The organism is Roseovarius sp. MBR-79 (genome assembly GCF_053628555.1).
This window is the reverse complement of the sequence record NZ_JBRJGP010000013.1, coordinates 1-97,635: the sequence shown is the minus strand read 5'-3', so window position 1 is coordinate 97,635 and position 97,635 is coordinate 1. Positions and strand designations below refer to the sequence as shown.

Below are 97,635 nucleotides of genomic sequence, written 5' to 3'. Positions count from 1 at the left end.
ATGTCCGCGCCTCCGTCCAAATGTCTCTCAGGACCGATCTTGCCATGAAGAGGGCGGATCGCCGAGGAGAAACGTGATCATCCGGGATGGAGCAGTTACGTTCTTGTTGCCGCCGCTCCTTCTCGCGCTCCTTGATCGGGTCTTTCCCTTGACGGGCGATAGCGCGCCACTTCTCGGCATCGCTCCTGGCTTGCTTGAGTGTCACAGTGGACAATGGGCCAAGCCCCATTTCCCGACGCCTGCTATGCACTGTGATCCTGAGAAACCACTGCGCGCCTCCATCGCTGCGCTGGTGAAGCCATAGCCCACCTCCATCGGAGTGCTTGCCGATTGGCGCTGTGCGCACGAAAGCAGCGGAAAGCTTGTTCAAGGCACGGGTCATCTTGTCCACCATCTTATCCACCCCTACAAATGGGATAGCGTGGAACAAGTTGCAACGTTATGATGAACAGAAATTACTTTAAGTATCTGATAAAATTCAATTAAGAGATATGGTGGGACAGCAAGATATAGAAATTCAATGCGTCTCGACCGCACCATTCTCTCCCTTTCGAAACCGGAACGGTTTGGCTGACCCCATGGGTGCCGTGCACGCGTCGGGCCAGGGCCTGCGCGGATCTTCGTTCGGCGCACAGAGCGCGCATGACCGAACAGCGTGTCGCATCCGGTTTTGATGAAGTTCGTAGATACCAGACAGCCTGTAAACTTGTTCAAGCTTCGCTGTCACGCTACGGTCAGGCTTCAGGGTTGGCGACATATCCCCTTGCAACATTCCCGCAAGAATTGGAAATTAACAAGCGTTCAATTCAACGACCAGGAGCCACCGATGGATTTTGCCCTCAGCGAGGAACAGACCGCCATGTTCGACATGGCCCACGCCTTTGGCCAGGAGCGGATCGCGCCCCACGCCCGCGCATGGGAAACGGCGGGCACCATCCCGAAAGAGCTGTGGCCAGAGATCGGCGCGCTTGGATTCGGCGGGCTTTACGTGAGCGAGGAGGCGGGCGGTTCGGGCCTCACGCGGCTTGACGCGACGCTTGTCTTCGAGGCGCTTTCCATGGCTTGCCCGGCGGTGGCGGCGTTCCTGTCGATCCACAACATGTGCGCCAAGATGATCGACAAATTCGCCAGCCCCGAGATGAAGGCGCGTATGCTGCCCAAGGCGATGACCATGGAAACCGTGCTCGCCTATTGCCTGACCGAGCCGGGATCGGGTTCGGACGCCGCCGCGCTGCGCACCCGCGCCGAGCGCACCAACGAGGGATACACCCTCAACGGCACCAAGGCTTTCATCTCGGGGGGCGGCTATTCGGACGCCTATGTGGTCATGGTGCGCACCGGTGGCGACGGGCCCAAGGGCATCTCGACCGTCTATGTCGAGGATGGCACGCCGGGGCTGAGTTTTGGTGGTCTGGAGGACAAGATGGGCTGGAGGGCGCAGCCGACCCGTCAGGTGCAGTTTGACAATTGCAACATTTCAGCGGCGAATTTGGTGGGTGAAGAGGGGAAAGGTTTCACATATGCAATGAACGGGCTGGATGGCGGACGGCTCAACATCGCGGCCTGCTCGCTTGGCGCGGCGCAGCAGGCCATCGACATGACGCTGGCCTACATGGCCGAGCGCCGCGCGTTCGGCAAATCCATCGACCAGTTTCAGGCGCTGCAATTCCGGCTGGCGGATATGGAGATCGAGCTTCAGGCGGCGCGCACCTTTCTGCGGCAGGCGGCGTGGAAGCTCGACACCGACGCGCCCGACGCCACCAAGTTCTGCGCCATGGCCAAGAAATTCGTGACCGAGGCCGGATCACGCATCGTCAACCAGTGCCTGCAACTGCATGGCGGTTACGGGTATCTGGCCGATTACGGGATCGAGAAGCTGGTGCGCGATCTGCGCGTGCATGAAATCCTCGAGGGCACCAACGAGATCATGCGCCTCATCGTGGCGCGGCAGATGCTGAGCGCGTGATGAGCGGCGATATCCATATCCGCAAGGAGGGGCGCGCGGGGCGGATCACGCTGACGCGGCCCAAGGCCTTGAATGCGCTGAGTTATGACATGGCCATGGCCATCGAGGCGGCGCTTGACGACTGGCGCGACGACGAGGGTGTGGCGCTTGTGCTGATCGACGCCGAGGGGGATCGCGCGTTCTGCGCGGGCGGCGATATCCAGCAGCTCTACGATACGGGCCGCGCGGGTGATTTCGCCTATGGGCGGCGGTTCTGGGCGGATGAATACCGGCTCAATGCGAAAATCGCGCGCTATCCGAAACCCTATGTGGCGCTGATGCAGGGGTTCGTCATGGGCGGCGGCGTGGGCGTCTCCTGCCACGGCTCGCACCGGGTGGTCTGCGAGAGCACGCAGATCGCCATGCCCGAATGCGGCATCGGCCTCGTGCCGGATGTGGGCGGCTCGCTGCTTCTCGCGCGGGCGCCGGGGCGGCTGGGGGAATACCTGGGCATGACCGGCACGCGGATGGGGGCTGCGGATGCAATACTTACAGGTTTTGCAGATGTTTACATCCATAACTTGAAGTGGCCGGACCTGACCGGACGCCTTCTGGAAACCGGCACGACCGAGGCCATATCCGAACTGAGCGAGGCCCCGCCGCAAGGCGGGCTGAGCACGCTCCGGTCCCAGGTAGACGCGCATTTCGGCGGTGAGACGTTGCACGACATCGTCAATTCCCTGCGCGCCGCAGACAGTGATTTCGCCCGCGACACGCTCAAGACACTGGCGCGCAACTCCCCCCTCTCGATGGCCTGCGCGGTCGAGATGATCCACCGTCTGCGCGGCCCGTCGGCGGATATCGCGCGCGCCCTTGGCCTTGAATACCGGTTCACCTGGCGGGCCATGGAGCAGGGCGATTTTCTGGAAGGGATTCGCGCCGCGATCATCGACAAGGATCGCAAACCACAATGGAAACATGCGCTTGACAGCCTGCCGGGCTATGCGGTCTCGCAGATGCTGATGCCTTTGGGCAAGGACGCCCTGACACTGGAGGAGTAAACACAATGAAGATCGGATTCATCGGGCTGGGCAATATGGGCGCGCCGATGGCGGCCAATCTCGCCAAGGCCGGGCACGAGGTGGCAGGTTTTGATCTCGCCGCTCCCATGCCCGAGGGCGTCAGCGCCGCCGCGAGTGCCGCCGAGGCCGCCAAGGGCGCGGCGGTGGTCATCACCATGCTGCCAAATGGTGACATCCTGCGCCGCGTGGCGTCCGAGGTGATCCCGGCGATGGACACGGGCGCGGTGCTGCTCGATTGCTCCACCGTCGATGTGCAATCGGCCCGCGACGTGGCCGCAGAGGCGGTGGCGGCAGGGCATCACGCGCTCGATGCGCCGGTCTCGGGCGGCGTCGGCGGGGCGGCGGCGGGCACGCTCACCTTCATGGTGGGGGGTGACGAGGCGGGCTTCAAGATCGCCTCGGAACTCTTTGACATAATGGGACAAAAGGCGGTTCATTGCGGCCCGTCCGGCAATGGGCAGGCGGCCAAGATCTGCAACAACATGATCCTCGGCGTGACCATGATCGCCACTTGCGAGGCCTTCGCACTCGCTGACAAGCTGGGCCTTGACCGGCAGGCGATGTTCGACGTGGTCTCGACCTCCTCGGGCTATAGCTGGTCGATGAACGCCTATTGCCCCGCGCCGGGCGTCGGCCCCAAATCGCCCGCCGATAACGGCTACACCCCCGGCTTCGCCGCCGACCTGATGCTCAAGGACCTGCGCCTGTCGCAGCAAGCGGCCGAGGCCGCCGATGCCGACACGCCGATGGGCCGCGCGGCCTGCGATCTTTATGCGCAATTCGTCGAGGCTGAGGGCGGCAAGGGCCGCGATTTCTCGGCCATGCTGCCGCGATTCGAGGCTCGCGGACGCGGCTGATGGGCTGGCGGGCGCGCGCCACGGGGCTGTCGCCGGTCGAGGGCGCGGTGGCGGCGGCGCTTGACCGGCTCAGCCCTATGGAGGTGCCCGAGGGCGCGGTGCTCTTTCGCCCCGGCGAGACGGTAAAGGGATTCGTGATTGTGCTCCGGGGCCGGGTCGATGTCTATCTCACGGGGCTCTCGGGCCGCGAGATCCTGCTCTACGAGGTGGTGCCGGGGCAAAGCTGCGTGCAATCCACCCTCGGCCTGATGGGCGGCGAGGACTATTCCGGCGAGGCGGTGGCGCGCGAAGCCTCGGAAATCGTTCTGGTGCCGCGCGATCTGTTCCTGCGCCTGATGGACGAGGCCCCGGCCTTTCGCGGCTTCGTCTTCGCTGCCTTCGCTGCGCGGCTGCAATCCATGATGCACTTGCTTGACCGGGTGGCGTTCCAGCGGGTCGAGACGCGGCTTGCCGCCTGTCTTCTGGCGCGCGCAAAGGGCGGCGTGGTTGCCGCTACCCATGCCGAACTGGCGGTGATGATCGGCACCGCCCGCGAGGTGGTCTCGCGCAGGCTCGATGCGCTGGCGCGGCGCGGGATCGTGGCGCTGGCACGCGGGCAGGTGCGGATCGTGGATGCCGAGGCGCTTGGCGAGATCGCGGTGCTTGCGGACTAGGGCGCGCCCCTTCCCCTTGCCCTTGCCCGCGATATGTTGCACCACGGCACAGACAAAACCACGCGATCTGAAGGACCAGGGCGACATGGCGGACGGCACCATCGACATCAATGCGAAACCGACCGAGGAAATCTCCGTCCGCGAAACATTCGGCATCGACACCGACATGATCGTCAAGGGCTTCCCCGAGCGCACGGAGCGGGTGCCGGAATTCGATTCGACCTACAAGTTCGACCCTGACACGACGCTGGCCATCCTCGCGGGATTTTCCCACAACCGCCGGGTGATGATCCAGGGCTATCACGGCACCGGCAAATCCACCCATATCGAGCAGGTGGCGGCGCGCCTCAACTGGCCCTGCGTGCGCGTCAACCTCGACAGCCATATCAGCCGGATCGACCTCATCGGCAAGGACGCGATCAAGCTGCGCGACGGGGTGCAGGTGACCGAGTTTCACGAGGGCATCCTGCCCTGGGCGCTGCGCAATCCCACCGCTATTGTCTTTGACGAATACGACGCGGGCCGCGCCGATGTGATGTTCGTCATCCAGCGCGTGCTTGAGGCCGACGGCAAGCTGACGCTGCTCGATCAGAACGAGGTGATCACGCCGAACCCGTTCTTTCGCCTCTTTGCGACCGCCAATACGGTTGGTCTGGGCGACACCACCGGCCTCTATCACGGCACCCAACAGATCAACCAGGGCCAGATGGACCGCTGGAGCCTCGTGGCCACGCTCAACTATCTCAGCCATGACGCCGAAACCGCCATCGTTCTGGCCAAGAACCCGCTCTACAACACCGCCGAAGGGCGCAAGACCATCAGCCGCATGGTGACGGTCGCCGATCTCTCGCGCACCGCCTTCATGAATGGCGAGCTTTCGACCGTGATGAGCCCGCGCACCGTGATCGCATGGGCGCAGAACGCCACGATCTTCCGCAATGTCGGCTACGCCTTCCGGCTGACCTTCCTCAACAAATGCGACGAGCTGGAGCGTCAGACCGTGGCCGAGTTCTACCAGCGCTGCTTTGACGAGGAACTGCCCGAAAGCGCGGCCAATGTGACGGTGCGCTGAGGGCGCTCAGCCTTCGCAATCGGCGTGGTATTCCTCGATCAGGTGGCGCACCACCGATTGCAGCGCCTCCGCCTCGGTCTGGCCGGTGTCGCGGGCGGCGGCAAAGACCGCGCGCTGTCTCTCCGCGCTGGTGCCGCGGTCAAGGATGTCGCGCGCGGCCTCGACCTCGAAGGTTGAGCCGAAAAATTCCGCATCCTCGGCGATCAGCTCCAGGATTTCCTCGACCAGAACGGCCATCTCCACGATCTCGCCGCGACCGAAATCGATCAGCCCATGGGTCGTCCCGTAGCGCTGCGCGCGCCAGCGGTTTTCCGAAACGAGGAATGCGTCGTAGATGCGCCAGCGCTGGTTTTTCAGCGCCAGCCGCCACAGCATCCGCGCCAGTGCCTGCGTGAGCGCCGCCAGCGTCAGCGCATCCTCCAGCCGGGGCTGCACGTCGCAGATGCGCGACTCGATGGTGGGAAAGCGCGAGGAGGGGCGCAGGTCCCACCAGATCTTGCTGGCATCCTCGATCACGCCCAGATCCACGAGCGCCTGAACCGAGCGCTCGAAACTTCCAAAGCTTTCCATCCGGGGGGGAGGGCCGGTGCGCGGCAGGTTGTCGAAGACGGTGAGCCGGTAGCTTGCGAGCCCGGTATCCTGCCCCTGCCAATAGGGCGAGGAGCACGACAGCGCCAGAAGATGCGGCAGGAAATAATTGAACTGGTTCATCAGGTCGATGCGCCGGTCGGGCGGCTCGATCCCCACATGCACATGCATCCCGCAAATCAGCATCCGCCGCACCACGCCCGCCAGATCGTGCGACAGGTCGTTATAGCGCTGCTTGTCGGTATGCGATTGCGCGCGCCAGTCCGAGAACGGATGGCACGACGCCGCGATGGGGGCGAGGTTGTGTGCCTTGGCGTGCCGGGCCACGGCGCGGCGCAGCCGGCGCAGGTCCTCGCGCGCCTCGGCCACGGTCGCACAGGGCTTGGTGCCGATCTCGATCTGGCAATTCAGGAATTCGGGGCTGACCTGCCCCTCCAACTCCTGCGCGCAGGCCCGCATCAGCGCCTCTGGCGCGGGGGCGAGCGCAAGACTGTCAAGATCGACAAGAAGGTATTCCTCCTCGATCCCGATGGTGAACTCCGGTGCCGTGATCGCCATGGGCCGCCTCCGTGGTCAGTGGTCCCAAAAAACACCGCACTAGGGAGGCTGCCAAGAAAAAACCGGCGCATACCGGTTTCTTCTGGCCGGAAATATCCCGGGGGGTCACGGGGGGCTGGCCCCCCGTTCCTGTCCCGTCCGGCTCAGTCCATCGCCTTGAAGTTGAACTCGCCGCCTTCCTTGATCCCCGACGGCCAGCGCGCCGTCACGGTCTTGGTGCGGGTGTAGAACTTGAACGCGTCCGGCCCGTGCTGGTTGAGATCGCCAAAGCCCGATTTCTTCCAGCCGCCGAAGGTGTGATAGGCCAGCGGCACCGGGATGGGCACGTTGATGCCGACCATGCCGACATTGATACGGCTGGCGAAATCGCGCGCGGCGTCGCCGTCACGGGTAAAGATCGCGGTGCCGTTGCCGTATTCGTGGTCCATCGCCAGTTTCACGGCCTCCTCATAGCTGCCCGCGCGCACGGTCGAGAGCACGGGGCCGAAGATTTCCTGCCGGTAGATGTCCATCTCCGGCGTCACGCGGTCAAAAAGGTGCGGCCCGACAAAGAACCCATCCTCGTAGCCCTGCAATTTGAAATCGCGGCCATCCACCACCAATTCGGCACCCTGCGCGATGCCGGATTCCACCAGCCCGAGGATGCGCTGCTTGGCCTCTGCCGTCACCACGGGGCCGTAATCCACGTCATTGCCGGCGGTATAAGGCCCCACTTTCAGCTTTTCGATGCGCGGCACCAGCTTCGCGATCAGCCGGTCAGCGGTTTCGTCGCCCACCGGCACGGCCACGGAGATCGCCATGCAGCGTTCGCCTGCCGCGCCATAGCCGGCCCCGATCAGCGCATCGGCGGCCTGATCCATGTCGGCGTCGGGCATCACGATCATGTGGTTCTTGGCACCGCCAAAGCACTGCACGCGCTTGCCGTTGGTGCAGCCCCGCCCGTAGATATATTCGGCAATCGGCGTGGAGCCCACGAAGCCGATCGACTGGATTACCGGGTCATCGAGGATCGCATCGACCGCCACCTTGTCGCCATTGACGACCTGAAGCACGCCCTTGGGCAGGCCCGCCTCCTCCATCAGTTCGGCCAGCATCAGGGGCACCGAGGGGTCACGCTCGGAGGGTTTCAGGATGAAGGCGTTGCCGCAGGCGAGCGCGGGCGCGAACATCCACATCGGGATCATGGCCGGGAAGTTGAACGGGGTGATCCCGGCTGTCACGCCAAGCGGCTGGCGCATGGAATAGATGTCGATGCCGGGGCCCGCGCCATCGGTGAACTCGCCCTTGAGCAGTTGCGGCGCGCCGATGCAGTATTCGACCACCTCAAGCCCGCGCTGCACATCGCCCTTGGCGTCGGGGAAGGTCTTGCCATGCTCGCGGCTGAGCGCTTCGGCCAGCTTGTCCATGTCGCGGTTGAGCAGGCGCACGAATTCCATCATCACCCGCGCCCGGCGCTGCGGGTTGGTGGCGGCCCATGCCGGTTGCGCGGCCTCGGCTGCGGCAACGGCCTGCGCCATTTCCGCAGGTGACGCCAGCGGGCAGCGCGCCTGCACCTCGCCGGTGGCGGGGTTGAATACGTCCGAATAGCGCCCCGACGTGCCTTTGACATGGGCACCGTTGATATAATGGGTCAGCTCTTGCATCTGGGATCCTCCTCTGAAGTCGCGCGAAGCCTAGCCTTGCAAAACTCGATGAAAAAGAGGCAAGATTCCATTATGGATTTGCAATTCTGCAAAAGGGGGCGGGGATGATGCCGCATTGGGACGATATCCGCATATTCCTTGCTGTCGCGCGCGAGGAAAGCCTGTCGGGCGCGGGCCGTGTGCTGCGGATCGACCCGGCCACGGTGGGCCGCCGCGTCGCCCGGCTTGAGGAAGACCTTGGCGCACCGCTTTTCGCCAAATCCCCCACCGGCTATGCGCTGAGCGAGGCGGGCGCGCGGCTCATGGCCCACGCGATCCGCGCCGAACAGGCGATGGAGGAGGCGGCGACCGAGCTGGGCGGGCAGGCGGGGGGGCTCTCGGGGCAAATCCGGATCGGTGCGCCGGATGGCTGCGCCAATTACCTGCTGCCCCAGGTCTGCGCGGCCATCGGCAAGGAGAACCCGGATCTTGAAATCCAGATCGTCGCATTGCCGCGCGTCTTCAACCTGACGCGGCGCGAGGCGGATATGGTCATCGCCGTCAGCCCGCCGACGGCGGGCCGCCTCACGGTGCAGAAGATCACCGATTACCGGCTTCATCTGGCGGCCTCGCGCGCCTATCTGCGCGCGCATCCGCCGATCACCCGGCTCGAGGACCTGCATGGCCACCGCATCGTCGGCTATATCCAGGACATGATCTTCGACCGCGAATTGGATTATCTGAGCGAGGCGGGGATTGGCCGGGTGGATCTGGCGTCCAATTCGGTCGCTGTTCAGCTCAACCTCGTGCGGCAGGGGGCGGGGATCGGGGTTCTGCACGATTTTTCGTTGCCCTGGCTGCGCGCGACCAGGGTTCTGCCCGATCAGCTTTCGCTCACGCGCAGCTTTTACCTCGTGCGCCATGCCGATGACCGGCGGCTGGAGCGGCAGAACCGTTTTGCGACCGCCCTTGTCGAGGGGCTGCGCGCGGAAGTTGCGCGACTGGAGGCCGAGACTTGACAGGAATTTTATTGTCGATCACGCTAGTGTTATCGACATTTTGTTTCGGAAGGGTCCCGACATGCTCGTTCACCAGATTCTGAAATCCAAAGGCGATAGCGGCGTGATCACCGTTACCCCCGAAACCCTTGTCTCGGAGGCTGCCAGCATTCTTGCCGAGCGCCGGATCGGCGGGGTGGTCGTGTCCGCCGATGGCGAGCGGCCTGACGGCATCCTGTCGGAGCGCGATATCGTGCGGGCGCTGGCGGTGCGTGGTGCGGGCTGTCTCAAGGAAACGGTGAGCGAGATGATGACGCGCAACCCGGTCTGCTGCTCGCGGCAGGACACATCCGACGCGGTGCTGACCCGCATGACCGATGGCCGTTTCCGGCATATGCCGGTGGTCGAGGAGGGCCGCCTTGTGGGCATCGTGACCATCGGCGACGTGGTCAAGGCGCGGCTGGAAGAGCTGTCGATGGAGAAAAACGCGCTCGAAGGCATGATCATGGGCTACTGAGGGGCTTGCATCGGCGCGCGCAATCTTGTTGCGTGCCACACGACTGCAAGAACGGAGCCGCCTCATGCGCATCGCCCTCTATCCCGGCACTTTCGACCCGATAACCCTGGGTCACATCGACATAATTCGGCGCGCGGCGATGCTGGTGGACCGGCTGGTGATCGGCGTGGCCATCAATCGCGACAAGGGGCCGCTCTTCTCGCTCGAAGAGCGGGTGGCGATGATCGAGGCGGAATGTGTGGGGCTGTCGAAGCTCACCGGCACCGAGATCGTGGCCCATCCGTTCGAGAACCTGTTGATTCACTGCGCCCATGATGTCGGTGCGCAGATCATCATTCGCGGCCTGCGCGCGGTGGCGGATTTCGAGTATGAATTCCAGATGGTCGGCATGAACCGCGCGCTCGACAACACCGTCGAGACGGTATTTCTCATGGCGGACGCAGGCCATCAGGCGATCGCGTCGAAGCTGGTCAAGGAAATCGCGCGGTTGGACGGGGATGTGTCGAAATTCGTGACCCCCCTGGTCAAGGCGGCGCTGGCCGGGAAATTCGGCTGAGGGTCAGTCCGCGCCCGCCATGGCTGCGGCCACGTCCAGCATCCGGTTGGAAAACCCCCATTCGTTGTCATACCAGGCCAGAACCCGGACCAGATGGCCGTCCATCACGCGGGTCTGGTCGGTGGCGAAAACCGCGCTCATCGGGTTGTGGTTGAAATCCGATGACACCAGTTCGCGGCCCGTCACGTCAAGAATGCCCCTGAGCGGGCCGGTGGCGGCCTCTGCGATGGCGGCGTTGATTTCCTCGGCGCTTGTGTCCCGTGCGGCCTCGAAGGTCAGATCGACGGCGCTCACGTTCGGGGTGGGCACGCGGATGGCTGTGCCGTCGAGACGGCCCGCGAGGTCCGGCAAGACAAGACCCACGGCGCGCGCGGCCCCGGTTGTGGTGGGGATGATGTTGAGGCCCGCGGCCCGCGCGCGATAGAGGTCACGATGCATGGTGTCGAGCGTCGGCTGATCGCCGGTATAGCTGTGGATCGTGGTCATGAAGCCGCGCGTGATGCCGACCACCTCATGCAGCACCTTGGCCACGGGGGCGAGGCAGTTGGTGGTGCAGGACGCGTTCGAGACGATGATGTCGTCGGATGTCAGGTCGGCGTGGTTCACGCCGTAAACCACGGTGCGGTCGGCGTTCCTGGCCGGGGCCGAGACAAGCACCCGGCGCGCGCCGTTCCGGAGATGACGCGCGGCGGCGTCGCGCTCGGTGAAGATACCGGTGCATTCCAGCACGATATCCACATCGCTCCAGGGCAGCGCCTCGGGCTCGCGCAGCGCCGTCACCCGGATCGGACCGGCCCCTGCGTCGATGGTGTCGCCGTCCACCTTGACGAGGCCGGGAAAGCGGCCGTGGACACTGTCGAATTCCAGAAGGTGCGCGTTGGTCTCGACCGGGCCGAGATCGTTGATGGCGATGATCCGCAGATCGGTGCGCCCCGATTCCACCAGCGCGCGCAGCACGTTCCGCCCGATCCGTCCGAAACCGTTGATGGCGAGGGTCGTTGTCATTGCGTGGCTTCCTCTGGATGTTAGCGCTAACTTTTTGATGCGAACATACGCGAAAACGCAACTCTGTCAATCCGCCGTAAAACGAAAGTGATCAGCGCCAGAAGGCCAGCCAGTCGATCAGATCGAGGAGCTTGCGCGCGACAAAAAGCGCGCCGGCCATGTCGTTTTGCGCCATGTCATAACCGAGCGCGAGAACGAGCATGGCACCGAGCGCAAGCGCGATCCTGTTGGTCATGGGCGGCCTTTCGACAAATCCGCGATCAGTCTTGCCCCAGCTGGCATGGCGGCGCAAGCGCCCGGGCAAGCGGTGTGCAGGGAGAAGGCCGTCGCGGATGGGGGTGCACCGTCGCCGCGTCGCCCACTGGCTTGCCCCGAGCGCGACGGGATGGCCGCCCCAACGCAGGCCTCCCTATCGGGATTGCCTATCAAAATCGAGGTCGCCCTGCCGTGCCGTCACCGTTTCCCAAACACGATTCCCCTTTCGCGGGGTCCGGTCCCGGCTTGACTTTGCCGCGCCGCCCATGTGTATCGGCCCGGACCCGAGACAAACCCCGAACCGCGCCGTTCCCGGCCCCGGAGAGCCAAAATGCACGCATATCGCAGCCATTCCTGCGCCGATCTGAGGAAATCCCATGTTGGCGAGACTGTCCGCCTTGCCGGATGGGTCCACCGCATCCGCGATCACGGCGGGGTTCTCTTCATCGACCTGCGCGATCACTATGGCGTAACGCAGGTGCTGTGCGACTCTGACAGCCCGGTTTTCAAGGCCGTGGACGGCTTGCGCGCCGAATATTGCGTGCGCATCGACGGCGAGGTGAAGGCGCGCGATGCGAGCCTTGTGAACGCGAAACTCCCCACCGGCGAGGTCGAGGTTTATATCCGCGACATGGAAATCCTCGGCGCGGCGTCCGAATTGCCGCTTCAGGTCTTTGGCGATCAGGAATACCCCGAGGAAACGCGCCTGCGCTACCGCTACCTCGATCTGCGCCGCGAGGGGATGCAGCGCAACATGGTGCTGCGCTCGGACGTGGTGGCCTCGATCCGGCGGCGCATGTGGGACAAGGGGTTCCGCGAGTTCCAGACGCCGATCATCACCGCCTCTTCGCCTGAGGGCGCGCGCGATTTCCTCGTCCCCTCGCGCCTGCATCCGGGCAAGTTCTACGCCCTGCCGCAGGCCCCGCAGCAGTTCAAGCAGCTCATCATGGTCTCGGGGTTTGATAAATATTTCCAGGTCGCGCCCTGTTTCCGCGACGAGGACCCCCGCGCCGACCGCTCGCCCACCGATTTCTACCAGCTTGACATGGAAATGAGCTTTGTCGAGCAGCAGGACGTGTTCGACACCATAGCCCCGGTGATCGCGGGCGTGTTTCAGGAATTCGGCGGCGGCGCGCGGGTCGATGCGCCCGGGGACTGGCCGCAGATCCCCTATGCCGAGGCGCTCCTCAAATACGGCACCGACAAGCCCGACCTGCGCAACCCGATCGAGATGCAGGACGTGTCCGAGCATTTCCGGGGATCAGGTTTTGCCATCTTCGCAAAATTGCTGGAGCAGGACGGCACCGAGATCCGCGCCATCCCCGCGCCCACGGGCGGCAGCCGCAAGTTCTGCGACCGCATGAACGCCTTTGCCCAGAAAGAGGGCCTGCCGGGGATGGGGTATATCTTCTGGCGCGAAGCCGACGGCGCGATGGAAGCCGCAGGCCCCCTCGCCAAGAATATCGGCCCCGAGCGGACCGAGGCCATTCGCCAGCAGCTTGGCCTTGGCGTCGGCGATGCTGCCTTCTTCCTTGGCGGCAAGCCGCAGGCGTTCGAGCGGGTGGCGGGCAAGGCGCGCACGGTGATCGGCGATGAATTGGGGCTGAGCGATCAGGACCGCTTTGCCTTTGCCTGGATCGTCGATTTCCCGATGTATGAGCGCGACGACGAAAGCGGCCGCGTCGATTTCAGCCACAACCCGTTTTCCATGCCGCAGGGCGGGCGCGACGCCCTCGACGGCGATCCGCTGGGCGTGCTGGGCTATCAGTACGACCTTGCCTGTAACGGGTATGAATTGGTCTCTGGCGCGATCCGCAACCACCGCCCCGAGATCATGTTCAAGGCGTTCGAGTTGGCGGGCTATGGCGAGGAAGAGGTGCGCAAGCGGTTCGGCGGCATGGTGGGCGCGTTCCAGTATGGCGCGCCGCCTCATGGCGGCTGTGCGGCGGGGATCGACCGCATCGTGATGCTGCTGGCGGGCACATCGAACATCCGCGAGGTGATCATGTTCCCGATGAACCAGCGCGCCGAGGATCTGATGATGAACGCGCCCTCCGATCCCACGCCCGAGCAACTCATGGAGCTTGGCCTGCGGGTGCTGCCGCAGGCGTAAGCGGCTCAGATCGCCACCGGCTCGGCCAGCCGCGCCTCGATCAGGCCCATGACATGCGCCAGCCCCGCCTCGGGTCCGTGCCCGGTCAGGCCGCTTGCGGCCTGTGCCAGCGCCGGATCGCCCGCCGCCTGCGCCACGCCGATGAGGAACTGCGCGGCATAGGACAACGCCGCCGCACCGGGGCGGGCGGCCAGCACCGCGTGGACATGCTCGAGGTCGTCGCGATAGGCAAGGCGATCGGGCGTGATGCGTTCCTGTGACAGCGCATAGGGCCCGACCGGGCAGCGGTCCGGCGGCAGGTGGCGCAGCATCGCCTGTTGGAATTCCGCCAGCCGCACCATCGGCTTGGGCAGGAACCCGTCCGCGCCCGCGCGCCGCGCCGCGCCCCCAAGCCCGACATCGCCGCTCATGGCGAGAATCACCGAGATGCGCGGGCACGCGGCGCTCATGGTCCTGATGAGATCGAGGCCGGAGCCATCCGGCAATCCCGCATCGACGATCATCACCGAGGGACGGTAGACCTGCAAATGCCGATGCGCCGCGCGCAGGCTGTCGGCGCGGCGCAGGCGCGCGCCGCTGCGCAGGCACATCAGGCGCAGCGCCTCGGAGGCAAAGCGGCTGTCCTCCACCACCAGCACCGTCAGCCCCAGAAGGGGACGGGCGGGCAGGGTGGCGCAGGGGCGGGGGCGCGTATCCGGGTCGATCATCGCAGGGCTCCTTTCGGGACGAGAACGCCCCCAGCTTGCCCGCTCATGATGAACGCGGGGTTAATGGCCCTCTGCGGCGCCCTGCCGCTTGAAAGCGGCCCGCGCCCGCGCCATAACCCCCCCCAGACCAGCCAGAAGGAAGCGCCCCATGATCGGACGTCTCAACCATGTCGCCATCGCCGTGCCCGATCTCGAGGCCGCAAGCGCGCAGTATCGTGAGGCGCTCGGCGCAAAGGTCGGCGCGCCACAGGACGAACCCGACCACGGGGTCACGGTCGTGTTCATAGACCTGCCCAATACCAAGATCGAACTGCTCTATCCCTTGGGCGAGGAGAGCCCGATCAAGGGGTTTCTGGACAAGAACCCCTCGGGCGGCATTCACCATGTCTGCTACGAGGTCGAGGATATCCTCGCCGCGCGCGACCACCTTCTGACCAGCGGCGCGCGGGTTCTGGGCACGGGCGAGCCGAAAATCGGGGCGCATGGCAAGCCGGTTCTGTTCCTGCACCCCAAGGATTTTCAGGGGTGCCTTGTGGAACTGGAGCAGGTCTGATGGGTGTCACCTCGGCCATCGTGCTCTATGTGGTGATCTGGTTCCTGACGTTTTTCATCGTGCTGCCGATCCGCATAGAGACGCAGGGCGATCTGGGCCGGATCGTGCCCGGCACGCAGGCCGGTGCGCCGGAGCATCATCACCTGCGCAAGAAGGCGTGGATTACCTCCGGGATCGCTGCCGTGCTCTGGGCCATCGCGGCCTGGGTGATCCTGTCGGGCGTGATCTCGGTGCGCGATATCGACCTGTTCAACCGGATGGGCCCTGCCGCCGGATAGCATGGTAGATATGGGTGAAGGTCGCGGCCCCCAGCACCGGGATCACCAGGTTCACCAAGGGCAGCGAGAGCGGCATCGCCATGAGCACCCCCGCCGCCCAGATCGTCAGGCGGTGTTTCTTGCGCAACTGACGCGCCCCCTCGCGCCCCTCGCGGCGCATGGCGGCCAGTTGGAAATACTCCATCCCCAGAAGATAGCCGTTCAGACCCCAGAAGATGAAAAGAGCGAACGGCGTGAAGATCACGTAGAGGATGAGCGCGAGAAGGTTCGCGCCGATGATGACGCCAAGGAAATTCACCGTGTCCTTGAGCGCCTCGCCGAAGGGCACGGAGGGCGCGGGCGGCAGCGCGGGGTAATGCCGATCCTCCACCGCCTGCGCCACCTCGTCGAGAAACATCGAGGTGATGGCCGAGGCGACCGGCACCATGAGAAAGGCCGAAAGGATCATCATCAGCAGCAGTGACGCGCCGCTCAGTAGGTCGCCCAGCCATGTCACCTCGCCGATGAACGGCAGCACCGTGCTGTCGCCCACCATCGCCTGAATGAGCCAGAGCACGCCCGCATAGACCGCAAAAAGCAGGGCCAGTGTCAGCCCGATACCAAGCAGCAGCACACGGCGAAAGCGCGGGTCGCCGGTCTGGCCGAGCGTCTTGAGGAAAGCCGGGAAAATCATTCTGTCATCCAGGTGATCACCGCTTCGGGATCGGGGCGCGGCCGTTCGGGGGGGGCGGCGGTCTCGGTGCCGATATGGATGAAACCGACGATGGTCTCATGCTCTGCGACCCCGAGCGCCGCCTCGCCAAAGCCCTGGTCATGGCTGGCCCAGCCCGACAGCCAGTTCGCCCCCCAGCCCGCCGCCAGCGCCGCGCTCAGAAGGCCGTAAGCCACGCAGGCGGCCGAATAGGTCTGTTCGATGGCGGGGATCTTCCCTGAGGGTTTCGGCGACGCGATCACCGCCACGGCAAGATGCGCCTCGGCGAATTGCGCCTCCTGCTTGGCGGTCTCCTCGGGCGCGCGCCCCAGCCGCGCGCCCACCTCGGGCACCAGCCCCGCCAGCCGCGCGAGCGCGCCGCGCTCCAGCACGACAAGGCGCCAGGGCTCCAGCTTGCCATGATCGGGCACGCGCAGCGCCGCCACCAGAAGCGGCAGAAGCGCCGCGCGGTCGGGCACCGGCAGGCCAAGCGTCTTGGCCGGGCGCGACCGGCGCGTTTGCAGGAATGTCAGCGCGGCGGGGTTGGGATCGGGCATCGGCTCTCTCGCATCTGTTGCCCCTCCCATGTCGGCAACCGCGCGCGCGGGGTCAAGCCCCGGTATGGATTACATCCACCAGCGCGCCCTGTCGTGGCGGGCCAGCCAGCCGCCGATGCTGAAATGGTCGCGCCGGACAAGCAGCACGAGCGCGATGAAGGCACCCAGCACCGCAAGGTCGATGACCTGATTGCGGTTCACCGGAAAGCCGCGATCGTTGAGCGCGAAGGGGTCGAAAAACCCCTCCCAGCGGCGGGTGACGGTGAAAAAATGCATCAAGAGCAAACTGCCATAGCTGAAATAGCGGAATACCCCGAGCGCCACGAGCCCGCAAAGCGCGATTTGCAGGCCCCCCATCGTGTAGACCTGTGTCAGGCTCACGTCGACCCCGTCGAAATGCCGCGCAAGGCTCTGATATTGCTTGGGGGTAATGATCTTGTGCGCGGCCCAGAGGAACACGAACCACGCCAGCCCCAGCCGCAGGATCAAGAGCGCCAGACCGTCGAGCCGGTCCTGCGGGGTAAGGCGGAGCCGTGCGTCCATCGGTGTTCCCTCGGGTGTTTCGCGTCGCTGGCCGGATGACCAGCGTGCCTTGCCTAATGGCTTGGTCCTGTGGTCGCAAATCACATGGCGGCGAGGGATGTAACAGGCACCGGACGGCGTGCGCGCTCGGGGCGTGTGACGAAAGCCTCGCGTGTCACGACACGGCCGGACCGGCGCCGCCTATCGCAGTTTCAGCGTCGCCAGCCCGATGATCGCCAGGATGAGCGCGATGATCCAGAAGCGGATGACGATCTGCGGCTCGGCCCAGCCCTTTTTCTCGTAATGGTGGTGGATGGGGGCCATCAGGAATACGCGCTTGCCGGTGCGCTTGAAATAGAGCACCTGAATGATGACCGAAAGCGCCTCGACCACGAAGAGCCCGCCGACGATGCCGAGAACCAGCTCGTGCTTGGTGGCCACCGCGATGGCCCCGAGCGCGCCGCCAAGCGCCAGGCTGCCGGTATCGCCCATGAAGACGGCGGCAGGCGGGGCGTTATACCACAGAAAGCCGAGACCGCCGCCCACCAGCCCCGCGACGAAGATCAGGATCTCGCCTGTTCCGGGCACGTAATGCAGGCCGAGATATTCGGTAAAATCCGTCCGCCCCACCGTATAGGCGATGACGCCAAGCGTGGCCGAGGCGATCATCACCGGCATGATCGCCAACCCATCCAGCCCGTCGGTGAGGTTGACGGCATTGGCCGCGCCCACGATCACGAACATCGCAAACGGAATGAAGAAAACCCCCATGTTCAGCAGCACGTCCTTGAACACCGGCAGGGCCAGTTGATTTTGCAGCGCGTCGGGGTGGTGATACCCCGCCCAGAGCGTTGCGACGAGCGCGATGGCGAAGCCCAGGGCAAGGCGCACGCGGCCCGGCACGCCCTTCACATTGCCCTTGGAGACCTTGGCGAGATCGTCGGCAAAGCCGATCATCGCAAAGCCGAGGGTGACGAACAGCACGAGCCAGACATAGGGATTGTCAAGCCGCGCCCAGAAGAGGGTCGAGGTGACCAGCGCGCCGACGATCAGGAGCCCGCCCATGGTGGGCGTGCCGGCCTTGGCGAAATGGGTCGCGGGGCCATCCTCGCGGATCGGCTGGCCCTTGCCCTGACGGCGGCGCAACACGTTGATCAGCGGTTGCCCGAAGATGAAGCCAAAGACCAGCGCGGTCAGGAAAGCGCCGCCCGCGCGAAAGGTGATGTAGCGGAAAAGGTTGAAGATATCGCCCCCGTCCGAGAACAGTGTCAGCCAGTAGAGCATTACCCGCGTTCCTCTTCCATGCCCCGGCCCGCGCGGCGCAGCGCCGCGACGACAAGGCTTACCTTGCTCCCCTTGGAGCCTTTGACCAGCACCACATCGCCCGCGTCGATCAGGCGATGCGCCTCGGCCGCGAGGTCCTCGGCGGTGGCCCTGTGACGCCCGCGCTTGCGCTCGGGCAGCGCCTCCCAGAGGGCGCGCATCCGGGGGCCCACGCAATGCACCTCGTCCACCGCTGCCATCGCAGGCAGGGCGGCAAGCGCGGCGTGGAGCGCCGTCTCGGTCTCGCCCAGTTCCAGCATGTCGCCCAGAATGGCAATGCGCCGCCCTTGCGAGACGCGGCCCACGTCATGGCGCGGGGTGCTCGCGGCCAGCACCTCAAGGGCGGCGGCCATGGATTCGGGGTTGGCGTTGAAGGCGTCGTCGATGAGGTCGATGCTCATGCCATCGGCGGCCAGATCGAGCACCAGCCGTTCGCGCGTGCCGCGCCCCTCGGGGGGCGACCAGCGCGCCAGATCGGCAATCGCCACGGCCCGGTCAAGGCCAAGCACGCGCACCACTGCCAGCACCGCCAGCCCGTTCATGGCAAAATGCCGCCCCGTCACGCCGATCTTGTAAAGCAGCGGCGTGCGCCATGCGCGGGCCTGCGCCACCGTCGCTCCGTCATGCAGACCGACCGACAACAGGCGGTGATGCGCGGCCCGCGCCGTGCCGAAGCCCAGCACGCGCGCGGCATGGCGCGCGGCGCTCTCATGGAGGATCGGCGCGGTCTCGATGTCGGCATTCATCAGCGCCACGCCGCCCGGTTCCAGCCCCTCGTAGATCGCGGCCTTCTCGCGCGCGATGCCCTCAAGGCTCTCGAACGCCTCCAGATGGGCGGCGGCGACCGTGGTGATCACCGCGATATGCGGGCGCGCCATGCGCGAGAGCGGCGCGATTTCTCCGGGATGGTTCATGCCGATCTCGATCACGGCGAACTCGGTGTCCTCGGGCATCCGCGCCAGCGTCAGCGGCACGCCCCAGTGATTGTTGTAGCTGGCCTCGGCGGCATGGGTGCGGCCCTGATGCGAGAGCACCGCGCGCAGCATCTCCTTGGTCGAGGTCTTGCCCACCGAACCGGTCACGGCGATGATCCGGCCCCGCATCCGTGCGCGGCCCGCGCGCCCCAATGCCTCGAGCGCGGTTTGCACATCCTCGACCAGAAGGAGCGGCGCGTCGGCGGTGACACCTTCGGGGATGCGACTGACAAGCGCCGCCGCCGCCCCCCTCGCCAGCGCCTGCGCCACGAATTCATGCCCGTCGCGTGCCGCGCTGAGCGCCACGAAAAGATCGCCCCGCTGCAATGTGCGCGTGTCGATGGAGACGCCCAAAGCGGCCCAGTCGCCCGTCGCGCGGCCCCCTGTGGCCGCCGCCGCCTCGGCTGCGGTCCAGAGGCTCATGCCACGCCCCCGTCAAGCACGGCGACGGCCAGGCTGGCCTGTTCGGCATCGTCGAAGGGCAGCACGTCCTGCCCGACAACCTGCCCTGTCTCGTGCCCCTTGCCGCAAATGAGCAGCGCATCGCCGGGCCCGAGCGCATCGACGCCGCGCAGGATCGCCTCGGCGCGGTCGCCCACTTCCGCCGCGCCGGGACAGCCCGAGAGCACCGCCGCGCGGATCGTGGCCGGGTCTTCGGAGCGGGGGTTGTCGTCGGTCACGATCACCGCATCGGCGAATTGTGCGGCGGCCTGTCCCATCAGCGGGCGCTTGCCCCGGTCACGATCGCCGCCCGCGCCGATGATGGCGACAAGCCGTCCCATGACATGCGGGCGCAGCGCGCGGATGGCTGTCGAGACGGCATCGGGGGTATGGGCATAATCGACGAAGACCGCCGCGCCATTGCCGCGCGTCGCGGCCAGTTGCATCCGCCCGCGCACCGTGGTCATGCCCGACAGTTCCGCCAGCACGCGCGCGGGGTCCGCGCCCGCGCCGATGGCAAGCCCTGCCGCGAGCGCCACGTTTTCTGCCTGGAACCCGCCGATGAGGTCAAGGCGTATCTGGTGGATGCGGTCCTCCCACGCGAGCCGGATCACCTGACCGGTGGCATCGAAGCGTTGCGCGAGAAGGTGCAGATCGGCGCCATCGCGGCGCCCGACGGTCAGAAGATCCTGCCCCCGGTCGGTGGCAATCTCGGCCATGCGCGCGCCATTGGGGTCGTCGATATTGATCACCGCCACGCCGCTCTCGGGCAGGACGCGGGCGAAGAGGCCCGATTTGGCCTGAAAATAGCTCTCGAAATCGGGGTGATAGTCGAGATGGTCCTGCGTGATGTTGGTAAACCCCGCCGCCACGAGGCGCACCCCGTCCAGCCGCGCCTGCGCAAGACCGTGCGAGGAGGCCTCCATCGCGGCATGGGTCACGCCCTGCGCCGCGCAGTCGGCCAGCACGCGGTGAAGTGTGATCGGCTCGGGGGTGGTGTGGGAGAGCGGCGCGCGCACCGCGCCTTCCACCCCGGTGGTGCCGAGATTGACCGCGTCAAGCCCGAGCGCTTCCCAGATCTGGCGGGTGAAGGTGGCGACCGAGGTCTTGCCGTTGGTGCCGGTCACGGCCACCATGGTTTCGGGTTGCGCGCCGAACCAGAGGGCTGCGGTAAAGGCGAGCGTCTGGCGCGGGTCCTCGGCCACGACAAGCGCGGCCTGATGCAAGCCGAGCGCGTCGGCGGCAAGACGTGCGCCCGTCGCATCGGTGAGGATCGCCGCCGCACCCTGCGCAAGCGCCGCCTCGATGAAGCGCGCGCCATGAACCTGCGTGCCCGGAAGCGCCGCGAACAGCATCCCCTCGCGCACCGCGCGGCTGTCGGTGGCAAGCCCGGTGATGCGCGCCTGCCGTCCGGCCTGCGCTGTCAGGCCAAGCTCTGTCAGTGTCCGTATCTGCCCCACGCGCGCCATCCGCCCTTACTGAGATGCGGGCCTTATAACAGGCACTCCGGCGTGTTCAATCATGGGTCTGAGTCCCAACAGCGGCGCGGTGCGGCGGATGATTTCGGCGGCAACGGGGACGGCGGTCCAGCCCGCGGTGCGGCGCGCTTCGCTGCCGGAGGTTTCCACCGGCTCGTCCAGCGTGACGACGAGCACGTATTTCGGATCATCGGCGGGGAACATGCCCGCGAAACTGGCGATGACCTTGTCCTTGTAATAGCCGCCGCCCCTGGCCTTGGGTTTGTCGGCGGTGCCGGTCTTGCCGCCCACGGCATAGCCTTCCACCTCGGCCAGGCTGGCCGTGCCCTCGCTCACCACCTTGCGCATCATGTCGCGCATGGCGGCCGATGTCGCCTCGGAGATGACGCGAGGCCCCGGTGTGCGGGTCGGGTCGCGCAATAGTGTCGGCGTGACAAGCCGCCCGCCGTTGACGATGGTGGCATAAGCGGCGGCAAGGTGCATCGGACTGGTCGAGAGGCCGTGACCGTAGGAAATGGTCATGGTCGACAACTCCGACCAGTTTTTCGGCAAAAGCGGGCCGCTGCCCGATGCCTCGCTGATCTCGAGCGGCGAGGGCTGCATGAAGCCGAGCGCGTCGAGAAAGGTTTTTTGCCGCGCGCCGCCGATCTGGAGCGCGATGCGCGCGGTGCCGACGTTGGAGGACTTCACCAACACCTTTTCCGCGCTGAGTTCGGGGCCGTAATTGCGGAAATCGCGGATGCGGAACTTGCCCCATTGCATCGGGCTGCGCGTGTCGATGACGGTGGCGGGGGTCACCAGACCCAGATCCAGCGCCTGCGCCAGCGTGAAGACCTTGAAGGTCGAGCCAAGCTCGTAGACACCCTGCACCGCGCGGTTGAAGAGCGGGCTGTCATCGGGATTGCCCGTCGTGGGCAAGGGCGGGCGATTGTTGGGATCGAAATCGGGCAAGGAGGCGACGGCGATCACCTCGCCCGATTGCGCGTTCATCAGGATGCCGGCGGCACCCTTGGCATTCATGATCTTCATGCCGCCCAAAAGGACCCGCTCCATCGCCGCCTGCACACTGAGGTCCAGCGAGAGGATCAGCGGTTCATGCGCGCGGGCAGGGTCGCGCAGGCGCTCGTCAAGCTGCTTTTCGATCCCCGCGACGCCCACCACCTCGGCGGCGTGCACGCCCTCGCGGCCAAAGCTGGCACCGCCCATGACATGCGCGGCCAGACGCCCATTGGGGTAAAGCCGCATCTCGCGCGGACCAAAGAGCAAGCCCGGCTCGCCGATGTCATGCACCGCCTGCTTCTGTTCGGGGCTGAGGGTGCGGCGGATCCAGAGAAACTTGCGCGTGCCGGTGAAATCGCGCAGGAGCCGCTCGCCGTCGAGATCGGGGAAAATCTTCACCAGCGTTTCGGCGGCGCGCACCGGGTCCACCATCTGATGCGGCTGGGCATAGAGGCTGTAGGTGTCGAGGTTGGTTGCCAGAACGCGGCCTTGCCGGTCCACGATATCGGCGCGCTGCGCCTGAATTTGTGCGCCTTCGCTGCTGATGCGCGGCTCGGCGGGTTCGGATTGTGCCAGCACCGCCATCTTGCCGCCCACGGCGGTGAAGCCGATGAAAAACAGCCCCGCAAGCACCAGAAGCCGCCCCTCGGCGCGGCGGCGCGCGCGGTCGCGCATTTCCTCGTGGCGCAGGCGGATATTCTCGCGCTCGATGGCGTCGGGGTTCTCGCCCTTGCGGCGCGCTTCGAGGATACGCGCCAGCGGGCGCAGCGGCGTGCGGATCATGGCAGTTGCTCTTCGGTGTTGGAGACATCGACCGGATTGTTGAGAATCAGCGCCGCCGGGGCCGGATAGGCCACCTGATCGATGCGCCCGAACTGGTGCGGTTGCAGCGGCATGAGGCCGAGCCGGTCATAATTCATCTCGACCAGATCCATCAGCCGGTCGGGCCGGTTGAGATAGGCCCATTCGGCGTTGAGCATCCGAAGCCGCTGGCGTGCCTCGGCGATGCCTGATTGCAGGCGTTCGGCCTCTGCAATCGCGGCCTGGGTGCGGTAATTCTCGCGGTAGGCCCAGAAGGCGAGGCCGATCACGGCAAGCGCCGTCAGAACATGGAGCAGGCTGCGCATCATTTCTCTCCCTTCAGCATGGGCAGGCCGAGCGCGGCGGGGTCCGAGAGGCCGGGGGCTGCGTCGGTGCGGATGCCGATGCGCAGCCGGGCCGAGCGCGCGCGGGGGTTGTCGGCCAGTTCCGCGTCATCGGGCGCGATGGCCTTGCGGGTCCTGAGCGTGAATTGCGGTGCCTCGCGCTGCGTCTCGGGGGCGTGACGGCTGCCGCCGCCCTGCGCGCCCGCGCGGCTCTGCAAGAAGCGTTTCACGATCCGGTCCTCGATGGAATGAAAGGTGACGACCGCCAGTTGTCCGCCGGGTTTGAGCGCGCGCTCGGCCGCCTCCAGCCCGCCCATAAGGGCGCGGTATTCGTCGTTGACGGCGATGCGGATGGCCTGAAAGCTGCGGGTCGCGGGATGTGCCTGACCGGGTTTGGCGCGCGGCAGGCAGCGCTCGACGATGGCGGCCAGTTGGGCGGTGGTCTCGATGGGAGCTGTTTCGCGCGCCCGCAGGATGGCGCGGGCGATGCGCCGGCTCGCGCGTTCCTCGCCGTAAAGATAAAGGATATCGGCCAGTTGCGCCTCGGCGGCGGTGTTGACCAGATCGGCGGCGCTTGGCCCTTCCTGGCTCATCCGCATGTCAAGCGGGCCGTCGCGCATGAAGGAAAAGCCGCGCGTCGCCTGATCAAGCTGCATCGAGGACACACCGAGATCGAGCACCACGCCGTCGAGCGCCTCGGCATGGCTGTCCATCGCCGCGAAATTGTCCTGCACCAGCCGCAGCCGGTCGCCGTAGGGCGCACCCCAGTCCCGCGCCATGGCGATGGCCAGCGGGTCGCGGTCCACGCCGATGACCTGATCGGCACCCGCCTCCAGAAGCCCGCGCGCATAGCCCCCGGCGCCCAGCGTGCCATCAAGCCAGGTGCCGCGCACGGGGGCAACGGCGGCCAGGAGCGGGCGCAAGAGGACAGGGATGTGAGGGGCGGGCGGGACAGGGGCAGCAGCGGCCATGGCTCAGCCCCCGTCGGGCGTGTCGAGCAGGGTGAGCGGGTCGAAATCCTCGGGGAATTCGTCAAGCCACTCGGTGACATCGGCAAGGCGCTTGGCCTGATAGGTCTCGGGCTTCCAGATCTGGAACGTGTCGCCCGCCGCGATGAAGAACGCCTCGTCCTCGAGATCGAGCTTCTTGCGCAGCTTGGCGGGCAGCACGATGCGGCCCGTGTCATCGACCGAGGTGGGGAGCGACTGTCCCTGGAACATGTGTTCGAGCAGGCGGCGCGGTTTGGAGCCGCGCGGCAGGCGGGCAATTTTCTCGTCCACTTCCTGCATCGCCTCGACGGTGAAACATTCAAGGAAATCGCGGCGGTGGTCGCCATAGACGATGATCAGTTCGGGCTGTTTTCCGGCGCTCCAGTTGGGATCGCTGTCCTGGATCACGGGGCGAAAGAGCGCGGGGATCGACACCCGGCCCTTGGCATCCACCTTTACGGTGTTTTCGCCTCTGAATATCCGACCCACTGTCCCGATGGCCTCTTTTGGTGCCCCCGGTTGATACCCGGTCCCCCTGACGGAAAACGGCGGGTTGATCTGCTGCCACTGATCAACCCGCCGCCCTCGTCCCGCCTAGCGGGGTTTCCGACTGCGCGCGCCACCTGGGGGGATGTCTGCTCGCTCGCGCGCCGGATTCTTATGCGATGAAGCTGGGTGCCTGTATGAAACCTGACTTGGGAGATTGTTTCGGGGTCTTGTTGCCCCTTCGTCTGTCCCGTCCTCATCGTGGTCCTTGGATAGCATGGTATTTTCTCCCACTGCAAACATTTTTTGAACTTTCTTTCGATGGCGCGCCTGCCGGGATATCTTGGGAAACAAGGGGATACGTCATTAGTTGGTCAATTTTAGATCATGTGGTGCTTTTCGATAAGATATATCCAATATATTGTGTTTCATCTTAAGGTATAAACGTCCCACGATTTCCCAAGCAATCTACGGACATCGATGTTGCCCCATGGTTTCCCAACCGTCTGACAGGGCCTCAACAGGCGAAATTCATCGAATCACGCCTGCGAATCACCGTCAATGCGGGTTTTGGCGCGCCTGTCCCGGAAACGACAAAGGCCCCGCCGGGGCGGGGCCTCAAGACGCATGGGGCACGGGATCAGCTCAGCGCGCGGCGCAGCCCCGGAAGGTGGCGCAGCACCAGCACGTCAAGCGCCAGCACCGCGACCAGCGTCAGACCCGCCAGCGGAAACGCGAGCGACACCGCCAGCCCCACCAGCGCCGCGCCCTGCCACATCGGCAGATCGCGCGGCAGGGGCGGGGCAACAAGGCGCGCGGCCCCGGCAGGCCGCCGCTTCCACCACATCACCACCGAGGAGACACAGAGAAACAGCACCGCGAGGCAAAACACCGTATTTGCCAGCACGCTCCAGAGCCCCATCGTGCCCATGTGCAGCGCGATGCCCACGGCCATCGCCTTGCCCGCCAGCGAGTAATCGCCATAGCGCACATCGGCGAGGATATTGCCGGTATACTGGTCCACATGCACCGTGCGGTCCGAGGTCGGGTCGGTATCGTCGGTGTTCATCGAGTCGCGGCCCAAGGTCCAGACCCCGGTCTCGCCCTGGGGCAGGTTGAGCTGATAGCGCGCATCGAACCCGATCTGCCGCGCGAGCGTGTCGAGCGTGTCGATGGTCACCGCGCCGCTCACGCCCTCATGGCCCGCATGGCTGCCCGAGGCGGGCATGGGCGTGAGTTCGAGCGCCCAGGGCACCTCCTTGCGGTCGTGGTTCATGCTGGCGTGGATATCGTCCGAGAGCGGCACGCTGTCCCATTTCTCGGCGGGAAACTGGCTCCAGGCCTGCACCAGCTTTTCGCCCCAGACCCCCGACCAGGCGAGGCCGGAGACAAGAAAGAACGCCAGCACGATGGAAATCCAGAAGCCCAGCACCCCGTGCAGCGACCGCCAGAGCGCGCGGCCCCGGCCCAAGGTAGGGATGAGCGCCGCGCGCCACCCGGCCTCGCGCGGCCACCACATGTAAAGGCCGGTCGCGATCAGCACCATGCCGAGCGAGGCCGCGATCTCCAGCATCCGGTCGCCGGTCACGCCCAGCATCAACTCGGAATGGACACCATCGGCGAAATCATACCAGCCTTGCCGTCGTGGAAACTGCGCCAGCACCTCGGCGCGGTAGGGATCGACCACGACCATGGTCGCCTCGCCGCCCTGATCGACGCGGAAAATCGCCGCCAGATCATCGCGGCGCGGGGCCACGTATTGCTTGAGCGTGCCGCCCGGAACGGCCGCCACCGCCGCTTGGGCCTGCACCGAGACAGCAAGCGGCGCATCGAGCGGTTGCACCACGGTGCGCTCGCCGTCGCGCCCGTCGATCCAGGCGATCCACAGCATCATCAGCCCGGTCACGGCCAGGATGCAGAAGAACGGGATCACGAACAGCCCGGCATAGAAATGCCACCGCCAGGCCGCAAAATAAAAGGCGTTGGTGCCGCGCGCGCTCTCGGGCGGGGCACAGGTCTGATCAATCGAGGTCATGGAGCAACTCCATCGCAGGCGCCCCGCATCGCGGCGGCGCAGGTTGAAAAGGACTGGTTCGGGAAATCTCAGGCGCGCGGCGGTGCGCGGGTCTGTGGCAGGCCATGCGCCAGGCGGGCAGGGCGGATCTGCGCCTCGGCCGGGGTTGCCAGCGCGCGCACCGGGCGTGGCCAGACATCGGGCGCGCGCCCCGGCTCAGGCAGCACCATGGCCGCCGCGATGCGGCAGGCCTCGCAGCCATTGGTGCCGCTCTCATGCTTTGCGGGCGCGTGATCCCCGGCACCGCCGCCATGGGCGCAGAGGTCCCCGGCAGAGCCGCCCGCCGCCAGATAGGCCGCGTAATCCGCGTCCGGCAGCCCCCCGCCGCGATGCGCAAAGCCGACAGCGGCCAGCGCCACCGTCAGGACGGCCACGAGCAGGGCCGCGGTCAAAGGGCTTCGATCAATCCGCATCTTGTCCGATAGCCTGCCATGACCGCCAGACCCGCGCCAGCCTCAATCGCCGTCCGCGCCCAGCCATTTATACATCACCAGCGCATCGACCAGCCCCGCCTCGGGGTGGCGGAAGGCGTGCGGCAGGCGGCCCACGGTCGCAAAGCCCAGGCTCTGCCAGAGCGCGACGGCCCCCTCGTTGGTCTCGACCACGAAATTGAACTGCATCGCCAGATAGCCCATGGCGCGGGCCTCCACCTTGGCATGCTCGCAGAGCGCGCGCGCCACGCCGTGCCCGCGCGCCGCCTCGGCCACCACGAAACCCGCATTGCAGACATGCGCGCCACCGCCCGCCTGATTGGTCTTGATGTAGGCGGTGCCCAGCACCTCGCCCCCCGCCTCGGCAAGATAGGTGGCGCGCGGGGCCTCCATCCAGAGCGCGCGCACCGCCTCGGCATCGAGGTTTTGGTCGAGCGCATAGGTGTCGCCCGCGCGGATCACCGCGCGCAGCATCGGCCAGAGCGCGTCGAAATCACCCGCGCGCGCCAGCCGGATCGTGACGTCATCCATTCACATCCACCACCACGCGGCCCTTGACCTGTCCCTTGAGGATTTCGGCCCCGAGGCGTGGCAGATCGCCGAGGCTGGCGGGCACGATCATCGCCTCGAGCTTGTCCATCGGCAGGTCGCGCGCGATCCGGCCCCAGGCGCGCAGGCGGTTGTCATAGGGCTGCATCACCGAATCGATGCCCAGAAGGTTCACACCGCGCAGCAGGAACGGAATGACCGTCGCGGGCAGGCCCGCGCCCCCCGCAAGGCCCACGGCGGCGACGGAGGCCCCGTATTTCATCTGGCCCAGCACCCGCGCCAGCATCGCGCCGCCCACGGCATCGACGCAGCCGGTCCAGGTCTCGGCTTCCAGCGGGCGCTTGACCGTCTCGTTGAGTTCCTCGCGCGGCACGATCTGCGTGGCCCCCAGCGACCGCAGGTAATCGGCGGTCTCGGGGCGGCCCGTCACCCCCGCCACCTCATGCCCGAGATTGGCGAGGATCGCGGTCGCCACGGACCCGACACCGCCCGCAGCCCCCGTCACCAGCACGGGCCCGTGCCCCGGCTTCAGCCCGTGATCCTCCAGCGCCATGACGGCCAGCATCGCGGTAAATCCTGCGGTGCCCACGGCCATCGCGGCCCGCGTGTCCAGCCCTTCGGGCAGCGGCACCAGCCAGTCGGCCTTCACCCGCGCCTTTTGCGCGTAGCCGCCCCAATGCGCCTCGCCCACGCGCCAGCCGGTCAGTACCACCTTGTCGCCGGGCTTGTAACGCGCGTCGCGGCTTTCCTCGACGGTTCCGGCGAAATCAATCCCCGGCACGTGCGGATATTTGCGCACAAGGCCGCCCCCCGGCCCGATGCAGAGCCCGTCCTTGTAATTCACGGTGGAATACTCGACCGCGACGAGCACCTCGCCATGCGGCAGATCCTCCACGGAAATCTGTTTCACCGCCGCAGATGTCTTGCCGCTTTCCTCGTCCTTCTCGACGACCAATGCGTTGAACATATCGCTCTCCATGTCATTCGCAGGGCCAGCCCCCCGCTTCATCTTGCCAAAAATATCCCGGGGAGTGTGAGGGGCTGGCCCCTCACTCCCCCTCTCAGGCCCAGAACCCCGCCTGCACCACGCCGCGCCGCTCGCCATCCGGCGCCATGACCCGCAGGTCGGTGCCCGCCTCCCAATCGGTCATCCGCACCATGCCGATGGCCACGTTGACCTGATGATCCGGCGACCACGCGGCGGAACTCACGCGCCCCACCCGCTCGCCCCGCTCCGACAGCACCGGCCACCAGTCCACACAGGGCGGCACCGCGCCGCCCTCGATGGCGATGGCGCGGATTTGTTGCACCGGCCCTTCACGAGCCACCCGCAAGAGCGCATCGCGCCCGATGCAGCCGATCGCCGTGTGGGTGTTGCAGAACCGGCCCAGCCCGCATTCATGCGGCGTGTTGTCGTCGGTCATGTCGTTGCCATAGCTCAGCAATCCGCCCTCGATCCGCTCGATCAGGTTGGGACAGCCCGCGCGCACGTCCCACGGCTTGCCCGCCTCCATCAGGGCGTTCCACAGCGGCATCCCTATATCGCCGCCCTCGACATAGATCTCATAGCCGCCCTGCTTGGAATAGCCCGAACGCGCGATCACCATGTCGCGGCCCTGAAAATCGAACATCCCGAACCGAAAGAAGCGGATATCGCGCACCGCGTCGCCAAAGACCGCCGCCATCAGATCGTCGGCACGCGGTCCCTGCACCGCCAGCGGCGACACGTCCGGCTCATCCACCAGCACATCGAGCCGCCAGCCCTGCACGATCCCCTTGACCCAGTAGAGCAGGTCCGAATCGGCAATCGAAATCCACCAGCGATCCTCGGCCAGTTTCACGGCGACGGGATCGTTGAGCATCCCGCCGGTCTCATCGACGATGGGCACGTAATAGCATTGCCCCGGCATCATCCCCCGCAAATCGCGCGGCGTCAGCATCTGCATGAGGCGGCCCGCATCCGGGCCGCGCAACTCCACCTGCCGCTCGCAGGCCACGTCCCAGACCTGCACCGCCTGCTTGAGATGGCGATAATCCTCCTCGATGGAGCGGAACACGGTAGGCAGCAGCATGTGGTTATAGACCGTGTAGGCCCTGACCCCCGCCGCCTCGACCCCTTGGGAAAACGGCGTGCGGCGCAACCGGCGCGAGGGCGACAGCAGCACCATCAGCGCGGGCCTTTCCAGTCGATCTGGCAGATTTCCGCGCTGCGCCCGTCGAAATCCCACACCCGGCCAAAGGCGCGCACGCGGCCCTTGGTGGCGGTGGCGACGGTGATATCCGGCCCCATCCAGTATTCGGTGTTGGTGACAACGATATCCTGACCGCCATGGCCCGGAACGGGGATCACCTCGCCCTGGATCTTCTTGCCCACCATCAGGCGGCGGGCATTGCCCTCGGTCTCGAAGATGACCGGCGCGCGCTCGGCGCCCAGAAACTCGCTCACCAGCACCCCGAAGAGGCCGGTGGTGCCGCGCGCCTTGCCGCTGAAAATATTGACCAGCGCCTCATAGCCTGCCTCGCTCGCGCGCTCGTCGATGAAGGCCGCCGCCTTCCAGTTGCCGCGCGCCATCAGGCCGGGGATTTCCAGCATCAGGCCGACGTTCAGCCCGCTCAGATCCTCGTCGCCGTAATGGCCCTCGTCGATGCGCACGCCCGACCAGGCCTGACAGTAGCCTTCCGTCGGCGCGTGTTTGCCAAGGCTCACCACGCAGGGGCAGAACACCGTGCAGTTGCAGTTGAGGATCAACTCCCCCTTGATCGCCCACGGGACTGTGCCCACCGTATCCAATGCCATATCCGGTCTCCTCTCTCAGATTGATGTGAACAGAACCCAGCCCGACGCGGCCAGCAGCGCCACGCCGAGCGGGCGGGTGAGCCAAGCGCCGATCTGCGGCAGTTTCTCCAGAACCATGATCACCGTGGCCAGCCCCATGAAGGCGAGGTTCATCACGCCGCCCACGAACGCCAGCATCATCAGCGCCCAGCAACAGCCAAGGCAGACAAGGCCCAGCCGCACGCCGTTGCGTAGCGCGCCCTCGTCCCAATACTGCATGAAGAAGGACAGCGGGCGGCGGCATTTGGACAGGCACGCCTCCTTGGCCGGGCTGAATTGGTATAGCCCGGCTAGCGCCAGCAGCGCCGCCGACATCACACCGGACCGGCTGTCACCGAAGGCCGTCAGCAGCCCCGCCTGAAAGAGCGCCATTTGCGCCGCTGCCGCCAGCACCGAAAACCCCAGCCAGACCGACAGATACCCCGCCACCAGCGCGCCCAGCCGCGTCTCGCCCGCGTGGCCCAGATCCTCGTAGGTGGCGAAGGCCGGGAGCGCCGTGGGGGCCATCATCGCCGCCGACATCAGCGCCCACATGAGGATGATGCGGGTAAACCCGGCCGCATCCGGCGTGACGATGCACAGGCTTTGCAGGAAATCCGCGCCGTAAATCTGCGCGCCCTCGCGCAATTCTTGCGGCAGCGCCATGGCATAAAGCAGCCCCCAGGCCCCCAGAATGAGGCCGAACAGCACCAGCCAATGCCCGCCCCCCATCCGTCTGACCTGCGCCGCGATCATCGCCGCTCCCCCGACTCATCCCTTGCATTTAAATTGTCAGACATTTAAATGTAAGACAAATGAAAATTGATCCCGATAACAAGGCCGACCTTTCGGCGCAGATCGCCGAGGCGATCCGCGAGGAGATCATGGCCGGGCGGCTCATTGTCGATGAACGCCTGCCGTCCGAAGCGGAACTGGCCGATCACTTCGCGGTGTCGCGCCCCACGGTGCGCGAGGCGCTCAAGCGGCTGGCGGCGCAATCGCTCATCCGCACCGCGCGCGGCGCGTTCGGCGGGGCCTTCGTCAATCGCCTCAGCTATCCCGAGGCCTACGGGCAACACATCACCACCGCGACGCTGCTTCTTTCGATGAACGCCATCAGCTTTGATGTGGCCTGCGAGGCGCGATATGCGCTGGAGCGTGCCTGCACGCCGCTGGCGGCAGAGCGGCGCACGCCCGACACGCTCGCCACGATGCGCGCCGAGATCCACCGTCAGGCACAGCCGGGGCTGACGGACGAGGCGTTCTGCGCCTCGGACGTGGCCTTTCACCGCGCACTGGTGGACAGCGCGGGCAACCCGGTGCTCAGCTACCAACTCGCGGGCGCGGTCGAGGCGATGCAGCCTCTGATGAACATGATCACCTTCACGGCGCGGTCGCGCGAGGTGATCGTGGGCTTTCACACCCGGATTGCCGATGCGCTTGAGGGACACGAGGCCGAGGCGGCGCTGGCGGCGCTGAGCGCGTTGGAAGCCTATACGCTCACGCTGGGGCGCGACGTGATGGCGGCACGCGCGCGGCCGAAGCGGTAGGGCCTGGCCTGACGGGGCCGGTTGGGATTTGCTCCCGGCGCGGCTCTCTTCGCAACCGCTCCCGGCCAGTCCCCCTCTTACCCCCGCGCCGCAATCGCCTGGCCCGCCGCCCAGCCCGAGGACCAGGCCCATTGGAAATTGTAGCCGCCCAGCCAGCCGGTCACGTCCACCGCCTCGCCGATGGCAAATAGACCGGGCAGGTGGCGCGATTCCATGGTGGCCGAGTCGAGCCCATGGGTGGCGATGCCGCCCAGCGTCACCTCGGCGGTGCGGTAGCCCTCCGAGCCGGTGGGCTTCATCTCCCAGCCGCGCAGCGCCGTGACGAGCGCGCCCAACCGGGCGTCGGACTGGTCTCCGAGATTGCCCGAAAGGGCCAGCGAGGGGGCGAGGTGGGTCACAAGCTTGCCCGGCAGATGCTGGCCCAGCACGGTGGTCAGGTTACGTTTGCCCTGGCTCTGGCGGTCTGCCCGCAGGGTCTCGTAAAGCGCGCCCCCGGGGTCGAGATCGAGCGTGATCGCCGTCCCCTCGCGCCAGAAGGACGAGATTTGCAGGATCGCGGGCCCCGAAAGCCCGCGATGGGTAAAGAGCGCCGCCTCCTCGAAGGCCACGCCGTCGCAAGCGGCGCGCACGGGCAGGGCCACGCCCGCGAGCGCGGCAAAGGGCGCGTCCGAGAAGGTCAGCGGCACAAGGGCGGGGCGGGTTTCGGTCAGCGCGTGGCCGAAGCGCTGCGCGACCTCGTAGGCGAGGCCCGTCGCGCCCATCTTGGGGATCGACTTGCCCCCCGTGGCCAACACGAGGTGGCGGGCCGTGACGGTAACGCGCGCCCCCTCGCGGTCGAGCACGGCGCGAAAGCACTGGCCGTCATGGTCGATCCCGACCACCCGCGTCGAAAGCCAAAGATCGGCACCCGCCTGCCGCGCCTCGGCGACCAGCATTGCGACGATCTGCGTCGCGCGCCCGTCGCAGAAAAGCTGCCCCAGTGTTTTCTCGTGCCAGCCGATGCCATGGCGCGACACGAGGTCGATGAAATCCCACTGGGTATAGCGCGCCAGCGCCGATTTGCAGAAATGCGGGTTCTGCGACAGGAAATTCTCTGGCCCCGCATGAAGATTGGTGAAATTGCACCGCCCGCCGCCGGAAATGCGGATCTTTTCGCCCGGCGCGCGCGCATGGTCGATCAGCAGCGCGCCCGGACCGGCATGAGCCGCGCACATCAGCCCCGCGGCGCCTGCGCCAAGGATGAGGGTCGTAACCGCGTTCGTCATGATCCGCCTGTGACGCGAAAACCCGCCCATTGGCAAGAGGTTCTGGCGCAGGGGCCGAAATGCGGCTAGACTGTGCACCGAGACCCCGCAAAGGGGCGAACCTAATCGAGGCGGCAGGCAGATGACGGAAATGGTCTATGGGGCAGTGCCCCTGCGGGACGCAGAGCCCGTTCTCCCCCGGTGGTGGCGCACGATCGACAGATGGTCGTTCTTCTCGGTGCTCATTCTCTTTGCCATCGGTATTCTGCTGGGGCTGGCGGCCTCGGTGCCGCTGGCGGAAAAGAACGGCTTTGCGCCGTTTCACTACGTTCAGCGACAGATGTTCTTTGGCGGGCTTGCGCTTGTTGCCATGATGCTTGTCTCGATGCAGCGCCCCGAGACGGTGCGCAGGCTGGCGGTGCTGGGGTTTTTCGGCGCGCTGCTGGCGCTGATGTGTTTGCCGGTCTTCGGCACGGATTTCGGCAAGGGGGCGGTGCGCTGGTATAGCCTCGGGTTCGCCAGCGTTCAGCCCTCGGAATTTCTCAAGCCCGCTTTCGTCGTCGTCGCGGCCTGGATGATCGCGGCCAGCTACGAGATCGGCGGCCCGCCGGGGCGGCTCTGGTCTTTCGTCCTCATGGTGGTGATCCTGGGCTTTCTGGCGATGCAGCCCGATTTCGGGCAGGCGGCGCTGGTGCTGTTCGGTTGGGGGGTGATGTGGTTCGTGAGCGGTGCGCCGGTCACCCTTCTGTTGATCATGGCCGGGGCGGTGGTGGCGGCGGGCACGCTGGCCTATGCCAATTCCGAGCATTTCGCGCGTCGCATCGACGGGTTTCTCAGCCCCGAACTCGATCCCACGACGCAGCTTGGCTTTGCCACCAACGCGATCCGCGAGGGCGGATTGTTTGGCGTGGGCGTGGGCGAGGGGCAGGTGAAATGGTCGCTGCCCGATGCGCATACGGATTTCATCATCGCGGTGGCGGCAGAGGAATACGGCCTTGTGCTGGTGATGGTCGTCATCGCGCTCTACGCGGGGATCGTCGTGCGCTCCTTCCTGCGGCTGATGCGCGAGCGTGATCCGTTCATCCGCCTTGCGGGCACCGGCCTTGTGGCGATTTTCGGCGCGCAGGCGATGATCAACATGGGCGTGGCGGTGCGGCTTCTGCCCGCCAAGGGGATGACGCTGCCCTTCGTCAGTTATGGCGGCTCGTCGCTGGTGGCGGGGGGCATTGCCCTGGGGATGCTGCTGGCCTTCACGCGGACGCGCCCGCAGGGGCAGATCGGCGATATCCTGCGGGGACGGCGGTGAGCGCGCCGCTTCTGATCATCGCGGCGGGCGGCACCGGCGGGCACATGTTCCCGGCGCAGGCGCTGGCGGAGGTGATGCTGCGGCGCGGCTGGCGGGTGCGTCTGAGCACGGACGCGCGCGGCGCGCGCTACGTGGGCGGTTTTCCCCATTCGGTCGAGATCGTGCAGGTGGCAAGCGCCACATTCGCGCGCGGCGGGATCGTGAACAAGCTGCTGGCACCGCTGCATATCGCGGGCGGCGTGCTTGGCACGGTGGTGCGGATGTGGCGCGAGAAACCGGCCATGGTGGTGGGCTTCGGCGGCTATCCGAGCATCCCGGCGCTGGCGGCGGCGACCCTGTTGCGCCTGCCGCGCATGGTGCACGAACAGAACGGCGTGCCGGGGCGGGTGAACCGGCTTTTTGCCCCCCGCGTCGATCTGGTGGCCTGCGGCACCTGGCCCACCACCCTGCCCGAGGGGGCGAGGTCTGAGCATGTGGGCAACCCGGTGCGCACGGCGGTGCTGGAGCGTGCGGGCGCGCCCTATATCCCGCCGGGCGATTATCCGATGTCGGTGCTGGTGATCGGCGGCTCTCAGGGCGCGCGCATCCTGAGCGATGTGGTCCCCGGGGCCATCGCCGCGCTGCCCGAGGAGATTTTGCGCAATGTCCGCGTGAGCCATCAGGCGCGCGACGAGGACGGCACCCGCGTGGCGCGCGCCTATGCCGAGGCGGGGATCGACGCCGATGTTCAGCCGTTTTTCCGTGACGTGGCGCGGCGCATCTCCGAGGCGCAGCTGGTCATTTCCCGCGCGGGCGCATCAAGCCTTGCCGATCTGGCGGTGATCGGGCGGCCCGCGATCCTCATTCCCTTCGCCGCCGCTGCCGATGACCACCAGAGCGCCAATGCGCGCGGGTTGGTGGCGGCGGGGGCTGCGATCCTTATCCCCGAGAGCCGGCTTGACACCGCCTCGCTCGCCACGCAGATGGCGGCGGTTCTGGGCGATGCGCAAGGCGCGCGCCTGATGGCCGAGGCGGCGCGCTTGCAGGGGCGGCCCGAGGCCGCCGAGCGGCTGGCCGATCTGGTCGAAGAACTGGCAAAAGAAGGAAACTGATACCATGAATGCCGCCACCAAGCTGCCCACCGATGTGGGCCCTTTGCATTTCGTGGGGATCGGCGGCATCGGCATGTCGGGCATCGCCGAGGTGCTGCTGAATCTTGGCTATGACGTGCAGGGCTCGGACCTCAAGGCGTCGAAGATCACCGAGCGGCTGGAAAGCCTCGGCGCGCGGGTCTTTGTTGGCCAGCGCGCCGACAATCTGGACGGGGCCGAGGTGGTGGTCATTTCCTCGGCGATCAAACCGGGCAATCCCGAACTGGACGAGGCGCGCAGGCGTGGCCTGCCGGTGGTGCGCCGGGCCGAGATGCTGGCCGAGTTGATGCGCCTCAAGTCCAACATCGCGGTGGCGGGCACCCATGGCAAGACCACCACGACAACGCTGGTGGCGGAACTGCTGGTCAAGGGCGGGATCGACCCCACGGTGATCAATGGCGGCGTGATCCACGCCTACGGCTCCAACGCCCGGATGGGTCAGGGCGAGTGGATGGTGGTCGAGGCCGACGAGAGCGACGGCACCTTCAACCGCCTGCCCGCGACCATCGCCATCGTCACCAATATCGACCCCGAGCATATGGAGCACTGGGGCACGATCGAGAACCTGCGGCAGGGGTTTCACGATTTCGTAAGCAATATCCCGTTCTATGGTCTGGCCGTGTGCTGCACCGACCACCCGGAGGTGCAGGCGCTGGTGGGGCGGATCACCGACCGGCGGGTGATCACCTTCGGCTTCAACGCGCAGGCCGATGTGCGCGCTCTCAACCTGACATATCAGGCAGGTGTGGCGCGGTTCGACATCGCGCTTCAGGCCGAGGGCAAGCTGATCGAGGGCTGTTCGCTGCCCATGCCCGGAGATCACAACGTGTCGAACGCGCTCGCCGCCGTCGCCGTGGCGCGGCATCTGCGCGTGCCGCGCGCCGCCATCCGCGACGCACTGGCGAGTTTCGGCGGCGTCAACCGCCGCTTCACCCGCGTGGGCGAGGTGAATGGTGTGACCATCATCGACGATTACGGCCATCATCCGGTGGAAATCGCCGCCGTGCTGCGCGCCGCGCGGCAGGCCTCCACGGGCCGCGTCATCGCCGTGCACCAGCCGCACCGCTATTCGCGCCTGTCGTCGCTCTTTGACGATTTCTGTGGCTGTTTCAACGAGGCCGACGTGGTGGGCATCGCCGATGTCTACGCGGCGGGCGAGGACCCCGTTCCGGGGGCCTCGCGCGACGATCTGGTGGCGGGCCTCATCCGCCACGGTCACCGGCAGGCGGTGGCCGTCGCCTCCGAGGACGATCTTGAGCGGCTCGTGCGCGCAGAGGCGAAACCCGGCGACATGGTGGTGTGTCTGGGTGCGGGCACGATTTCTGCCTGGGCCAATGCCCTTCCTGCGCGGCTGAAGGGGTAGCGCATGACCCGGACCCTCAGGCACTGGATCGGTCCGGGTCTCGCGCCCGCCAATGGCGCGGGGGTCATGGGGGGCGCTGGCGTCTCCGCGCAGGCCGCCCGGTCGGTCAGCCCGGCAGGAGGGCTGTCGTGACCCCCTCCCTGATCGCCGCGCTGCTCTGGCTGGTGCTCGCAAATCTTCTGGCGATGGCCCCGAGCCGCGACAACCACTGGCGCCGGGCCTATATGCTCATCGCGCTCGGGGTGCCGATCCTTGGCCTTGTGACCGTGCAGAACGGGCCCTGGGTGGGCCTTGTCATGCTGCTCGCGGGGATGAGCGTGCTGCGCTGGCCGGTGATCTATCTGGCGCGCTGGATCCGGCGGCGGCTGGGGTAGCGGGCGGCCTCAGCCCTGGTGCTCTGCCCCGATCCCCTGGAACATGGCGCGCAGATCGACGGTGCTCTCGGTGCCGATCCGGTCAAAGCAGCCATCGAGCCAGCGCGCGGCGGTCGTGCGGCCGATATCGCGCAGCCGGGTGAGAAAGGCCCATTCCACGTTCATCTTCGACGAGGCCCCCATCGGCTTCATCTCGGCCTCGTTCTCGATCAGGTGGACCTTGACGGGGCGGTAGTGATCGACCGAGAGCTTGCCCTCGCGGATCAGCCGGTCGACGAAATCAATGGCGCGCAATTCCTTGAGGAGGCTGGCGTTGAAGCTGATCTCGTTCATCCGGTTCTGGATGTCCTGCGCGGTCCTGGGCGCGCCCTTGCGCTCGATCGGGTTGATCTGGATGACCAAGATATCGTCGGTGCCGGTCTTGCCATAAAGCGGAAAGAGTGCCGGATTGCCCATATAGCCGCCATCCCAATAGGGCACGCCGTCGATCTCGACCGCCTGGTAGACATGCGGCAGGCAGGCCGAGGCCATCACCATGTCGGCGGTCAGGCCCTCGCGCGGAAAGACCTGCACGCGCCCGGTCTCGACATTGGTGGCCGACACGAACAGCTCGAACGCGGTGCATTTGCGCACCATCTCGAAATCGATGCTCTCCTCGACCAGATCGCGCAGCGGATTGATGTTGAGCGGGTTGAGCTGATAGGGCGAGGCCACGCCGGTCAGCGCGTTCATGAAATGATAGAACGGGTTGTTCTCCAGCCCCCAGTTGCCGGTGATGCGGTCCACCGGCGTGCGTTGCAGCGGCGTGTTGCGCGCGCTCTCGCTCATCGAGCGCCAGAACTTGTCGAGCGCCGCGCGCGCGCCATCGGGGCCTGCGCGGGTAAAGCCATCGGCCAGCGCCACGGCGTTCATCGCCCCCGCCGAGGTGCCCGAGACACCCGCGATGCGCAGCCGCCCGTCCTCGAGCAGGTAATCGAGCACGCCCCAGGTAAAGGCACCATGCGCGCCGCCGCCTTGCAGCGCGAGGTTGATCGGTTTTTGTGTGGAGGCCATGGGGCGGTATCCTTGCTGCATTGCGGCGTAACCCGTCTAGCGCAAATCACGCGCGAGTTGTAGGGGGCATCGCACGGCGCGGCGTCACATCCATGTGCTCAGCGCGCGAAGGCCACCGGCAGGGTGAAGCGGTGGCGTGGTCCCGGCAGCCGGTCGGGCGCGGCGGGCAGGCGCGCGCGGCGCACGGCACTGACCGCCGCCGCATCGAGCCGCGCATCGCCCGAAGAGCGCGTGACCGCAACACCCATGAGCCGCCCGTCGCCCCCCACATCAAGCACGAGATGCACCGTGCCTTGCGCCCGCGTGCCCGCCGGATACCGCTTTTGCCGCTCGATCCGCGCCCGGATCGCGCCCCCCCACTGGCCCATGAGGCTGGTGCGGGTGGCGGCGTCGAGTTGCGCCGGGGCGTGGGATTTCGCGGCCCCGCCCGCCTCTTGCTGACCTGTGCCGCGCGCGGTCTGTTTGGCGCGCGCGGGGCTTGGCCGGGACGGTCTTGCGGCCGGTTTCGGTTCGGGGCGGGCGACGGGGCGCGTGCGGGCCGGTGTCGTGGCCGGTGTCGTGGCCGTGGCCGTCTGCCGGTCGATCTGCGGCAGGGCTGTCATGGACGGGGTTTCGGGGGCGTCGGGGCGTGCCGTTTGCGGGGGTGCCTGCGTGGGGCGCAGGGGCCGCGCGGGGGCTTTGGCGGGTGGGGGCGGCAGGGGCGCGGGCGCGCGGTCCGTGAGGGCGGGCGCGGGCAGGGGGGACGCGGGCAGCCGGGGCAGGGTTGGCGCGGCATCCGGCTGCGGTTGTGCAGGCCGTGGCGCGGGGGCGGGCGTGTCGTCGGGGCGCAGGGCCACCGGCTGCGCCTCGGGCGTGGGCAGGGTCTGCGGGGCGGGCGCGTGGTCCTGCGCGTCGACCGGGCGCTCCCACGCCGCCACGAGGGCGGCCATCTGCGGGGCGGCGGCGGCAAGCGTCACCGTCTCGGCCCCGCCTTGCCCGCCCGCGCCGCCGCCCTCGGGGGCGGCAGACCAGACCCCGGCATGAACCGCCGCCGCCAGCGCCACGAAGCCCGCGAATTCCAGCCCCCGGATCATTTCGCCCCCGTCACGATCTCGACCTCTACCACCCCCCGCGCGGCCAGCCCCGGCAAAAGCCGCGCCAGCGCCCGCGCCTCAAGCCCCGCATCGGCGCGGATCTGCAACGGCGCGTCGGCCTGCGCGCGCGCGGCAAGCGCGTCCAGCACCGCCGCGCCGCGTGCCTCGTTGAAGGCAAGCTGCCCCTCCGCATCCATGTAGAGCGTGTCGGCGGGCACGGCACGGTCGCCCGCGCCGCTTTCGGGCAGGATCACGTCAAAGGGGGCGGGCGGCGCGATCTGTGCGCTCATCAGGAAGAAGATGAGCAGCAAAAACACCACGTTGATCATCGGCACGATCGGCTCGATCGGTCGGCGGCGGCGGGGCGCGGAGAACTGCATCGGCCTACTCCACCACCATGAGCCGCCCGAGACCGGCCGCGGCAAGCGTGTCGCTCACCTCGATCAGCCGCGAGAGCGGCACGCCCTCGGCGGGGCGCAGCACGACGATATCCTCAAGCGTCTCCATCAGGGGCGCGAGCGCCTCGGGCAGGGCGTCGGGGGCCACGGCCTGTCCGTTGAGGGTAAGCGTATCGGGGCCGATAACGACGAGACGTGGCGGGCCGTCATAGGCCGCAGCCCCCCCACCCGTTTCCATGGGCAGGCTCAGATCATGGCCAAAGCGCGCCGCCAGCATGAAGAACACCAGCAGCAGGAACACCACGTCGATCATCGGCGTGAGGCTCGGGCGGCGGGCGGCGCGGGGCGGGCCGAAGCTGATCATGCCGCTGCCCCTGCGGTAAAGATCCGGGTGGCGGCGTCCTCCATGTCGGCCTGCACGCGGTCGGCCACGCTCTCGAACCACGTGAGCGCCGCCGAGGCGGGGATTGCCACCGCCATGCCTGCCGCCGTGGTCAGCAGCGCCTCCCAGATACCCCCCGCCAGCACCGACGGATCGGCGCTGTTGCCGCTGGTCTGAAGCGCCTGAAAGGCCGCGATCATGCCAAGCACCGTGCCCAGAAGCCCGATCAGCGGCGCGATGGTGGCGATGAGTTCCAGCGCGCGCAGCCCGGTGCGGGCCTCGGCCAGCAATCCCTTGGCGACGCGGGTGGTCTCCTCGCGGGCCTGTGCCTCGGACCAATGCGGGGCCTGCCTCGCCTCCATCGCCGCAAGGGCAAGTCGCGCGCGCAGGCTGCGGCGCGGGCGCAGGAGCGCCGCAGCCTCGGGGCGTTGGTCGTGCTGCCAGAGCGTCACCGCGCGTTCGGTCACCGCCCCCGACCACGCGCCGGTCAGCAGCAGACGCCAGAGCTTCCACAGGATCAGCGCCAGCGTCAGCACCGACAGCACGGCGATCACCCAGAGCGCCGGGCCGCCCCGGTCGAGAAAGGCGAAAAGCGTGGTTTCATCCATGGCGGGCCTCCCGTGCCGCATCGCTGGCTTTCCAGAGCACCACGCCGCGCGTCACCGCGTCCAGCACGGCGCGGCCAAGGGCCTCGCCCGTGGCCGTGTGAAGCCCCGCGTATCGCGTCGCGCCCTCGGGCGCGGCGAGGGCTACGCAATCGGTGCCGGTGCCGGTGACGGGACCGGTGGAGAGGCGCAGACCGGACTGCATCAGCGCGGCGGTGCGGGCCTGCGCGATGATGCTGAGCGCCTCGATGCGGGCACCCTCGGTCAGCCCTTCGGAGAGCGTGACGGCGATGTTGATCGTGCCCCAGCCATGGGACGCGGGGGGCAGGCGGGTGCCCACCGACTCGGCGTTCGTGAGGCCCACCGTCGCCACGGCGCGGGCGCGGATGCCGCCTGCCTCGGCGCGGCTTTCGCAGACCTGCGCGATATTGCAGGAGGTGAGGAAGCACACCGCGTCAAGCGCCTCCCGCGCGGCCAGTTCCCGTGTCAGCCATGCCTCCACGTCAAGGCCCTCGGGCAGGTCGGCATTGCGCACCTCGCGCCACAGGATGCGCCGCGCCCACACAAGGCCGGGGCGGTTCACGGCCCAACTGAGCACCGGCATTTCGGCCCCGAGATCGAGGGCAAGCCAGGGGTGATCGTGGTGCAGCGCGATCATTTTATCACCTCCAGCGGCTGGAACACCGGGCCTTGCGGCGTGGTGGCGTAATGGGCGGTTACGTGGAAGATACGGGCGAGGTTTTGGGGCGTCAGCACTGTCTCGGGCGGGCCATCGGCGGCGACGCCGCCCGCGCCCAGCAGGATGAGGCGGGTGCAGTGGCGCGCGGCCAGCCCCAGATCGTGCAGCGAGGCCAGCACCGCGCGCCCCTGCCGCGCCAGCCCGGCAAAGACCGCCATGGTGGCGATCTGATTGGCCGGATCAAGCCCGGCAATCGGCTCGTCGGCCATCAGGAGCGGCGTATCCTGCGCCAGCGCGCGGGCGATGAGCGCCATCGCCTGCTCGCCCCCCGAAAGCCGCGTGGCGGTGCGGTGGCGCAAGCCCTCCAGCCCCATCGTCGCCAGCGCGCGACCCACATGGGCGCGGTCGTGCGCCGTCATTCCCTGCCAGCCTGCCAGATGCGGCGTGCGCCCCAAGGCTACCAGAGTTTCCACTGTGACAGGCCAGGCGATGTCACGCGCCTGCGGCATCCAGGCCGCGTGCTGCCCGCGCGCTTCGGGGGGCAGGGCGGCAAGGCTGCTCGTGCCCTCATGCGGCAACAAGCCGAGGGCGGCGCGCATCAGCGTGGTCTTGCCCGCGCCATTGGGACCAATCAGCCCGATGAACTCGCCCGGCCCCACATCGAGCGTGACGCCCGCAAGGATCGCGCGCCCCCGCAGCGTGACACCAAGATTGCGGAGCGACAGGAGGCTCATTGCTGCGCCCCCCGCGTCTTGTAGATGAGATGCAGGAAGAGCGGCGCGCCGACAATGGCGGTCAGCACGCCCAGTTTCAGATCGCGCTCGGGCAGGATCAGCCGCACGGCGATGTCCGCCGCAAGCAGCATCGCCGCGCCGCCAAGGCCCGAGGCCCAGAGCAGCCGCGAGGGCCGCGCGCCCACAAGCGGGCGCAAGAGGTGCGGCACCACGAGGCCGACAAAGCCGATTGCCCCCGCCACCGCCACCGCCGACCCCACCAGTGCCGCCGTGCCGAGCACCAGCGTGAGGCGGAGGCGCGAGAGGCGCAGCCCCATCGCTTCGGCCGCGTCCTCGCCCAAGGTCAGCGCGTCAAGCCCGCGCCCGAGACTGAGGAGCGCCAGCCCCCCCGCCAGCATCAAGGGCAGGGCCAGCCAGACATGGGTCATCGAGCGGTCGGCGAGCGAGCCCATCATCCAGAACACGATTTCCGAGGCGGCATAGGGGTTGGGCGAGAGGTTGAGCACCAGCGAGGTGAGCGCGCCCGCGAGCGCCGAAATGGCGATCCCGGCAAGGATGAGCGTGATCGACCCGCCGCGCGGCCCGGCCAGCATCAGGATCAGCATAACGCCGGTGCCCGCGCCCGCCAGCGCCGCAAGCGGCAAGGCGAGCGCGGTGGCGGCCGCCAACCCGGTATGAATGGCCAGCACCGCGCCAAGGGCGGCGCTGCCCGAGACGCCAATGAGCCCCGGCTCGGCCAGCGGGTTGCGCAGATAGCCCTGCATCGCCGCGCCGGCAAGGCCGAGGCTTGCCCCGATCATCACCCCGAGAAGGGCGCGGGGCAGACGGATTTCACGCATCACGAGAGGCTCGGGCCCGTCGCCGCCAAGGACCAGCGCGTGCAACCCCGCGCCCGCAGTGATGCCTGCCGGGCCCACGACCAGCGAGGCCAGGAAAAGCGCCGCGACAAGGGCGGCAAGGCCGAAAGCGAGCGGCCTCATTCCAGCCCCTCCCGCGCGCGGGCGACGGTGGCCACCGCGCCCAGCACATGCGGCGTGCCGCAGATCCAGTCGGGCGAGGTGATGCGCAAACCGGCGGTGGTGGCGGCCAGCCGCTCGAGCGACGGATGAGTCATCACCTCCTCCGAGCGCGAGGCGCCGGGCAGGGCCTCGGCGCGGATGAGCAGGTCCGGGGCCGCCATCACCAGTTGTTCCAGCGCCAGCGTGCCGCCGCCCGTCTGCCCCAGATCACGCGCGACATTACCGAGGCCTGCCGCGCGCAGGATGTCATCGGCCAGCGTGCCCCCGCCAAGGCTGTAGCCGTTGGGATGATAGAGCGCCGCGCGCCGTCCGGTCTCGGGCGCGGCGAGCGCCGCGAGACGCGCGTCGAAATCCTTGACAAGCGCCGCGCCCTCGGCCTCGCGCCCCAGAAGCCGCGCCATCTGCGCGATGCGCTCGCGCGTGTCGTCAAGCGATGTGGCGGTGTCGAACAGTTCCACCCGCAGCCCCACCCGGCGCAGCATGTCGACGGTCGCGCGCGCGGAGTAGCGCCCCGCCAGAACCAGATCGGGCTTGAGCAGATAGACCTCCTCGGCGCGGCCGTGATTGGCCGGAAAGGCGCGCGCCGCGTCGGCCATGGCCGAGGAATGCGGATCGGCGGCAAGGCGCGACACCGACACAAGCTGACCGGGGGCGGCCAGCATCATCGCAAGCTGATCGGTGCAAAGGTTGATCGACACGACCCGCGCCGGGGCCGGATCGGCATGGGCCCGCGTCATGGCGGCGGCCCCCGCAAAAGCGAGGGCCAGACCAAGGGATATGAGCCTAGAACGACGCACGCAGCCCCACAAAGCCCGCACGCCCCGACGTGTTGAACCCGCCTGCGGTCTCGTAATCCTCGTCAAAGAGGTTCTCGACGCGCAGGAACGCCGTGACCCTATCGGTCAGCGCGTAATTGGCGTTGACGTGAAAGAGCGTGTAATCACCCACCTTGTTGACCGGCGGGGCAAAGGCCGACGGCTCGATATCCGCGACATGCTGCAATGTGAATTGCGCGTCGAGGCGCGGCGTGATCTGCGCGCCGAGGCCAAGCGCGACATCATGGCGCGGCACGCGCGCGGCGGGCCGGTCGTTCTGCTCGGCATCGGTAAAGGTATAGGCGGCGTCAAGCGTGAGAAAGGCGTTGATCGCCACCTGCCCCGAAAGTTCGATCCCCTTGGCCTCGAAATCGCCGGTCTCGAAACAGCCAAAGCCCGAGGGGCAGCGCGTCGAGGCGTCGTCAAAGAAAATCTGGTTGTCGATCTCGGTGTAGAACAGCGTGGCGCGCAGGAATCCGTCACCGTTGAGGCGCTTTTCCACGCCGACATCATAGCTGAGGCTGGTTTCGGGCTGGAAATTCGGATCGCCGAAGAACGGGTCAAGCTGCACCAGCGTCGGCGCGCGGAACCCGTCCGAGACCGAGGCGCGCACGATCAGATCGGGCCGCGCCCGCCACGCCAGCGCCGCGCGCGAGCTGAGTTCCGAGGAAAACTCCGAATGGTCGTCATTGCGCAGCGAGAAGGCCAGATCGAGCGTGTCGGTGGGGGCAAACAGAAGTTCGGCCTGCACACCGACGATGTCGATGGTCTGCGTCAGGTCCTCTTCCTCGGTGTAGTCGCCCCCGAAATTGAGCGCCCAGATCCCGCCCGGATCATAGCTGCCGCGATACTCCGCGCGCCGCCGCTCGCCCTTGAAGGGGCTGGCCACGCCGTTGGAAAAACTGGTGCGGTCGCTTTCGAACCAGCTCAGCGCAAGCTCGTGGCTGACGGCCCCGGTCTGCACCTCGACAAAGCCGCGCGCGCCGATGGTTTCGGCCTTGTTGAACTCGTCGAAAGGCGGCGCGCCGTCGCCGCCGAACTCGTCGAACTCGGCGCGGGTGTCGGTATAGAGCGCCGTGAACCCGGCGGCGAAAATATCGGAAAACTGGTGGCGCAGGTAGAGATTGGCCTGGCTTCCCTCGAACCCGTCCTTTTCGGTGCCGAAGGCGGAGGCGGAAAAGCCATCCGTCTCGGTTCGGCTGTAGCTGAAGGCGAGATCGGTGCGCGCGGTGCGCGCGGTCAGGCCAAGCACGCCGCGCCGGAAATCGAAGCTGCCCGCCTCGACCTCGGCAAAACCGTGCACACCGTCTTCGGTTGGGCGCAGGCTTTCGATATTGATCACGCCGCCGACCGCGTTCTGGCCGAAGCGCGCCGATTGCGAGCCCTTGAGCACCTCGATCCGGCCAAGCCCGGCATTGGTCAGCCCGCCGAAATCAAAGCCGCCGCCACTCGAGGCCGGGTCGGTCACGTCGATACCGTCGATGAAGACCGGCACATAGGCCCCGCCAAGCCCGCGGATGCGCACCGTCGAGGTGGTGCCGAGCGGGCCGTTGGCCGAGGAGGTGATCCCCGGCTGGAAGGTCAGGAAATCGCCCAGACGCGCGCGGGGCGCGGCCTGCACCTCGGATCCGGGGATGATCTCCACGGTCGCACCGCTGCGCTCGAGCGCGGTGGCGGTCTGGTTCGCAATGACGGTGATGGTGTCGAGGTCGAACGCCTCTTGCGCCATGGCGGGGGCCGTGGCGAGAGCGCAAAGCGCGCAGGTTGCGATATGTTTCATCTTTGTGTCCCCCAATGCCGGATCGCGGCACGGTTTCCTTGCGTGTCGGTCATTGGAAAAGGACATGCCCCCTCCGCAGACGGTGAAGCGCCACCACTACGGAAAAGACCGTTATCCACGGCGCGCCCCGCGCCCGGATAGGGTGATCACTTCGGCAGGTCTCCTGACTTGCGGGTCGTCGCTTGGCCGGACCTTCCCACACCCGAGGGTGCAGTGGTGTATCCCGGCTTCGCTCGCCGCTTACAGTTGCGGGGGCAGTCACGGAATTGATCCAAAGGCCGGATCGCACCGTATTCCCTATTAACCGGGGGTTTATTCCCGGACCGAAGCAGCCCCGCGATACGCCCGACGCGGGATTCGCGCAAGCGGAAATCGCTTGCGTGGGCTTCTTTGCGCGCGTTATCCCCGGATCGGAACACGGGACGCAAAGGGGGCAAGGGCGTGGGCTGGACCGAATATATCCTTGCATTTTCGGTGTTTTTCCTGAGCCATTCGCTGCCTTTGCGCCCGCCGGTCAAGTCCGCGCTGGTGGCGCGGCTGGGGCGGCGGGGCTTTGGCCTTGGCTATTCGGTGCTGTCGCTCTGCCTGCTCTACTGGCTGATCAAAGCGGCGGGGCGTGCGCCCTTTGTGCCGCTCTGGGAGCGGGCCGGGTGGCAGGCGCATGTGACGCTTGCCGCGATGCTTGGCGTTTGCCTCCTGGTGGCGCTGGCCGCGGGCAGGCCCAACCCGTTCTCCTTCGGCGGGCGCGAGGGGGCGGGGTTCGACCCCGCGCGCCCCGGCCTCATCTGTTACACCCGCCATCCGTTGCTGCTGGCCCTCGCGCTCTGGGCGCTGGCGCATCTGCTGCCCAATGGCGATCTGGCGCATGTGCTGCTTTTCGGCCTTTTCGCCGGCTTCGCCCTCTCGGGGCAATGGATCGTGGACCGCCGCCGCAAGCGGATGATGGGGGCGGACTGGGCGCGGCTGGATGCGGCACGCCGCGCCGCGCCGCCCTGGCCGCCGCGCCCCGCCTCCTGGTCCGGCACGGCGGCGCGCCTCGGGCTGGGCCTTGCGGGTTTTGCGCTGCTCATCGCGCTTCATCCAGCGGTGATCGGCGTTTCGCCCCTCCCCTGAGCGCCTGCGACCAATCGGAGCACTTGACCCCAAGCGCGGCACTCGCCAAGAACCGGGATGACGGAACGGGAGGAATACCATGGTGCGCAGGGCCGAGAACGGGGCCGATCTGCTCGATCGGGAGAAATCGCGGCGCGTAAGCGCGCTGGCCGAGCTTTGGCCGTTCCTGCGTCCCTATCGCCCGCTTCTGGTGGCCGCGATCACCGCGCTGGTGCTGACCGCCGCCGTGGCGCTGGCGCTGCCAATGGCGGTGCGGCGGGTGGTGGACAATTTCAGCGTCGAGGACGGCGCGCTGCTCGATCAGTATTTCGGCGCGGCGCTTCTCATTGCGGCGCTGCTCGCGCTGGGGACCGGGGCGCGCTACCTGCTGGTCACACGGCTGGGCGAGCGCGTTGTGGCCGATATCCGCAAGGCCGTGTTCGACCGGGTGATCGGCATGAGCCCCGCGTTTTTCGAGCGGCTGATGACCGGCGAGGTGCTGAGCCGGATCACCACCGACACCACGCTGATCCTGTCGGTCATCGGCTCGTCCATCTCGATCGCGCTGCGCAACCTGCTCCTGTTCGTGGGGGGCATGGGCTTGATGCTGTTGACCTCGGCCAAGCTCACCGGGCTGGTTCTGTTGATCGTGCCGCTGGTGATCGTGCCGATCCTGACGCTGGGGCGGCGGATGCGGGTGCTCAGCCGGGAAAATCAGGACTGGATCGCGCAAAGCTCGGGCAGCGCGTCCGAGGCGCTCTTGTCGGTGCAGACGGTGCAGGCCTTTACCCATGAGGCAGCGACGCGCGGGCAATTCGCCGATGTCACCGAGAAAAGCCATGACGCCGCGCGCCGCCGGGTGAATACTCGCGCGCTGATGACGGTGATCGTGATTTTCCTCGTGTTCACCGGTATTGTCGGCGTGCTCTGGATCGGGGCGCGCGATGTGCGCGCGGGCGAGATGACCGCAGGCAGCCTTGTGCAGTTCGTGATCTATTCGGTGATGGTGGCCGGTGCCGTGGCGGCCCTCTCGGAGATCTGGGGCGAGTTGCAGCGCGCGGCGGGCGCGACCGAGCGGCTTGTTGATCTGTTGCAGGCCGAGGACCCGGTGACGGATGCCGCGCGCCCCGTGCCCGTGCCGCATCCGGCGCGCGGAGAGATCGTGTTTGACGCGGTGCGCTTTGCCTATCCGGCGCGGCCCGAAATTCCGGCGCTTGACGATTTCAGCCTGACGATCCGGCCCGGCGAGACGGTGGCCCTTGTCGGGCCTTCGGGGGCAGGCAAGACCAGCGTGATTCAACTTATCCAGCGGTTTTATGATCCCGATGAGGGGCGTATCACCCTTGATGGTGTGGCCCTTGCCGACATGGCGCGGCACGAATTCCGCCGCGAGATGGCGCTGGTGCCGCAAGACCCGGTGATTTTTGCCACCTCGGCGCGCGAGAATATCCGTTTCGGTCGTCTCGACGCCACCGATGCCGAGATCGTGGACGCCGCCCGCGCGGCCAACGCGGATGACTTCATGGCCGCCCTGCCACAGGGATATGACACCTTCGTGGGCGAGCGGGGCGTGATGCTCTCGGGCGGGCAGAAACAGCGCATCGCCATTGCCCGCGCGATCCTGCGGGACGCCCCCGTGCTGCTGCTCGACGAGGCCACATCCGCGCTTGATGCCGAGAGCGAGCGCGCGGTGCAGCGCGCGGTCGAGGCGATGGCCAAGACGCGCACCACGATCATCGTGGCGCACCGGCTGGCGACGGTGAAAAAGGCCGACCGGATCGTGGTGATGGATCAGGGCCGGATCGTGGCGCAGGGCACGCATGACAGCCTTGTGGCCGAGAACGGGCTTTATGCGCGGCTGGCCCGGCTGCAATTCACCGATGGCGAAGCGGCGTGAGCGCGCTCAGCCTTGCGTGACATCCGGGCCGCATGACGGCCCGGACGAAAGGACGCGGAAAGGTCATCTCCGAAGGCGGGCGGCTATGGCACGACAGCCAAGGCTCGGTTGCCCGCCCCCGGTCAGGGGTGCCGCGCGTCAAGCTTCGTAATATTTCCCGCCATAGCCGCCATAGGCCCCGTAACGCCCGCCATAGCCATAGCGTTTCATGCCTTGCGGGCTGATCAGGCTAAGGATGAGGCCGGTGGGCCGGATGTTCGACGTCTGCAATTGCCGCATCGCTTCCGTGACCTGCGCGTGGCTGGTGCTGTCCCAACGCACCGAGAAGAGCAGCGCATCCGCCTGTTGCGCGATGATCCGCGCATCGGGCACCACGAGCACGGGCGGGGTGTCGATGATGATGATGTCATACTGCGTGCGCATCTGGGCCATGAACTCGCGGAACCGTTCGGACGAGAAGAGATCGGCCGCGTTGGTGCGGCTCTTGTCGCCCAGAATGACATCGGCCTCGAAGGCGTCCGGCCGGAAGATCACCTCGTCGACGCTGCGTTCCCCGCCAAGCAGGGACACGAGACCATGTTTGCCGCCACCCTCGAAATACTCGTTCAGGGTCCGGCGGCGGATATCGCCCTCGATCAGCAGGACTTTCTTGCCAAGCCCGATGAAATTGTAGGCAAGTGCTATGGCGTTCGTGGTCTTTCCCTCGCCGGGGATCGAGGAGGTGGAGACGATCACCTGCGGCGGATTGTCCACATTGGACAGCAGAAGCGAGGTGCGCAGGTTGCGCACCGCTTCCATCGCGGCCGAGGTGGGCTTGTCCTTCATGTAGGAAAGGATATCGCGGCGCTTGGAACCCGGGATCACCGGCACCTGCCCCATGACCACGACGCCGGTATGCCGCTCAAGATCGTCGGAGGTCCGGAAGCCGGTTTTGCGCAGTTCGCGCAGCAGGACAAGCGCGATGCCAAACATGACGCCGAGGACACCCGACAGCGCCAGAACCAGCGACTTGCGCGGAAACGATGGATGTTCCGGCACCACGGCACTGGAAAGAACGCGGCTGTCTGCCTGCTGGATGCCCTGCTGTGCCGAGGTTTCCTTGAGCCGTGTCAGGAAATGCTCGTAAAGCAGGCGCGTCGCTTCGGCGACCCGCGTCAATTGCTGCAACTGGATCAGGTCGCGGCTTTGCGACTCGATCTGCGCGGACAGGGACGCCTCCGCCTGGATCACCGCCTCGAGCTGTTGCGTGCTGCGCTGGAGATCGGCGCGGGTGCGGTCGACCACACGCTCGAACTGAAGATCGAAGGCCAGTTCGGTCTCCGGGCGGCCCGCAGTCACGCGCGAGAGCAGGCGCGACAATTCCGTGTCGCCTGCGGCTTCGGCCTGTTGGGCACGGGTTTCGGCGGCGTTGAGCGCGGCAAGCCTGCGCTCGGCCGCGTTGCGGGCCTCGCGCAGCGACACCATCCTGTCGCGCGTGTCCTTGAGTTGCCGTTCCAGTCCGCGCAGGCCTTCGACGGAGACAAGATCGGTCTGGGCGCTGAAGCTTGACACGGCCTCGTCGGCGGCCTCGACCTCGCCTTGCAACTCGACCACGCGCTCACTGAGCCATTCCGTCGCCTGCTGCATCTTGTCGAATTTGACCTCGATCTGGTCAAGAACATAAAGTTCGGCGATGGTATCCGCGATCAGGGCGGATTTGTGGCGATCCTCGGTTGTGGCAGAGATGTTGAAGACAAGACTGTCGCGCACACTACCGACGGAGACCTTTTCCAGGAGGGACGTCACGGCACGCGTTCTGTCGGCGTCGGCTTCAGGGTCGGTTTGCGGGACATTGGCGCTTGGCATCAGCGATGCCAGGGCACTCGATATCTGCCCCTTTACCCTGTCGACGTAACCGGGGGTTCGCAGGCTGGTGTTGAATTCAGGATCCTTGCTCAGGTCCAGCCGATCCACGACCTTTCCCATCAGTCCGCGCGCGCGCATCACCTCAAGTTCCGAGGTGATCTTTGCCGGGCTGGCCTGCCCGCCGCCAAGCACGCTGTCGAGACCGCTGATGCTGCCACCATCGTCGCCCTCGAAAATCACCGTCGTGGTCGCACGGTAGAGCGGCACCGCCGCGAAGAATGCGTAATACCCTCCGGCAAGGACGCTCAGCATGAAAACAAACGCGATCAGCCATTTGCCGCGCCAGATTGTCGACAAAAGCGCCAGCAGATCGATCTCGTCATCGTCGCGCTCGGGCGCCTTTGTTACGCCGTCGTCAACCGCTCGGGGAAATGTTCCCCGCGCCTTTCCGATCCCGCTCTGGATGGTATTCATGTAGCAATTACCTTGATTTCGACCTGTTACGCCAGTCTTCCGCAGGGGGACGTAATAGACCGTCAGGTCACTTTGTAAACAGTTGTTTCCAAGCCGAGACGGGGATTTTCAACAGAACGGCAGCATCCCGCTTGAGCCATATGCGCCTGACAAACGCCAGCCGACGCCATTTTCGATTAACCTGAGTGTATCACAGCGAATTGACGCGGTCGAGTTTCATGGCATCGGGGCCTGATCCCGGCCTTGATTGTTCCCCGTCGCGCGGGCGGCGGTGGACATCCTCTACAGCGCGGTGTCGCCGGCACACGAATCCAGACTCATCGGGCCGCCGGTCAGCGGAAGAGACCTGTGACAGGTCGGCAGGAGCTGATGAAGCCGAGGCTGGTGACGTGATTGCTCGAGGCGTTCGATTTTGGCTAGATGCTCATTCTGGCCATTTATAAGAGAAAGAACCGATCATGCTGGACAAGCTCGATGTGGATGCGGGCATTTCCTATCTCGACAACGAGCCGATGGGCCGCGTCAGCACCGAGCCGCTTTATGAAGAGCCTATATGCTGGTCTGTGCCAAGGGCGCGCGTTTTGCCGGGCGCGAAAGCGTGGGGTGGGATGAACTGGCTGGTGAGCGGCTCTGTCTGCTGGCGCCAGACATGCAGAACCGCCGGATCATCAACCGCAATTTCGCCGCCGTCGAAGTGACGCCAGATGTCTGGATCGACTCCAACTCTACCGCCGTGCTGATGGCGACGGTCGAGGCGGGCGGCTGGATGACGGTCCTGCCCGAAGATACGGCGCGTTTTCATGCGGCTGGCAACCGATGTGAAATAGATATTACCTATCAATCGACGAAATATCGATATTGATACGACATGATGAAACCTGATTGACTGGCCTCAGCAACCGCGAGGGGCCAGCCATGACCAGCCCCGCCCCCGAGAAAATCGACGCCCTTCTTGCTGAATATCTGCATCTCGAAGGACCGCTTATGCCGATCCTGCATGCGATGCAGGACGCCTTTGGCCATATCCCCGAGGCGGCGCATCGCCCGATTGCCGAGGCGTTGCGCATCAGCCAGGCCGGTCTGCGCGGCGTTATCAGCTTTTAGCGCGATTTCCGCGCCAATCCCGCAGGTCGGCATGTGCTGAAAATCTGCCGGGCCGAGGCCTGTCAGGCGGCGGGCGGTGCGGCGCTGGCCGAGGCGACCCTCGCCAGGCTGGGGCTGGATTGGCACGGCACCACCGCAGATGGCGCGGTGACTGTCGAGCCGGTTTATTGCCTTGGCCTCTGCGCCTGCGCCCCCGCGGCGATGCTGGACGGGCGCGTGTTGGGCCGGGTGGATGCCGCCCGGATGGATGCATTCTGGCGGAGGCGGGCGCATGAAGATTTACGTCTCGCAGGACAGTGCCGCCAGGGCTGCGGTGACGGGGTGGCGCAGGATTTCCTACTGGTATCAAATGGAAAACCGTTCACGATGCGGCAGGGCCGCAGAAATACATCGTCTGCAACGCCGATGAAAGTGACAGCGGCACATTCGCCGACCGGATGATCATGGAGGGCGATCCCTTCACCCTGATCGAGGGCATGGCGATTGCCGGTCTTGGGGTGGGTGCGACGCGCGGTTATGTCTATCTGCGTTCGGAATACCCTGATGCCATCGCGGTGATGCGGCGCGCGGTCGGGATCGCGCGCGGGGCAGGTGTTCTAGGTGCCGATGTTCTTGGTTCCGGCCGCGCGTTTGACATGGACATCCGCGTGGGGGCCGGGGCCTATGTCTGCGGCGAGGAAACGTCACTGCTCAACTCGCTCGAAGGCAAGCGGGGTGTTGTTCGCGCCAAGCCGCCGCTTCCGGCGCTCGAAGGGTTCCTTGGGCGGCCAACGGTTGTCAACAACGTCATCGGCCTTGCCACTGTGCCGGTGATTTTCGAGAAGGGCGCGCACCATCATGCAGATTTTGGGCTGGGCCGGTCGCGTGGCACCGTGACCTTGCAAATCGCGGGCAATGTGGCGCGCGGGGGGCTATTCGAAACCGCGTTTGGTATCACCATAGGCGAAGTGGTCAACGATCTGGGCGGCGGCACCATGACGGGCCGTCCGGTCAAGGCGGTGCAGGTGGGCGGGCCGCTTGGTGCCTATATCCCTGTCAGCAAGTTTGACGCCCCGCTTGGCTATGAAGAGCTTGACGCCAAGGGCGGGCTCTTGGGTCATGCCGGGCTGGTCGTCTTTGACGACAGCGCCGACATGTTGCAAATGGCGCGGTTTGCAATGGAATTCTGCGCGGTGGAAAGCTGTGGCAAATGCACACCCTGCCGGATCGGCGCGGTGCGCGGAGTGGAGACAATCGACCGCATCGCGGCAGGCGATGGATCGGCGATCCCGCTTCTGACCGATCTCTGCGAAACCATGAAAGATGACTCACTCTGCGCACTTGGCGGGTTCACGCCCTTTCCGGTGATGTCCGCGCTGACGCATTTTCCAGACGATTTCGCCGGCCGCACGGCGGCGGAATGAGGTGTTTCGCGGCCCGTGCGGGCCGCGACCGGAGCGGGGGGCCAGCCCCCCGCACCCCCCGGAGTATTTTCCGAACGATGAAGGGCCGAGGAGACGGACATGAGGGATTTCATCATTCCCGATGAGCAAGACATGGGCACGCCTGCCACGCGATGTGCAGCGGCCATCAGAGCGCCGTGGACCTTCATGACGATATGCTCCATCATGTGAAAAAATCGCATCCGGTCGCGTGATGACACTCGCGCCCAATGCGAATCTGGAATACCAGACACCAGAGGCGGGGGGCCTCGGGGTGAGGGACGACCGGGCCGCGATGCCCAAAAGGGAGAGAGACATGATTTCAGGACGGGTCAATCCGGGTTTCCGGCTCGAGGATCAGGGGATTTCCGGGCTGGGCCGCGTGCATTACAACCTGACCGAGCCCGCGCTTGTGGATGCCGCCATCCGGCGTGGCGAGGGCGAATTGGGGCAGGGCGGCGCGCTTTTGGTCAGCACGGGCGAGTTCACCGGCCGGTCGCCCAAGGACAAGTTCACCGTGCGCACGCCCACCACGGAAAACACGATCTGGTGGGACAACAATCTGGCGATGTCGCCCGGGCATTTTGATCAGTTGCACAAGGACATGCTGGCCTATCTGGCAGGGCGCGAAGTCTTTGTTCAGGATCTGGTGGCGGGGGCGGACCCTGCGCACAGCATCAACGTGCGGCTGGTCAACGAACTGGCATGGCACAACCTCTTCATCCGCCACATGCTGCGCCGACCCGACCGCGCCGCGCTGGATCATTTCGTGGCCGATTACACCGTCATCAACTGCACCGGCTTCAAGGCGGACCCCGTGCGGCATGGCTGCCGGTCCGAGACGGTGATCGCGGTCAATATCGACGCCAGGCTCATCCTCATCGGCAACACCGAATATGCGGGTGAGAACAAGAAATCCATCTTTGGCCTGATGAATTACCTTCTGCCCGAAAAGGGCGTCATGCCGATGCATTGCTCGGCCAACCATGCCAAGGACGACTACGAGGATGCCGCCGTGTTCTTCGGCCTCTCGGGCACCGGCAAGACGACGCTCTCGGCCGATCCCAACCGCACGCTTCTGGGCGATGACGAACACGGCTGGTCCGACAAGGGCACGTTCAATTTCGAGGGTGGCTGCTATGCCAAGACCATCCACCTGAGCCCCGAGGCGGAGCCGGAGATCTATGCCACCTGCTCGATGTTCGGCACGGTGATCGAGAACATGGTCTATGACGCGGAAACGCGTGAATTGGATTATGAGGATGCCAGCCTGACCGAGAACATGCGCTGCGCCTATCCGCTGAACTATATCCCCAATGCGTCCGAGACCGGCCTTGCCGGGCATCCCCGTAACGTGGTGATGCTGACCTGCGATGCGTTCGGCGTGCTGCCCCCCATCGCGCGGCTGACGCCTGCACAGGCGATGTATCACTTCCTGTCGGGCTTTACCGCCAAGATGGCCGGCACCGAGCGCGGCCTGACCGAGCCGCAACCGGTGTTCTCGACCTGCTTCGGCGCGCCCTTCATGCCGCGCCGCCCGGAGGTTTACGGCAACCTCCTGCGCGCCAAGATCGAGAGTCAGGGGGCGTCGTGCTGGCTCGTGAACTCTGGCTGGACGGGCGGGGCCTATGGCACCGGATCGCGGATGCCGATCAAGGCCACGCGCGCGCTCTTGACCGCAGCCCTTGATGGCTCGCTCAATGATGTCGAGTTCCGCAAGGACCCGAATTTCGGCTTTGAAGTGCCGGTATCGGTGCCGGGCGTGGCCGATGTGCTGCTTGATCCGCGCCGCACATGGGACGACGCGCAAGCCTATGACGCGCAGGCGGCACGGCTGGTGGCCATGTTCGCCCAGAATTTCGAGCAGTATCTCGCGCATGTGGATGCGGACCTCAAGGCGGTTGCCCTGGGGTGAGGTGCCTGGAAATCGTGGCCCGGAACCGCCGTCGCGCGACGGAATTTTCAAGAAATTCCGATCAAGAGAGCTGTGAACTTTCCTGGCGCGGACCGTGCGCCGGGGCTTTTGCGCCGAGGTTTTGACGGACCGCGACAGTCCACGCGCGCAGCCGTAGCACCGCGGCAGGATGAGTGCCGGGGCGAGACGCAGGCCCGCGCTTTGCGGCAGATAGAGCAATTTCGGCAACGGGTAATCGAGCGCTTCGGGTCTCCATCGCACCAAATCAACCGTGACGCGTTTCGATGGTTCAGCGCCCCCCCAACGCTCTCAGGGGCCCGAACTCAGTCGAACTTCCGCGAGGGGGCCAGCACGGTGGCCTCGCCGATCAACACCTTTTTGCCGTTCACCAGACAGCGGCAATCGAGTTGCACGCGCCGCTTGGCGTGGTCGATGCCCACCACCTCGACCTCGGCATGGACCATGTCGCCGGGGCGCACGGGGGCGAGGAATTTCAGCGTCTGGCCCATGTAGACCGTGCCGTGACCGGGCAGTTGCTCGCCGATCACCGCCGAGATGAGGCCGGCGGTCAGCATCCCGTGCGCGATGCGCCCCTCGAAGATGGTGTCCTGCGCGTATTCATCGTCGAGATGCACCGGGTTGCGGTCGGTCGAGACCTCGGCGAACATCTCGATATCGCGGTCGGTCACGACCTTTCGCAGGTGGCGGGTCATGCCCATCTCGATGTCTTCGATGCAGATCGTGCCGCGCGGCAGGTTGTCCAACATTCGCCCCTCCGATTCATCCGGTGCGCAATTTTGAGGCGAATTTTACGCCATGATTGGAACTTTATTACTTTGCGGATGCAGAAAAATCAAGCCCTGAATCACCTATCGAAGATAGCCGATCGCATAGGTTGGTGCGATGTTTTCCTTTTCAAGATAACCTGTTAGCGCCGTTTCCTCAGGTTGATGCGACGTTTTTGTCTCCCGTGCGGCCAGCCCGCCGGTGATGAAGAGGGAATCGATATCCTCGCCCATGGCGCCGCGAATATCGGTCTGCGCGCCGTCACCGATGGCGAGGATGCGCGCCTCGTCCACGTCGCGGCCAAGCAGGGCAAGGCGGCGGCGGGCAAGGTCATAGATCGGCGGATGCGGCTTGCCGAAATAGAGGCTTGTCCCCCCCATTTCCGTATAGAGCCGCGCCAGCGCCCCCGCGCACCATTCGCGCACCTCGCCCCGGTCCACCACGATATCGGGATTGGCGCAGAGCAGTTTCAGACCGCGCGTCTTGGCGGCAAGGAACTCTGGGCGCATCACCTCGGGGTCGGCCATCGGATCGAACGGGCCGGTGCAGACGATCCCCTCGGCCTCGTCCAGATCGACGCGGGTGATCTCGACGGGGTCCTCCACCACCTTGATCGGATCGAAGAAAAGCACTTCCTGCGGCTGGCCGATGAACCAGACGCGCTGCCCGACCGCGCCGGTGAACATCGCCGCCCGCGCGCTGTCGCCCGAGGTGGCGATGGTGTCCCAGGCATCGTCGGGCACGCCGAAATGGCGCAATTGCCGCTCCACGTCGCTGCGCGGGCGGGGCGAGTTGGTGACAAGCACCACCGCACCGCCACCCTTGCGATAGGCGCTGAGCGCGGCGCAGGCCTCGGGCAGGGCACGCACCCCGTCATGCACACAGCCCCACAGATCGACAAAGAGCGCGTCGTAGCCTTGGGCAATCTCGGACAAGGCGGTGATGAGGCGGGTCATGAGCGGCTCCGTGGTTGTTCGAGGCGCAGATATGGCAGGGCGGGCGCGGTTTGGCCAGCGGCCATGGCGCGCGGGCGGGCAAGCGGCTAGAGTGACGGTCATGAATGAGCGCATCATCACGGCAGAGGCCGATATCGCGGAAGGCACGGCGCATCTGGCGCGGGCCTGTCCGCGCATGGCGCATGCCCTCTCGCTGATGGAGGAGGTGCCGCTTCGGCGGCGCGAGGACGGCTTTGCGGCCCTCTTCGGTGCGATCGTCAGCCAGCAGGTGAGCGTGGCGGCGGCCAACGCGATCTGGGCGCGGCTGGGCGCGGCGGGACTGACCGAGGCGCGCGCGATTGCCGCAAGCGACGAGGAGACATTGCGCGGCGCGGGGCTGAGCCGCCAGAAAGCGCGCTATGCGCAGGCGCTCGCAGAGGCCGATCTCGATTACGCGGCGCTGCGCAGCGCCCCCACCGAGACCGTCATCACGACGCTGACCGAGGTGCCCGGCATCGGCGTCTGGACGGCCGAGATCTATGCCATGTTCAGTCTCGGGCGCGCCGATGTCTTTGCCCCCGGCGATCTGGCGCTGCAAGAGGCGGCACGGCTGCTCTACGATCTGCCCGAGCGCCCGAAACCGGCGGCCTTGCGCGGCATGGCCGAAGCTTGGGCACCGTGGCGGGCGGTTGCGGCGCGCCTGCTCTGGGCCTATTACCGGGTGGCCAAGGACAGGGAAGGGATCACATGACACGGGTGTTGCAAGCGGGGCGCCGCGCGCCTCTTTCGGGCGAGACGCGCTCGGCGGTGGTGTTCCTGCACGGGTATGGTGCGAACGGCGCCGATCTTCTGGGCCTGGCCGATCCGCTGGCCGAGCATCTGCCCGACACGCTTTTCATAGCCCCCGACGCGCCCGAGAGCATTCCGGGGATGCCCTTTGGCCTGCAATGGTTTCCGATTCCCTGGATTGATGGGTCGAGCGAGGAAGAGGCCGAGCGCGGGCTTCTGGCGGCCGCGCGCGATCTCGATGCCTTTCTTGATGCGCTGATGGTGGATGAGGACCTTCTGCCCGAACAGGTGGTGCTCTTCGGCTTTTCCCAAGGCACGATGATGGCGCTGCATGTCGCGCCGCGCCGCGAGGATGCGGTGGCGGGGGTCGTGGCCTTTTCGGGGCGGCTGTTGCGGCCCGATCTTCTGGCCGATGAGGTGCAAAGCCGCCCGCCGGTCCTGCTGGTTCATGGCGATGCCGATGACGTGGTGCCGGTGCAATCCCTGCCAGAGGCGGCAGAGGCCTTGCAGGGCGCGGGCTGGAAGGATGTCTATGCCCATGTGATGAAGGGCACGGCCCATGGCATCGCGCCCGACGGGCTGTCGGTGGCGCTTGCGTTCATGCGCGACCGACTGGGGCTCTGAGAGGCGCGAAATCGCCGCTTTTGCGTCTTTTTTAGCACCGCACTGCGCGCTAGCTTGCGCGATGTGAGGACGCTTTCGAATATCTTCGCGCCGCCGGGGCGGGCGCTGCGTCTCGGCCTGCTGTTTCTGGCCGAGGCGCTTTTGCTTGTGGTGATGTTGCAGGTCTCGACCGATCTGGAATGTCGCGCCACGGCGATCGAGGCCGCGTGCCGGGGCCTCAGGTGGGCGGGTCTGTGGCTCTTCTGCGCGGCGTCGCTTCTGGGCGTCTGGCTCTGGGCGCGGTCTGAGGCGCGCGCGGAGTTCTTGCGCATGAGCGCGACGCAACCGGGGGGCGCGTTCTGGGCGGCGCTGCACCTGCTTGGCCTGGTGCTGATCCTTGTGCCGATGGTTTTGGTGCCGCCCGGCGATATGAGCGCGCGCTTTGCCATGCTCTTTCCGCTACTCAGCCTTGGCACGCTGCTGGCCACGCTTGGCGGCCTGTTCTGGCTGGCGCGGCCCGCCGCCTGGGCAGGGTGGCTTGACGGCCGGCTCGCCTCGTTGCTGGCGATCACGGGGTTTGCCGCAGCGCTGCCGGGGATCGTGGTGCTGGCGGGGCCGCTCTGGACGGTTCAGGTGCTGACCGATGTGACCTTCATCGCGGTCTACCTGATGCTGCGGCTTTTCTCCGGCGAGGTCGGCGTCAACCCCGAGGCCTATATCATCGGCGCGGAGGGGTTTTTCGTCGAGGTGGCCGATAGCTGTTCGGGCATCGAAGGGCTGGTGCTGATCACCGCGTTTCTGGGGCTTTACGCGGCGCTTTTCCGCGACGACCTGCGGCTGCGGCGGGTCTGGCTGGTGATCTGGCCGCTGGCACTTCTGGCAAGCTGGGTGTTCAACGCGCTGCGCATCACGGCGCTTGTTCTCATCGGCGCGCATGGCTCGCCGGAGCTTGCCGTCAACGGATTCCACAGCTTTGCCGGCTGGATCATGTTCACCGGGCTGGCGGTGGCGATCCTCGCGCTGGTGAGCCGCTCGCGCTATGCCTTGCAGGCGGGCGCGCCGGTGGCGGTCACGGGCCCCGCGTTGGCCGAGGATGATGCGGCGGTGCGCATCCTGCCGTTCATTGTCTTCGCGCTGTCGTCGATGCTGGCGCAGGCATTCTGGACCGATCCAGTAATGGGCTATCCGATGCAGGTGGCGGCCATGGCGGGTGTGCTGTGGTGGGCACGCAAAAAGATCGCACGCCTCATGGTGCTGCCCTCGGCACTTGCGGTCACGGCGGGGCTTGGCGTCGGCCTTGTCTGGATCGTGACCGCGCCGGCCGCCGCGCCGCTCTCTGCCGGGCTGGCGGCGCTCTCGGGCGGGGCCTTTGCCCTCTGGGCGGCGCTGCGCCTCATCGGCACGATGGCGCTTGTTCCGGTCATCGAGGAGTTGTTTTTCCGCGGCTACGTTCAGGCCCGGATCGACCGGGGCACCCTCTCAAGCCGGGTTCTGGCGGTTGCCGTCTCGGCCACGATCTTCGCCCTCGTCCATGGCCGGTGGTTGGAGGCGGGGCTGGCAGGCGTCGTGTTTTCGGCTCTTTACATGCACAAAGGGCGGCTGGCTGATGCCATGGCCGCCCATGCGAGTGCGAATGCACTCATCGCTGTCGTCGCCCTTTGGAGGGGTGATTTCGCGCTGATCTGAGCCGAAGGCTCAGCCGCGCGCGCGACGACGGCGACGTATTTCCCAAGCCAGAACGAGGGCTGCCAGAACCACAGCGATCGCAAGCGTCCCGCTGGCGGCGTCCATTTCCGGAACCTGCGATGCGCCCGTTCCGCCCGTGGTGCCCGTATAGCCGCCGAAAAACCAATTCCACATCGTAATATCTCCCGACCATATCATTCGTTCCGGCCAGTCTTGCCGAACTTGATCTTAAAATCGCCCGATTTTTGACACGTTTCAAGTCGGTTTTTTGATTGGCCACACATTTGATACGGAACGCGGCACTTCGCGGGGATTGTTTCCCCAGAAGGACGTATCACGCCTTGGTTGGGTCAGTGATCCATATCCGTCGACGTCATTCGGCCGCGCGCAAGGGGGGATCGGACCGCGCGGCCGGCACAGTCGCCACATCCTCGGGGCGCGGCGATTCGGCGTCGATATCCTCGTAATGGCCTGATTGCCCGGCGCGCTCGTCCGGCCACAGGATTTCCGCTTGCCGCATGCGCCGTGCGGCATGGTTGAGCGCCCAGTCGCGCGCCGCCGCGCTCGACCGGCCCAGCGACAGCGCGGAGAGCGCCCGCGCGACCCAGAGCACATAGGTCGTGGCCCAGACCCGGAGCGCCAGCATCGCGGGCGTGAATATGAGCGTCAGCACGGTGGCGATGCCAAGGCCGAACACCACCGCCGTCGCCAGTTGCTTCCACCAGAGCGCGGTGGGGCTGTCGAAACTGTAGCCGCCATTGACGAAATCGAGGCTGAGCCCGAACATCATCGGCGCGAGACCGGCCATGGTGGTGATCGTCGTGAGCAGCACCGGCCGGATGCGGTCCTGTGCGGTGCGGGTAATGGCGGTCACGCGCGGCATGTAGCGCGCGTATTCCTGATAGGTGTCGATCAGCACGATATTGTTGTTCACCACGATACCCGCCAATGCCACGATGCCGGTGCCGGTCATGATGATGGAAAACGGCTGGTTCATCACCAGCATCCCCACCAGGACGCCCGTGGTCGAGAGCACGACGGCGAGCAGCACGAGAACCGCGTTATAAACGCTGTTGAACTGCGCCAGCAGGATGATGAACATGAGGCCAAGCGCACCGGCAAACGCCTTTTGCAGGAAGGCACCCGATTCCTCCTGATCCTCCTGGTCGCCGGTCCATTCATAGCTGATGCCCGCAGGCAGCACGCCGCTCTCGAGCCAGTCCGTCAGCCGCTCGATCCGCTCGTTGGCGGTGAGCGGCACGCGGCGCTCATTGCCCTGCGCGTCGCGGATGGTGGCGCTCAGCCCGTCCTGCACCGCCGCCTTGATATCGAAAAACCGGGTCTGGTCGATCCGGTCGATCTGGGCAAGCTGCTGCACCGGCTTGCGGGTGATGAAATTCGACAGCGGCACCAGCCCGTTCGGCGTGGTCACCTTGAGCGCGTCGAGGGTCGAGAGCACGCGGTCGTTCTCCGGCAGGCGCACGCGGATTTCCACCTCCTCGTCGCTGCCGGGGATGCGCATCGTGTCAAGCAGCACGCCGCGCGTCACAAGCTGCACCATGATGCCCACCGTTGCCACATCGGCACCGAAGCGGCCCGCGCGCTCTACATCCACGTCGATCTGCCAGTCGATGCCGGGCAGGGGCAGGGTGTCCTCTATCTGGTGCAGCCCGGTCGTCGCTTCGAACTCTGCGCGCGCCTCCTCGGTAAAACGCATGAGCGTGTCCCAGTCGTCACCCCTTATGCGCAGATGCACGGGCTTGGCGGAGGCGGGGCCGCGCGACTGGCCGAGGATCTCGATCTTGATGCCGGGGATCTGTTCCAGGTCGGCGGTCAACTGGTCGATCACCGCGTTGCCGTCAAAGGACGGGTCGATCATGCTGCGCCGCACGGCGATATCCGTGAAGGGCAGGGTGAACCATGTCTCCATCACCTGCGGGCGTTTTTCCCAGGGGATCGTTTCGAACTGCACCTGGCCGATGGTGTCGCGCGGCGGCTGCGCACCGCCGGTGTTGTTGTTGAGCCCGCCATCGCCGGCAAAGGCAAACACCGTCTCGACGCCGGGATGGGCGCGCACGATCTCCTCGACCTGATTGACGAGCGCATCCTTTTGCCCGATCGACAGGTTTCCGCGACCGCGCACATAGACGATGGCCTGTTCCGGCTCGGTATCGACAAAGAACTGCGTGCCGTTGTTGTTGTTCACGTAGAACATCAGCACCGAGCCGACGAGCACGAAAACCGCGCCGAAGGCCACCAGCGGCATGACCGGATTGCCGACGATGGCGTGGATCATCCAGCCAAAGGCCGACCGGCGATAGCCCGCCGCGACACGCGGCTTGCGGCCGGGCAGCAGCGACCGGCCAAGAGCGCGCAGCGCTTTGCCGCAGCGGCGCGGAATCGCCATCAGGGCCAGCAGCACCGCGATCACCGCGCCCACGCCCGCACCGATCAGCGCCACCACCCCCAGACCGAGGCCAAAGACCGTGATCAGTGTCGGCAGGACCGAGCCGAGGATTGCGGCCCCGTCCATCTGGCCAAAGCGCGCGCCGATCTCGGCCAGAAGCACCGGCACGCCGCGCCCCGCCAGCAGCGCCGCTCCGGCCGCCAGCGGCAGGAGCAGCACATGCCACAGCCAGAAGCCGCCCGCGATCGCCCCGGTGCGTTCGGAAAACCACCGCTCCAGCCGCCCTGTCACCCCGCCCAGAACCGGCAGGTAGACCAGCGCCACCAGAAGCGAGGCCGAGAGCACGAAAATCAGCGTGATCGGCAGCATCCCCATGAATTGCCCCGGCACACCGGGCCAGAACAGCATCGGCAGAAAGGCGCAAAGCGTCGTTGCGGTGGAGCTGACCACCGGCCAGAACATGCGTTTGGCGGCGCCGACATAGGCGTGCATCGGGCCTTCGCCCTCGGCAATGCGCTTGTCGGCATATTCCACCACCACGATGGCCCCGTCGACCAGCATCCCCACGGCAAGGATCAGTCCGAACATCACGATGTTGGAGACCGACACACCCATCACGGCAAGCATCGCAAAGGTCAGCAGGAACGAGGTCGGAATGGCGAACCCCACCAGAATGGCAGGCCGGATGCCAAGGGCTGCCAGCGTCACGATCATCACCAGCGCAATGGCGGTCAGCACCGAGCCTTCAAGCTGGCTCACCATCGAGCCCACGGTGCGCGACTGGTCGTTGGAGGCCCCGACCGAGACCACGGCGCGCAATTCCTCGGGCCAGCGCGTTTCCGCCTCGGCCACGGTGCGGCGCACCAGAGCGGCGGTGTCGATGATGTTGAAGCCCTTGCGCTTAACCACCTGAAGCGCGACCGTCGTCTCACCGTTGAAACGCGCTGTGCCGATCCGGTCCTCGAAGGTGAGGTTGATCGTGGCGATATCACCCAGCCGCACGATCCGGTCGCCGTTGGTCTTGATCGGCAATTGGTAGATGTCGCGCGTTTCCTCGAAAGAGGCGGGGATCTTGACGGCAAAGGTGCCCTGCGCGCTGTCCACCTCGCCCGCCGGGATCAACTGGTTGTTGTTCTGCACCGCGTTGATCAGGTCGAGCGCGGTGACATTGTAGGATTCAAGCTTGAGCGGGTCGATCACCACCTCGACCATCTCGTCGCGGCTGCCCGCGATGCCGGCCTCGAGCACCGGCTCGAGCGCCTCGAGCGTGTCCTGCAAATCCTTGGCCAGCCGCGTCATGGTCCGTTCGGGCACCGGGCCGGACAGGTTGACGATGATGATCGGGAACTCGCTGAAATTCACCTCGTTGATGGTGTATTTCTCGAAACCTTCGGGAAATTCGGCCTCGGCCTTGTCCATCGCGTCGCGCACATCGGCAAGGATCTGCGTCTTGTCCCAGCCGAACTCGAACTCGAGCGCCACGCCGCCGAAATTCTCGGACGCGGTGCCGGTCATCTTCTTGAGCCCGTCGAGATCGCTCAGCTCGGTCTCCATCGGCTTGACCAGAAGCTTTTCGCTGTCCTCGGCCGAGATGCCGGGAAAGGGCACGGTGATGAAAAGCGCGGGGATCTCGATATCCGGCTCGCCCTCCTTGGGCAGGCTGACATAGGCCATGGTGCCCGCGAGAATCGAGAGCACCACAAAGGCCAGCACCATGCGCGCGCGTGAGGCGGCCCAGTCGACGATGCCCGTCATTGGCCAAGCTCCTGATAGACAGGCTCGACCGGCACGCCGTCGGTGACGTATTCCTGACCGATCACGATGATGTCGGCGCGCTCCGGCAAGCCTGTCAGCCAGATGCCGGTAGGCGTGTCGCGCAGGAGCGTGACGGGCGCAAAGCGCGCGGTCCTGTCGGCATCCACCGTCCGCAGGCCAAGCGTGCCCGCGTCATCGAGCGTCAGCGCCGATTGCGGCACCAGATGGGCCATGCGCCCTTCGGCCGTGATGCCGATTTCGGCGGTCTCGCCGTCGCGCAGCGTCAGATCGGGATTGGGCACGCGGACATCCACGCGAAAGGTGCGGGTCGCGGGATCGGCCGAGCGCCCGACAAAGCTGACCTTGCCCGCGACCTCGTGGCCCGAGATGGTGCGCGCCGTGGCGGGCGCCCCCTCGATCACGCGCGCCACGTCCATTTCCGAAACAAAGCCCACAAGCGTGATCGGGTCGAGTTGCAGCACCGTGGCGCAGAGCGCGCCGGGTTGCAGCAGACTGCCCAGTTCGGCGGTGTCGGTTTCGAGCACGCCGGAAAACGGCGCGCTGATGGTCAGGCGGCGGATTTCCTCCTCGGCGGCGGTCACGCCCGCGCGGGCGGCCTCGATATTGGCCTGTGCCGATCCGAGACCTGAACGCGCCCCCTCCACGCCCGCTTCGGCGGCGCGCAGCGCGGCGCGGGTCGCGGCCACGCGGGTTTGTGACGCAAAGCCCGACCCGACCAGACTATCGGCGGCCTTGTAATTGATCTCGGCCTCTTCCAGATCGGCCTGCGCCTCGTCGATCCGCGCGCGCGCCTCGGGCACCCGCGCCTCGGTTTCGGCCAGCCGGGCGCGCGCCTCGGCAAGGGCCGCCTGCCGCGCGCCGGGATCGAGACGGCAAAGCATGTCGCCCGCTTCGACAAAAGCCCCCCGGCGGTGCGGTTCGGAAATCACGAGGCCCGAGGTTTCGGCGCGCAATTCAACCGTGCGGTCGGCCTCGGTGCGCCCGCGCAACAGCACCGCGCTATCCACCTCGCGCGCCTCCGAGCGCTGCACCACCACGCGCATGATCTGCTCAGGCGTGTCGTTCCGGGGCGCGGTCTCATCTGTGGCGGTATCCTCGGGGCCGGGGATCATCGCCACCAGCCGCTCGCGCTCGAACACGAAAGCATAGATCGCGGCGGCAACAACAAGGGCAATGAGGACTGGCAAAAGGCGCATTTTCGATCTTTCAAACTCTTGTCAGCCACGACCGTGACGCAGCCCGTATCCGGCTTCAACACGTAATACGCTGAACCAACCAGTTCAGATTAAATCTTTTCCGGGCGAGTCACAAGGGAGTCTTGTTTTGTGCAGCACCCGTGATTGACGATAGATGACTAAAATAGTAAGCCTTTGATCACGAAAGCCTGACAAAAGGAATCAGATATGAAGCCCTCCGCCCTTATGTTCGCCTGCGCCCTCGCTTTTCTGCCTGCCGGGTTGGCCCATGCCTCGAATGTCGAGACCAAGCGCGCCGTACCGCGCGTCGAAGCGGTCAACCTCGATGACGCGCGCATGACCTATGAGATCTTCGAGACCAGCATCGAGCACGCCGACCTGCCCGGCTGTCCCGAGGGGATCGACACGGCGCGCCATTTCTGCCGTCTCACGCTGGCCGCCGAGCGCGCGCATGTTTTCGTATTTGCCCTCGATGGGGATCAGCCGCTGGTCGCGGTGCAGTCCTACGATCTGGACGCGGGCCTGCCGGGGTTCTGATCCGGTCACCCGGCCAGTTGCACCGTGATCTCGTCGATCACCTTCAGCCAGGTCTCGACCGGCTGACAGCCGGGCAGGGCGTGCTGGCCATTGACGATGAAGGTCGGCACGCCGGTAATGCCCATCTTGCGGAACCGGGCGTCGCGCTCACTGATCTCGGCGCGGTCCGCGTCTGACGCAAGCAATCGGCTGATGAGCGCCGCATCAAGCGCGAGGCTGTCGGCGATATCGGCCAGCACCTCGTGATCGCCGATGTCGCGCCCCTCCTCGAAATAGGCGCGGAAAAGCGCCATCGCCAAGCGGTCCTGACAATTCTCGACCTCGGCCCAGTGCAGCAGGCGATGCGCGTCGAGCGTGTTGGGCGTGCGCGGGATGGCGGCAAAGTCGATCGAAAGCCCCGCCGCCTCGGCGCGCTCCAGCACCGGCGCATAGGCGCGGATCGCGCCCTCCTTGCCGCCAAACTTGCCCTTAAGGTAGGCGCGCCGGTCCATCCCGCCTTCGGGCATGTCGGGATTGAGCTGGAAGGGCTGCCAATGGATCTCGAACGGATGATCCGGGCGCGCTGCCAAGGCCTGATCAAGCAGGGTCTTGCCGATATAGCACCACGGGCAGATCGGATCGGAGATGATGTCAAGCCGGATCATCGAGAGCCTCATAGATCGGCCGCAGGGCGCGGCGCAGGAGTTTTCCGTTGGCCCCCGTGGGCAGGCTCTTCACGTGGAAGAAGCCGCGAGGGCATTTATAACCCGCCAGCCGCGCGCGGGCATGGGCGTCGAGCGTCGCGGGATCAAGCGGCGCGGGGCCAGTATAGAAGGCCATGATCACGCGCGCATCCTCTTTCACGGCAATATCCGTCACCGCCACCTGTGTCACGCCGGGGCAGGTGGCCAGCACCGCCTCCACCTCGAGCGGCGAGACGCGGTAGCCGCCTGCATTCATCATGTCGTCGGCGCGCCCCAGATAGGTGATCGCGCCATCTTCGGCCATCGCCCCCTGATCGCCGGTCAGGAACCAGTCGCCGTTGAATTTTGCCGCTGTCGCCTCGGGCGCGCCCATGTAGCCCAGCATCAGGCCGGGATCGGAGCGGTGAACGGCGATGGTGCCCTCGGCGCCATGGGCCACCGGGCCGCGCTCGCCCATGATCGCCACGCGTCGCCCCGCCTGCGGGCGTCCCAGCGTGCCGGGGGGCGCGGGGCGTGCGGGGCTGCCGGAGATGAAGGTGGAGCATTCCGACATGCCGTAGGCTTCGTGGATCGCGGTGCCCGTCGCCGCCTTCCAGCGGTCGCGGATCGCCTCCGAGAGCTTTTCGCCCGCGGCAAGCCCGTGGCGCAGGCGGGGCAGGGACAGCGCGCCCTCGGGCTTCAACATCTTGCGATAAACCCCTGGAGCGGCGGCAAAAATCGTCGCGTCATGACGCCTGAGCAGAAGCGGTAGCTGCTCCGCCGCCACGTCCGGCGCGGGGATGAGCGCGGTCGCGCCCATGGTCCAGGGATCCATCAGCCCGGTGCCGAGGGTAAAGGTCCAGTTGAACGCGCCCGCATGGCAGAGCCGGTCATCCTCGCAGAGACCATACCAGCCGTCATACATCATCTGCCGCGCCCAGATCGCCCGATGCGCGTGGCAAACCGCGCGCGGCGTGCCCGACGTGCCGGAGGTGTAGATGATATAAGCCAGCCGGTCGGGATCGCCCATATGGTAATCGGCGGGCGGTAGCGCGCGCATGGCGTCAAGCGCGGCCTCGTCCAGCACCGGGATTTCCGTTTCGGGGCAGGCCACGCCCGCGCCGCGCAGGATCAGCCGGGGCGCGGTTGTGCCGATGATGCCCGTGACCTCGGGCGCAGTCAGCTGGCTCGAGGTCGGGATCGGCACCAGCCCGACGGCAATCGCACCCAGATAGGCGATGGGAAACTCCACCGTGTTGCCCAGCCGCATCAGCACCCGGTCGCCGGGCACAAGGCCCTGCGCCAGAAGCCCGGTGCCGGTGCCGCGCACGGCGGCCTCCAGCCGCGCGTAGCTCCAGCGTTCCGCCCCCGAGGCGCGCAGAATCGCCAGCGCCACCTTTTCGCGCCTGTCGTGCGCGCGCGCCAGCGCATGCGCGGCCAGGTTGAAAGGCGCGGGGCAGGGCGTTGGCGGGCCTTGGTCGAAAATCGCGGTCATGGCTTCGGAATAGGCAGGCGATGCGGATGTTACAAGCGGATTGACGCGCGGGAGAATGTCGTTTTTGTCATCTGTCGGCGTCGTTTGCGGCCTTCATTTTGTTGCTTTGGGCTGCCGGGGCACCATTGGTAGGTCCGCGCGGTCCGCGCGCAGGATCGCGCAGATTCTGCCGTGCCTTCTGTGGTCTTCTGCAATGCGGCAATTTCTTGCTGATATGGAAATAAACGAAACAAACCCTTTTAAGAAAATCACTTACTTGTTACATGTGCCGCATAGGTGGTGGTTGGCCATGAGTAGCGATTTACATCGGCGATTTTGCCGAAATTTTGCTGAAATAGGTATGGTTAATTGGGGGATATTACTTTGAAACATGATCCGTTTCCGAGCGACGCGCCGTTCGTTTCTGAGTCGCTTTTCGAAACCCGGCCATTTTCTCTATACGCCCGTGTCGGAAAGCCCGCTTTTGACATCTTGGTCAGCGTTGCACTGCTGCCCCTTCTTTCCGTGTGCTCTGTTGTTCTGTTGGTGTTGAATCCGTTCTTCAACAGGGGTCCGCTGCTGTTCGTTCAACCGCGGATGGGACGGGACTGCTCGGCTTTCAGCGCGATCAAGTTCCGCACGATGGTGCCAGCCGCGCGGATCACGCGACAGGCGGATGATCCGCTCGAACAGCATCGAATCACGCCACTCGGGCAAATCCTCCGCAAGATGCGTGTCGACGAATTGCCCCAGATCATCAACGTGCTGCGTGGCGAGATGAGCCTGATCGGTCCGCGACCGGATTACTTCCATCATGCCCGAAAGTACATGCGCGTTGTTCCCGGCTATCGGCGCCGCCATTCCGTGCGCCCCGGCATCAGCGGGCTGGCGCAGACCGATCTTGGCTATGTGGAGTCGACCGAAGGGACGTTCCTGAAAGTCAAACTTGACCTGCACTATGTCGATAACCTCAACCCGAAAATGGACGCCTACGTGTTCTGGCGCACATTAGTGACGGTGTTCGGGCGCAGGGGCTGCTGACTCACACCGCCGTTACACGCTTCCAACCGACCATACGAGCGCGAAACCAGGTGCGCTGACGCTTGGCATATTGGCGTGTTGCGGTGATCGCGGCGGTGCGCGCCTCATCCAGCGTGATCTCTCCGCGAAGATACGCGATCAGGTCCGGCGCGCCGATGGCCTGCGCGGCGGGGCGCGCGGCGTCCCAACCTTTGAGATTGGCCCGCGCCTCGTCGAGCGCGCCGCCCGCGAGCATCGCGTCAAAGCGGCGCTCGATACGCGGATCGAGCCAGTCCTTCGGGGCGTCCACCAATAGGGCGGTCACCGTGTTCAGCGGCAGCAGTGGCGGCGGCGTCGCCGCCTGCCACGCGGCCAGTCCCTGCCCGGTGGCGGCCTGCACCTCCCAGGCGCGCTGCACCCGTCGGGGATTGGCCCGGTCGATGCGCGCGCGGGTTGCTGGATCGAGCGTGTCCAGAAGCGCGCGAAGGCCCCGCTCCGTCAGAAGCCGGTCGGCCTCGGCGCGGATCTCGGGCGGGGTTTCGGGGATCTCGGCCAGCCCCTCGGTCAGTGCCGAAAAATAAAGTCCGGTGCCCCCCACGATCACCGGACGCACGCCCGTGCCCAGAAGCGCGCGCACCTCGCGCAACCAGTGGCCGACGGAATAGTCCTGCTCCGTCGCGACGTGACCATAGAGCCGGTGTGGCAGCGCAGCCTCCTCCTGCGCCGTCGGTCGCGCCGACAGAACCCGCCAGTTGGCATAGACCTGCAACGCATCGGCATTGACGATCACGCCGCCCTGCGCACGCACGATGTCCATGGCCAGCGCCGATTTTCCGCTGGCCGTGGGGCCGGCGATCAGCACCGGACGCGCGGGGTCTGTGTCATCCAAGACGCTCATGCGCGCGCCCTAGCCGAAATCCGCGCGGCTGGCGAGGGGTGCCGCGCTTTCTGCGATTGCACCTGCCCGCTATTTCCGACATTTTGCGCGCGATAACAACAATGGCGGAGAGCAAGCGCATGAGCGAAACCGACACCCCAAAAGCCCGGTTCAGCCGAGTGATGCTCAAGATTTCCGGCGAGGCGCTGATGGGGGATCTGGGGTACGGCCTGCACCCGCCCACGGTCGAACGCATCGCGCAGGAGGTCAAGTCCGTCCATGATCTGGGCGTCGAGATCTGCATGGTGATAGGCGGCGGCAACATCTTTCGCGGCCTTCAGGGCAGCGCTCAGGGAATGGAGCGCACCACCGCCGATTACATGGGGATGCTGGCCACGGTGATGAACGCGCTGGCCATGCAATCGGCGATGGAGCGGGTCGGCGTGTTCTGCCGGGTGATCACGGCTATCCGCATGGACGAGGTGGCAGAGCCCTATATCCGCCGGCGCGCCGTGCGCCACCTTGAGAAAAAGCGCGTCTGCATCTTTGCCGCGGGCACCGGCAACCCCTATTTCACCACCGACACGGCGGCCACGCTGCGCGCCAACGAAATGGCCTGCGAGGCGATCTTCAAGGGCACCAAGGTGGACGGGGTCTATGACAAGGACCCGATGAAACACGCGGACGCCAAACGCTATGACCGCGTCACCTATGACGAGGTGCTGGCAAAGCATCTGGGCGTGATGGACGCCTCCGCCATTGCGCTCGCGCGCGACAACAACCTGCCGATCATCGTATTCTCGCTCGACGAGCCGGGCGGATTTCGCGGCATTCTCGCCGGAGAGGGCACCTATACAACGGTGCATGGCTGAGGTTAAACAGGGGCGGTATTCCTCGCTCAAGAAGGACAGGGAAACGAAATGGCGGACGATCTGGAAATTGACACGGACGACCTCGAGCGTCGGATGGCTGGTGCGATGGGCGCGCTCAAGACGGAATTTGCCTCGTTGCGCACGGGCCGCGCCTCGGCCTCGATGCTGGAGCCGGTGATGGTCGACGCCTACGGCCAGATGACGCCCATCAACCAGGTCGGCACCGTCAACGTGCCCGAGCCGCGCATGGTCACCATCAATGTCTGGGACAAGGGCCTGGTGAACAAGGTCGAGAAGGCCATCCGCGAGAGCGGGCTGGGCATCAATCCGCAGCTCAACGGCACCATCATCATGCTGCCCATTCCCGAATTGAACGAAGAGCGCCGCCGCGAGTTGACCAAGGTCGCCTCACAATATGCCGAACATGCCCGCGTTGCCGTGCGCAACGTGCGCCGCGACGGCATGGACCAGATCAAGAAGGCCAAGGCCGACGGCATGTCCGAGGACGACCAGAAGCTGTGGGAAGGCGAGGTTCAGGCGCTCACCGACCGCTATATCAAGCTGGTTGACGAGGCGCTCGAGCACAAGCAAGCCGAGATCATGCAGGTCTGATGAAAAAGGTGGTGGCCATGGCGAGCAAGGGGGCCGGGAAGGCCGGGCCGCGCCATGTGGCGATCATCATGGACGGCAACGGGCGCTGGGCGCAAAAACGCGGCCGCCCGCGCCTTTTCGGTCATCACGCCGGCGCGCGCCGGGTGCGCGAGATCGTCGAGGCCTGTCCCGGTCTGGGTGTGAAGTATCTCACGATCTTCGCCTTTTCGACGGAGAACTGGAAGCGCACCCAGACCGAGGTGGCGGGGCTGATGACCCTGTTCCGCCGCTACATCATGAAGGAAATGCAGGATTTCGTGCGCGAGAACGTGCGCGTGCGGTTTATCGGCGATCGCCCCCGGCTGGAGTTGCGTCTGCGCTCGGTGATGGAAGAGGCCGAGGCGATGACCGCGCATTGCACCGGCACCAACCTCACCATCGCGCTCAATTACGGCGGACGCGACGAGGTGGCGCGCGCCACCAAACGGCTTGCACGGGATGTGGCCGAGGGGCGGCTCGATCCCGAAACCGTGGATGAAGAGACGCTGCCGCGCTATCTTGATACCCGCGTGTTGCCCGACCCCGACCTCGTGATACGCACGAGCGGCGAGGCGCGGATCTCGAATTTCCTGCTCTGGCAATCGGCCTATTCGGAATACGAGTTCATCGACACGCTCTGGCCCGATTTCACCCGCGAGATCTTTACCTCGGTCCTCTCGCAATACGGCGCGCGCGAGAGGCGCTTCGGGGCAGTTGGCGCATGAGTGCAAAATGGGGTGATCTTGCGCCGCGTCTGGCGTCGGGCGTGGCGATGGCGGCGGTCGGCCTTGGCGCGGTCTGGGCGGGCGGTCTCATCTTTGCGGAACTGGTCACGCTTCTGGCCGGTCTGCTGATGTGGGAGGCGGCGCGGCTTTTCGGCGCGCCGGATGCCGTGCGCTCGGGCATTCTCGGCGCGGTGGCGGTGGCGCTGGCGTTGTGGCTGCCGGGGCTCTTCGTGGTGCCGCTGCTGGTCGCGGCCGTGCTGGTGGCGGCGGGCAGTATCGACCGCGCGCGCGGCCCGTTTGCGGCGCTGGCCCTCTGGGCGCTTCTCGGGGCCTGGATCATGGGCATGTTGCGCGCCGAGGCGGGGCTCGTGTGGGTGCTCTGGCTGGTGGCCATCGTGGTGGTCTCGGATGTGGCGGGCTATTTCGCGGGCAAGGCCCTCGGGGGGCCGAAATTCTGGCCGCGCATCAGCCCGAAAAAGACCTGGTCCGGCACGGCTGCGGGCTGGATCGGGGCGGGCCTCGTCGGCGCGCTGTTCGCGGGGCCGACCGGGGCGGGCGCGGCGCTTGTGCCGGTCTCTGTCCTCGTGGGCTTTGCCGGACAGATGGGCGACATCGCCGAGAGCGCGGCCAAGCGGATGCAGGGCGTCAAGGACAGCTCCAACCTCATTCCCGGTCATGGCGGCGTGCTTGACCGGTTCGACGCGATGCTGGGCGCGGCGCTGATGGCGGGGCTCTTGCACGCGACGGGTCTTTTGCCGGGGGCGGCATGAGGCGGGTCTCGATCCTGGGCGCGACCGGCTCCATCGGGCAGAGCACCATCGACCTCATCGCGCGCGCGCCCGGTGAGTATGACGTGGTGGCGCTCACCGGCGGGCAGAATATCGCGCGGCTGGCGGCGGATGCGCGGGCGCTCGGGGCCGAGCTGGCCGTCACCGCCGACGAGGCGCTCTTGCCCGATCTGCGCGCCGCGCTTGCGGGGTCGGGCGTGGCGGCCGCCGCCGGGCGCGCGGCGCTGATCGAGGCGGCGGCGCGGCCCGCCGATTGGGTCATGTCGGCCATCGTCGGCGCGGCGGGGCTGGCACCGGGGCTGGTGGCGCTCGAACAGGGTGCCACGCTGGCGCTGGCCAACAAGGAATCGCTGGTCACGGCGGGGCCGCTGGTGCTGGAGACGGCGCGGCGCCACGGCGCGCGCCTTCTGCCGGTGGACAGCGAGCATTCGGCGATCTTTCAGGCGCTGGCGGGGGCGGATGCCGCTTCGGCCAGCCGCGTCATCATAACCGCCTCTGGCGGGGCGTTCCGCGACTGGCCGCTGGAGCGGCTGGCAGGGGCCACGGTGGCCGAGGCCTCATCGCACCCCAACTGGGACATGGGCCAGCGCATCACCATCGATTCGGCGTCGATGTTCAACAAGGCGCTCGAGATGATCGAGGCGCGCGAGTTCTTCGGCTTTGCGCCCGCGAAAATCGAGGTTCTGATCCACCCGCAATCTCTGGTTCATGCGCTGGTGGGCTTTGCCGATGGCGGGCTTATCGCCCATGTGGGGCCGCCCGACATGCGCCACGCCATCGGCTATGCGCTGCACTGGCCCGAGCGGCGCGCGCTGCCGGTGGAGGTGCTCGATCTTGCGGCGGCGGGCACGCTCGAATTCCGCACCCCCTGCGAGACGCGCTATCCGGCGCTGCGGCTGGCGCGCGCGGTGATGGAGGAGGGCGGGCTGGCCGGTGCCATCTTCAACGCCGCCAAGGAGCGCGCGCTTGATCATTTCATCGCCGGACGCCTCGGGTTCATGGCCATGGCACCGCTCGTTGAGACTGTGCTGGAGCGGCTTCTGGCCCTGCCCGAGGCGCGGGGCGGCACGCTGACCCTTGATCGCGTGGCCCATATGGACCATCTCGCAAGGCAGTGCGCCGATCAGGCAGCAAAGAAAATCGAACAGGGATAAACTGTGGACATCATCAGCTTCCTGCCGCAATTCGGCAGTCTTTTCATGACGATCCTGGCCTTTGTGGTGGCGCTTTCGGTGATCGTGGCGGTGCACGAATACGGCCATTACATCGTCGGGCGCTGGTCGGGGATCAAGGCCGAGGTGTTTTCGCTCGGCTTTGGTCCGGTGATATTTGCGCGCACCGACCGGCACGGCACGCGCTGGCAGGTGGCGGCGCTGCCCTTTGGCGGCTACGTGAAATTTCTGGGCGATGCGGATGCGGCCAGCGGCAAGGACGGGGCCGCCATGGCCGCCATGCCACGGGAACGCCTGCGCCAGACCATGCATGGCGCGCCGCTCTGGGCGCGCACGGCGACGGTGGCGGCGGGGCCGGTGTTCAACTTCATCCTGTCGATCCTCATCTTCACCGCCGTGATGATGGGTGGCGGCAAGACCGCCGATCCGCTGACCGTGGGCGCGCTCAAACCGCTGCCGGTCGAGGGCGTGACGCTGCGTCCCGGCGACGAGATCGTGACCGTCTCGGGGTTGCCCATCCCCGACCGCGAGGCCGCGGAGGCCTATGACGGGTTTCTGGACGCGCTGCCGGTGCAGCCTTTGCTTGACTACGAGGTGCGGCGCGACGGGCGGGTGCGCAGCGCCCTGGGTCCGCAGCTCATGCCGCCGCTCGTGGGCGGGCTCTCGCCGCAATCGGCGGCGTTCGATGCGGGGCTTCAGACGGGGGATGTGATCATCGCCGTGGACGGTCGGCCGGTTCATGCCTTCCGCGAACTGCGCGACATCGTCGAGGGTTCGGACGGCGCGCCGCTGGCGCTGTCGGTCTGGCGAGAGGGCGAGGATCTGGCGCTGACGCTGGTGCCGCGCCGCACCGACGAGCCGCAGCCCGAAGGCGGCTTCCAAAGCCAGTGGCGGATCGGCGTGGCGGGCGCGATGGCGTTCGAGCCTGCGACCGAGGCGCTCGGTCCGGTCGAGGCGCTCGGGCAGGCGGTGACGCAGACCGGGCAGATCATCGAGAGCTCGCTCTCGGGTCTCTATCACATGGTGACGGGCGCGATCAGCTCTTGCAACATGTCCGGCCCCATCGGCATTGCTCAGGTGTCGGGCGCGATGGCGAGCCAGGGCGCAGAGAGCTTCATCTGGTTCATTGCCGTGCTCTCGACGGCCGTCGGCCTGCTCAACCTCTTTCCTGTCCCGGTGCTCGATGGCGGGCATCTGGTGTTTTACGCCTACGAGGCCGTGGCGGGCCGCCCGCCCAGCGAACGCGCGCTGCGCGTGCTGATGACGGTGGGGCTGACGCTTATCCTGTCACTGATGCTTTTTGCGGTCTTCAACGATATCTTCTGCCCCTGAGCCATCGGCGTCATTCTGGCGGCAACAGCCCCGCCTTTGCCGCACGGCGCAACGCGCGGCTGAGCGGGCCAAGGGCGGCACCCAAAAGGCGGCTTGACTGCCAATAGAGCGCGGTGTCGAGCGGCTGGTCCTGCCTCAGGGCCACAAGACGTCCGCGCCGCAGGTCGCGCGCGATGAGGGGGTCGGGATTCATCCCCCAGCCAAGCCCGCGCCGCGCCGCCTCGGCAAAGCCATGGGCCGAGGGCAGGCGGTGGCTGGGCGGGCTGAGCGTGGCCCCGGTGGCCTGCGTGATCCAGCGGTGCTGCAACTGGTCGCGGGCGTCGAATTGCAGCATCGGCGCGGCGGCGAGCGTCGCGGCCGTGACACCCTCCGCAAAGTGCCGGGCGATGAAAGCGGGACTGGCCACGGCGATGTAGCGCAACCGACCCAGGGGCGTCACATCGCAGCCGGGCAGGGGGGCCGCGCGCGACGTGATCGCGCCCAGAACCTCGCCGCACATCAGCCGGTCATGGGCGGTGTCCTGATCGTCGATCACGAGGTCGAAGAGGTGCCCGTCAAGCCCGGTGAGCGCCTCGGGCAGCCAGGTGGCGAGGCTGTCGGCATTGATCGCAAGCCGCAGCCGGGTCTGTGGCGGCGGGGCAAGGGCCGAGAGATCGCGCGCCAGATGCGCCTCGAGAAGTGCCACCTGATCGGCATGGGCCGCCAGCCGCTCGCCCGCGCCGGTCGCCGTGCAGGGCGCGCCGCGCCGCACAAGCTGCGCGCCGATGCGGGTTTCCAGCGCCTTGAGCCGTTGCGAGACCGCCGATTGGGTGATCCCCAGCATCCGCGCCGCGCCCTCGAAACTGCCCGATTGCAGGATGGCGCGGAGCGTGGCGAGGTGATCGGCGGGAAAGACCATTAGCAAACCTGATGCTGAATTAGATCATTGAGTTTGAGTAATGCAGCCGACCCCGCTAGGCAAGCGCCGGGCAATGCGGGAGACAGGCAGATGCAGGCAGGCTTGGCGGGCTTCGCGCTCGGGTTTTCGCTGATCCTCGCGATCGGGGCGCAGAATGCCTTTGTGCTGCGGCAGGGGCTGCGGCGCGCGCATGTGCTGGCGGTGGTGCTGGTCTGTGCGCTGTCCGATGCGGTGCTGATTGCGGCGGGCGTGGCGGGGTTCGGCGCGCTGGCCGAAATGGTGCCGGGGCTGGAGCGGGTGATGCGCTATGGCGGCGCGGCCTTTCTGCTGGTTTATGGCGCGCGCAGCTTTCAGGCGGCGTGGCGCGGGGGGGCGGTGCTGGAGGCGGGTGAGGGGGCGGGCAGCCGTGCGCGCGCGGTGCTCACCTGTCTGGCGCTGACCTGGCTCAACCCGCATGTCTATCTGGATACGGTGGTTCTGCTCGGCTCGATCTCGGCGCAATATGACGACCGACTGGCCTTTGGTGCCGGCGCGGTGACGGCGAGTTTTACCTTCTTCTTCGCATTGGGCTATGGCGCGCGGCTGCTCGCGCCGTTCTTTCGCCGCCCCGAGGCCTGGCGCGTGCTCGATGCGGGCGTGGGGGTGGTGATGTGGTCCATCGCGGCGGGGCTGCTTTCGGGCTGAGCGATTTGTGCTAGACTGGCCTCGAAGCCAGAAGGAGAGGCGCGATGAGCTGGAACCCCGGACTGGAGCCCGATTGCCCCGAAGGGGCAGACATGGACGCGATCGAGACGGTGATCGTGCCGCGCGCCCGCGATATCGGCGGGTTCGAGGTGCGCCGCGCGCTGCCCGCGCCAAAGCGGCAGATGGTCGGGCCGTTCATCTTCTTCGACCAGATGGGACCGGCGGAGTTCCTGACCGGGCAGGGGATCGACGTGCGTCCCCATCCGCATATCGGCCTTGGCACGGTGACCTATCTCTTTGAGGGCGAGTTTCAGCACCGCGACAGCCTTGGCACCGACCAGATGATCCATCCGGGGGCTGTCAACTGGATGGTCGCGGGGCGCGGCGTCACCCATTCCGAGCGCACGAGCGACGCGACGCGCCGGGGCGAGAGCCGCCTTTTCGGCATCCAGACCTGGGTGGCCCTGCCCGAGGCGGAAGAAGAGCGCGCCGCGAGTTTCGAGCATCACACCAGCGAGGCGCTGCCGGAGATCGAGGATGGCGGCACACGGCTGCGCCTCATCATGGGGCGGGGCTGGGGCGAACGCGCGCCGGTCTCGACCTTCTCCGAGATGTTCTATGCCGATGTGACGCTTGCCCCCGGCGCGGGCGTGCCGCTGCCCGAGGATCATGAGGATCGCGGCGCCTATGTGCTCTCGGGGTCTGTCAGCGTGGGGGGGCAAGTGTTCGAGGCGGGGCGCATGATGGTTTTTCGCCCCGGCGACCGGCTCTCGTTGCGCGCGGGAGAGGCGGGGGCGCGGGTTTTGCTTCTGGGTGGCGAGACGCTGGGCGGTCCGCGCTATATTTCGTGGAATTTCGTGGCCTCCTCGCGCGAGTTGATCGAGGCGGCCAAGGCCGACTGGGCGTCGCGCGACCACGGCCGCTTTGCCCTGCCGCCGGGCGACGACACGGACTTCATCCCGCTGCCCTGAGCCATGCCTTGACCGGGATATGGCCTTGCGTCTCGCGCATGACAAAGCGCCGCAGCCCGCCTCGACAGGGCGTCTGCGCCGTGACTTAATGCGGTTCATGCGCGCGCAGAGGCCCCCCTTGATCGAGACCCCGTCGAGCCCCGTCCGGGGCGTCATGTGGATGATCCTGACGGGCCTGCTCTTTGTCGGGGTCACCGCTCTGGTCAAGGTGCTGGGCACGCGGATGCCGGCCTCTCAGGCGGCTTTCCTGCGCTATTTTCTCGGGCTGGTGTTTCTCCTGCCGATGCTCGGTACGCTGCGCAACCTGCGGCTGGACCGGGGCACATGGGGCCTGATCGGGGCGCGGGGCGTGCTGCACACGGCGGGCGTGGCGCTCTGGTTCTATGCCATGGCGCGGATCCCCATCGCCGATGTCACGGCGATGAACTACCTCGCGCCGATCTACGTCACCATCGGCGCGGCGCTCTTTCTGGGAGAGCGGCTGGCGGCGCGGCGGGTGATCGCCATCGTCGTGGCGCTGTGCGGCGCGCTGATCATCCTGCGGCCGGGGTTCCGCGAGGTGGGGCCGGGGCATCTGGCGATGCTGGTCACGGCGGTGACCTTCGGCGGCTCCTACCTCATGGCCAAGGTGCTGACCGGGCGGGTCAGCGCGGGCGTGGTGGTGGCGATGCTGTCGCTCACTGTCACGATCGGTCTTGCCCCCATGGCCATCGCCGTCTGGGTGCCGCCGACGCCCTGGGAAATGGCGATCCTGTTCGCGGTCGCCTGTCTGGCCACGGCCGGGCATTACACCATGATGCTGGCCTTCAGCGCGGCACCGCTGACGGCCACGCAACCCGTCACCTTCCTGCAACTGGTCTGGGCGGTGCTCTTGGGTGCGCTGGTCTTTGGCGAGGGGGTGGATGTCTTTGTGATCCTTGGCGGTACGGTGATCGTCGCCGCCGTCAGCTTCATCTCCTGGCGTGAGGCGGTGCTCAAGCGGCGGATCACGCCGCCGGTTTCTGCCACCAAGGTCTGACGCGCTTGACCTTGCCCCCGCCGCCCCCGTAGATGCGCCCCGACACACGAGGCGCACGGGAAAGGCACACCGATGGGATTCAGAATGGGTATCGTGGGGCTTCCCAATGTGGGCAAGTCCACGCTCTTCAACGCGCTGACGCGCACCGCTGCGGCGCAGGCGGCCAATTTCCCGTTCTGCACCATCGAGCCGAATGTGGGTGACGTGGCCGTGCCCGATGCGCGGCTTGACCGGCTGGCCGAGATCGCCGGATCGAAACAGATCATCCCGACGCGGATGACTTTCGTCGATATCGCGGGGCTGGTGAAGGGCGCCAGCAAGGGCGAGGGGCTGGGCAACCAGTTTCTGGCCAATATCCGCGAGACGGACGCCATCGCCCATGTGCTGCGGTGTTTCGAGGATGGCGATGTGACCCATGTCGAGGGGCGCGTCGATCCGGTGGCCGATGCCGAGGTGATCGAGACCGAATTGATGCTGGCCGATCTCGAGTCGGTGGAAAAGCGCCGCGCGGGGCTGCAACGCAAGCTCAAGGGCGGTGACAAGGACGCAGTTCAGGCCGACCGGCTGTTGGCCGCCGCACAGGCGGCGCTGGAGGAGGGGCGGCCCGCCCGCACCGTTCCGGTCGATGCCGAGGACGCGCGCGCCTGGCGGCTCTTGCAATTGCTGACCGCAAAGCCGGTGCTTTATGTCTGCAATGTCGACGAGGCGAGTGCGGCCAGCGGCAATGCGTTTTCCCAAGCGGTGGCGGCCATGGCGGCAGAGCAGGGCGCGGCCTCGGTGGTGATCTCGGCCCAGATCGAGGAGGAGATTTCCAAGCTGGAACCCGAGGAGGCCGAGATGTTCCTGTCGGAAATGGGGCTGGAGGAAGCGGGGCTCGATCGCCTTATCCGCGCGGGCTATGCGCTTTTGCACCTCGAGACCTATTTCACCGTCGGCCCCAAGGAGGCGCGCGCCTGGACCATCCCGCAGGGCACCCCGGCCCCCAAGGCGGCGGGCGTCATCCACGGCGATTTCGAAAAGGGCTTCATCCGCGCCGAGACCATCGCCTTTGAGGATTTCGTCACCCTCGGCGGCGAGCAAAAGGCCAAGGACGCGGGCAAGATGCGGTCCGAGGGCAAGAGCTATGTCGTCAAGGACGGCGACGTGCTGCATTTCCTCTTCAACACCTGAGCGGGGCGGTTGCCGGCGGTCGGTGGTGCGTTGGTATCCGTGTCGGCACCGCGATGACCGCTCAGCCACCCCGCCGCGCGGCGATTTGGGCGAGGATGGTGTCTGCATAAGCGGCATAATGGCTGGCCCCGGCGGCGTGGAACTCCTCCAGTGCCGCGCGCGCGTGGTCTTCTGCCCGATCCAGATGCGCGGCGTCGCCGGTCTTGTCGAAAAAAGCGCGCTCCAAATCGGCAAGGTTGGCGTGGCTCATAGCCCAATCGAGCGGCACGCGGTCGCGGGTGTTTTCCTCCAGGGCGTTGCGATAGGCGATGACGGCCTCTTCCAGCCTTGCGGTGCCGCTCTCGTGTTCCCCGAGGGTTGCTAGCGCAGTGCCGAGGTTCATCTGCGTCCCGGCCCATTGCAGCGGAACGCGGTCGCGGGTGTATTCCTCCAGGGCGTGGCGATAGGCGATGACGGCCTCTTCCAGTCGCGCGGTGCCGTTCTCGCGTTCCCCGAGGGTTCGCAGCGCAGTGCCGAGGTTGATCTGCGCCATGGCCCACTCGAGCGGCACACGGTCGCGAGGGAATTCCGTGAGAGCGTTGCGATAGGCGCTGACGGCCTCGTCCAGCCTTGCGGTGCCACTCTCGCGTTCCCCGAGGGTTTGCAGCGCAGTGCCGAGGTTCATCTGCGTCCCGGCCCATTCCAGCGGCACGCGGTCGCGGGGAAATTCCTCGAGCGCAGCGCGATAGGCGATGATCGCCGCTTCCAGCCGTTCGGTGCCGCTCTCGCGGTCCCCGAGGGTTTGCAGCGCAGTGCCGAGGTTCGTCTGCGCCATGGCCCAAGCCAGCGGCATGGCCTCGCGGGTCCATTCCTCGAGCGCGTTGCGATAGGCGATGATCGCCTCATCCAGCCGTTCGGTGCCGCTCTCGCGTTCACCAAGAGTAAGCAGCGACCCCCCCAGATCATTGAGCGCCATGCCGCGTTCGTCGGCGGTGGTGGCGCGGGTGTGGAGCGCATGGGCAAGGTCGATGGCGATGCGCAGGGGCAGGGCGGTGCCCGTGTCGCGGCCTTCGACATAATGGCAATCTTGCAGCGTGCGCAAATCCTCGAACCCGGCGCGCCCGCCCGCCTCCAGATCGGCCTTTTGGATCAGGAGTTTGGCGGCGCGGGCGCTGTTGCCCTCGAGCATGGCAATCTCTATCCCGCTGTGCAGCAGGCGGGCGGTGCGGGCCTGATGCTGCGCCTCTTCCTCGGCCAAAGCCTCGGCTATGGCGGTGCTGGCGGCGGTATAGTCGCCCGTTGCCGACAGGCGCGCCGCACGCGCCAGCACCTCATCCACGAAATCGCCGTGGTTGGAGGGGATCCGCCCCTCCTGCTGCACCCGCACGGCGATATCCATGGCGTTCTGCAAGTCGAGCCAGGCCTGGCCCAGATCGTCCGTCTCGCGCGCGATGCGTTGGGCAAGGCGGATGATGGCGTTTTCGGTGATCCCCTCATCGCGCAGACGGTCGGATTGGCCGCTCTTGTCGGTGCGCGCCAGAAGTTCCGTCAGCATGGCTTGGGTCGCATCTGACGGCGTCAACACCGGGGCCAGAAGGGCGGGCAGCATGGCGGCGTAATCATCGAGCGCGGTCTGGCCGCAATGGGCCGGGTCGGTGGCGCGGGTCGTGATGTGACCGCGCATATGGTCTGCGATGGTCTCTGCCAGCATATTGCCGCGGGCAAGATCGGTGTGGGTGGGCGGATAGGCCTTGAGCATCTGCACCATGATCCGCTTGCGATCCGGGGTCAGATGCGCGCGTGCCAGATACTGATCCAGCCCGCGCGCCATGTCTTGCGCAACCGACTGCTCTGCGGGCTTGAGGCCCCTGAAGAGTGCAAGACCGGAGAGGGCGGCCCCGATCATCAGCGTCGCCCCGCCAAAGACGCTGGTCTCTGCCGCCGTGGCGACCGCCCCGACACAGGCCGAGACATTGCCCGCGTGCAAAACCTTTTCGACCATCACGCCACCCTCCGCACGGCGACCTTAGCCGGGGGCGCAGGCCGGTCAACGGTTTTCATCCGGCTTCGGCCCCGCGCCGGATCCGGCCGCCGGGGGCGCGGCCGACCCCTGCTTTGCGATTGCGCGGGGCGGGGCAATCGTCTAACCCGTGCCGCGACATGCGAGAGGACGACGCCATGAGCGAGAGCAGGAACGGCATCACCTATGCGGAGGCGGGCGTCGATATCGACGCCGGAAATGCCCTTGTCGAGCGGATCAAGCCCGCCGCCGCCGCCACGCGCCGCCCCGGCGTGATGTCGGGGCTGGGCGGGTTCGGCGGGCTTTTTGATCTCAGGGCGGCGGGGTTCAGCGATCCGGTTCTGGTCGCGGCGACCGACGGGGTCGGCACCAAGCTGCGCATCGCCATCGACACCGGGATCGTGGGCGGCGTGGGTGTCGATCTGGTGGCGATGTGCGTCAACGACCTGATCTGTCAGGGCGCGGAGCCGCTGTTCTTCCTCGACTATTTCGCCACCGGCAAGCTCGAGGTCGAACAGGCCGCGCGTATTGTCGAGGGCATCGCTCGGGGCTGTGCCGCCTCGGGCTGCGCGCTGATCGGTGGCGAGACGGCGGAAATGCCGGGGATGTATCCGGCGGGCGATTTCGACCTTGCGGGCTTTGCCGTGGGCGCGATGGAGCGGGGCGCGGAGCTGCCCAGGGATGTAGCCGAGGGCGATATCCTGCTGGGGCTCGCCTCGGACGGGGTGCATTCCAACGGCTACAGCCTTGTGCGCCGGATCGTCGAGATCTCGGGCCTCGGCTGGGACGATCCCTGCCCCTGGGGTGAGGGCACGCTCGGCGCGGCGCTGCTGGCCCCCACGCGGCTTTATGTGCGCCCCGTGCTGGCGGCGCTGAAGGCTGGCGGCGTGAAGGGCCTTGCCCATATCACCGGCGGCGGTCTGACGGAAAACGTGCCGCGCGTCCTGCCCGAGGGGCTGGGGGTCGAGATCGACCTTGGCGCATGGCAATTGCCCGGTGTGTTCCGCTGGCTGGCCGCGACCGGCGGCATGGCGCAGGCGGAACTGCTCAAGACCTTCAATGCCGGCATCGGCATGGTGGTGGTGGTGGATCCCGCGCGCGCCTCGGAGATCGAGACCGGCCTGACAGCGGCGGGGGAGCGCGTGGCGCGTCTTGGTCGGGTCGTCGCGGGCCAGGGCGTGGCTTACGAGGGCCGCCTGCTGTGACACGGCGCGTGGCGATTTTCCTCTCCGGGGGCGGGTCGAACATGCGCGCGCTGGTGGCCTCGATGGTGGGCGATCACCCGGCGCGGCCCGCGCTTGTCTTCTCCAATGACGCGGGCGCGGGCGGCATCGCCTGGGCGCGCGCGCAGGGCCTGCCCACGGAGGTGGTGGATCACCGCCCCTTCGGCAAGGACCGCGCGGCGTTCGAGGCCGAGATTGCCGGGCGGCTTGTCCCGCACGAGATCGACCTCATCTGCCTTGCCGGGTTCATGCGGGTGCTCACGGCGGGTTTCGTGGGCCAATGGGCGGGGCGGATGATCAATATTCACCCCTCGCTCTTGCCGAAATATCGCGGGCTCAACACCCATGCCCGCGCGCTTGCGGCGGGCGAGCAAGAGGCGGGCTGCACCGTGCACGAGGTCACGCTCGCGCTCGATGACGGGCCGATTCTGGGGCAGGCGCGGGTGCCGGTGCTGGCGGGTGACACGCCCGAGACGCTGGCCGCGCGGGTGCTGGCGCAGGAGCATATCCTTTATCCGATGGTGCTGCGCCGCTTTGCCGCCGGGGACCGTCGCCCGGTCCTGCTGCCCTGACATTCTGCGCACGCGCGCCGTGTCGTGCTTGACTTCTGCGCGCGCCGCCGCCATATGGCGCTCAACCGATATTTCCTGCCGCGTGAGCAGCCCGGCCCTCATGTGCCGTTCAGATGAAATGTCGCGGACCTGTTCCCGAAATCACGCGTGGGGCCAGACACCGGCCGGAGGGTGTGGGCATGTGGCCCCGCCTTGCCCATGGTGCAACCACGATCACGGGTGCGCGGGCAGGGGCCTGGCGCCTGAAAGGACTTGATTTGACTCTTTTCGACACGATGGGCCTGCCCGAGACGCTGACCCGCAAGCTTGCCGCACTTGGCATCACCGAGCCGACGCCGATCCAGACCCGCGCGATTCCGCACGCGCTTGACGGCGATGACGTGATGGGGCTGGCGCAGACCGGCACCGGCAAGACGCTGGCCTTCGGCCTGCCGCTGGTGGCGGGGCTGATGGCCAACCCCGGGCGTCCGGAGCCCAAATCCGTGCGCAGCCTTATCCTTGCGCCGACGCGCGAACTGGCAGGGCAGATCCGCGACGCGCTCATGCCGCTGGTCAAGGACAGCGCGATCCGCATCAACCTTGTGGTTGGCGGCACCTCGATCAGCGCACAGATCAACCGGATGGACCGGGGCTGCGATATTCTTGTCGCCACACCGGGGCGGCTTCTCGACCTCATCGACCGGCGCGCGCTGCGCCTCGACACTGCAAGCTTCCTGGTGCTCGACGAAGCCGATCAGATGCTCGATCTGGGGTTCATCCATGCGCTGCGCCGCATCGCGGGCCTTCTGCCTGCCGAGCGTCAGACCATGCTCTTTTCGGCCACCATGCCCAAGCAGATGGAAGAGATCGCGTCAAGCTATCTGAAAAATCCCCGCCGCGTGCAGGTCAGCCCGCCGGGCAAGCCCGCCGACAAGATCACGCAGGAGGTGCATTTCATCGCCAAGGCCGCCAAGGCCGATCTGCTGATCGAGATGCTCGACAAGCACCGCGATGAATTGGCGCTGGTCTTTGGCCGCACCAAGCATGGTGCCGACAAGCTGGCACAGCGGCTGGAGCAGGCGGGCTACGCGGTGGCCACGATCCACGGCAACAAGAGCCAGGGTCAGCGCGATCGCGCGCTGCGTTCGTTCCGCGACGGTCACTCCAAGGTGCTGGTGGCGACGGATGTGGCCGCGCGCGGCCTCGACATTCCGGATGTGAAACACGTCTATAATTTCGAATTGCCGAACGTGCCGGACAATTACGTGCACCGCATCGGGCGCACGGCGCGCGCGGGGCGCGATGGCGCGGCGATTGCCTTTTGCGCGCCCGACGAGATGGGCGAGTTGAAGGACATCCAGAAAGTTCTGGGCATGACCATCCCGGTTGCCTCGGGCACGCCGTGGGAGGTGATGCCGGGCCAGAAAGCCAAACCCGCAGGCCGGAGCGGACCGCGCCGGAGCGGTGGCGGCGGCAAGCCGGGCGGGGCCAAGACGGGTGCCGGCGGTTATGGCGGCGCGGGCGGTTATGGCGGGGGCAATCACGGCTCTGCCAAGCCGGGGCAGGCCAAGCCGGGGGCAGCGGCACGCAGCCGCCGCCGCACGCGCCAAGCCGCCTGATCTATCTGACAAGCGCCAGCACCTCGCGGAAGCGGGGATGTCTGGCGCTTCTCAGCCACTCGAACAGAACCATCTCGGTGGTGACGATCTCGGCCCCGTGACGCGCCATGCGCGCCAGTGCGGCGTCACGGTTGCCGATCACGCGCGAGGCTGTGGCATCGGCCACAAGTGCCACGCCACGCCCGGCACCCAGCAGCCCCAGAACCGTTTGCAACACGCAGACATGCGCCTCGCAGCCGCAGACGACAAGCCGGCGGGCGGCGGGAATTTCCGTCATGAGGGCGGTGTCGGCACAGGCGTCAAAGCTCATTTTCGCCAGCACCGCCTCGCCCGACTCTGGCGCAAGGTCCGGCACCGTGCGCCCGAGACTGTCGGGGTTCTGCTCGGTAAAGCTGCGCGGCACGTCAAGGAGACGCGCGGCGTGCAACAGCCGCGCGCCATTGGCTACAACCCCCGCGCCTCCATGGATCGCGGGCATGAGGCGGGCCTGATAGTCGATCAACAGAAGGTGAGAGGCGCGCGCGTCAAGCATGGCGCAAGCCTGCCGCGTCAGGGCAGGCTTGGCAAGGGCCGCGTCAGCCTGCACCGGGTCCTGCCCGCATCACCATCCCGAAGAGGTCGCGCGGATCGTCCGGATCGGCGAGCAGGTCGAGCGGGGTGAAAAGACCCGTGCCGGCGATCCGGTCGCGCACGTAACGCAGGGCGCTGAAATCCTCTATGGCAAAGCCCACGCTGTCGAAAAGCGTGATCTCGGCGGCGTTGCGGCGTCCCGGCGCGGTGCCCGCCAGCACCTGCCAGAATTCGGTGACCGGGTGATCGGGGTCAAGCTGCTGGATCTCGCCCTCGATGCGCGTCTGTTCGGGATATTCGACAAAGATCGAGGATCGGTGCAGGATCGCCGGGGCCAGTTCCGTCTTGCCGGGGCAATCGCCGCCGATCGCGTTGATATGCACACCCGCGCCCACCATGTTGTCGGTCAGGATCGTGGCATATTGCTTGTCGGCGGTGCAGGTGGTGATGATCTGCGCGCCCTCCATCGCGGCTTCGGCGGAGTGGCAGGCGACCACCTCGAGCCCCATGCCGGTGAGGTTGCGCGCGGCCTTTTCGGTTGCTGCCGCGTCGATGTCATAGAGCCGCACGGATTTGAGGCCCAGGATCGCCTTCATGGCAAGGCACTGGAATTCCGATTGCGCGCCCGCGCCGATCATCGCCATGGTATCGGCTCCCTTGGGGGCAAGGTGGCGCGCGACCATGGCCGAGGTGGCCGCCGTCCGGAGCGCGGTCAGCACGGTCATTTCCGACAGAAGCACCGGATAACCGTTGCCCACATCCGCCAGAAGCCCGAAGGCGGTAACGGTCTGAAGCCCGTCCTTCGTGTTCTTGGGGTGGCCGTTCACGTATTTGAAGCCGTAAACCTCGCCATCCGAGGTGGGCATGAGCTCGATCACCCCTTCGGAAGAATGCGACGCGATTCGCGGCGTCTTGTCGAACAACTCCCAGCGGCGGAAATCGGCCTCGATATACTCGGCCAGTCCACGCAGCATCGGCTCGATGCCGATATGGTGGACAAGCTTCATCATGTGATCGACCGAGACGAAGGGCACGAGGGCCTTGTCGGAAGGGGCAAGCGTCATGGTCAGGTCCTCAGATATGGGCGTGGGTGGCGCGGTCGAAGACGCGGCGGCCAAGGGCCGAGGCGGCAAGATCGACCATCACCTGCGCGGTGCGTCCGCGCTCGTCAAGAAAGGGATTGAGCTCGACCAGATCGAGCGAAGTCATGAGGCCGCTGTCGCAGATCATCTCCATCACCAGATGCGCCTCGCGGATGGTGGCCCCGCCCGGAACGGTGGTGCCGACGGCGGGGGCGAAGGAGGGATCAAGGAAATCCACATCGAGCGAGACATGCAGCGCGCCGTTCCGGGCGGCGACATGATCGAGGAACTCCGCCAGCGGGCTGGAAATGCCGCGCTCGTCGATCTCGCGCATGTCGTGGCGGCGGATTTTCGTCGGCTCCAGCGCCGCGCGCTCGGCCGCATCCACCGACCGCAGACCCAGCAGGCAGATGTTCTCCTCGGGGATCGGGTGGGCCACGGGCGGAAAGCCGTGAAAGCCCGCACGCCCGGTGACATAGCCGATGGGCGTGCCGTGCAGGTTGCCCGAGGCGGTGCTTTGCGGGGTGTGGTAATCGCTGTGCGCGTCGAGCCAGAGCACGAATTGCGGGCGATCCGCGCGGGCCGCATGGGCCGCCACCCCCGCAACCGAGCCGAGCGACAGGCTGTGATCACCGCCCAGAAAGATGGGCAAGCCTTCGGCCATGGCCGCTTGCCCCGCCTCGATCAGCGCGGCGGTCCAGCCTGCCGTCTTGGCGGGTTGGTGGACATGGGGCGGCATGTCGGGCGCGGGCGCGGCAGGCGCGGGGGCAAGATTGCCCCGGTCGCTGACACGGTGGCCGAGGTCGCGCAGCGCCTCGGCAATCCCCGCGGTGCGATAGGCATCCGGCCCCATGAGACAGCCGCGCCGGTCCTTGCCGCTATCGACGGGCGCGCCGATGAGAATGATATCCTTGACGGACATGTCTGGCCTCCTGTGACGGGTTGCGCTGAAGGTGACGTCGAATTCGGTTGATTGAAAGGGATTGTTTTGAACATAACGGGCGCAATTCAGTCAAAACGAACGCAAGAGGCTTCGATATGGATGACACCGACCGCCGCCTGCTCTCGGCGCTGCGCCACGATGCGCGCGCTTCGCTCTCGGATCTGGCGCTTGGTCTTGGCGTGTCGCGCACCACCGTGCGGGCGCGGATCGAGCGGCTTCAGGCGAAAGGCGAGATCGTCGGCTTTTCGGTGGTCTTGCGCGACGATACGCTGCGCGATCCGGTGCGCGGGCTGATGATGCTGGGCATCGAGGGGCGCGGCACGGACCGGATCATCCGGCAATTGAACGGGTTGAGTGCGGTGCGCGCGATCCACGCGACCAACGGCCGCTGGGATCTCATCGTCGAGATCGGCACCGAGACGCTGGAGGCGCTCGACCGGGTGCTGGCGCAGATCCGCCGCTTCGACGGGATTTCGGGTTCGGAGACGAGCCTGTTGCTCAATACCTGGAAATCGGGGGGGTAGGGGAGTGGCCTGTCATGGCTTGAAGGTGACGGTCGCCTCCTGTCCCCCGCGCGGAATCAAGGCGTGCTTGCACGCCGCCGCGCGTGCGCCCGACCGCCCCGTCGCACCGAAGGTGCGCCGATTATAATCGGCACGCCTCCGGCGTGGCGGGCGGGCGCTTCTGCAACGTCAAACTCCCTTCAATCGTTCCAGTATTTGGCACCATAAAGCGACCACCAAAGCCCGAGCAGCGCCCACCCGCGGTCGGGCCCTCGCGCGGCTCCACCAATGTCCCCTTCAGGCCCCCCGCCGCCCCTGCCGCGCGCGCAGCGCCATCAGCCAGACGAGCATCAGGCCGAGCGAAACCACCATGTTCCAGCTTGCCATCGACAGGCCCCACATTTCCCACGGCACCTCGTCGCAGCGCACCAATGGCGCGGCCATGATCTGCGCGAAGAGATCCTCGGTGCTCAGGCCTCCGACCGGGCCGCCCGAGCAATCCGAGGGGCCTTGCCACCAGCCGCGCTCCACCCCGGTATGGTAGCCGCCAATGGCGGCGGTGGCGAGGGCGGCAAGCGCGCCCAGACCGGCCATGAGCGTGGGCAGGGCGACAAGACCGGCCAGGCCAAGGCCAATGGCGATGCCATGCGGCCAGCGCTGCCAGATGCAGAGCTTGCACGGCGCCATGCCGCCCAGATGCTGAAAGGCAAACGCCCCGAGCAGAAGGGCGGCGGAGCCTGCGGCGGCGAGCAGAAGGAGGGTTTTCTGGCGTGTCATGGTCTCAGAGATAGCGTGTGAGGTAGAAGCCGCCGAACAGCAGCACGATGAAAAGGATGGTCAGCAGGCCAAGCTTGCGCTCGATGAAGTCGCGCACCGGCGCGCCGAATTTCCACAAAAGTGCGGCCACGAGGAAGAACCGGATACCGCGCGCGAGGATCGACGTGGCGATGAAGGTGCCAAGCGGCATCGCCGTCCAGCCCGACATGATGGTGATGACCTTGTAGGGAAACGGGGTCACGCCTGCCGTCAGCACCGCCCAGAAGCCGAAATCGTTGAACCGGGTGCTGAAGGCGGTCATGGCATCGCCCTTGCCGAGCGCGGCGAGGATCGGTTGGCCGAGCCCCTCATAGGCAAACGCGCCGATGGCATAGCCGAGCATCCCGCCCAGCACCGAGGAGACCAGTGCCACGGTTGCAACCAGCCAGGCGCGCGAGGGGCGCGCGAGGATCATGGGAATCATCAGCACATCGGGCGGAATCGGAAAAACCGAGCTTTCCGCGAAGGAGATCACCGCGAGCACCCAGAGCGCGTGCCGATGTTCGGCCATGCGGATCGTCCGGTCATAGAGCGCGCGCAGCATCGGTGTCTCCCTTTGGGTCTTGGCGCGGACACACCATGCGGGGCGGGCGCGGTCAAGATCCGTTTCGCTGCAACTGGCTCTGGACGGGGCCGCCGTGCTTGGCTAAAGACGCATCAGGCGCGGGTGTGGCGGAATGGTAGACGCGAGGGTCTCAAACACCCTTTCCGCAAGGAGTGTCGGTTCGAGTCCGACCACCCGCACCATTTTCAGAAAGGCAAAAAGCGGCACGGATGCGCCGCCTTTGCTTGTATATCTGTTGTCGCGCTGCCCGCTCAGCGGCCCCAGCTTCGCACCGGGCCGCAATCCATGTGAACGAAGTTCGAGCCCGAGTATCGCCCGACGCCGCCGCCGCCACAGGCCACGCCCGCGCGGTAAATCTGATCGACCGAGCGGCTGCCGAGGCGCAGATCGGCGGCCTCGCCGATCATGTGGCGCGAATTCTTGGCCACCCCGCCCGACCGTGAGCGCAGCATGGCGTTGGTCTGCGGGCTGCGATAGCCGCTGAGCAGCGTGTAGGGCTCGCTCGCCGCGAGCAGATTGTGGCTTGCGGTCAGGATATCCACCGTGCGCCGGTCGATGCCATGCGCCTGATTGGTGCGCCAGTCGCGCATGAACACGTTGATTTCCTTGAGCGCCTCGGGGATGTATTCACCCTCAATCCAGTAGATCGTGTCGATCCGCTCTCCGGTGCGCGGAGACACCATGCGCAACCTTCGGATGTCGCCCGCCCCGCGCAGGAACCCTGCTGCATTGCCGAAGGTCGGAGCCGCTGTGACGAGTGTCGCGGCAAAGGCCGCAAGGACGCCACGGCGGGAAAGTCCAGTCGAGCTGAAATCAGTCATTGATAGCGCCTGTCCCGTCGCCTGTATGAGCCACTGTTTCGCGGCTTGTGTCATCATCCCCAGATGCCGGTTTTGTATGGCATAACAAGAATCATCAACCAAGCCCCCTTTTGTCACACTGCGTGAACGGCAAGCGGTTTCGGCGGGAATCTGCGCATTGTCGGCCGCTGTGGCGGCAATGCGACCCCGGTGCCGAAAAGCCCCACGTCACGTGGATTTGGGAAAGCGTGACATGAAAACGTTAGGAAAGAATTGAGGTTTCAGTGAAATATTGGCAGGATCGAAAGCGAAAGCACGACTGGGAGAGACGTATGGGTATGGTGCCGGGACTTTGGAGCATGGGTGCGGTTTTCTGTGTGCTGGGCACGCTGGCCGCGACCGCGCCACGCGCGGAGGGAACGCCCGGTCTGCTCGCGCCCGCGGTGTCGGGCGCTCTGGCCGAGGCGCTGGCCGTGGCGCAGGCGCGCGCCGAGGAGACGGCCTTTCGTCAGGCGGTGGCAGAGGCGGCGGCCCCGGACCGGGCGCTGGCGGACTATTACCGGGAAAGTGGCTATGCGCCGCTCTGGACCGGAGAGGGTGAGGCGGATCGCGCGCGGCGCGCGGCGCTGTTGCGCGCGCTTGGTGAGGCGGGCGTGCATGGCCTGCCGGTGGCGCGCTACGATGTGCCGGGCCTGATGGCGCGGCTGGGCGATGTCCGCTCGGTGCAGGCGCTGGCCGAGGTGGAGGTGGCGTTGAGCCGTGCCTATCTTGCCTATGCGCGGGACCTGCAAAGCGGCATCGTTATTCCGTCGCGCGTGGATGGCGATATCAAGCGCGAGGTTGCGCGCCGGGAGGCGTCGGATCTGCTGGACGAGTTGCGCGCGAAAGAGCCGCGCGCGGCCCTGCGCGCGCTGGCGCCGCAATCGAACGAATACCGCCGTCTGCAAAAGCAAAAGCTGGATCTGGAACGGCTTGTTGCCGGGGGCGGCTGGGGCGCGCCGGTGGCGACGGAAAGTCTCAAGCCCGGCGCGACCGGTCCGGCGGTGATTGCGCTGCGCAACCGGCTCGTGGCCCTGGGGTATCTCACGCGCAGTGCGGCGGCCTCTTATGACGGCACGATCCAGACGGCGGTGCAGGCGTTTCAGGGCGATCACGGGCTTGAACCCGATGGCGTCGCGGGGCCGAGCACGATGGCCGCCCTCAACACCACGCCCGAGGAGCGGCTGCGCTCGGTGATCGTGGCGATGGAGCGCGAGCGCTGGCTCACCGATGCGCGCGGCACGCGGCATATCCTCGTAAACCTTGCCGATTTCAGTGCCCGCATCATCGACGACGACCGCATCACCTTCGAGACCCGCGCGGTGATCGGCAAGAACACGAGCGACCGGCGCAGCCCGGAATTCTCTGACGAGATGGAGCATCTGGTCATCAACCCGACCTGGCATGTGCCGCGCTCGATCATGGCGCGGGATTACCTGCCGCGGCTTCAGGCGAATCGCAATGCCGCCTCCTATCTCAAGATCTATGACAGCCGGGGGCGGGAGGTGCCGCGGGGCGCGGTGAATTTCAATGCGTATAACGGGCGCAATTTTCCCTTTGCGATCAAGCAGCCGCCATCGGACAGCAATGCGCTCGGGCTGGTCAAGTTCATGTTCCCGAACAAGTGGAACATCTACCTGCACGACACGCCGCAAAAAGAGCTGTTCCAGCACGAGAAGCGTGACTTCAGTTCGGGCTGCATCCGCCTGCAACAGCCCTTCGATTTTGCCTACGAGATATTGTCGCGCCAAGAGGCGGACCCAAAGGCATTTTTTCACTCGGTCCTGGCGACGAAACGCGAGACCTATGTGCAGCTCGAGGAGCATGTTCCGGTCCACCTGATCTATCGCACGGCGGTGACGAAACCCGGCGGCAAGATGCAGTATCGCGGCGATGTCTACGGTCGGGACGCCCGCATCTGGGAGGCGCTGGAACGCGCGGGTGTGACGCTTGGCGGGCCGAACAGCTAAAGCAATTTCGGAAAAATCTGATAGACTTTTTCGGTTCGAAATTGTGTCAAATCAAATCCTCAAAGCGTTTCCGTGTTTCAGCGAAAAACCGGAACGCCGGAGATCCGGTGCCGTGGCAAGTGATCCATCGTAATCGCGGCGGTGCGGCAGCGCCGCCGCAAAAGATTGTGCGCGCGGGGCTCAGCCTTTAAAAATCCGTTACGTAACTGACGCACAAGACCCCGAGATGCGCCCCCGCCGGGGCGGTGAAAGGAAAGACCGCATCATGAGCAGCATTCAGGACCGGGTGATCGCGATCATCGCCGAACAGGCGGTGCTCGAACCCGCAGATGTCACCCTTGACAGCACGCTGGAGGATCTGGGCATCGACAGCCTCGGCCTTGTCGAGAGCATCTTTGCCATCGAGGAAGCCTTTGACATCGCGGTGCCGTTCAACGCCAACGAGCCGGAGAAGAGCGATTTCGACATTTCCTCCGTGCGCTCGATCATCGCGGGCATCGAGCGGCTGATCGCGGAGCAGGCGTGAAACGCGTTGTCATAACCGGGGCGGGCACGATCAACGCGCTTGGCCATGATGTGCCCACGACGCTCGAGTCGATGCGCGAGGGGCGCTGCGGCATCGGCGATCTGGAGTTCAGGGATGTGGAGCGGCTGTCGATTCGCATCGGCGGGCAGGTCAAGGGCTATGATCCGGTGGCGCGCTTCAACCGGCAGCAACTGGCGCTCTATGACCGGTTCACGCAGTTCACGCTGATTGCCGCGCGCGAGGCGATCGGGCAGGCGGGGCTTGAGTTCTCCGGCGAACTGGCAGCGCGGGCGGGGGCGATCCTTGGCAATTCCGGCGGCGGCATGACCACGCTCGACGAGAATTACCGCACCGTCTACGAGGAGGGCAAGAACCGGGTCCATCCCTTCGTGGTGCCCAAGCTGATGAACAACGCCGCCGCCAGCCACCTGTCGATGGAGTTCAACCTCAAGGGGCCGACCTTCACCGTCTCGACGGCCTGTGCGTCGTCCAATCACGCCATGGCGCAGGCCTTCCAGATGGTGCATGGCGGCATCACCCCGGTGATGGTGACGGGCGGGTCCGAGTCCATGCTGTGTTTCGGCGGGGTCAAGGCATGGGAAGGGCTGCGGGTGATGAGCCGCGACGCCTGCCGCCCGTTCTCGGCCAATCGCAACGGCATGGTGCAGGGCGAGGGCGCGGCGATCTTTGTCTTCGAGGAGCTGGAGCACGCGAAGCGGCGCGGCGCGGAAATCCTGGCCGAGGTGGTCGGCTTTGCCATGACCTCGGACGCGGCCGATATCGTCATGCCCTCGAAACAGGGCGCGGCGCGGGCGATCGCGGGTGCGCTGCGCGATGCACGCGTGAACCGCGAGGACGTGGGCTATATCAACGCCCATGGCACCGGCACGGCGGCCAATGACAAGACCGAATGCGCGGCGGTGGCCGATGTCTTTGGGCATCATGCCGACAAGCTGATGATCACCTCGACCAAGTCGATGCACGCGCACCTCATCGGCGCGACGGGGGCGGTGGAACTGCTGGCCTGCATCATGGCGCTGCGCGACGGGGTGATTGCGCCCACCATCGGGTATGAGGAGCCGGACCCGGAATGCGCGCTCGACGTGGTGCCGAACGAGGCGCGCGAGGCGCATGTCGATGTCGCGCTGTCGAACGCGTTTGCCTTTGGCGGGCTGAATGCGGTCATGGCTCTGCGGCGGTTCGGCTGAGGCGCTCATGAGGGGATATCCCCGGGTCTGGCCCGAGGATGACGGGGTCCCCAAAAACATGACCCTCCGGCCAAGCCGGAGGGTCTTTTGTCGGGAGACCCTCAGTGCATGTCCGAGGGTGACAGGGCGCCTCAGTTCGTGATCGTCGAGGTCGCCTCGAAGGCGGCAGTGAAGCCCACGAGCGAGGCGTCGATGCGCACGATCTGATCCGGGGCCTGGGCGGGCACGATTTCGATCGTGGCTTTGGAACCGCGTTTCATTGCGTCGATATCGACCTGCGCCAAACCGATCCGCGAAAAGCATCCTGCCATGGTGCAGAACGAATAGGCATAGCTCTTGGCCTTGCCGCTATCCACCGAAAGCTTGACCTCTTCGGTGAGCAGCGTGCCGAGCGGCACCGCGAGCGTGGCCCCGGCCACAACCTGACCGCCGCCGGCAAGGCGGTAGATGCTGATTTCGGCCACGGGATTGCCGGCCTCCTCGGTCAGGAGCTGATACATCTGGCACAGGTCGTCGCCCTGGCCCTCAACCTCGTTGGGAAAGCAGCGCATCGACCAGTCGCCATGGGTCTCCCGGATATAGGGGGCGTTCTCGTCATCGACCACGCGTCCGGTATCGAGCCCGGGCACCGGGTTGACCGGCGCTTCGGTCTGCGCCGGGGCGGCGTCGGTCTGGGCATCGCCTGCCGGGCTTTCGGCCTGTTGCGCGCCTGCGGCGGTCGATACGGCGAGAAGAGCGGCGAGAGTGAGGCGGAACACGGTCTTGGACATTTTATCCCCATGGGTTTCGGACGAGTTTGGCAGGCGTCTACCACGTCGGCTGGGGAGTGTCAGGATGAAATCGCGTCTCCGAAGCAGGCGCGGGCGACATGTCGCGCGCGGCTATGCTGCCCCCGCACAAGAAGAAAGAGGCCCGTGGACCTCTTTCAAACAACGTTTCTCTCCCCGTCGGACTGGCCGACTTAGTATTTGGCTGAACGCTAGGACAGAAGACCGGTTGCGTCAACAGGTGAAGTGGGGCCGTGAAGAAAAAAGGCCGCACCCGAGGGCGCGGCCAGTCTGACAGGGAGGAAGTCACCCGGTCCGGGAGGACACTCGGGACCGGGCGTGATTTCACTCTGGCACAGAAGGGTTAAGATTGTATGGTCGCACCGTGACGATTTCTGGACCGGGAGGGGTGGCGTGTCAGAGGCGATTTTCGTGGGTGGCGGCGGGCCGGACTATGGTGCGGCGCAGGAGCTTTTGCTGAAATTCGGCAACCGGCACGGGCTTATTGCCGGGGCGACCGGCACCGGCAAGACGGTGACGCTGCAAATTCTGGCCGAGGGATTCTCGGATGCGGGCGTGCCGGTGATCCTGTCGGATATCAAGGGTGACATCTCGGGCATGGCCGAGGCGGGCGATCCGGGAGGCAAGCTGCACGGGCCCTTTACCGAGCGCGCCGCGCGAATCGGCTTCGACGGGTTTCGCTATGACGCTTTCCCGGTCATCTTCTGGGATCTCTTCGGCGAGCAGGGACATCCGGTGCGCACCACCGTGGCCGAGATGGGGCCGCTTCTGCTGGCGCGGCTGATGGCGCTCTCGGAGGCGCAGGAGGGGGTTCTCAACATCGCGTTCCGCGTCTCGGACGAAGAGGGGCTGCCGCTTCTGGATCTGAAGGATTTGCAGGCGCTCCTGACCTTTGTGGGTCAGCAGGCGGCCGAGTTGTCGCTGCGCTACGGCAATGTCACGGCGGCCTCGGTGGGGGCGATCCAACGGGCGCTTCTGGTGCTGGAAAATCAGGGCGGCGCGTATTTCTTCGGCGAACCGGCGCTGGATCTTTCGGATCTCATGCGGGTGACGCCAGAGGGGCGGGGGCATGTCAACATCCTTGCCGCGGACAGGCTGGTGCAATCGCCGCGCCTTTATGCAACCTTTCTGCTGTGGCTGCTGAGCGAGCTGTTCGAGGAACTGCCCGAGGTGGGCAATCCCGACAAGCCGAAGCTGGTGTTCTTTTTCGACGAGGCGCATCTGTTGTTCGACGATGCGCCCAAGGTCGTGTCGCGAAGGTGGTGGAAATTTGAAGGTGGCGTAATCTCCGGGTGAACGAAACCCACCCAACCGGCGGCTGGCACCGCCAAGGAGATCA

Annotated in this window: 95 protein-coding genes, 1 tRNA gene, 3 pseudogenes and 1 riboswitch; of the genes and pseudogenes, 47 read left to right on the top strand and 52 right to left on the bottom strand. The window is 66.4% G+C overall.

Annotation, left to right across the window (positions count from 1 at the left end; genetic code table 11):
* The coding region (locus tag ACSSV8_RS14285) for an Arm DNA-binding domain-containing protein (RefSeq protein WP_454282888.1) at nt 1-394 on the bottom strand (394 nt) is incomplete at its 3' end.
* A gap of 432 nt (nt 395-826) precedes the next feature.
* Between ACSSV8_RS14285 and ACSSV8_RS14280 the strand changes: the two genes are divergently transcribed.
* The 5 genes from ACSSV8_RS14280 to cobS all read left to right on the top strand — a co-directional run bounded on the left by ACSSV8_RS14280 (nt 827) and on the right by cobS (nt 5,609).
* Nucleotides 827-1,966, top strand: a complete 1,140-nt coding sequence (locus ACSSV8_RS14280; protein ID WP_354539435.1) for an acyl-CoA dehydrogenase family protein — start codon at nt 827-829, stop codon at nt 1,964-1,966.
* Entirely contained in the window at nt 1,966-3,006 is a 1,041-nt protein-coding gene (locus ACSSV8_RS14275; protein WP_454282887.1) for an enoyl-CoA hydratase/isomerase family protein, read from the top strand. The genes ACSSV8_RS14280 and ACSSV8_RS14275 overlap by 1 nt, the downstream gene beginning before the upstream one ends.
* 5 nt (nt 3,007-3,011) lie before the next feature.
* Nucleotides 3,012-3,884, top strand: a complete 873-nt coding sequence (gene mmsB / locus ACSSV8_RS14270) for a 3-hydroxyisobutyrate dehydrogenase (RefSeq protein ID WP_454282886.1) — start codon at nt 3,012-3,014, stop codon at nt 3,882-3,884.
* A complete protein-coding gene (locus tag ACSSV8_RS14265; RefSeq protein ID WP_454282885.1) occupies nt 3,884-4,537 on the top strand; it encodes a Crp/Fnr family transcriptional regulator in 654 nt (217 codons plus the stop codon). Before mmsB ends, ACSSV8_RS14265 begins: the two co-directional genes overlap by 1 nt.
* 85 nt (nt 4,538-4,622) lie before the next feature.
* A complete protein-coding gene (gene cobS, locus ACSSV8_RS14260) occupies nt 4,623-5,609 on the top strand; it encodes a cobaltochelatase subunit CobS (protein WP_454282884.1) in 987 nt (328 codons plus the stop codon).
* A gap of 6 nt (nt 5,610-5,615) precedes the next feature.
* Here cobS and ACSSV8_RS14255 read toward each other — a convergent pair whose 3' ends face one another.
* Together ACSSV8_RS14255 and ACSSV8_RS14250 are read right to left on the bottom strand one after the other, a co-directional pair.
* Nucleotides 5,616-6,755, bottom strand: coding sequence for a carboxylate-amine ligase (locus ACSSV8_RS14255; RefSeq protein ID WP_454282883.1), 1,140 nt, complete (start codon nt 6,753-6,755; stop codon nt 5,616-5,618).
* A 143-nt stretch (nt 6,756-6,898) separates the two neighbouring features.
* A complete protein-coding gene (locus ACSSV8_RS14250; protein WP_454282882.1) occupies nt 6,899-8,398 on the bottom strand; it encodes a CoA-acylating methylmalonate-semialdehyde dehydrogenase in 1,500 nt (499 codons plus the stop codon).
* Nucleotides 8,399-8,502: 104 nt separating this feature from the next.
* Between ACSSV8_RS14250 and ACSSV8_RS14245 the strand changes: the two genes are divergently transcribed.
* The 3 genes from ACSSV8_RS14245 to coaD all read left to right on the top strand — a co-directional run bounded on the left by ACSSV8_RS14245 (nt 8,503) and on the right by coaD (nt 10,448).
* Nucleotides 8,503-9,396 (top strand): LysR family transcriptional regulator, encoded by an 894-nt coding sequence (locus ACSSV8_RS14245; protein ID WP_354539442.1) that lies wholly within the window; start codon nt 8,503-8,505, stop codon nt 9,394-9,396.
* Between the two features lie 61 nt (nt 9,397-9,457).
* Nucleotides 9,458-9,892, top strand: a complete 435-nt coding sequence (locus ACSSV8_RS14240; RefSeq protein WP_454282881.1) for a CBS domain-containing protein — start codon at nt 9,458-9,460, stop codon at nt 9,890-9,892.
* Nucleotides 9,893-9,956: 64 nt separating this feature from the next.
* Nucleotides 9,957-10,448, top strand: a complete 492-nt coding sequence (gene coaD, locus ACSSV8_RS14235) for a pantetheine-phosphate adenylyltransferase (RefSeq protein WP_354539444.1) — start codon at nt 9,957-9,959, stop codon at nt 10,446-10,448.
* 3 nt (nt 10,449-10,451) lie between these two features.
* On the opposite strand, the gene gap is transcribed toward coaD, so the two are convergent.
* Together gap and ACSSV8_RS14225 are read right to left on the bottom strand one after the other, a co-directional pair.
* Nucleotides 10,452-11,453 carry a type I glyceraldehyde-3-phosphate dehydrogenase gene (gap, locus tag ACSSV8_RS14230; protein ID WP_354539445.1) on the bottom strand — a complete coding sequence of 334 codons (1,002 nt, stop codon included), beginning with the start codon at nt 11,451-11,453 and terminating at the stop codon, nt 10,452-10,454.
* Nucleotides 11,454-11,544: 91 nt separating this feature from the next.
* Nucleotides 11,545-11,688, bottom strand: coding sequence for a hypothetical protein (locus ACSSV8_RS14225; protein WP_454282880.1), 144 nt, complete (start codon nt 11,686-11,688; stop codon nt 11,545-11,547).
* A gap of 351 nt (nt 11,689-12,039) precedes the next feature.
* Between ACSSV8_RS14225 and aspS the strand changes: the two genes are divergently transcribed.
* Entirely contained in the window at nt 12,040-13,821 is a 1,782-nt protein-coding gene (gene aspS / locus ACSSV8_RS14220; protein WP_454282879.1) for an aspartate--tRNA ligase, read from the top strand.
* A gap of 5 nt (nt 13,822-13,826) precedes the next feature.
* On the opposite strand, the gene ACSSV8_RS14215 is transcribed toward aspS, so the two are convergent.
* Nucleotides 13,827-14,528: a response regulator gene (locus ACSSV8_RS14215; protein WP_454282878.1), complete on the bottom strand. Its 702-nt coding sequence runs from the start codon at nt 14,526-14,528 to the stop codon at nt 13,827-13,829.
* 148 nt (nt 14,529-14,676) lie between these two features.
* Here ACSSV8_RS14215 and mce point away from each other — a divergent pair, with 148 nt between their 5' ends.
* Nucleotides 14,677-15,081: a methylmalonyl-CoA epimerase gene (gene mce, locus ACSSV8_RS14210; RefSeq protein WP_454282877.1), complete on the top strand. Its 405-nt coding sequence runs from the start codon at nt 14,677-14,679 to the stop codon at nt 15,079-15,081.
* Complete coding sequence (locus ACSSV8_RS14205) at nt 15,081-15,359, top strand: DUF1467 family protein (RefSeq protein WP_354539450.1); 279 nt, start codon at nt 15,081-15,083, stop codon at nt 15,357-15,359. Before mce ends, ACSSV8_RS14205 begins: the two co-directional genes overlap by 1 nt.
* Here the strand turns inward: ACSSV8_RS14205 and ACSSV8_RS14200 are convergent.
* The 17 genes from ACSSV8_RS14200 to ACSSV8_RS14120 form a co-directional block, all read right to left on the bottom strand.
* A complete protein-coding gene (locus ACSSV8_RS14200; RefSeq protein ID WP_454282876.1) occupies nt 15,331-16,032 on the bottom strand; it encodes an EI24 domain-containing protein in 702 nt (233 codons plus the stop codon). The two genes, ACSSV8_RS14205 and ACSSV8_RS14200, sit on opposite strands and share 29 nt — an antisense overlap.
* On the bottom strand, nt 16,029-16,607 hold the full coding sequence (locus tag ACSSV8_RS14195) for a nitroreductase family protein (RefSeq protein ID WP_454282875.1): 579 nt from the start codon (nt 16,605-16,607) through the stop codon (nt 16,029-16,031). Before ACSSV8_RS14195 ends, ACSSV8_RS14200 begins: the two co-directional genes overlap by 4 nt.
* Before the next feature lie 69 nt (nt 16,608-16,676).
* On the bottom strand, nt 16,677-17,150 hold the full coding sequence (locus ACSSV8_RS14190; protein WP_454282874.1) for a hypothetical protein: 474 nt from the start codon (nt 17,148-17,150) through the stop codon (nt 16,677-16,679).
* A gap of 180 nt (nt 17,151-17,330) precedes the next feature.
* On the bottom strand, nt 17,331-18,413 hold the full coding sequence (gene mraY / locus ACSSV8_RS14185; RefSeq protein ID WP_354539454.1) for a phospho-N-acetylmuramoyl-pentapeptide-transferase: 1,083 nt from the start codon (nt 18,411-18,413) through the stop codon (nt 17,331-17,333).
* The gene (locus ACSSV8_RS14180; protein ID WP_454282873.1) at nt 18,413-19,849 is read right to left on the bottom strand and encodes a UDP-N-acetylmuramoyl-tripeptide--D-alanyl-D-alanine ligase; all 1,437 of its coding nucleotides are present in this window, start codon (nt 19,847-19,849) and stop codon (nt 18,413-18,415) included. The genes mraY and ACSSV8_RS14180 overlap by 1 nt, the downstream gene beginning before the upstream one ends.
* Nucleotides 19,846-21,336: a UDP-N-acetylmuramoyl-L-alanyl-D-glutamate--2,6-diaminopimelate ligase gene (locus ACSSV8_RS14175; protein ID WP_454282872.1), complete on the bottom strand. Its 1,491-nt coding sequence runs from the start codon at nt 21,334-21,336 to the stop codon at nt 19,846-19,848. The genes ACSSV8_RS14180 and ACSSV8_RS14175 overlap by 4 nt, the downstream gene beginning before the upstream one ends.
* 6 nt (nt 21,337-21,342) lie before the next feature.
* Nucleotides 21,343-23,127, bottom strand: a complete 1,785-nt coding sequence (locus ACSSV8_RS14170) for a peptidoglycan D,D-transpeptidase FtsI family protein (RefSeq protein WP_454282871.1) — start codon at nt 23,125-23,127, stop codon at nt 21,343-21,345.
* Nucleotides 23,124-23,471, bottom strand: a complete 348-nt coding sequence (gene ftsL, locus ACSSV8_RS14165; RefSeq protein ID WP_354539458.1) for a cell division protein FtsL — start codon at nt 23,469-23,471, stop codon at nt 23,124-23,126. The genes ACSSV8_RS14170 and ftsL overlap by 4 nt, the downstream gene beginning before the upstream one ends.
* Nucleotides 23,471-24,460, bottom strand: a complete 990-nt coding sequence (rsmH, locus tag ACSSV8_RS14160) for a 16S rRNA (cytosine(1402)-N(4))-methyltransferase RsmH (RefSeq protein WP_454282870.1) — start codon at nt 24,458-24,460, stop codon at nt 23,471-23,473. Before rsmH ends, ftsL begins: the two co-directional genes overlap by 1 nt.
* 3 nt (nt 24,461-24,463) lie before the next feature.
* Complete coding sequence (gene mraZ, locus ACSSV8_RS14155) at nt 24,464-24,967, bottom strand: division/cell wall cluster transcriptional repressor MraZ (protein ID WP_454282869.1); 504 nt, start codon at nt 24,965-24,967, stop codon at nt 24,464-24,466.
* Nucleotides 24,968-25,604: 637 nt separating this feature from the next.
* The gene (locus ACSSV8_RS14150; protein ID WP_454282868.1) at nt 25,605-26,999 is read right to left on the bottom strand and encodes a PepSY-associated TM helix domain-containing protein; all 1,395 of its coding nucleotides are present in this window, start codon (nt 26,997-26,999) and stop codon (nt 25,605-25,607) included.
* Between the two features lie 68 nt (nt 27,000-27,067).
* Complete coding sequence (locus ACSSV8_RS14145) at nt 27,068-27,430, bottom strand: hypothetical protein (protein ID WP_454282867.1); 363 nt, start codon at nt 27,428-27,430, stop codon at nt 27,068-27,070.
* A gap of 63 nt (nt 27,431-27,493) precedes the next feature.
* A complete protein-coding gene (locus ACSSV8_RS14140) occupies nt 27,494-28,000 on the bottom strand; it encodes an N-acetyltransferase family protein (protein WP_454282866.1) in 507 nt (168 codons plus the stop codon).
* Complete coding sequence (gene acuI / locus ACSSV8_RS14135) at nt 27,993-28,985, bottom strand: acryloyl-CoA reductase (protein ID WP_454282865.1); 993 nt, start codon at nt 28,983-28,985, stop codon at nt 27,993-27,995. The genes ACSSV8_RS14140 and acuI overlap by 8 nt, the downstream gene beginning before the upstream one ends.
* Before the next feature lie 94 nt (nt 28,986-29,079).
* The gene (locus ACSSV8_RS14130; protein WP_354539465.1) at nt 29,080-30,186 is read right to left on the bottom strand and encodes a dimethylsulfoniopropionate demethylase; all 1,107 of its coding nucleotides are present in this window, start codon (nt 30,184-30,186) and stop codon (nt 29,080-29,082) included.
* Entirely contained in the window at nt 30,186-30,815 is a 630-nt protein-coding gene (locus ACSSV8_RS14125; protein WP_354539466.1) for a DUF1326 domain-containing protein, read from the bottom strand. Before ACSSV8_RS14125 ends, ACSSV8_RS14130 begins: the two co-directional genes overlap by 1 nt.
* A gap of 15 nt (nt 30,816-30,830) precedes the next feature.
* Nucleotides 30,831-31,565 (bottom strand): DUF2182 domain-containing protein, encoded by a 735-nt coding sequence (locus ACSSV8_RS14120; RefSeq protein ID WP_454282890.1) that lies wholly within the window; start codon nt 31,563-31,565, stop codon nt 30,831-30,833.
* Between the two features lie 83 nt (nt 31,566-31,648).
* Between ACSSV8_RS14120 and ACSSV8_RS14115 the strand changes: the two genes are divergently transcribed.
* Entirely contained in the window at nt 31,649-32,383 is a 735-nt protein-coding gene (locus tag ACSSV8_RS14115) for a FadR/GntR family transcriptional regulator (RefSeq protein ID WP_454282864.1), read from the top strand.
* 77 nt (nt 32,384-32,460) lie between these two features.
* Here the strand turns inward: ACSSV8_RS14115 and ACSSV8_RS14110 are convergent, their stop codons facing one another.
* Complete coding sequence (locus tag ACSSV8_RS14110; RefSeq protein ID WP_454282863.1) at nt 32,461-33,648, bottom strand: NAD(P)/FAD-dependent oxidoreductase; 1,188 nt, start codon at nt 33,646-33,648, stop codon at nt 32,461-32,463.
* A gap of 121 nt (nt 33,649-33,769) precedes the next feature.
* Between ACSSV8_RS14110 and ACSSV8_RS14105 the strand changes: the two genes are divergently transcribed.
* Genes ACSSV8_RS14105 through ACSSV8_RS14085 form a run of 5 tightly spaced genes read left to right on the top strand, consistent with a single transcriptional unit; the run spans nt 33,770 to nt 37,800 of the window.
* The gene (locus ACSSV8_RS14105; protein ID WP_454282862.1) at nt 33,770-34,933 is read left to right on the top strand and encodes a peptidoglycan glycosyltransferase FtsW; all 1,164 of its coding nucleotides are present in this window, start codon (nt 33,770-33,772) and stop codon (nt 34,931-34,933) included.
* The gene (locus ACSSV8_RS14100) at nt 34,930-36,024 is read left to right on the top strand and encodes a UDP-N-acetylglucosamine--N-acetylmuramyl-(pentapeptide) pyrophosphoryl-undecaprenol N-acetylglucosamine transferase (RefSeq protein ID WP_354539470.1); all 1,095 of its coding nucleotides are present in this window, start codon (nt 34,930-34,932) and stop codon (nt 36,022-36,024) included. Before ACSSV8_RS14105 ends, ACSSV8_RS14100 begins: the two co-directional genes overlap by 4 nt.
* A 4-nt stretch (nt 36,025-36,028) precedes the next feature.
* On the top strand, nt 36,029-37,426 hold the full coding sequence (gene murC / locus ACSSV8_RS14095) for a UDP-N-acetylmuramate--L-alanine ligase (protein ID WP_454282861.1): 1,398 nt from the start codon (nt 36,029-36,031) through the stop codon (nt 37,424-37,426).
* 3 nt (nt 37,427-37,429) lie between these two features.
* Complete coding sequence (locus ACSSV8_RS14090; RefSeq protein WP_454282860.1) at nt 37,430-37,558, top strand: hypothetical protein; 129 nt, start codon at nt 37,430-37,432, stop codon at nt 37,556-37,558.
* Complete coding sequence (locus ACSSV8_RS14085) at nt 37,555-37,800, top strand: DUF2484 family protein (RefSeq protein WP_454282859.1); 246 nt, start codon at nt 37,555-37,557, stop codon at nt 37,798-37,800. The genes ACSSV8_RS14090 and ACSSV8_RS14085 overlap by 4 nt, the downstream gene beginning before the upstream one ends.
* Before the next feature lie 9 nt (nt 37,801-37,809).
* Here the strand turns inward: ACSSV8_RS14085 and ACSSV8_RS14080 are convergent, their stop codons facing one another.
* From ACSSV8_RS14080 to ACSSV8_RS14035, 10 genes are all read right to left on the bottom strand, one after another.
* Nucleotides 37,810-38,853, bottom strand: coding sequence for a patatin-like phospholipase family protein (locus tag ACSSV8_RS14080; RefSeq protein WP_454282858.1), 1,044 nt, complete (start codon nt 38,851-38,853; stop codon nt 37,810-37,812).
* 98 nt (nt 38,854-38,951) lie between these two features.
* The gene (locus tag ACSSV8_RS14075) at nt 38,952-39,926 is read right to left on the bottom strand and encodes a TonB family protein (RefSeq protein WP_454282857.1); all 975 of its coding nucleotides are present in this window, start codon (nt 39,924-39,926) and stop codon (nt 38,952-38,954) included.
* Nucleotides 39,923-40,306: an ExbD/TolR family protein gene (locus ACSSV8_RS14070; RefSeq protein ID WP_454282856.1), complete on the bottom strand. Its 384-nt coding sequence runs from the start codon at nt 40,304-40,306 to the stop codon at nt 39,923-39,925. The genes ACSSV8_RS14075 and ACSSV8_RS14070 overlap by 4 nt, the downstream gene beginning before the upstream one ends.
* Before the next feature lie 4 nt (nt 40,307-40,310).
* Nucleotides 40,311-40,688, bottom strand: coding sequence for an ExbD/TolR family protein (locus ACSSV8_RS14065; protein WP_454282855.1), 378 nt, complete (start codon nt 40,686-40,688; stop codon nt 40,311-40,313).
* Nucleotides 40,685-41,314, bottom strand: coding sequence for a MotA/TolQ/ExbB proton channel family protein (locus ACSSV8_RS14060; protein ID WP_354539478.1), 630 nt, complete (start codon nt 41,312-41,314; stop codon nt 40,685-40,687). The genes ACSSV8_RS14065 and ACSSV8_RS14060 overlap by 4 nt, the downstream gene beginning before the upstream one ends.
* The gene (locus tag ACSSV8_RS14055) at nt 41,307-41,969 is read right to left on the bottom strand and encodes an adenosylcobinamide amidohydrolase (protein ID WP_454282854.1); all 663 of its coding nucleotides are present in this window, start codon (nt 41,967-41,969) and stop codon (nt 41,307-41,309) included. The genes ACSSV8_RS14060 and ACSSV8_RS14055 overlap by 8 nt, the downstream gene beginning before the upstream one ends.
* The gene (locus tag ACSSV8_RS14050) at nt 41,966-42,724 is read right to left on the bottom strand and encodes an ABC transporter ATP-binding protein (RefSeq protein ID WP_454282853.1); all 759 of its coding nucleotides are present in this window, start codon (nt 42,722-42,724) and stop codon (nt 41,966-41,968) included. The genes ACSSV8_RS14055 and ACSSV8_RS14050 overlap by 4 nt, the downstream gene beginning before the upstream one ends.
* Nucleotides 42,721-43,704 (bottom strand): FecCD family ABC transporter permease, encoded by a 984-nt coding sequence (locus ACSSV8_RS14045; protein ID WP_454282852.1) that lies wholly within the window; start codon nt 43,702-43,704, stop codon nt 42,721-42,723. Before ACSSV8_RS14045 ends, ACSSV8_RS14050 begins: the two co-directional genes overlap by 4 nt.
* Nucleotides 43,701-44,480, bottom strand: coding sequence for an ABC transporter substrate-binding protein (locus ACSSV8_RS14040; protein ID WP_454282851.1), 780 nt, complete (start codon nt 44,478-44,480; stop codon nt 43,701-43,703). Before ACSSV8_RS14040 ends, ACSSV8_RS14045 begins: the two co-directional genes overlap by 4 nt.
* Before the next feature lie 46 nt (nt 44,481-44,526).
* Nucleotides 44,527-46,338 carry a TonB-dependent receptor plug domain-containing protein gene (locus tag ACSSV8_RS14035; RefSeq protein WP_454282850.1) on the bottom strand — a complete coding sequence of 604 codons (1,812 nt, stop codon included), beginning with the start codon at nt 46,336-46,338 and terminating at the stop codon, nt 44,527-44,529.
* Between the two features lie 136 nt (nt 46,339-46,474).
* Nucleotides 46,475-46,681: riboswitch (cobalamin riboswitch) on the bottom strand.
* 98 nt (nt 46,682-46,779) lie between these two features.
* Here ACSSV8_RS14035 and ACSSV8_RS14030 point away from each other — a divergent pair.
* Both ACSSV8_RS14030 and ACSSV8_RS14025 read left to right on the top strand, forming a co-directional pair.
* Entirely contained in the window at nt 46,780-47,451 is a 672-nt protein-coding gene (locus ACSSV8_RS14030; RefSeq protein ID WP_454282849.1) for an NnrU family protein, read from the top strand.
* 79 nt (nt 47,452-47,530) lie between these two features.
* Nucleotides 47,531-49,327 carry an ABC transporter transmembrane domain-containing protein gene (locus ACSSV8_RS14025; RefSeq protein WP_454282848.1) on the top strand — a complete coding sequence of 599 codons (1,797 nt, stop codon included), beginning with the start codon at nt 47,531-47,533 and terminating at the stop codon, nt 49,325-49,327.
* A 138-nt stretch (nt 49,328-49,465) separates the two neighbouring features.
* On the opposite strand, the gene ACSSV8_RS14020 is transcribed toward ACSSV8_RS14025, so the two are convergent.
* Nucleotides 49,466-51,646 (bottom strand): polysaccharide biosynthesis tyrosine autokinase, encoded by a 2,181-nt coding sequence (locus ACSSV8_RS14020; protein WP_454282847.1) that lies wholly within the window; start codon nt 51,644-51,646, stop codon nt 49,466-49,468.
* Nucleotides 51,647-52,199: 553 nt separating this feature from the next.
* Between ACSSV8_RS14020 and ACSSV8_RS14015 the strand changes: the two genes are divergently transcribed.
* The 4 genes and pseudogenes from ACSSV8_RS14015 (at nt 52,200) to ACSSV8_RS14000 (ending at nt 56,086) form a co-directional block, all read left to right on the top strand.
* On the top strand, nt 52,200-52,508 hold the full coding sequence (locus tag ACSSV8_RS14015; RefSeq protein WP_354539487.1) for a LysR family transcriptional regulator substrate-binding protein: 309 nt from the start codon (nt 52,200-52,202) through the stop codon (nt 52,506-52,508).
* Nucleotides 52,509-52,561: 53 nt separating this feature from the next.
* Nucleotides 52,562-52,999 (top strand): annotated as a pseudogene (locus ACSSV8_RS14010) (formate dehydrogenase subunit gamma); the annotation flags it as partial.
* A 68-nt stretch (nt 53,000-53,067) separates the two neighbouring features.
* Nucleotides 53,068-54,153 (top strand): annotated as a pseudogene (locus ACSSV8_RS14005) (complex I 51 kDa subunit family protein); the annotation flags it as partial.
* Nucleotides 54,154-54,487: 334 nt separating this feature from the next.
* The gene (locus ACSSV8_RS14000; protein WP_454282846.1) at nt 54,488-56,086 is read left to right on the top strand and encodes a phosphoenolpyruvate carboxykinase; all 1,599 of its coding nucleotides are present in this window, start codon (nt 54,488-54,490) and stop codon (nt 56,084-56,086) included.
* 323 nt (nt 56,087-56,409) lie between these two features.
* On the opposite strand, the gene ACSSV8_RS13995 is transcribed toward ACSSV8_RS14000, so the two are convergent.
* Together ACSSV8_RS13995 and ACSSV8_RS13990 are read right to left on the bottom strand one after the other, a co-directional pair.
* Nucleotides 56,410-56,853 (bottom strand): MaoC family dehydratase, encoded by a 444-nt coding sequence (locus ACSSV8_RS13995; RefSeq protein WP_354539489.1) that lies wholly within the window; start codon nt 56,851-56,853, stop codon nt 56,410-56,412.
* A 102-nt stretch (nt 56,854-56,955) separates the two neighbouring features.
* Nucleotides 56,956-57,828: a TIGR01459 family HAD-type hydrolase gene (locus tag ACSSV8_RS13990; RefSeq protein WP_354539490.1), complete on the bottom strand. Its 873-nt coding sequence runs from the start codon at nt 57,826-57,828 to the stop codon at nt 56,956-56,958.
* A gap of 100 nt (nt 57,829-57,928) precedes the next feature.
* On the opposite strand from ACSSV8_RS13990, the gene ACSSV8_RS13985 reads away from it, so the two are divergent.
* The 3 genes from ACSSV8_RS13985 to xrtE all read left to right on the top strand — a co-directional run bounded on the left by ACSSV8_RS13985 (nt 57,929) and on the right by xrtE (nt 60,885).
* Complete coding sequence (locus ACSSV8_RS13985) at nt 57,929-58,558, top strand: DNA-3-methyladenine glycosylase family protein (protein ID WP_454282845.1); 630 nt, start codon at nt 57,929-57,931, stop codon at nt 58,556-58,558.
* The gene (locus ACSSV8_RS13980; RefSeq protein WP_454282844.1) at nt 58,555-59,220 is read left to right on the top strand and encodes an alpha/beta hydrolase; all 666 of its coding nucleotides are present in this window, start codon (nt 58,555-58,557) and stop codon (nt 59,218-59,220) included. Before ACSSV8_RS13985 ends, ACSSV8_RS13980 begins: the two co-directional genes overlap by 4 nt.
* A 63-nt stretch (nt 59,221-59,283) precedes the next feature.
* On the top strand, nt 59,284-60,885 hold the full coding sequence (gene xrtE, locus ACSSV8_RS13975) for an exosortase E/protease, VPEID-CTERM system (RefSeq protein ID WP_454282889.1): 1,602 nt from the start codon (nt 59,284-59,286) through the stop codon (nt 60,883-60,885).
* Between the two features lie 9 nt (nt 60,886-60,894).
* On the opposite strand, the gene ACSSV8_RS13970 is transcribed toward xrtE, so the two are convergent.
* From ACSSV8_RS13970 to ACSSV8_RS13960, 3 genes are all read right to left on the bottom strand, one after another.
* Nucleotides 60,895-61,059: a VPEID-CTERM sorting domain-containing protein gene (locus ACSSV8_RS13970; RefSeq protein ID WP_354539494.1), complete on the bottom strand. Its 165-nt coding sequence runs from the start codon at nt 61,057-61,059 to the stop codon at nt 60,895-60,897.
* A gap of 199 nt (nt 61,060-61,258) precedes the next feature.
* Nucleotides 61,259-65,047: an efflux RND transporter permease subunit gene (locus tag ACSSV8_RS13965; RefSeq protein WP_454282843.1), complete on the bottom strand. Its 3,789-nt coding sequence runs from the start codon at nt 65,045-65,047 to the stop codon at nt 61,259-61,261.
* A complete protein-coding gene (locus ACSSV8_RS13960) occupies nt 65,044-66,264 on the bottom strand; it encodes an efflux RND transporter periplasmic adaptor subunit (RefSeq protein WP_454282842.1) in 1,221 nt (406 codons plus the stop codon). The genes ACSSV8_RS13965 and ACSSV8_RS13960 overlap by 4 nt, the downstream gene beginning before the upstream one ends.
* A 207-nt stretch (nt 66,265-66,471) precedes the next feature.
* Here ACSSV8_RS13960 and ACSSV8_RS13955 point away from each other — a divergent pair, with 207 nt between their 5' ends.
* Nucleotides 66,472-66,801 (top strand): hypothetical protein, encoded by a 330-nt coding sequence (locus ACSSV8_RS13955; RefSeq protein ID WP_454282841.1) that lies wholly within the window; start codon nt 66,472-66,474, stop codon nt 66,799-66,801.
* A gap of 5 nt (nt 66,802-66,806) precedes the next feature.
* Here the strand turns inward: ACSSV8_RS13955 and ACSSV8_RS13950 are convergent, their stop codons facing one another.
* Nucleotides 66,807-67,445 carry a DsbA family oxidoreductase gene (locus ACSSV8_RS13950; protein WP_454282840.1) on the bottom strand — a complete coding sequence of 213 codons (639 nt, stop codon included), beginning with the start codon at nt 67,443-67,445 and terminating at the stop codon, nt 66,807-66,809.
* Nucleotides 67,432-68,958 (bottom strand): class I adenylate-forming enzyme family protein, encoded by a 1,527-nt coding sequence (locus ACSSV8_RS13945; protein WP_454282839.1) that lies wholly within the window; start codon nt 68,956-68,958, stop codon nt 67,432-67,434. The genes ACSSV8_RS13950 and ACSSV8_RS13945 overlap by 14 nt, the downstream gene beginning before the upstream one ends.
* Nucleotides 68,959-69,321: 363 nt before the next feature.
* Here ACSSV8_RS13945 and ACSSV8_RS13940 point away from each other — a divergent pair, with 363 nt between their 5' ends.
* Nucleotides 69,322-69,978, top strand: a complete 657-nt coding sequence (locus ACSSV8_RS13940; protein ID WP_454282838.1) for a sugar transferase — start codon at nt 69,322-69,324, stop codon at nt 69,976-69,978.
* Nucleotide 69,979: 1 nt separating this feature from the next.
* Here the strand turns inward: ACSSV8_RS13940 and miaA are convergent, their stop codons facing one another.
* On the bottom strand, nt 69,980-70,855 hold the full coding sequence (miaA, locus tag ACSSV8_RS13935) for a tRNA (adenosine(37)-N6)-dimethylallyltransferase MiaA (RefSeq protein WP_454282837.1): 876 nt from the start codon (nt 70,853-70,855) through the stop codon (nt 69,980-69,982).
* Between the two features lie 119 nt (nt 70,856-70,974).
* Here miaA and pyrH point away from each other — a divergent pair, with 119 nt between their 5' ends.
* Genes pyrH through rseP form a run of 6 tightly spaced genes read left to right on the top strand, consistent with a single transcriptional unit; the run spans nt 70,975 to nt 76,353 of the window.
* On the top strand, nt 70,975-71,706 hold the full coding sequence (gene pyrH / locus ACSSV8_RS13930) for a UMP kinase (protein WP_354539502.1): 732 nt from the start codon (nt 70,975-70,977) through the stop codon (nt 71,704-71,706).
* Nucleotides 71,707-71,754: 48 nt separating this feature from the next.
* Nucleotides 71,755-72,318 (top strand): ribosome recycling factor, encoded by a 564-nt coding sequence (gene frr / locus ACSSV8_RS13925; RefSeq protein WP_454282836.1) that lies wholly within the window; start codon nt 71,755-71,757, stop codon nt 72,316-72,318.
* On the top strand, nt 72,318-73,061 hold the full coding sequence (locus ACSSV8_RS13920) for an isoprenyl transferase (RefSeq protein WP_454282835.1): 744 nt from the start codon (nt 72,318-72,320) through the stop codon (nt 73,059-73,061). The genes frr and ACSSV8_RS13920 overlap by 1 nt, the downstream gene beginning before the upstream one ends.
* Entirely contained in the window at nt 73,058-73,831 is a 774-nt protein-coding gene (locus ACSSV8_RS13915; protein WP_354539505.1) for a phosphatidate cytidylyltransferase, read from the top strand. Before ACSSV8_RS13920 ends, ACSSV8_RS13915 begins: the two co-directional genes overlap by 4 nt.
* A complete protein-coding gene (dxr, locus tag ACSSV8_RS13910) occupies nt 73,828-75,003 on the top strand; it encodes a 1-deoxy-D-xylulose-5-phosphate reductoisomerase (protein ID WP_454282834.1) in 1,176 nt (391 codons plus the stop codon). Before ACSSV8_RS13915 ends, dxr begins: the two co-directional genes overlap by 4 nt.
* 3 nt (nt 75,004-75,006) lie before the next feature.
* A complete protein-coding gene (gene rseP / locus ACSSV8_RS13905; RefSeq protein WP_354539507.1) occupies nt 75,007-76,353 on the top strand; it encodes an RIP metalloprotease RseP in 1,347 nt (448 codons plus the stop codon).
* A gap of 10 nt (nt 76,354-76,363) precedes the next feature.
* On the opposite strand, the gene ACSSV8_RS13900 is transcribed toward rseP, so the two are convergent.
* On the bottom strand, nt 76,364-77,251 hold the full coding sequence (locus ACSSV8_RS13900) for a LysR family transcriptional regulator ArgP (RefSeq protein ID WP_454282833.1): 888 nt from the start codon (nt 77,249-77,251) through the stop codon (nt 76,364-76,366).
* Nucleotides 77,252-77,341: 90 nt separating this feature from the next.
* Between ACSSV8_RS13900 and ACSSV8_RS13895 the strand changes: the two genes are divergently transcribed.
* From ACSSV8_RS13895 to ychF, 4 genes are all read left to right on the top strand, one after another.
* Nucleotides 77,342-77,935 (top strand): LysE/ArgO family amino acid transporter, encoded by a 594-nt coding sequence (locus tag ACSSV8_RS13895; protein WP_454282832.1) that lies wholly within the window; start codon nt 77,342-77,344, stop codon nt 77,933-77,935.
* A gap of 44 nt (nt 77,936-77,979) precedes the next feature.
* Nucleotides 77,980-78,906: a pirin family protein gene (locus ACSSV8_RS13890; RefSeq protein ID WP_354539510.1), complete on the top strand. Its 927-nt coding sequence runs from the start codon at nt 77,980-77,982 to the stop codon at nt 78,904-78,906.
* A gap of 97 nt (nt 78,907-79,003) precedes the next feature.
* Complete coding sequence (locus ACSSV8_RS13885) at nt 79,004-79,924, top strand: DMT family transporter (protein WP_454282831.1); 921 nt, start codon at nt 79,004-79,006, stop codon at nt 79,922-79,924.
* 72 nt (nt 79,925-79,996) lie between these two features.
* A complete protein-coding gene (gene ychF, locus ACSSV8_RS13880; protein WP_454282830.1) occupies nt 79,997-81,094 on the top strand; it encodes a redox-regulated ATPase YchF in 1,098 nt (365 codons plus the stop codon).
* A gap of 61 nt (nt 81,095-81,155) precedes the next feature.
* On the opposite strand, the gene ACSSV8_RS13875 is transcribed toward ychF, so the two are convergent.
* Nucleotides 81,156-83,078, bottom strand: a complete 1,923-nt coding sequence (locus tag ACSSV8_RS13875; RefSeq protein WP_454282829.1) for a hypothetical protein — start codon at nt 83,076-83,078, stop codon at nt 81,156-81,158.
* Between the two features lie 173 nt (nt 83,079-83,251).
* Here ACSSV8_RS13875 and purM point away from each other — a divergent pair, with 173 nt between their 5' ends.
* From purM to ACSSV8_RS13860, 3 genes are all read left to right on the top strand, one after another.
* Nucleotides 83,252-84,298, top strand: coding sequence for a phosphoribosylformylglycinamidine cyclo-ligase (purM, locus tag ACSSV8_RS13870; protein WP_454282828.1), 1,047 nt, complete (start codon nt 83,252-83,254; stop codon nt 84,296-84,298).
* Nucleotides 84,295-84,888, top strand: a complete 594-nt coding sequence (gene purN, locus ACSSV8_RS13865) for a phosphoribosylglycinamide formyltransferase (protein ID WP_454282827.1) — start codon at nt 84,295-84,297, stop codon at nt 84,886-84,888. The genes purM and purN overlap by 4 nt, the downstream gene beginning before the upstream one ends.
* A 257-nt stretch (nt 84,889-85,145) precedes the next feature.
* Nucleotides 85,146-86,486 carry a DEAD/DEAH box helicase gene (locus tag ACSSV8_RS13860; RefSeq protein ID WP_454282826.1) on the top strand — a complete coding sequence of 447 codons (1,341 nt, stop codon included), beginning with the start codon at nt 85,146-85,148 and terminating at the stop codon, nt 86,484-86,486.
* A gap of 1 nt (nt 86,487) precedes the next feature.
* On the opposite strand, the gene ACSSV8_RS13855 is transcribed toward ACSSV8_RS13860, so the two are convergent.
* From ACSSV8_RS13855 to rocF, 3 genes are read right to left on the bottom strand one after another with little or no spacing between them, the layout of a single operon-like run.
* The gene (locus ACSSV8_RS13855) at nt 86,488-87,072 is read right to left on the bottom strand and encodes an isochorismatase family protein (RefSeq protein WP_454282825.1); all 585 of its coding nucleotides are present in this window, start codon (nt 87,070-87,072) and stop codon (nt 86,488-86,490) included.
* Complete coding sequence (locus ACSSV8_RS13850) at nt 87,062-88,120, bottom strand: ornithine cyclodeaminase (protein WP_454282824.1); 1,059 nt, start codon at nt 88,118-88,120, stop codon at nt 87,062-87,064. The genes ACSSV8_RS13855 and ACSSV8_RS13850 overlap by 11 nt, the downstream gene beginning before the upstream one ends.
* A gap of 10 nt (nt 88,121-88,130) precedes the next feature.
* Complete coding sequence (gene rocF / locus ACSSV8_RS13845) at nt 88,131-89,060, bottom strand: arginase (protein ID WP_454282823.1); 930 nt, start codon at nt 89,058-89,060, stop codon at nt 88,131-88,133.
* A 116-nt stretch (nt 89,061-89,176) separates the two neighbouring features.
* On the opposite strand from rocF, the gene ACSSV8_RS13840 reads away from it, so the two are divergent.
* The gene (locus ACSSV8_RS13840) at nt 89,177-89,605 is read left to right on the top strand and encodes an Lrp/AsnC family transcriptional regulator (RefSeq protein ID WP_354539520.1); all 429 of its coding nucleotides are present in this window, start codon (nt 89,177-89,179) and stop codon (nt 89,603-89,605) included.
* Between the two features lie 276 nt (nt 89,606-89,881).
* Here the strand turns inward: ACSSV8_RS13840 and ACSSV8_RS13835 are convergent, their stop codons facing one another.
* Together ACSSV8_RS13835 and ACSSV8_RS13830 are read right to left on the bottom strand one after the other, a co-directional pair.
* Complete coding sequence (locus tag ACSSV8_RS13835) at nt 89,882-90,361, bottom strand: disulfide bond formation protein B (RefSeq protein ID WP_354539521.1); 480 nt, start codon at nt 90,359-90,361, stop codon at nt 89,882-89,884.
* A 4-nt stretch (nt 90,362-90,365) separates the two neighbouring features.
* Nucleotides 90,366-90,944 carry a YqaA family protein gene (locus tag ACSSV8_RS13830; RefSeq protein WP_354539522.1) on the bottom strand — a complete coding sequence of 193 codons (579 nt, stop codon included), beginning with the start codon at nt 90,942-90,944 and terminating at the stop codon, nt 90,366-90,368.
* A 119-nt stretch (nt 90,945-91,063) separates the two neighbouring features.
* Here ACSSV8_RS13830 and ACSSV8_RS13825 point away from each other — a divergent pair.
* Nucleotides 91,064-91,147, top strand: a tRNA-Leu gene (locus tag ACSSV8_RS13825).
* A gap of 69 nt (nt 91,148-91,216) precedes the next feature.
* Here ACSSV8_RS13825 and ACSSV8_RS13820 read toward each other — a convergent pair.
* Nucleotides 91,217-91,786, bottom strand: coding sequence for a YcbK family protein (locus ACSSV8_RS13820; RefSeq protein WP_354539523.1), 570 nt, complete (start codon nt 91,784-91,786; stop codon nt 91,217-91,219).
* A gap of 338 nt (nt 91,787-92,124) precedes the next feature.
* Here ACSSV8_RS13820 and ACSSV8_RS13815 point away from each other — a divergent pair, with 338 nt between their 5' ends.
* The 3 genes from ACSSV8_RS13815 (at nt 92,125) to ACSSV8_RS13805 (ending at nt 95,508) form a co-directional block, all read left to right on the top strand.
* Nucleotides 92,125-93,774 carry a L,D-transpeptidase family protein gene (locus ACSSV8_RS13815; protein WP_454282822.1) on the top strand — a complete coding sequence of 550 codons (1,650 nt, stop codon included), beginning with the start codon at nt 92,125-92,127 and terminating at the stop codon, nt 93,772-93,774.
* Between the two features lie 265 nt (nt 93,775-94,039).
* Complete coding sequence (locus tag ACSSV8_RS13810) at nt 94,040-94,300, top strand: acyl carrier protein (protein ID WP_454282821.1); 261 nt, start codon at nt 94,040-94,042, stop codon at nt 94,298-94,300.
* Complete coding sequence (locus ACSSV8_RS13805) at nt 94,297-95,508, top strand: beta-ketoacyl-[acyl-carrier-protein] synthase family protein (RefSeq protein WP_454282820.1); 1,212 nt, start codon at nt 94,297-94,299, stop codon at nt 95,506-95,508. Before ACSSV8_RS13810 ends, ACSSV8_RS13805 begins: the two co-directional genes overlap by 4 nt.
* 131 nt (nt 95,509-95,639) lie before the next feature.
* Here ACSSV8_RS13805 and ACSSV8_RS13800 read toward each other — a convergent pair whose 3' ends face one another.
* Nucleotides 95,640-96,278 carry an invasion associated locus B family protein gene (locus tag ACSSV8_RS13800; protein WP_354539527.1) on the bottom strand — a complete coding sequence of 213 codons (639 nt, stop codon included), beginning with the start codon at nt 96,276-96,278 and terminating at the stop codon, nt 95,640-95,642.
* A 411-nt stretch (nt 96,279-96,689) separates the two neighbouring features.
* On the opposite strand from ACSSV8_RS13800, the pseudogene ACSSV8_RS13795 reads away from it, so the two are divergent.
* Nucleotides 96,690-97,547 (top strand): annotated as a pseudogene (locus ACSSV8_RS13795) (helicase HerA-like domain-containing protein); the annotation flags it as partial.
* Nucleotides 97,548-97,635 lie beyond the last annotated feature (88 nt).

Excerpts from the sequence above, each read along its gene's own strand:
- ACSSV8_RS14180 (WP_454282873.1), bottom strand. The coding sequence starts at position 19,849 with ATGAGCCTCTGGACCGCAGCCGAGGCGGCGGCGGCCACAGGGGGCCGC.
- ACSSV8_RS14275 (WP_454282887.1), top strand. The coding sequence starts at position 1,966 with ATGAGCGGCGATATCCATATCCGCAAGGAGGGGCGCGCGGGGCGGATC.
- ACSSV8_RS14125 (WP_354539466.1), bottom strand. The coding sequence starts at position 30,815 with ATGGCATTGGATACGGTGGGCACAGTCCCGTGGGCGATCAAGGGGGAG.
- ACSSV8_RS13945 (WP_454282839.1), bottom strand. The coding sequence starts at position 68,958 with ATGACCGCGATTTTCGACCAAGGCCCGCCAACGCCCTGCCCCGCGCCT.
- gap (WP_354539445.1), bottom strand. The coding sequence starts at position 11,453 with ATGACAACGACCCTCGCCATCAACGGTTTCGGACGGATCGGGCGGAAC.
- ACSSV8_RS14245 (WP_354539442.1), top strand. The coding sequence starts at position 8,503 with ATGATGCCGCATTGGGACGATATCCGCATATTCCTTGCTGTCGCGCGC.
- ACSSV8_RS13835 (WP_354539521.1), bottom strand. The coding sequence starts at position 90,361 with ATGACACGCCAGAAAACCCTCCTTCTGCTCGCCGCCGCAGGCTCCGCC.
- ACSSV8_RS13885 (WP_454282831.1), top strand. The coding sequence starts at position 79,004 with ATGCGCGCGCAGAGGCCCCCCTTGATCGAGACCCCGTCGAGCCCCGTC.
- mce (WP_454282877.1), top strand. The coding sequence starts at position 14,677 with ATGATCGGACGTCTCAACCATGTCGCCATCGCCGTGCCCGATCTCGAG.
- ACSSV8_RS13960 (WP_454282842.1), bottom strand. The coding sequence starts at position 66,264 with ATGCGCCTTTTGCCAGTCCTCATTGCCCTTGTTGTTGCCGCCGCGATC.
- ACSSV8_RS14020 (WP_454282847.1), bottom strand. The coding sequence starts at position 51,646 with ATGAATACCATCCAGAGCGGGATCGGAAAGGCGCGGGGAACATTTCCC.
- ACSSV8_RS14050 (WP_454282853.1), bottom strand. The coding sequence starts at position 42,724 with ATGAGCCTCCTGTCGCTCCGCAATCTTGGTGTCACGCTGCGGGGGCGC.
- ACSSV8_RS14055 (WP_454282854.1), bottom strand. The coding sequence starts at position 41,969 with ATGATCGCGCTGCACCACGATCACCCCTGGCTTGCCCTCGATCTCGGG.
- ACSSV8_RS14120 (WP_454282890.1), bottom strand. The coding sequence starts at position 31,565 with ATGGGGGGCGGGCATTGGCTGGTGCTGTTCGGCCTCATTCTGGGGGCC.
- ACSSV8_RS14265 (WP_454282885.1), top strand. The coding sequence starts at position 3,884 with ATGGGCTGGCGGGCGCGCGCCACGGGGCTGTCGCCGGTCGAGGGCGCG.
- ACSSV8_RS13850 (WP_454282824.1), bottom strand. The coding sequence starts at position 88,120 with ATGACGCTTGCCCCTTCCGACAAGGCCCTCGTGCCCTTCGTCTCGGTC.
- ACSSV8_RS14200 (WP_454282876.1), bottom strand. The coding sequence starts at position 16,032 with ATGATTTTCCCGGCTTTCCTCAAGACGCTCGGCCAGACCGGCGACCCG.
- ACSSV8_RS13965 (WP_454282843.1), bottom strand. The coding sequence starts at position 65,047 with ATGACGGGCATCGTCGACTGGGCCGCCTCACGCGCGCGCATGGTGCTG.
- ACSSV8_RS14035 (WP_454282850.1), bottom strand. The coding sequence starts at position 46,338 with ATGAAACATATCGCAACCTGCGCGCTTTGCGCTCTCGCCACGGCCCCC.
- coaD (WP_354539444.1), top strand. The coding sequence starts at position 9,957 with ATGCGCATCGCCCTCTATCCCGGCACTTTCGACCCGATAACCCTGGGT.
- ACSSV8_RS13970 (WP_354539494.1), bottom strand. The coding sequence starts at position 61,059 with ATGTGGAATTGGTTTTTCGGCGGCTATACGGGCACCACGGGCGGAACG.
- ACSSV8_RS14240 (WP_454282881.1), top strand. The coding sequence starts at position 9,458 with ATGCTCGTTCACCAGATTCTGAAATCCAAAGGCGATAGCGGCGTGATC.
- rsmH (WP_454282870.1), bottom strand. The coding sequence starts at position 24,460 with ATGGCCGCTGCTGCCCCTGTCCCGCCCGCCCCTCACATCCCTGTCCTC.
- ACSSV8_RS14175 (WP_454282872.1), bottom strand. The coding sequence starts at position 21,336 with ATGGCGCGCGTGGGGCAGATACGGACACTGACAGAGCTTGGCCTGACA.
- ACSSV8_RS14060 (WP_354539478.1), bottom strand. The coding sequence starts at position 41,314 with ATGGATGAAACCACGCTTTTCGCCTTTCTCGACCGGGGCGGCCCGGCG.
- ACSSV8_RS13915 (WP_354539505.1), top strand. The coding sequence starts at position 73,058 with ATGAGTGCAAAATGGGGTGATCTTGCGCCGCGTCTGGCGTCGGGCGTG.
- ychF (WP_454282830.1), top strand. The coding sequence starts at position 79,997 with ATGGGATTCAGAATGGGTATCGTGGGGCTTCCCAATGTGGGCAAGTCC.
- ACSSV8_RS14025 (WP_454282848.1), top strand. The coding sequence starts at position 47,531 with ATGGTGCGCAGGGCCGAGAACGGGGCCGATCTGCTCGATCGGGAGAAA.
- ACSSV8_RS14170 (WP_454282871.1), bottom strand. The coding sequence starts at position 23,127 with ATGATCCGCACGCCGCTGCGCCCGCTGGCGCGTATCCTCGAAGCGCGC.
- ACSSV8_RS13840 (WP_354539520.1), top strand. The coding sequence starts at position 89,177 with ATGGATGACACCGACCGCCGCCTGCTCTCGGCGCTGCGCCACGATGCG.
- miaA (WP_454282837.1), bottom strand. The coding sequence starts at position 70,855 with ATGAGCGTCTTGGATGACACAGACCCCGCGCGTCCGGTGCTGATCGCC.
- ACSSV8_RS14090 (WP_454282860.1), top strand. The coding sequence starts at position 37,430 with ATGACCCGGACCCTCAGGCACTGGATCGGTCCGGGTCTCGCGCCCGCC.
- ACSSV8_RS13950 (WP_454282840.1), bottom strand. The coding sequence starts at position 67,445 with ATGATCCGGCTTGACATCATCTCCGATCCGATCTGCCCGTGGTGCTAT.
- ACSSV8_RS13815 (WP_454282822.1), top strand. The coding sequence starts at position 92,125 with ATGGGTGCGGTTTTCTGTGTGCTGGGCACGCTGGCCGCGACCGCGCCA.
- ACSSV8_RS13830 (WP_354539522.1), bottom strand. The coding sequence starts at position 90,944 with ATGCTGCGCGCGCTCTATGACCGGACGATCCGCATGGCCGAACATCGG.
- ACSSV8_RS14115 (WP_454282864.1), top strand. The coding sequence starts at position 31,649 with ATGAAAATTGATCCCGATAACAAGGCCGACCTTTCGGCGCAGATCGCC.
- ACSSV8_RS13810 (WP_454282821.1), top strand. The coding sequence starts at position 94,040 with ATGAGCAGCATTCAGGACCGGGTGATCGCGATCATCGCCGAACAGGCG.
- ACSSV8_RS14065 (WP_454282855.1), bottom strand. The coding sequence starts at position 40,688 with ATGATCAGCTTCGGCCCGCCCCGCGCCGCCCGCCGCCCGAGCCTCACG.
- ACSSV8_RS13800 (WP_354539527.1), bottom strand. The coding sequence starts at position 96,278 with ATGTCCAAGACCGTGTTCCGCCTCACTCTCGCCGCTCTTCTCGCCGTA.
- ACSSV8_RS14195 (WP_454282875.1), bottom strand. The coding sequence starts at position 16,607 with ATGCCCGATCCCAACCCCGCCGCGCTGACATTCCTGCAAACGCGCCGG.
- ACSSV8_RS13820 (WP_354539523.1), bottom strand. The coding sequence starts at position 91,786 with ATGACTGATTTCAGCTCGACTGGACTTTCCCGCCGTGGCGTCCTTGCG.
- ACSSV8_RS14110 (WP_454282863.1), bottom strand. The coding sequence starts at position 33,648 with ATGACGAACGCGGTTACGACCCTCATCCTTGGCGCAGGCGCCGCGGGG.
- ACSSV8_RS14080 (WP_454282858.1), bottom strand. The coding sequence starts at position 38,853 with ATGGCCTCCACACAAAAACCGATCAACCTCGCGCTGCAAGGCGGCGGC.
- ACSSV8_RS14105 (WP_454282862.1), top strand. The coding sequence starts at position 33,770 with ATGACGGAAATGGTCTATGGGGCAGTGCCCCTGCGGGACGCAGAGCCC.
- mmsB (WP_454282886.1), top strand. The coding sequence starts at position 3,012 with ATGAAGATCGGATTCATCGGGCTGGGCAATATGGGCGCGCCGATGGCG.
- purM (WP_454282828.1), top strand. The coding sequence starts at position 83,252 with ATGAGCGAGAGCAGGAACGGCATCACCTATGCGGAGGCGGGCGTCGAT.
- ACSSV8_RS14150 (WP_454282868.1), bottom strand. The coding sequence starts at position 26,999 with ATGACCTCGATTGATCAGACCTGTGCCCCGCCCGAGAGCGCGCGCGGC.
- ACSSV8_RS14075 (WP_454282857.1), bottom strand. The coding sequence starts at position 39,926 with ATGATCCGGGGGCTGGAATTCGCGGGCTTCGTGGCGCTGGCGGCGGCG.
- acuI (WP_454282865.1), bottom strand. The coding sequence starts at position 28,985 with ATGTTCAACGCATTGGTCGTCGAGAAGGACGAGGAAAGCGGCAAGACA.
- cobS (WP_454282884.1), top strand. The coding sequence starts at position 4,623 with ATGGCGGACGGCACCATCGACATCAATGCGAAACCGACCGAGGAAATC.
- ACSSV8_RS14130 (WP_354539465.1), bottom strand. The coding sequence starts at position 30,186 with ATGGTGCTGCTGTCGCCCTCGCGCCGGTTGCGCCGCACGCCGTTTTCC.
- aspS (WP_454282879.1), top strand. The coding sequence starts at position 12,040 with ATGCACGCATATCGCAGCCATTCCTGCGCCGATCTGAGGAAATCCCAT.
- mraY (WP_354539454.1), bottom strand. The coding sequence starts at position 18,413 with ATGCTCTACTGGCTGACACTGTTCTCGGACGGGGGCGATATCTTCAAC.
- frr (WP_454282836.1), top strand. The coding sequence starts at position 71,755 with ATGGCGGACGATCTGGAAATTGACACGGACGACCTCGAGCGTCGGATG.
- ACSSV8_RS14045 (WP_454282852.1), bottom strand. The coding sequence starts at position 43,704 with ATGAGGCCGCTCGCTTTCGGCCTTGCCGCCCTTGTCGCGGCGCTTTTC.
- ACSSV8_RS14250 (WP_454282882.1), bottom strand. The coding sequence starts at position 8,398 with ATGCAAGAGCTGACCCATTATATCAACGGTGCCCATGTCAAAGGCACG.
- ACSSV8_RS13920 (WP_454282835.1), top strand. The coding sequence starts at position 72,318 with ATGAAAAAGGTGGTGGCCATGGCGAGCAAGGGGGCCGGGAAGGCCGGG.
- ACSSV8_RS14255 (WP_454282883.1), bottom strand. The coding sequence starts at position 6,755 with ATGGCGATCACGGCACCGGAGTTCACCATCGGGATCGAGGAGGAATAC.
- ACSSV8_RS13890 (WP_354539510.1), top strand. The coding sequence starts at position 77,980 with ATGAGCTGGAACCCCGGACTGGAGCCCGATTGCCCCGAAGGGGCAGAC.
- ACSSV8_RS13895 (WP_454282832.1), top strand. The coding sequence starts at position 77,342 with ATGCAGGCAGGCTTGGCGGGCTTCGCGCTCGGGTTTTCGCTGATCCTC.
- ACSSV8_RS14070 (WP_454282856.1), bottom strand. The coding sequence starts at position 40,306 with ATGCAGTTCTCCGCGCCCCGCCGCCGCCGACCGATCGAGCCGATCGTG.
- ACSSV8_RS14040 (WP_454282851.1), bottom strand. The coding sequence starts at position 44,480 with ATGACGCGGGCCCATGCCGATCCGGCCCCGGCGCGGGTCGTGTCGATC.
- ftsL (WP_354539458.1), bottom strand. The coding sequence starts at position 23,471 with ATGCGCAGCCTGCTCCATGTTCTGACGGCGCTTGCCGTGATCGGCCTC.
- ACSSV8_RS13980 (WP_454282844.1), top strand. The coding sequence starts at position 58,555 with ATGACACGGGTGTTGCAAGCGGGGCGCCGCGCGCCTCTTTCGGGCGAG.
- ACSSV8_RS13900 (WP_454282833.1), bottom strand. The coding sequence starts at position 77,251 with ATGGTCTTTCCCGCCGATCACCTCGCCACGCTCCGCGCCATCCTGCAA.
- ACSSV8_RS14190 (WP_454282874.1), bottom strand. The coding sequence starts at position 17,150 with ATGGACGCACGGCTCCGCCTTACCCCGCAGGACCGGCTCGACGGTCTG.
- ACSSV8_RS13955 (WP_454282841.1), top strand. The coding sequence starts at position 66,472 with ATGAAGCCCTCCGCCCTTATGTTCGCCTGCGCCCTCGCTTTTCTGCCT.
- ACSSV8_RS14205 (WP_354539450.1), top strand. The coding sequence starts at position 15,081 with ATGGGTGTCACCTCGGCCATCGTGCTCTATGTGGTGATCTGGTTCCTG.
- ACSSV8_RS14015 (WP_354539487.1), top strand. The coding sequence starts at position 52,200 with ATGCTGGTCTGTGCCAAGGGCGCGCGTTTTGCCGGGCGCGAAAGCGTG.
- ACSSV8_RS13995 (WP_354539489.1), bottom strand. The coding sequence starts at position 56,853 with ATGTTGGACAACCTGCCGCGCGGCACGATCTGCATCGAAGACATCGAG.
- ACSSV8_RS14140 (WP_454282866.1), bottom strand. The coding sequence starts at position 28,000 with ATGGATGACGTCACGATCCGGCTGGCGCGCGCGGGTGATTTCGACGCG.
- ACSSV8_RS14280 (WP_354539435.1), top strand. The coding sequence starts at position 827 with ATGGATTTTGCCCTCAGCGAGGAACAGACCGCCATGTTCGACATGGCC.
- pyrH (WP_354539502.1), top strand. The coding sequence starts at position 70,975 with ATGAGCGAAACCGACACCCCAAAAGCCCGGTTCAGCCGAGTGATGCTC.
- dxr (WP_454282834.1), top strand. The coding sequence starts at position 73,828 with ATGAGGCGGGTCTCGATCCTGGGCGCGACCGGCTCCATCGGGCAGAGC.
- ACSSV8_RS14000 (WP_454282846.1), top strand. The coding sequence starts at position 54,488 with ATGATTTCAGGACGGGTCAATCCGGGTTTCCGGCTCGAGGATCAGGGG.
- ACSSV8_RS13985 (WP_454282845.1), top strand. The coding sequence starts at position 57,929 with ATGAATGAGCGCATCATCACGGCAGAGGCCGATATCGCGGAAGGCACG.
- murC (WP_454282861.1), top strand. The coding sequence starts at position 36,029 with ATGAATGCCGCCACCAAGCTGCCCACCGATGTGGGCCCTTTGCATTTC.
- rocF (WP_454282823.1), bottom strand. The coding sequence starts at position 89,060 with ATGTCCGTCAAGGATATCATTCTCATCGGCGCGCCCGTCGATAGCGGC.
- ACSSV8_RS14225 (WP_454282880.1), bottom strand. The coding sequence starts at position 11,688 with ATGACCAACAGGATCGCGCTTGCGCTCGGTGCCATGCTCGTTCTCGCG.
- ACSSV8_RS13990 (WP_354539490.1), bottom strand. The coding sequence starts at position 57,828 with ATGACCCGCCTCATCACCGCCTTGTCCGAGATTGCCCAAGGCTACGAC.
- ACSSV8_RS14215 (WP_454282878.1), bottom strand. The coding sequence starts at position 14,528 with ATGATCGACCCGGATACGCGCCCCCGCCCCTGCGCCACCCTGCCCGCC.